This is a genomic window from Mesorhizobium sp. CU3, from assembly GCF_006442965.1.
Taxonomy (GTDB): Bacteria; Pseudomonadota; Alphaproteobacteria; order Rhizobiales; family Rhizobiaceae; genus Mesorhizobium.
Genome location: NZ_VFWX01000002.1, coordinates 168,581 through 278,881, shown reverse-complemented (window position 1 = coordinate 278,881; position 110,301 = coordinate 168,581). Strand labels below are relative to the sequence as shown.

At 63.2% G+C, this 110,301-nt stretch carries 117 protein-coding genes and 2 tRNA genes (1 of these 119 running past the window's edge); 65 read left to right on the top strand and 54 right to left on the bottom strand.

The window, feature by feature from the left end; translation table 11 throughout:
- Positions 1-24: 24 nt before the first annotated feature.
- A complete protein-coding gene (locus FJ988_RS04805) occupies positions 25-1,059 on the bottom strand; it encodes an alpha/beta hydrolase (RefSeq protein WP_246688444.1) in 1,035 nt (344 codons plus the stop codon).
- Positions 1,060-1,332: 273 nt separating this feature from the next.
- Here FJ988_RS04805 and ilvA point away from each other — a divergent pair, with 273 nt between their 5' ends.
- Complete coding sequence (ilvA, locus tag FJ988_RS04800; RefSeq protein WP_140815612.1) at positions 1,333-2,589, top strand: threonine ammonia-lyase IlvA; 1,257 nt, start codon at positions 1,333-1,335, stop codon at positions 2,587-2,589.
- The gene (locus tag FJ988_RS04795; protein WP_140815611.1) at positions 2,586-3,131 is read left to right on the top strand and encodes a DUF1697 domain-containing protein; all 546 of its coding nucleotides are present in this window, start codon (positions 2,586-2,588) and stop codon (positions 3,129-3,131) included. Before ilvA ends, FJ988_RS04795 begins: the two co-directional genes overlap by 4 nt.
- Before the next feature lie 10 nt (positions 3,132-3,141).
- On the opposite strand, the gene FJ988_RS04790 is transcribed toward FJ988_RS04795, so the two are convergent.
- Positions 3,142-3,432, bottom strand: a complete 291-nt coding sequence (locus FJ988_RS04790) for a DUF2218 domain-containing protein (protein ID WP_140815610.1) — start codon at positions 3,430-3,432, stop codon at positions 3,142-3,144.
- A gap of 136 nt (positions 3,433-3,568) precedes the next feature.
- Positions 3,569-4,009 carry a VOC family protein gene (locus FJ988_RS04785; RefSeq protein ID WP_140815858.1) on the bottom strand — a complete coding sequence of 147 codons (441 nt, stop codon included), beginning with the start codon at positions 4,007-4,009 and terminating at the stop codon, positions 3,569-3,571.
- Positions 4,010-4,266: 257 nt separating this feature from the next.
- On the opposite strand from FJ988_RS04785, the gene FJ988_RS04780 reads away from it, so the two are divergent.
- The 4 genes from FJ988_RS04780 to FJ988_RS04765 all read left to right on the top strand — a co-directional run bounded on the left by FJ988_RS04780 (position 4,267) and on the right by FJ988_RS04765 (position 6,778).
- Positions 4,267-4,860, top strand: a complete 594-nt coding sequence (locus FJ988_RS04780; RefSeq protein ID WP_140815609.1) for a cold-shock protein — start codon at positions 4,267-4,269, stop codon at positions 4,858-4,860.
- Between the two features lie 113 nt (positions 4,861-4,973).
- Entirely contained in the window at positions 4,974-5,474 is a 501-nt protein-coding gene (locus tag FJ988_RS04775) for a DUF192 domain-containing protein (protein ID WP_140815608.1), read from the top strand.
- A gap of 12 nt (positions 5,475-5,486) precedes the next feature.
- Entirely contained in the window at positions 5,487-6,254 is a 768-nt protein-coding gene (locus FJ988_RS04770; RefSeq protein ID WP_140815857.1) for an alpha/beta fold hydrolase, read from the top strand.
- Positions 6,255-6,277: 23 nt separating this feature from the next.
- The gene (locus tag FJ988_RS04765) at positions 6,278-6,778 is read left to right on the top strand and encodes an N-acetyltransferase (RefSeq protein WP_140815607.1); all 501 of its coding nucleotides are present in this window, start codon (positions 6,278-6,280) and stop codon (positions 6,776-6,778) included.
- Here FJ988_RS04765 and FJ988_RS04760 read toward each other — a convergent pair.
- A complete protein-coding gene (locus FJ988_RS04760) occupies positions 6,775-7,380 on the bottom strand; it encodes a hypothetical protein (protein WP_140815606.1) in 606 nt (201 codons plus the stop codon). The genes FJ988_RS04765 and FJ988_RS04760 overlap by 4 nt on opposite strands.
- A gap of 149 nt (positions 7,381-7,529) precedes the next feature.
- Between FJ988_RS04760 and FJ988_RS04755 the strand changes: the two genes are divergently transcribed.
- The 3 genes from FJ988_RS04755 to FJ988_RS04745 all read left to right on the top strand — a co-directional run bounded on the left by FJ988_RS04755 (position 7,530) and on the right by FJ988_RS04745 (position 9,558).
- Positions 7,530-8,165, top strand: coding sequence for a VOC family protein (locus FJ988_RS04755; protein ID WP_140815605.1), 636 nt, complete (start codon positions 7,530-7,532; stop codon positions 8,163-8,165).
- Between the two features lie 201 nt (positions 8,166-8,366).
- Positions 8,367-9,215: a serine O-acetyltransferase gene (cysE, locus tag FJ988_RS04750; protein ID WP_140815604.1), complete on the top strand. Its 849-nt coding sequence runs from the start codon at positions 8,367-8,369 to the stop codon at positions 9,213-9,215.
- Positions 9,216-9,354: 139 nt separating this feature from the next.
- Positions 9,355-9,558: a DUF3126 family protein gene (locus FJ988_RS04745; RefSeq protein ID WP_027166457.1), complete on the top strand. Its 204-nt coding sequence runs from the start codon at positions 9,355-9,357 to the stop codon at positions 9,556-9,558.
- Between the two features lie 69 nt (positions 9,559-9,627).
- On the opposite strand, the gene FJ988_RS04740 is transcribed toward FJ988_RS04745, so the two are convergent.
- Both FJ988_RS04740 and FJ988_RS04735 read right to left on the bottom strand, forming a co-directional pair.
- The gene (locus FJ988_RS04740; RefSeq protein ID WP_140815603.1) at positions 9,628-10,215 is read right to left on the bottom strand and encodes a hypothetical protein; all 588 of its coding nucleotides are present in this window, start codon (positions 10,213-10,215) and stop codon (positions 9,628-9,630) included.
- Positions 10,216-10,381: 166 nt separating this feature from the next.
- The gene (locus FJ988_RS04735) at positions 10,382-11,425 is read right to left on the bottom strand and encodes a hypothetical protein (protein WP_140815602.1); all 1,044 of its coding nucleotides are present in this window, start codon (positions 11,423-11,425) and stop codon (positions 10,382-10,384) included.
- A 257-nt stretch (positions 11,426-11,682) separates the two neighbouring features.
- Here FJ988_RS04735 and FJ988_RS04730 point away from each other — a divergent pair, with 257 nt between their 5' ends.
- The 4 genes from FJ988_RS04730 (at position 11,683) to hupB (ending at position 17,043) form a co-directional block, all read left to right on the top strand.
- Positions 11,683-12,318: an ATP-dependent Clp protease proteolytic subunit gene (locus FJ988_RS04730; RefSeq protein ID WP_140815601.1), complete on the top strand. Its 636-nt coding sequence runs from the start codon at positions 11,683-11,685 to the stop codon at positions 12,316-12,318.
- A 294-nt stretch (positions 12,319-12,612) separates the two neighbouring features.
- On the top strand, positions 12,613-13,887 hold the full coding sequence (clpX, locus tag FJ988_RS04725; protein WP_140815600.1) for an ATP-dependent Clp protease ATP-binding subunit ClpX: 1,275 nt from the start codon (positions 12,613-12,615) through the stop codon (positions 13,885-13,887).
- Positions 13,888-14,162: 275 nt separating this feature from the next.
- Positions 14,163-16,574: an endopeptidase La gene (gene lon / locus FJ988_RS04720; protein ID WP_140815599.1), complete on the top strand. Its 2,412-nt coding sequence runs from the start codon at positions 14,163-14,165 to the stop codon at positions 16,572-16,574.
- Positions 16,575-16,770: 196 nt separating this feature from the next.
- A complete protein-coding gene (gene hupB / locus FJ988_RS04715; protein WP_027166452.1) occupies positions 16,771-17,043 on the top strand; it encodes a DNA-binding protein HupB in 273 nt (90 codons plus the stop codon).
- Between the two features lie 66 nt (positions 17,044-17,109).
- Here the strand turns inward: hupB and FJ988_RS04710 are convergent, their stop codons facing one another.
- Entirely contained in the window at positions 17,110-18,132 is a 1,023-nt protein-coding gene (locus FJ988_RS04710) for an aldo/keto reductase (RefSeq protein WP_140815598.1), read from the bottom strand.
- A 185-nt stretch (positions 18,133-18,317) separates the two neighbouring features.
- Here FJ988_RS04710 and hxlB point away from each other — a divergent pair, with 185 nt between their 5' ends.
- Positions 18,318-18,884, top strand: a complete 567-nt coding sequence (hxlB, locus tag FJ988_RS04705) for a 6-phospho-3-hexuloisomerase (RefSeq protein WP_140815597.1) — start codon at positions 18,318-18,320, stop codon at positions 18,882-18,884.
- 4 nt (positions 18,885-18,888) lie between these two features.
- Positions 18,889-19,632: a creatininase family protein gene (locus tag FJ988_RS04700; protein WP_140815596.1), complete on the top strand. Its 744-nt coding sequence runs from the start codon at positions 18,889-18,891 to the stop codon at positions 19,630-19,632.
- A 29-nt stretch (positions 19,633-19,661) separates the two neighbouring features.
- On the opposite strand, the gene FJ988_RS04695 is transcribed toward FJ988_RS04700, so the two are convergent.
- The 3 genes from FJ988_RS04695 to FJ988_RS04685 form a co-directional block, all read right to left on the bottom strand.
- Positions 19,662-20,579 (bottom strand): carbohydrate ABC transporter permease, encoded by a 918-nt coding sequence (locus tag FJ988_RS04695; protein ID WP_140815595.1) that lies wholly within the window; start codon positions 20,577-20,579, stop codon positions 19,662-19,664.
- Between the two features lie 8 nt (positions 20,580-20,587).
- Positions 20,588-21,703 carry a carbohydrate ABC transporter permease gene (locus FJ988_RS04690; protein ID WP_140815594.1) on the bottom strand — a complete coding sequence of 372 codons (1,116 nt, stop codon included), beginning with the start codon at positions 21,701-21,703 and terminating at the stop codon, positions 20,588-20,590.
- 76 nt (positions 21,704-21,779) lie between these two features.
- Positions 21,780-23,444: an ABC transporter substrate-binding protein gene (locus FJ988_RS04685; RefSeq protein ID WP_140815593.1), complete on the bottom strand. Its 1,665-nt coding sequence runs from the start codon at positions 23,442-23,444 to the stop codon at positions 21,780-21,782.
- Positions 23,445-23,738: 294 nt separating this feature from the next.
- On the opposite strand from FJ988_RS04685, the gene FJ988_RS04680 reads away from it, so the two are divergent.
- The 4 genes from FJ988_RS04680 (at position 23,739) to FJ988_RS31025 (ending at position 26,466) form a co-directional block, all read left to right on the top strand.
- Positions 23,739-24,794: an ABC transporter ATP-binding protein gene (locus FJ988_RS04680; RefSeq protein WP_140815592.1), complete on the top strand. Its 1,056-nt coding sequence runs from the start codon at positions 23,739-23,741 to the stop codon at positions 24,792-24,794.
- Between the two features lie 78 nt (positions 24,795-24,872).
- Complete coding sequence (locus FJ988_RS04675) at positions 24,873-25,325, top strand: RbsD/FucU family protein (RefSeq protein ID WP_140815591.1); 453 nt, start codon at positions 24,873-24,875, stop codon at positions 25,323-25,325.
- A gap of 4 nt (positions 25,326-25,329) precedes the next feature.
- A complete protein-coding gene (gene rbsK / locus FJ988_RS04670; protein WP_140815590.1) occupies positions 25,330-26,259 on the top strand; it encodes a ribokinase in 930 nt (309 codons plus the stop codon).
- Between the two features lie 108 nt (positions 26,260-26,367).
- The gene (locus FJ988_RS31025) at positions 26,368-26,466 is read left to right on the top strand and encodes a putative RiPP precursor (RefSeq protein WP_210242745.1); all 99 of its coding nucleotides are present in this window, start codon (positions 26,368-26,370) and stop codon (positions 26,464-26,466) included.
- Between the two features lie 80 nt (positions 26,467-26,546).
- Here FJ988_RS31025 and FJ988_RS04665 read toward each other — a convergent pair whose 3' ends face one another.
- Positions 26,547-26,750, bottom strand: coding sequence for a hypothetical protein (locus tag FJ988_RS04665; protein WP_140815589.1), 204 nt, complete (start codon positions 26,748-26,750; stop codon positions 26,547-26,549).
- Between the two features lie 69 nt (positions 26,751-26,819).
- Positions 26,820-27,683, bottom strand: a complete 864-nt coding sequence (locus FJ988_RS04660; protein WP_140815588.1) for an AraC family transcriptional regulator — start codon at positions 27,681-27,683, stop codon at positions 26,820-26,822.
- 145 nt (positions 27,684-27,828) lie between these two features.
- Here FJ988_RS04660 and FJ988_RS04655 point away from each other — a divergent pair, with 145 nt between their 5' ends.
- Positions 27,829-28,785 (top strand): phytanoyl-CoA dioxygenase family protein, encoded by a 957-nt coding sequence (locus tag FJ988_RS04655; protein WP_140815587.1) that lies wholly within the window; start codon positions 27,829-27,831, stop codon positions 28,783-28,785.
- A 43-nt stretch (positions 28,786-28,828) separates the two neighbouring features.
- Here the strand turns inward: FJ988_RS04655 and FJ988_RS04650 are convergent, their stop codons facing one another.
- A complete protein-coding gene (locus tag FJ988_RS04650; RefSeq protein WP_140815586.1) occupies positions 28,829-29,719 on the bottom strand; it encodes an ankyrin repeat domain-containing protein in 891 nt (296 codons plus the stop codon).
- A 279-nt stretch (positions 29,720-29,998) separates the two neighbouring features.
- Between FJ988_RS04650 and FJ988_RS04645 the strand changes: the two genes are divergently transcribed.
- On the top strand, positions 29,999-30,481 hold the full coding sequence (locus FJ988_RS04645; RefSeq protein ID WP_140815585.1) for a hypothetical protein: 483 nt from the start codon (positions 29,999-30,001) through the stop codon (positions 30,479-30,481).
- Positions 30,482-31,149: 668 nt separating this feature from the next.
- Here FJ988_RS04645 and FJ988_RS04635 read toward each other — a convergent pair.
- The 3 genes from FJ988_RS04635 to FJ988_RS04625 form a co-directional block, all read right to left on the bottom strand.
- Positions 31,150-31,365 carry a hypothetical protein gene (locus tag FJ988_RS04635; RefSeq protein ID WP_140815584.1) on the bottom strand — a complete coding sequence of 72 codons (216 nt, stop codon included), beginning with the start codon at positions 31,363-31,365 and terminating at the stop codon, positions 31,150-31,152.
- Between the two features lie 120 nt (positions 31,366-31,485).
- The gene (locus FJ988_RS04630; RefSeq protein ID WP_140815583.1) at positions 31,486-31,779 is read right to left on the bottom strand and encodes a hypothetical protein; all 294 of its coding nucleotides are present in this window, start codon (positions 31,777-31,779) and stop codon (positions 31,486-31,488) included.
- Positions 31,780-32,171: 392 nt separating this feature from the next.
- A tRNA-Asp gene (locus tag FJ988_RS04625) sits at positions 32,172-32,248 on the bottom strand.
- 218 nt (positions 32,249-32,466) lie between these two features.
- Here FJ988_RS04625 and FJ988_RS04620 point away from each other — a divergent pair.
- Positions 32,467-32,542: transfer RNA gene (locus FJ988_RS04620), tRNA-Val, on the top strand.
- Between the two features lie 123 nt (positions 32,543-32,665).
- Here the strand turns inward: FJ988_RS04620 and FJ988_RS04615 are convergent.
- Complete coding sequence (locus tag FJ988_RS04615; RefSeq protein WP_246688432.1) at positions 32,666-33,211, bottom strand: hypothetical protein; 546 nt, start codon at positions 33,209-33,211, stop codon at positions 32,666-32,668.
- Positions 33,212-33,525: 314 nt separating this feature from the next.
- On the opposite strand from FJ988_RS04615, the gene FJ988_RS04610 reads away from it, so the two are divergent.
- Positions 33,526-34,704, top strand: a complete 1,179-nt coding sequence (locus tag FJ988_RS04610; RefSeq protein ID WP_140815582.1) for a M24 family metallopeptidase — start codon at positions 33,526-33,528, stop codon at positions 34,702-34,704.
- On the top strand, positions 34,691-35,893 hold the full coding sequence (locus tag FJ988_RS04605) for a M20 family metallopeptidase (RefSeq protein ID WP_140815581.1): 1,203 nt from the start codon (positions 34,691-34,693) through the stop codon (positions 35,891-35,893). Before FJ988_RS04610 ends, FJ988_RS04605 begins: the two co-directional genes overlap by 14 nt.
- Here FJ988_RS04605 and FJ988_RS04600 read toward each other — a convergent pair.
- Both FJ988_RS04600 and FJ988_RS04595 read right to left on the bottom strand, forming a co-directional pair.
- Positions 35,890-37,170: a M23 family metallopeptidase gene (locus tag FJ988_RS04600; RefSeq protein ID WP_140815580.1), complete on the bottom strand. Its 1,281-nt coding sequence runs from the start codon at positions 37,168-37,170 to the stop codon at positions 35,890-35,892. The genes FJ988_RS04605 and FJ988_RS04600 overlap by 4 nt on opposite strands.
- A gap of 167 nt (positions 37,171-37,337) precedes the next feature.
- Positions 37,338-37,805: a peroxiredoxin gene (locus FJ988_RS04595; RefSeq protein ID WP_140815579.1), complete on the bottom strand. Its 468-nt coding sequence runs from the start codon at positions 37,803-37,805 to the stop codon at positions 37,338-37,340.
- A gap of 94 nt (positions 37,806-37,899) precedes the next feature.
- On the opposite strand from FJ988_RS04595, the gene FJ988_RS04590 reads away from it, so the two are divergent.
- Complete coding sequence (locus FJ988_RS04590; protein ID WP_140815578.1) at positions 37,900-41,307, top strand: DUF3971 domain-containing protein; 3,408 nt, start codon at positions 37,900-37,902, stop codon at positions 41,305-41,307.
- 58 nt (positions 41,308-41,365) lie between these two features.
- Here FJ988_RS04590 and tyrS read toward each other — a convergent pair whose 3' ends face one another.
- On the bottom strand, positions 41,366-42,619 hold the full coding sequence (gene tyrS, locus FJ988_RS04585; RefSeq protein ID WP_140815577.1) for a tyrosine--tRNA ligase: 1,254 nt from the start codon (positions 42,617-42,619) through the stop codon (positions 41,366-41,368).
- Positions 42,620-42,852: 233 nt separating this feature from the next.
- Here tyrS and FJ988_RS04580 point away from each other — a divergent pair, with 233 nt between their 5' ends.
- Positions 42,853-44,496 carry a glycosyltransferase family 39 protein gene (locus tag FJ988_RS04580; protein ID WP_140815576.1) on the top strand — a complete coding sequence of 548 codons (1,644 nt, stop codon included), beginning with the start codon at positions 42,853-42,855 and terminating at the stop codon, positions 44,494-44,496.
- Between the two features lie 41 nt (positions 44,497-44,537).
- Complete coding sequence (locus FJ988_RS04575) at positions 44,538-45,407, top strand: phosphatase PAP2 family protein (protein WP_181183419.1); 870 nt, start codon at positions 44,538-44,540, stop codon at positions 45,405-45,407.
- A gap of 97 nt (positions 45,408-45,504) precedes the next feature.
- Here the strand turns inward: FJ988_RS04575 and FJ988_RS04570 are convergent, their stop codons facing one another.
- Together FJ988_RS04570 and FJ988_RS04565 are read right to left on the bottom strand one after the other, a co-directional pair.
- Complete coding sequence (locus FJ988_RS04570; RefSeq protein WP_140815575.1) at positions 45,505-46,161, bottom strand: FMN-binding negative transcriptional regulator; 657 nt, start codon at positions 46,159-46,161, stop codon at positions 45,505-45,507.
- Positions 46,162-46,276: 115 nt separating this feature from the next.
- Complete coding sequence (locus tag FJ988_RS04565) at positions 46,277-46,951, bottom strand: alpha/beta hydrolase (protein WP_140815574.1); 675 nt, start codon at positions 46,949-46,951, stop codon at positions 46,277-46,279.
- 242 nt (positions 46,952-47,193) lie between these two features.
- On the opposite strand from FJ988_RS04565, the gene FJ988_RS04560 reads away from it, so the two are divergent.
- The 8 genes from FJ988_RS04560 (at position 47,194) to sufA (ending at position 54,609) form a co-directional block, all read left to right on the top strand.
- The gene (locus tag FJ988_RS04560; RefSeq protein ID WP_140815573.1) at positions 47,194-48,354 is read left to right on the top strand and encodes a cysteine desulfurase family protein; all 1,161 of its coding nucleotides are present in this window, start codon (positions 47,194-47,196) and stop codon (positions 48,352-48,354) included.
- A 181-nt stretch (positions 48,355-48,535) separates the two neighbouring features.
- A complete protein-coding gene (sufB, locus tag FJ988_RS04555; RefSeq protein WP_140815572.1) occupies positions 48,536-50,062 on the top strand; it encodes a Fe-S cluster assembly protein SufB in 1,527 nt (508 codons plus the stop codon).
- A complete protein-coding gene (locus FJ988_RS04550; RefSeq protein ID WP_140815571.1) occupies positions 50,059-50,298 on the top strand; it encodes a hypothetical protein in 240 nt (79 codons plus the stop codon). The genes sufB and FJ988_RS04550 overlap by 4 nt, the downstream gene beginning before the upstream one ends.
- 33 nt (positions 50,299-50,331) lie before the next feature.
- On the top strand, positions 50,332-51,087 hold the full coding sequence (sufC, locus tag FJ988_RS04545; protein WP_140815570.1) for a Fe-S cluster assembly ATPase SufC: 756 nt from the start codon (positions 50,332-50,334) through the stop codon (positions 51,085-51,087).
- Between the two features lie 25 nt (positions 51,088-51,112).
- Complete coding sequence (sufD, locus tag FJ988_RS04540) at positions 51,113-52,384, top strand: Fe-S cluster assembly protein SufD (RefSeq protein WP_140815569.1); 1,272 nt, start codon at positions 51,113-51,115, stop codon at positions 52,382-52,384.
- Between the two features lie 96 nt (positions 52,385-52,480).
- A complete protein-coding gene (locus FJ988_RS04535) occupies positions 52,481-53,722 on the top strand; it encodes a cysteine desulfurase (RefSeq protein WP_140815568.1) in 1,242 nt (413 codons plus the stop codon).
- A gap of 5 nt (positions 53,723-53,727) precedes the next feature.
- Positions 53,728-54,126 carry an SUF system Fe-S cluster assembly protein gene (locus FJ988_RS04530; protein ID WP_140815567.1) on the top strand — a complete coding sequence of 133 codons (399 nt, stop codon included), beginning with the start codon at positions 53,728-53,730 and terminating at the stop codon, positions 54,124-54,126.
- Between the two features lie 102 nt (positions 54,127-54,228).
- The gene (gene sufA, locus FJ988_RS04525; RefSeq protein ID WP_140815566.1) at positions 54,229-54,609 is read left to right on the top strand and encodes a Fe-S cluster assembly scaffold SufA; all 381 of its coding nucleotides are present in this window, start codon (positions 54,229-54,231) and stop codon (positions 54,607-54,609) included.
- A 99-nt stretch (positions 54,610-54,708) separates the two neighbouring features.
- Here the strand turns inward: sufA and FJ988_RS04520 are convergent, their stop codons facing one another.
- Positions 54,709-55,206 (bottom strand): GFA family protein, encoded by a 498-nt coding sequence (locus FJ988_RS04520; RefSeq protein WP_140815565.1) that lies wholly within the window; start codon positions 55,204-55,206, stop codon positions 54,709-54,711.
- 89 nt (positions 55,207-55,295) lie between these two features.
- Between FJ988_RS04520 and FJ988_RS04515 the strand changes: the two genes are divergently transcribed.
- Positions 55,296-55,619: a TfoX/Sxy family protein gene (locus tag FJ988_RS04515; RefSeq protein ID WP_140815564.1), complete on the top strand. Its 324-nt coding sequence runs from the start codon at positions 55,296-55,298 to the stop codon at positions 55,617-55,619.
- A 205-nt stretch (positions 55,620-55,824) separates the two neighbouring features.
- Here FJ988_RS04515 and FJ988_RS04510 read toward each other — a convergent pair whose 3' ends face one another.
- Positions 55,825-56,742: a pseudouridine-5'-phosphate glycosidase gene (locus FJ988_RS04510; protein WP_140815563.1), complete on the bottom strand. Its 918-nt coding sequence runs from the start codon at positions 56,740-56,742 to the stop codon at positions 55,825-55,827.
- A gap of 52 nt (positions 56,743-56,794) precedes the next feature.
- The gene (locus tag FJ988_RS04505) at positions 56,795-57,733 is read right to left on the bottom strand and encodes a carbohydrate kinase family protein (RefSeq protein WP_140815562.1); all 939 of its coding nucleotides are present in this window, start codon (positions 57,731-57,733) and stop codon (positions 56,795-56,797) included.
- Between the two features lie 388 nt (positions 57,734-58,121).
- Between FJ988_RS04505 and recA the strand changes: the two genes are divergently transcribed.
- Positions 58,122-59,219, top strand: coding sequence for a recombinase RecA (gene recA / locus FJ988_RS04500; RefSeq protein WP_140815561.1), 1,098 nt, complete (start codon positions 58,122-58,124; stop codon positions 59,217-59,219).
- 305 nt (positions 59,220-59,524) lie between these two features.
- A complete protein-coding gene (alaS, locus tag FJ988_RS04495) occupies positions 59,525-62,194 on the top strand; it encodes an alanine--tRNA ligase (RefSeq protein ID WP_140815560.1) in 2,670 nt (889 codons plus the stop codon).
- A gap of 223 nt (positions 62,195-62,417) precedes the next feature.
- Here the strand turns inward: alaS and FJ988_RS04485 are convergent, their stop codons facing one another.
- Together FJ988_RS04485 and FJ988_RS04480 are read right to left on the bottom strand one after the other, a co-directional pair.
- On the bottom strand, positions 62,418-63,044 hold the full coding sequence (locus tag FJ988_RS04485; RefSeq protein WP_140815559.1) for a glutathione S-transferase family protein: 627 nt from the start codon (positions 63,042-63,044) through the stop codon (positions 62,418-62,420).
- 83 nt (positions 63,045-63,127) lie between these two features.
- A complete protein-coding gene (locus tag FJ988_RS04480) occupies positions 63,128-64,339 on the bottom strand; it encodes an NADP-dependent isocitrate dehydrogenase (RefSeq protein WP_140815558.1) in 1,212 nt (403 codons plus the stop codon).
- A 210-nt stretch (positions 64,340-64,549) separates the two neighbouring features.
- Between FJ988_RS04480 and FJ988_RS04475 the strand changes: the two genes are divergently transcribed.
- The 3 genes from FJ988_RS04475 (at position 64,550) to murI (ending at position 66,999) form a co-directional block, all read left to right on the top strand.
- Positions 64,550-65,392 (top strand): RNA methyltransferase, encoded by an 843-nt coding sequence (locus FJ988_RS04475; protein WP_140815557.1) that lies wholly within the window; start codon positions 64,550-64,552, stop codon positions 65,390-65,392.
- 231 nt (positions 65,393-65,623) lie between these two features.
- The gene (locus FJ988_RS04470; RefSeq protein WP_140815556.1) at positions 65,624-66,082 is read left to right on the top strand and encodes a hypothetical protein; all 459 of its coding nucleotides are present in this window, start codon (positions 65,624-65,626) and stop codon (positions 66,080-66,082) included.
- Between the two features lie 116 nt (positions 66,083-66,198).
- Positions 66,199-66,999: a glutamate racemase gene (gene murI, locus FJ988_RS04465; RefSeq protein WP_140815555.1), complete on the top strand. Its 801-nt coding sequence runs from the start codon at positions 66,199-66,201 to the stop codon at positions 66,997-66,999.
- Here murI and FJ988_RS04460 read toward each other — a convergent pair whose 3' ends face one another.
- On the bottom strand, positions 67,000-68,391 hold the full coding sequence (locus tag FJ988_RS04460) for an RNB domain-containing ribonuclease (protein ID WP_140815554.1): 1,392 nt from the start codon (positions 68,389-68,391) through the stop codon (positions 67,000-67,002).
- Between the two features lie 116 nt (positions 68,392-68,507).
- Here FJ988_RS04460 and FJ988_RS04455 point away from each other — a divergent pair, with 116 nt between their 5' ends.
- From FJ988_RS04455 to FJ988_RS04440, 4 genes are all read left to right on the top strand, one after another.
- Positions 68,508-68,690: a DUF3008 family protein gene (locus FJ988_RS04455; protein WP_140815553.1), complete on the top strand. Its 183-nt coding sequence runs from the start codon at positions 68,508-68,510 to the stop codon at positions 68,688-68,690.
- A 229-nt stretch (positions 68,691-68,919) separates the two neighbouring features.
- Positions 68,920-69,537: a 30S ribosomal protein S4 gene (gene rpsD / locus FJ988_RS04450; protein WP_140815552.1), complete on the top strand. Its 618-nt coding sequence runs from the start codon at positions 68,920-68,922 to the stop codon at positions 69,535-69,537.
- Between the two features lie 109 nt (positions 69,538-69,646).
- Positions 69,647-70,537, top strand: a complete 891-nt coding sequence (gene ttcA, locus FJ988_RS04445) for a tRNA 2-thiocytidine(32) synthetase TtcA (RefSeq protein WP_140815551.1) — start codon at positions 69,647-69,649, stop codon at positions 70,535-70,537.
- Positions 70,527-71,354, top strand: coding sequence for an inositol monophosphatase family protein (locus FJ988_RS04440; protein WP_140815550.1), 828 nt, complete (start codon positions 70,527-70,529; stop codon positions 71,352-71,354). Before ttcA ends, FJ988_RS04440 begins: the two co-directional genes overlap by 11 nt.
- A gap of 37 nt (positions 71,355-71,391) precedes the next feature.
- Here FJ988_RS04440 and FJ988_RS04435 read toward each other — a convergent pair whose 3' ends face one another.
- The 6 genes from FJ988_RS04435 to FJ988_RS04410 all read right to left on the bottom strand — a co-directional run bounded on the left by FJ988_RS04435 (position 71,392) and on the right by FJ988_RS04410 (position 78,019).
- Positions 71,392-72,615 carry a multidrug effflux MFS transporter gene (locus FJ988_RS04435; RefSeq protein ID WP_246688443.1) on the bottom strand — a complete coding sequence of 408 codons (1,224 nt, stop codon included), beginning with the start codon at positions 72,613-72,615 and terminating at the stop codon, positions 71,392-71,394.
- Positions 72,616-72,796: 181 nt separating this feature from the next.
- A complete protein-coding gene (gene grxD / locus FJ988_RS04430; RefSeq protein ID WP_059185116.1) occupies positions 72,797-73,132 on the bottom strand; it encodes a Grx4 family monothiol glutaredoxin in 336 nt (111 codons plus the stop codon).
- A gap of 150 nt (positions 73,133-73,282) precedes the next feature.
- Entirely contained in the window at positions 73,283-73,516 is a 234-nt protein-coding gene (locus tag FJ988_RS04425; RefSeq protein ID WP_112098545.1) for a BolA/IbaG family iron-sulfur metabolism protein, read from the bottom strand.
- A gap of 189 nt (positions 73,517-73,705) precedes the next feature.
- Positions 73,706-74,230, bottom strand: a complete 525-nt coding sequence (locus FJ988_RS04420; RefSeq protein WP_140815548.1) for a hypothetical protein — start codon at positions 74,228-74,230, stop codon at positions 73,706-73,708.
- On the bottom strand, positions 74,227-76,458 hold the full coding sequence (purL, locus tag FJ988_RS04415) for a phosphoribosylformylglycinamidine synthase subunit PurL (protein WP_140815547.1): 2,232 nt from the start codon (positions 76,456-76,458) through the stop codon (positions 74,227-74,229). The genes FJ988_RS04420 and purL overlap by 4 nt, the downstream gene beginning before the upstream one ends.
- Before the next feature lie 151 nt (positions 76,459-76,609).
- Positions 76,610-78,019 (bottom strand): PLP-dependent aminotransferase family protein, encoded by a 1,410-nt coding sequence (locus FJ988_RS04410; protein WP_140815546.1) that lies wholly within the window; start codon positions 78,017-78,019, stop codon positions 76,610-76,612.
- Here FJ988_RS04410 and FJ988_RS04405 point away from each other — a divergent pair.
- Positions 78,018-78,365, top strand: coding sequence for a DUF1127 domain-containing protein (locus tag FJ988_RS04405; RefSeq protein WP_407067752.1), 348 nt, complete (start codon positions 78,018-78,020; stop codon positions 78,363-78,365). The two genes, FJ988_RS04410 and FJ988_RS04405, sit on opposite strands and share 2 nt — an antisense overlap.
- On the opposite strand, the gene FJ988_RS04400 is transcribed toward FJ988_RS04405, so the two are convergent.
- The 5 genes from FJ988_RS04400 to purC all read right to left on the bottom strand — a co-directional run bounded on the left by FJ988_RS04400 (position 78,354) and on the right by purC (position 81,209).
- On the bottom strand, positions 78,354-78,983 hold the full coding sequence (locus FJ988_RS04400; RefSeq protein WP_140815545.1) for a Pr6Pr family membrane protein: 630 nt from the start codon (positions 78,981-78,983) through the stop codon (positions 78,354-78,356). The two genes, FJ988_RS04405 and FJ988_RS04400, sit on opposite strands and share 12 nt — an antisense overlap.
- Positions 78,984-78,990: 7 nt before the next feature.
- Positions 78,991-79,401, bottom strand: a complete 411-nt coding sequence (locus tag FJ988_RS04395) for a hypothetical protein (protein WP_140815544.1) — start codon at positions 79,399-79,401, stop codon at positions 78,991-78,993.
- Positions 79,402-79,438: 37 nt separating this feature from the next.
- Complete coding sequence (gene purQ, locus FJ988_RS04390; RefSeq protein WP_140815543.1) at positions 79,439-80,107, bottom strand: phosphoribosylformylglycinamidine synthase subunit PurQ; 669 nt, start codon at positions 80,105-80,107, stop codon at positions 79,439-79,441.
- A gap of 2 nt (positions 80,108-80,109) precedes the next feature.
- The gene (gene purS / locus FJ988_RS04385; protein ID WP_140815542.1) at positions 80,110-80,349 is read right to left on the bottom strand and encodes a phosphoribosylformylglycinamidine synthase subunit PurS; all 240 of its coding nucleotides are present in this window, start codon (positions 80,347-80,349) and stop codon (positions 80,110-80,112) included.
- A gap of 65 nt (positions 80,350-80,414) precedes the next feature.
- Positions 80,415-81,209 (bottom strand): phosphoribosylaminoimidazolesuccinocarboxamide synthase, encoded by a 795-nt coding sequence (gene purC, locus FJ988_RS04380; RefSeq protein ID WP_140815541.1) that lies wholly within the window; start codon positions 81,207-81,209, stop codon positions 80,415-80,417.
- A gap of 275 nt (positions 81,210-81,484) precedes the next feature.
- Between purC and FJ988_RS04375 the strand changes: the two genes are divergently transcribed.
- Positions 81,485-81,805: a DUF1476 domain-containing protein gene (locus FJ988_RS04375; protein WP_140815540.1), complete on the top strand. Its 321-nt coding sequence runs from the start codon at positions 81,485-81,487 to the stop codon at positions 81,803-81,805.
- 262 nt (positions 81,806-82,067) lie between these two features.
- Positions 82,068-82,853, top strand: a complete 786-nt coding sequence (locus FJ988_RS04370) for an HpcH/HpaI aldolase/citrate lyase family protein (RefSeq protein WP_140815539.1) — start codon at positions 82,068-82,070, stop codon at positions 82,851-82,853.
- Between the two features lie 113 nt (positions 82,854-82,966).
- On the opposite strand, the gene FJ988_RS04365 is transcribed toward FJ988_RS04370, so the two are convergent.
- Both FJ988_RS04365 and FJ988_RS04360 read right to left on the bottom strand, forming a co-directional pair.
- Entirely contained in the window at positions 82,967-84,181 is a 1,215-nt protein-coding gene (locus FJ988_RS04365; protein WP_140815538.1) for an acyltransferase, read from the bottom strand.
- 87 nt (positions 84,182-84,268) lie between these two features.
- The gene (locus FJ988_RS04360; RefSeq protein WP_140815537.1) at positions 84,269-84,817 is read right to left on the bottom strand and encodes an alpha/beta hydrolase; all 549 of its coding nucleotides are present in this window, start codon (positions 84,815-84,817) and stop codon (positions 84,269-84,271) included.
- 199 nt (positions 84,818-85,016) lie between these two features.
- Between FJ988_RS04360 and FJ988_RS04355 the strand changes: the two genes are divergently transcribed.
- Positions 85,017-85,829, top strand: a complete 813-nt coding sequence (locus FJ988_RS04355; protein WP_140815536.1) for a VOC family protein — start codon at positions 85,017-85,019, stop codon at positions 85,827-85,829.
- A gap of 180 nt (positions 85,830-86,009) precedes the next feature.
- Here the strand turns inward: FJ988_RS04355 and purB are convergent, their stop codons facing one another.
- Together purB and FJ988_RS04345 are read right to left on the bottom strand one after the other, a co-directional pair.
- A complete protein-coding gene (purB, locus tag FJ988_RS04350; RefSeq protein ID WP_140815535.1) occupies positions 86,010-87,317 on the bottom strand; it encodes an adenylosuccinate lyase in 1,308 nt (435 codons plus the stop codon).
- 62 nt (positions 87,318-87,379) lie between these two features.
- Positions 87,380-87,907 carry a hypothetical protein gene (locus FJ988_RS04345; protein WP_246688431.1) on the bottom strand — a complete coding sequence of 176 codons (528 nt, stop codon included), beginning with the start codon at positions 87,905-87,907 and terminating at the stop codon, positions 87,380-87,382.
- A gap of 190 nt (positions 87,908-88,097) precedes the next feature.
- On the opposite strand from FJ988_RS04345, the gene FJ988_RS04340 reads away from it, so the two are divergent.
- On the top strand, positions 88,098-88,355 hold the full coding sequence (locus FJ988_RS04340; protein WP_140815534.1) for a DUF2171 domain-containing protein: 258 nt from the start codon (positions 88,098-88,100) through the stop codon (positions 88,353-88,355).
- A 91-nt stretch (positions 88,356-88,446) separates the two neighbouring features.
- Here the strand turns inward: FJ988_RS04340 and FJ988_RS04335 are convergent, their stop codons facing one another.
- The gene (locus tag FJ988_RS04335; RefSeq protein ID WP_140815533.1) at positions 88,447-89,463 is read right to left on the bottom strand and encodes a P1 family peptidase; all 1,017 of its coding nucleotides are present in this window, start codon (positions 89,461-89,463) and stop codon (positions 88,447-88,449) included.
- Positions 89,463-90,533 (bottom strand): branched-chain amino acid ABC transporter substrate-binding protein, encoded by a 1,071-nt coding sequence (locus FJ988_RS04330; RefSeq protein ID WP_140815532.1) that lies wholly within the window; start codon positions 90,531-90,533, stop codon positions 89,463-89,465. Before FJ988_RS04330 ends, FJ988_RS04335 begins: the two co-directional genes overlap by 1 nt.
- A gap of 193 nt (positions 90,534-90,726) precedes the next feature.
- On the opposite strand from FJ988_RS04330, the gene FJ988_RS04325 reads away from it, so the two are divergent.
- The 7 genes from FJ988_RS04325 to FJ988_RS04295 all read left to right on the top strand — a co-directional run bounded on the left by FJ988_RS04325 (position 90,727) and on the right by FJ988_RS04295 (position 97,096).
- On the top strand, positions 90,727-91,221 hold the full coding sequence (locus tag FJ988_RS04325) for a flavin reductase (RefSeq protein ID WP_140815531.1): 495 nt from the start codon (positions 90,727-90,729) through the stop codon (positions 91,219-91,221).
- A 46-nt stretch (positions 91,222-91,267) separates the two neighbouring features.
- Positions 91,268-92,191, top strand: coding sequence for a MoxR family ATPase (locus FJ988_RS04320; protein WP_140815530.1), 924 nt, complete (start codon positions 91,268-91,270; stop codon positions 92,189-92,191).
- Positions 92,192-92,195: 4 nt separating this feature from the next.
- Positions 92,196-93,443 (top strand): VWA domain-containing protein, encoded by a 1,248-nt coding sequence (locus FJ988_RS04315; RefSeq protein ID WP_140815529.1) that lies wholly within the window; start codon positions 92,196-92,198, stop codon positions 93,441-93,443.
- Positions 93,444-93,512: 69 nt separating this feature from the next.
- A complete protein-coding gene (locus FJ988_RS04310) occupies positions 93,513-93,851 on the top strand; it encodes an XdhC family protein (protein WP_140815528.1) in 339 nt (112 codons plus the stop codon).
- Between the two features lie 6 nt (positions 93,852-93,857).
- Positions 93,858-94,562: an XdhC family protein gene (locus tag FJ988_RS04305; protein ID WP_140815527.1), complete on the top strand. Its 705-nt coding sequence runs from the start codon at positions 93,858-93,860 to the stop codon at positions 94,560-94,562.
- Positions 94,559-96,172 (top strand): molybdopterin-binding/glycosyltransferase family 2 protein, encoded by a 1,614-nt coding sequence (locus tag FJ988_RS04300; protein ID WP_140815526.1) that lies wholly within the window; start codon positions 94,559-94,561, stop codon positions 96,170-96,172. The genes FJ988_RS04305 and FJ988_RS04300 overlap by 4 nt, the downstream gene beginning before the upstream one ends.
- Before the next feature lie 33 nt (positions 96,173-96,205).
- The gene (locus FJ988_RS04295; RefSeq protein ID WP_140815852.1) at positions 96,206-97,096 is read left to right on the top strand and encodes an alpha/beta hydrolase; all 891 of its coding nucleotides are present in this window, start codon (positions 96,206-96,208) and stop codon (positions 97,094-97,096) included.
- A gap of 9 nt (positions 97,097-97,105) precedes the next feature.
- Here the strand turns inward: FJ988_RS04295 and FJ988_RS04290 are convergent, their stop codons facing one another.
- The gene (locus tag FJ988_RS04290; protein ID WP_140815525.1) at positions 97,106-98,155 is read right to left on the bottom strand and encodes a DUF1176 domain-containing protein; all 1,050 of its coding nucleotides are present in this window, start codon (positions 98,153-98,155) and stop codon (positions 97,106-97,108) included.
- A gap of 141 nt (positions 98,156-98,296) precedes the next feature.
- Here FJ988_RS04290 and FJ988_RS04285 point away from each other — a divergent pair, with 141 nt between their 5' ends.
- Entirely contained in the window at positions 98,297-98,803 is a 507-nt protein-coding gene (locus tag FJ988_RS04285; RefSeq protein WP_140815524.1) for a DUF1993 family protein, read from the top strand.
- A 59-nt stretch (positions 98,804-98,862) separates the two neighbouring features.
- Here the strand turns inward: FJ988_RS04285 and FJ988_RS04280 are convergent, their stop codons facing one another.
- Positions 98,863-99,027, bottom strand: a complete 165-nt coding sequence (locus FJ988_RS04280) for a DUF1127 domain-containing protein (protein WP_095765222.1) — start codon at positions 99,025-99,027, stop codon at positions 98,863-98,865.
- Between the two features lie 122 nt (positions 99,028-99,149).
- On the opposite strand from FJ988_RS04280, the gene FJ988_RS04275 reads away from it, so the two are divergent.
- The 4 genes from FJ988_RS04275 (at position 99,150) to FJ988_RS04260 (ending at position 102,384) form a co-directional block, all read left to right on the top strand.
- Positions 99,150-99,338 carry a hypothetical protein gene (locus FJ988_RS04275; protein ID WP_140815523.1) on the top strand — a complete coding sequence of 63 codons (189 nt, stop codon included), beginning with the start codon at positions 99,150-99,152 and terminating at the stop codon, positions 99,336-99,338.
- Between the two features lie 92 nt (positions 99,339-99,430).
- Positions 99,431-99,889, top strand: coding sequence for a hypothetical protein (locus FJ988_RS04270; RefSeq protein WP_140815522.1), 459 nt, complete (start codon positions 99,431-99,433; stop codon positions 99,887-99,889).
- Between the two features lie 121 nt (positions 99,890-100,010).
- Positions 100,011-101,078, top strand: coding sequence for an aldo/keto reductase (locus FJ988_RS04265; protein WP_140815521.1), 1,068 nt, complete (start codon positions 100,011-100,013; stop codon positions 101,076-101,078).
- Positions 101,079-101,115: 37 nt separating this feature from the next.
- A complete protein-coding gene (locus FJ988_RS04260) occupies positions 101,116-102,384 on the top strand; it encodes a cysteine desulfurase-like protein (RefSeq protein WP_140815520.1) in 1,269 nt (422 codons plus the stop codon).
- Positions 102,385-102,390: 6 nt separating this feature from the next.
- Here FJ988_RS04260 and FJ988_RS04255 read toward each other — a convergent pair whose 3' ends face one another.
- From FJ988_RS04255 to FJ988_RS04235, 5 genes are read right to left on the bottom strand one after another with little or no spacing between them, the layout of a single operon-like run.
- On the bottom strand, positions 102,391-103,419 hold the full coding sequence (locus FJ988_RS04255; protein ID WP_140815519.1) for a histone deacetylase family protein: 1,029 nt from the start codon (positions 103,417-103,419) through the stop codon (positions 102,391-102,393).
- Positions 103,420-103,421: 2 nt separating this feature from the next.
- Complete coding sequence (locus tag FJ988_RS04250) at positions 103,422-103,925, bottom strand: GNAT family N-acetyltransferase (RefSeq protein WP_140815518.1); 504 nt, start codon at positions 103,923-103,925, stop codon at positions 103,422-103,424.
- A gap of 3 nt (positions 103,926-103,928) precedes the next feature.
- Positions 103,929-104,432 carry a DUF523 domain-containing protein gene (locus FJ988_RS04245; RefSeq protein WP_140815517.1) on the bottom strand — a complete coding sequence of 168 codons (504 nt, stop codon included), beginning with the start codon at positions 104,430-104,432 and terminating at the stop codon, positions 103,929-103,931.
- Between the two features lie 23 nt (positions 104,433-104,455).
- Positions 104,456-105,823 (bottom strand): aspartate aminotransferase family protein, encoded by a 1,368-nt coding sequence (locus tag FJ988_RS04240; RefSeq protein ID WP_140815516.1) that lies wholly within the window; start codon positions 105,821-105,823, stop codon positions 104,456-104,458.
- Positions 105,820-107,472, bottom strand: a complete 1,653-nt coding sequence (locus tag FJ988_RS04235) for a N,N-dimethylformamidase beta subunit family domain-containing protein (protein WP_140815515.1) — start codon at positions 107,470-107,472, stop codon at positions 105,820-105,822. The genes FJ988_RS04240 and FJ988_RS04235 overlap by 4 nt, the downstream gene beginning before the upstream one ends.
- Before the next feature lie 145 nt (positions 107,473-107,617).
- Here FJ988_RS04235 and FJ988_RS04230 point away from each other — a divergent pair, with 145 nt between their 5' ends.
- Complete coding sequence (locus FJ988_RS04230; protein WP_140815514.1) at positions 107,618-107,857, top strand: ParB N-terminal domain-containing protein; 240 nt, start codon at positions 107,618-107,620, stop codon at positions 107,855-107,857.
- Between the two features lie 70 nt (positions 107,858-107,927).
- Here the strand turns inward: FJ988_RS04230 and FJ988_RS04225 are convergent, their stop codons facing one another.
- Positions 107,928-108,962 carry an isopenicillin N synthase family oxygenase gene (locus FJ988_RS04225; protein WP_140815513.1) on the bottom strand — a complete coding sequence of 345 codons (1,035 nt, stop codon included), beginning with the start codon at positions 108,960-108,962 and terminating at the stop codon, positions 107,928-107,930.
- Positions 108,963-109,147: 185 nt separating this feature from the next.
- Between FJ988_RS04225 and FJ988_RS04220 the strand changes: the two genes are divergently transcribed.
- Together FJ988_RS04220 and FJ988_RS04215 are read left to right on the top strand one after the other, a co-directional pair.
- Positions 109,148-109,543, top strand: a complete 396-nt coding sequence (locus tag FJ988_RS04220) for a GFA family protein (protein ID WP_140815512.1) — start codon at positions 109,148-109,150, stop codon at positions 109,541-109,543.
- Positions 109,544-109,685: 142 nt separating this feature from the next.
- Positions 109,686-109,898, top strand: a complete 213-nt coding sequence (locus FJ988_RS04215) for a hypothetical protein (RefSeq protein ID WP_140815511.1) — start codon at positions 109,686-109,688, stop codon at positions 109,896-109,898.
- A 7-nt stretch (positions 109,899-109,905) separates the two neighbouring features.
- On the opposite strand, the gene FJ988_RS04210 is transcribed toward FJ988_RS04215, so the two are convergent.
- A protein-coding gene (locus FJ988_RS04210) for a hypothetical protein (RefSeq protein WP_140815510.1) crosses the window boundary here: on the bottom strand, positions 109,906-110,301 show its end. 537 nt of this gene lie beyond the right edge of the window; the window shows 396 of its 933 coding nt (coding positions 538-933); its start codon lies beyond the right edge, outside the window; the stop codon is at positions 109,906-109,908.

Here is a 110,301-nt window from a genome sequence, read left to right as displayed (position 1 = left end):
GCAGGTCGGCAACGCGCAACCGCGTTACTGACCGGCGAGCTGGCGGATGCGGTCGGTCACGTCACGGTCGCTGGCAAAGCCGTCGTCCTCGCGCAGCCGCTGTCCAATCATCTGCACCATCATCGGGTTGTCGGCGAATTTGGTGTGGTTGAAGCTGTCGGTGCCCTTGACCTTGGAGAGATCGACGACCGTCACGCCGTAGGAGGCGAGGTCGGCGGCGTCCCTGTAGTCGCCGACACGCGGCCGCGAGCCGGCGATCAGGCCGGACAGCCTGAGCGCCCGGTCATCGTCCGACAGAAGCAGGATGAACGGCTTGTCCGGCTTGCCGTAGCGGCGCATCTGGCTCTTGAAGACGTCGACGTCGATGTCGGGCGAGGCCAGCACCACGTCGCCGAGCTTGCCGCTCAAGTCGCGGTCGCCGGTGATGGCGAGCTGGCGCAGCGTCTCCATCGTCACCCAGGTGCCCATCGAATGGGCGACGATATCGATGCGCCGCGCACCGGTCTGGGCGAGCATGCGCAGCGTCACCTCGAGCTGGTCGCGGGCGGCGGCGGCGCTTTCCTTGTCGTAGACATAGTCGGTGGTCTTGGCGCCCGAGGCCCAGGAGAACAGCACCGGCGTGCCCGGATAGCCGGAATCATGCACGATCTGCGTCAGCCGGTAGACGGCGTCGTCGAAACCGGTGTTGTAGCCATGCACGAAAACCATGACGCGGCCGCCGCGGGCGGCGATATCGGCATTGAGCGCGCTGGCGAATTTCGGCTGCGTGTCATAGCCGACCATTTCGGAGGCCATGAAGTATTTGGTCGGGTCGTCCGACTTGCCGCGCGAGCGCCGTTCGATCTGGCCCGTCTGGTGGATCGGCGGCACAGTGACGCTGACGCGGGCGTAGTTGAGGGTCGCCGAGCGTTCCCCGTCGAACACCTTGTTCGGATCGTTTGAAGCCTTACGCGTGGTGGCGATGAAGATCGAGTGGTTGCCGGCGATCTCCGTCGCCTGCGTCGGCACGACGACACTGCCAAGGATCTCCTGCGTCTTATGGCCCGCGCAGCCCGCCATCAGCAGGGAAAGGGCAATGATCAAAAACGTCTTCAAATGCACGTCGACAAATCCACTCCGGCCACGATCGGCCATCCACCTCCGCGGAAACCTCCCCGACAGGCCAAGTGCGGCTAAAGTAAGTCGTGTCCGGAGAAAATCCGGTCCGATCGCGGCATCGGCGGCGCCACTGTTGCGCGAAAGCCAAAACGGCGTCAGGAAGGCCTATCGTCGGCGAAGCCGGCGTACAGGATCGGGGCGCATGCCGCCCAAGAACGAAATGAGGACCTTACAGTGACCAGCTTCTCCGCCCGGGTTGCGGCCGCCGCCGAGGCAATCCGCGGGATTTTCCCGGAAACGCCGCTGCAGGAGAACGACTATCTGTCGAAGAAGACCGGCGCCCGCATCCTTTTGAAGCGCGAGGATTTGACGCCGGTGCGCTCCTACAAGATCCGCGGCGCCTTCAATTTCTTCCGCAAGGCGCTCGCCGCCGGCAACAATGCCGAGCTGTTCGTCTGCGCCTCCGCCGGCAATCACGCGCAGGGCTTTGCCTTCGTCTGCCGGCATTTCGGCAAGAAGGGCGTCGTCTTCATGCCGGTGACGACGCCGCAGCAGAAGATCGATAAGACGCGGCTGTTCGGCGGCGATTTCGTCGAGATCAGGCTGGTCGGCGACTTCTTCGACGATTGCTACCGCGCCGCCTTCGAATTCACCGAGAGTTCGGGCGCGCATATGGTGCCGCCCTTCGACCACAAGGACATCATCGAGGGCCAGGCGACGGTCGCTTATGAGATCGCCGCTCAGATGCCGGGCGGGCGCATGCCCGACATCGTCATGCTGCCGGTCGGCGGTGGCGGGCTAGCCGCCGGCGTCACGCATTATTTCGCCGACCAGCATCGCGACGCGCGCTTCGTCTTTTGCGAGCCGGCAGGCGCGCCAAGCCTGCGCGAGAGCCTGGCGAGCGGCAAGCGCGTCAAGCTCGCCAAGGTCGACAATTTCGTCGACGGCGCGGCGGTGGCCGAGATCGGCCGCGAGCCGTTGCCCTATCTCAGGGAGTTCACCGCCGACGCTGTCCGGCTCATCCCCGAGAACCGGCTCTGCGCCACCATGATCGAGATGCTCAATGTCGAGGGCGTGGTGCTGGAGCCGGCAGGCGCGCTGGCCATCGACGCGCTCAAGGATTTCTCACGCAAGGAGATCAGGGGCAAGACCATCGTCGCCGTCGTCTCGGGCGGCAATTTCGACTTCGAGCGGCTGCCCGACGTGAAGGAGCGGGCGCTGCGCTTCGAAGGACTGAAGAAATACTTCATCATCCGCTTTCCGCAGCGTCCGGGGGCGCTGCGTGACTTCCTCGAGATGCTCGGCCCCGACGACGACATCGCCCGCTTCGAATATCTTAAAAAGTCGGCACGTAATTTCGGCTCGGTGCTGATCGGCATCGAGACCAAGGACCGGCGTAATTTCGATCTCTTGAAAGCTAATTTCGACGCCGAGGGCGTGCAGTATCAGGACATCACGGACAACGAGACGCTGGCCGGGTTCATCATATGAGCGCGAAGGTCTTCGTGGCGCTGTTTTCCGGCATCAATGTCGGCGGCAACCGCATGGTCAAGATGGCGGAGCTGAAGTCGTTCTTCGAAAGCCTCGGCTTCAGCGATGTCGCGACCTATGTGCAGAGCGGCAATGTCGTGTTCCGAGCGGAGAAGGGCGACGCGGCCGCGCTGACCGCGGAGCTGGAAGCGGCCTTCGAGCAGAAGTGGGGTTTTGCTTCGCGCATCATGGTGCGCGATGCGGGCTGGTTCAAGCGGCTGGTGAAGGACAATCCCTATCCGGAAGTCGCCGGCGAGCCGACCAAGCTGCATGCCTATGCGCTGGAGCGCGAGCCGACGGCCGAGGAGGAAAAGCGCCTGGCGGACAAATGCACCGGCCCCGAACGCTTCGAGATCAAGGGCGACGTGCTTTATTTGCATGCGCCGGACGGGCTCGGCAAATCGGTGTTCGCCAATCTCATCCCGCGCACGCTCAAAGTGCCGGGTACGGCGCGCAACTGGCGCAGCGTGCTTGCCTTGCTCGAAATGGCCTCGAAGGCCTGACGAGGTCCGTTCAGGCGGCCTTCTGCCAGTCGAAGGTCAGTTCCTCGCGGAAGGCGAAGCGCTTGATGTGGTCGGCGACGACCGTCTCCAGCCGTTCGAGCGAGGCGGCATCATTGGCGGCGACCGCGATGTGTAGCGTGGTGGCATCGGCATCCATGACGGTGCGGCCCAACGATGTCAGCTCGATGGTGCCGTGCTGCGGGTCGAACTCGACGGGGAATTTGTGTGCCCAGTGCTTGCAGAGCTGCTGCAGGTAGCGGCTGGCGTGTTCGGTGGCGACATCGGCGCGGCTTGAGGGCATGAAGAAGTTCTCCTGGGATCGCTTGGAGCGCTGGCTGTCGGCTGGGCGCGATGACCGCTTAGATAGGTGGCTTTGTTCAAAACGCAAAGGCGGCCGGCTTTTACCCCGGCCGCCTCGCTTCAAGATGGTGTGATCGCTACCAGGCGCCCGTGTTCGGCATCGAGGCCCAGGGTTCGGCCTTGGCCTGGGCCGGGCCTTTCTGCAGCAACTCGATCGAGATGCCATCCGGCGAGCGGATGAAGGCCATGTTGCCGTCGCGCGGCGGCCGGTTGATGGTGACGCCATTGTCCATCAGCTTCTGGCAGGTGGCGTAGATGTCGTCGACCTCATAGGCGAGGTGGCCGAAATTGCGGCCGCCCTTGTAGTCTTCCGGATCCCAGTTGTAGGTCAGCTCGACCAACGGCGCCTTGTCGTCGATGCCGCTCTTTTCGTCTTCCGAGGCGGCGAGGAAGATCAGCGTGTAGCGGCCCTGCTCGTTCTCGTAGCGGCGCACTTCCTTGAGGCCGAGCTTGTTGCAGTAGAAATCGAGCGATTGCTCGACATTGGCGACGCGGACCATTGTGTGCAGATAGCGCATGACGGCTTCCTCGGAGGTTGGATTGCGGCGCACCATAGGAGCCGCCTCGCGAAAGGGCAATCGTGCGACAATGCCGGCGGAGCGGTGGATTTCGACCCGGTCAATCCTGGCGAGACAGTGCCGGCAAACAACTTTTCCGTGTTTCCGGTGATCAACGGTGAAAAAAGGCACGTCAGGCCTTGCACACCCCGGAAGCCGCAGTGTTAAGCTGAAGCCAAGAATCAGTTGCGGTTTTAGTTGAAAAAGGGGGCATTCTTATGGGGGAAAAAGCCTCTTTCACGAGGCGGGACGGAAGCCTTGACGACGCCTTGCAGAAGGACAGCGGCGGCGACTCGGCCGACCTTGTCGAAATCGCAGGCGCTATCAAATGGTTCGACGTGGCCAAGGGCTACGGTTTCATTCTTCCCGATGACGGCGTCTCGGGTGACATTCTCCTCCATGTGACTTGTCTTCGACGGGACGGCTTCCAGACGGCGCTCGAGGGTGCACGCGTGGTTTGTCTCGTCAAGCAGGGCGAACGCGGCCTGCAGGCCTTCCGCGTTCTGTCGATGGACGCCTCGACCGCCATTCATCCGGCGGAGCAGGAGCAGCGCACGCATGTGACCGTGACCGCCGAGAGCGGCCTCGAACGCGCGCTGGTCAAGTGGTTCAACCGCACCAAAGGTTTCGGCTTCCTGACCCGGGGCGACGGCACGGAGGACATCTTCGTCCATATGGAGACGCTGCGACGCTACGGCATCACCGAGCTCAGGCCCGGCCAGGTCGTGCTGGTGCGTTTCGGGCGCGGCGACAAAGGCCTTATGGCGGCCGAAATCCACCCCGATATGGGTACCTTGTCGGTCTCGCACTGAGGTCTTTCCAGAACGGTCGGAAAGGCCTTTTGCGCTGGCGGCATCGTCTTGTCCGAAAACCCGGTTCCACTCCCGAGGAACATGGTTTAGGACGAGCTTGCACGAGGTATCACATGGCTTACCGCAACTGGTTGACTACAGGCGCGCTTTGCGTGGCGATTGTTTTCGCCGCCTATTTCAGCGGCCTGAGACCAAGCGCGGCGGATGCGATGCTGCTGCCGGTAGATCCGGCGCGGCTGGTTGTGGCGACCGGTTCCGGCGAACGTTCCTTCTCGATTGAAATCGCCGATACATCCGCCGAGCGCGAGGCGGGCCTTATGTTTCGCCAAAGCATGGCGGACGATCACGGCATGCTGTTCGTCTTCGACAAGGCCGACCAAGTGGCTTTCTGGATGAAGAACACGCCGATGCCGCTCGACATCGTCTTCATCGGCGCGGACGGCAGGATCAATGCGATCCGGCGCGGCGAGCCGGAATCCGAAGCAATCATCGCGCCGGGCACGATCGTCAAATACGTGCTCGAGCTCAAGGCCGGTATCGCCGCCAAGGACGGCATCGAGGAGGGCGATCAGCTGCGCCATCCGGCGATCGTCGCCGCATCCGGTTCCAACTGAGTTTTTTTGGCGATGCAGTTCCTCTCGCATGACGGCTTCGAGCTTGCCTTTCTCGACCGCCAGCCGGCATCGGGGCAGGGCGACCCGGTGTTGATGATCCACGGCTTTGCGTCGAGCCACTATGTCAACTGGGTGTCGCCCGGCTGGTTCAAGACGCTGAACGATGCCGGCTACTGGGCGATCGCCTTCGACCATCGTGGCCACGGCTCGTCGTCGAAGAGCTATGACGAGGCCGACTATACGCCGGCCAAGATGGCGTCAGACGCCTCGGCTTTGCTCGACCATCTCGGCATCGAGCGGGCGCATGTCATGGGCTATTCGATGGGCGCGCGCGTCTCGGCTTTCCTGGCATTGTCAGATCCGCAGAAGGTAGCGACGCTGGTGTTCGGCGGCCTCGGCATCGGCATGGTCGACGGCGTCGGCGACTGGGATCCGATCGCCGCCGCGCTTTTGGCGGAAGACCCCGCGCAAACCACGCATCCGCGCGGCCGCTCGTTCCGCGCCTTCGCCGACCAGACGCGCAGCGACCGGCGCGCGCTCGCGGCCTGCATCGCCACCTCGCGCGAACTGCTCAGCGAGGACGACATGGCCCGCATCGCCCAGCCGACGCTGATCGCTGTCGGCACCAAGGACGACATCGGCGGCTCGCCGGACGAGTTGGCCGCGCTGATGCCGAACGCCAAAGCCTTCCACATCGAGGGCCGCGACCACATGCTCGCCGTCGGCGACAAGAGTTTTAAGCAGCGCGTGCTGGAATTCTACGCCGAAAACCCGCTCTGAGCGCAGGGCGGGCGCGTTCGATCATGGTCGATCTTCTGGTCACTTATATGGAGATGCTCGCGCCGCCGTCTGGCGCGCCGCTCGCAGCGCCTGTGCCTGACGCTGTCGTTGCGTGCGAGAAGCTCGATCTTTCGAGCTATGTCGACCTCTACCGTGCCGTCGGCGGACCGGTGCAGTGGGACCAGCGTCTGCGCATGCCCAAGGCGGAGCTGGAAACACTGCTTGCCGGCGACGCCACGCATATCCACGTGCTGCGCGTCGGCGGCGAAGCCGCTGGCTTCTGCGAGTTCAACAATGTCGGCCAGCCGGCCGTCGAACTCGTGCATTTCGGGCTGGTCCCGGCCTTTCAAGGACGCCGACTTGGGCCGTTCCTGCTCGACCGGTCGCTCAGCGCAGCGTGGTCGCACCGGCCGGAACGGATCTGGCTTCACACCGATACGCATGACCATCCGGCCGCTCAATCGGTCTATGAGCGCGCGGGATTCAGAGCCTATGCGCGGCGGATGGAGACTTTTCCGGTTTAGGCTTTGTCGGGCTGCAGCGCTGCAAGCGAGCGCTCTAAATTCTGCCTTGCCCGAGGCTCGAAACGCCGCCGGAACTCGTCGGTGTAGAAGATATGTGGCCGGGCGATGAAATTCTGCAGGACCGCCGCGCGGCCGGCGCGCCACATCGGCTCCTCCACCCAGCCATATTCCAGCCGGACCGCCTTCTCGTAAGCATCGAACGCCGCGGGTTCGGCGCCGAGGATCGCCAAATCCATGTCGAGCAGGAAGGCTGCGTCGTTGAGCGCATCCTCGTCGCGAAAAGGCGGCAGTTGGTGCGTGGCGGTGGCGTTGATCATGGCTGTAATACGCTCGAGGCGGTGGGGATCGGCGCGGCCGGCCAGTCGTTTTTGGGCCAGTTCGGCGCTTTTCGCCTCATTGTCCTTGGCGCGGCTGTCATAGATGGCATCGTGGAACCAGATGGCTGCCTCGACGGCGCCCGGGTCATCGAGCAGGCTCCGGTATTCGTCAGCCAGTGCCAGCATGGCCTGGATGTGGGCGAGGCTGTGGTAGTGCCGATCCTCGGCCTGGTAGAGCTCGGAGAGCTCGCCCTTCAGCGCTTCGTCGATCAAGGCTTCTTGCATGGCGGACCTTTCACGGGGCGACGCATGGCGCGCGGCAGGGGGACTGTCGCCCAGGCTCGCCGTAAAGGCCAGCCGGCATCGGCAAACCGGTTGACCAGACGGCATCACCGCCGGAAGCTGCCTCGTCACTCAAACCGGAGGAGTTTGGCATGACCAGCACCGAAAAGGCGAAATTAGGCACGATCGACATGAAGCTGGAGGCTGTCGTCATCCCCGTGTCGGATGTCGACCGGTCGAAGAATTTCTATGCAGGCCTCGGATGGCGGCTCGACGCCGATTTCGTCGTCGGCGATGCGTTTCGGGTCGTGCAGTTCACGCCACCCGGCTCGCCATGCTCGATCCATTTCGGCAAAGGGCTGACGCCGGCGGCGCCCGGCTCGGCCAAAGTGCTCTATCTCATCGTTTACGACATCGAGGCGGCGCATGCCGAGCTGGTTGCGCGCGGCGTCGCGGCGAGCGAGGTGTTCCATCGCAACGGTCCTGGACAGCCGGCGGTCAGCGGCCGGCATCCGCAAGGGCAAAGCTATTCGTCATTCGTCACTTTCAGCGACCCCGACGGCAATGGCTGGCTGCTGCAGGAGATCACCCAGCGACTGCCCGGGCGCATCGATGCGCGCGACACGGTGTTCGCGTCGTCGGCCGAGCTTGCCGCGGCACTTCGGCGGGCGGCCGCCGCCCATGGCGAACACGAGAAGCGAACCGGCGGCCAGTACGACACGAATTGGCCCGACTGGTACGCCGAATACATGGTTGCCGAGCACGCCGGCGCGGCGTTGCCGACCTGACTTCGACGGCAATCGCGGCCGTTTTCCTCGGATGGGCGTCGTTTCGGCGCCTGTCCCCGATCAAGGGTTCGTTTTCCATCGCGGCTTGAATTCGCGTGAACCATGTCCATTTGAACAGCTACTTAAGGAAAATTGAGTTCAACCGTGCTATGATCTGGCCTATATGTGCCGCCGGAGAATGAGCAAGGCCGGAGAGCGTCGATGAACAGCGTTACGATTGCCCGCCCCAGCACGGTGCAGCCGGTCGACCCGATCTGGCGCTCGATCCGCGACGAGGCGATGGAAGCAGTGAACCGCGATCCGCTGCTTGCGGCCTTCCTCTATTCGACCGTCCTCAACCAGGAGAGCCTGGAGGAAACGGTCATCCACCGGTTGGCTGAGCGCCTCGATCACCAGGACATCGGTTCAGACCTCATCCGCCAGACCTTCAAGGCGATGCTCGACGACGATCCGGACTGGAGCACGACGGTGCGCGTCGACATCCAGGCCTATTACGATCGCGACCCGGCCTGCGACCGCTTCATCATGCCGGTGCTCTATTTCAAGGGTTTTCACGCCATCCAGACGCATCGTCTGGCGCATTGGCTGTGGAACCAGGGCCGCCGGGACTTCGCGCTCTACCTGCAGAGCCGGTCGTCCTCGGTGTTCCAGACCGACATCAATCCGGCCGCGCGCATCGGCAAGGGCATCTTTATCGACCACGCCACCGGCCTCGTAGTCGGCGAGACGGCGGTGATCGAGGACGATGTGTCGATCCTGCACGGCGTGACGCTGGGCGGCACCGGCAAGGCCAATGGCGACCGTCATCCAAAAATCCGCCGCGGCGTGCTGATCGGCGCCGGCGCCAAGATCCTCGGCAATATCGAGGTCGGCCATTGCTCGAAGATCGCGGCGGGCTCGGTCGTGCTTTCGCCCGTGCCGCACAACAAGACGGTCGCCGGCGTGCCGGCGCGAGTCGTCGGCGAGACGGGCTGCGACCAGCCTTCGCGGCAGATGGACCAGCTTCTGCCCTCGCAGAGCATGGACCACGTCGTCAGCTTCGACATCTGATCGAGCCGTCACTGGAATTGCGGCGGCCGAACGGGCCGCCGGTTCCGCTTCGCGGTTCTCCCGTGCTATCCTGCCCGCTTGCCTTTACATGGCCATTGTTGGCGTGTCAGAAGCGCGTTCCATCGAACGGAGAAGTCTTTTGAAGCCCGACGAAATCAGAAAGCTGGACGCCTATTTCAAGCGCGTCTTCCAGAACCCGAAGCTGCAGGTCAAGGCGCGCCCGCGCAAGGAAGACTCGGCCGAGGTCTATGTCGGCGACGAATTCCTCGGCATCGTCTTCAAGGACGAGGACGACGGCGATTACAACTTCTCGATGGCGATCCTCGACATCGATCTGGCCTAATCGTGCATCGGTTCCGTCCGGGCGTGCCTATCGCCGCCCGGCCGTTTACGACCTTGGGGCGAATATCGCCTAGTCCGGGCAATGCCGCGGGATATGTACCCGCCGCCAGCTCGTCGACCCTTCCCGCACCACCACCCGGCGCGCCACCGTCCCGTATGAAGGCGGGATTTCGCGGATCCGGACCTGCTCAGGCCGCACCAGCACTTCACGGGCGACGCTTTCATATTCCGCCGGCTGGACGACGCGGCGCACGCGCTCCGGCCTGACCACGACGATTTCGGCGACGCGCGCGTAGCGGGCCTTGCGCCACACCTTGCAGAGCACCTTGCGGCCATGGATGACGCGCCATTCCCAGGCATAGCCGCCATTATCCACCTTGACCGTGTGGTAGATCGTTCGGGTTACCGCCGGTACGGTCTCATAGGTGACACGCCGCGGCGCGATCTGCTCGACGCTCTGATAGGCTCCATAGATCGGCGCGTCGTAATCGACCACCTGGCCGCCGGGGCTCAGCATCACGTCCTCGTAGACGGTGTCGTAGAGTGCCGGTCTGCGGACCGGCTCATAGCATTCGAGCGCGCGGCTGCCGGCCATGGTTTCGGGCATGGTGGCAAGCATCGCGATGGCTGCGAGCGAAGCGGAGATTTTGCGGATCATGACATTCCCCCGTTGAAAAAGGACGTCTGTTCAACGCAGGAGTGTAGCCGAAGGTCCGCGGGCGGACAGGGATTTCGGGGCTTTTCGTTAAGCGGCGCGGTTAAGGAATTGCTAAACCGAGACCTACCAGTATCGCATCCCGATGGCGATTATAGAATATGAGGCTCTAGCTAGAGCTAGCCTCTACCTCCTGAGGATCGCTATTATCATCGCTCACTACGTTGAGCACACGAGACCACTCGAATTTTCGCCTTGCGATGGGAGGGGATTCAGAGAAGTAATAATTTCCATTGGGTCGTAAATCTGGAAAAGAGTTAGTGTTGAGCACTTTGCTTCCAGAAAAATCGCATGTATCGAAATCATTACGCTTTATGTTTGAAGCGCTGCAGGAAGTGATCTCGCACTGAACAAAATTGCATTTGCTGTATCCAAATTTTGCTAAATCAATTGTGCAATCCTCAAACGCCGTTTCGCTGAATGAAAATCTTGTCTTGCTTTCAGAAAGTGCGGTTTCGTCAAAGTGGTCGAATTTTCCTCCGATGTATCGAACGGCAATGGCTCCGATTATAATTACCCATCCTTCGTCAATTCGACTTGAGTGCAGAGCTCTCGCGTCGAAGGTAAGTCTTCGATTGGCGAATCGGTCAAGTCGCGAACCTTGTGACAATGCAGACATGGCCGCGGCGACTAGATTATTTGGCTCGCCGTACTCGTAGCCGTCTTGAACGTAGTCAGCCAAAAGATCCATTGCCCGCGCCGCGAACTTGGCATTTGGCGCTTCGGCAACAGATTGGAGGATGGCGATACCGGCGGCGACGTGGGATTTCTTGCCGCTTTCGCCTATGAGTTCCGCACCTCGTTGAAGGAGATCGGCCAGATTGTTCTCTTCCGTAGCGGCGATCTGAAGGGCGAGTTTGTCGATCTGTTCCCGTTGAAGATTGGTAGCCTTGAGTTGAGCGTCGGCCTGACGTTTAGAAATTCTTCCACGCCAAACAATAGTGCAGAAGGACACGACTGCTCCGCCAAATACGCCAAACGGTGCCGAAATTTGCACCCGCATCAGCCGATCAGCATCGTCCGGAGCAACGATGACCCAAATACTGGCCGCTAAGAAGCCGGTCAGCAATATGACGGCAGTCGCGATTGCCAGACTTTGCCAAGTGTCCTCTCGTTCCCATCGTTCTTGATTGGCGTCACTGCTATCTTCCATTCTCCACCCCCTGTATCATTTCTAAGACATTCAGAAGGTTGCAGGCAACTGGCACTTAACACCGACGTACGGGGAGGCCGCTGTTCGGGCACCGTATTCCATCCCTAGCAGCGCTTGATTCCACTTAACCAGGTGGCTAGGAGAGGCGGCCTTGCGCTAGGGTGAGCCGGCATCCTATTTAGGTCATAACCGATCCAGAACGATTCCGCTTGATTGCCACCACGCCGCCGGAATCCCATCTCCAACAAGGGCTGTCCATGAAGAACCCCGTTGAAACCTACATGAACCTCGTTCCGATGGTGGTCGAGCAGACCAACCGCGGCGAGCGCGCCTACGACATCTTCTCGCGCCTGTTGAAGGAACGCATCATCTTCATCACCGGTCCGGTCGAGGACGGGATGGCGACGCTGGTTTGTGCACAGCTTTTGTTCCTCGAGGCTGAGAACCCCAAGAAGGAGATCAACCTCTACATCAACTCGCCGGGTGGCGTGGTGACCTCGGGCATGGCTATCTACGACACCATGCAGTTCATCAAGCCGGCGGTGTCGACGCTCTGCATCGGCCAGGCCGCTTCGATGGGCTCGCTGCTTTTGTGCGCTGGCCACAAGGACATGCGCTTTGCGACGCCGAACGCCCGCATCATGGTTCACCAGCCGTCCGGCGGTTTCCAGGGCCAGGCCTCGGATATCGAGCGCCACGCCATGGACATCGTCAAGCTGAAGCGCCGCCTGAACGAGGTCTATGTCAAGCACACCGGCAAGAGCTATGACGAGATCGAGCGCACGCTCGACCGCGATCATTTCATGACGGCCGACGAAGCCAAGGAATTCGGCCTGATCGACAAGGTGATCTCGAGCCGCGAGGCCGCCGAGCCCGCCGCCGCCCAGACCTGATTGGCGGCTGGTCGCTGGTATAACGCGCTTTTGGCCTGGCTTGCGGCATTTCGGCCACAATTGGCTGTTCCCTCAGGCGTTGCGATTGCCTACGTTAAGGCTATGTTGATTTTCGACGGCTTAGCTTTGCGTGGGGGTAGCTGCGAATCATTGCCGCGTTTTCTGATTTCGTGTTTGGTACGGAAGGCGCAGTGTGAGCCGGAACACTGGCGGCGGCGGATTCCTGCGATAGATTGGTGAGACGCCACTCAAAAAGCCAGGCCATCGGCGGGCGTCGGGTGAAAGGACGAGAAAATGAGCAAGGTCAGCAACGGCGGCGGTGATTCAAAGAACACGCTTTACTGCTCGTTTTGCGGCAAAAGCCAGCATGAGGTCCGCAAGCTGATCGCGGGCCCGACAGTCTTCATCTGCGACGAATGCGTCGAACTGTGCATGGACATCATCCGCGAGGAAAACAAAACCTCGATGGTGAAGTCGCGCGAGGGCGTGCCGACACCGCAGGAGATCCTGAAAGTTCTCGACGACTACGTGATCGGCCAGCCCTACGCCAAGCGCGTACTCTCGGTTGCGGTCCACAACCACTACAAGCGCCTCGCGCATGCCGGCAAGAACAACGATGTCGAGCTGGCGAAGTCGAACATCCTTCTGATCGGCCCGACCGGCTGCGGCAAGACGCTGCTTGCCCAGACGCTCGCCCGCATCATCGACGTGCCGTTCACCATGGCCGACGCCACGACGCTGACCGAGGCCGGCTATGTCGGCGAGGACGTCGAGAACATCATCCTGAAGCTGTTGCAGTCGGCCGACTACAATGTGGAGCGCGCCCAGCGCGGCATCGTCTATATCGACGAAATCGACAAGATCTCGCGCAAGTCGGACAATCCCTCGATCACCCGCGACGTGTCGGGCGAGGGCGTGCAGCAGGCGCTTCTGAAGATCATGGAAGGCACGGTCGCTTCGGTACCGCCGCAGGGTGGCCGCAAGCATCCGCAGCAGGAATTCCTGCAGGTCGACACCGCCAACATCCTGTTCATCTGCGGCGGCGCCTTCGCCGGGCTGGACAAGATCATCTCGGACCGCGGCCGCAAGACCTCGATCGGCTTCGGCGCGACGGTGGCTTCGCCCGAGGACAGGCGCACCGGCGACCTGTTCCGCCAGGTCGAGCCCGAGGATCTGCTGAAATTCGGCCTGATCCCGGAATTCGTCGGCCGTCTGCCGGTGCTGGCGACGCTGGAGGACCTCGACGAGCCGGCGCTGATCCAGATCCTGACCGAACCGAAGAACGCGCTGGTCAAGCAGTATCAGCGGTTGTTCGAGATGGAAAATGTCGACCTGACCTTCCACGAGAATGCGCTGTCGGCCATCGCCAAGCGCGCCATCGAGCGCAAGACCGGCGCGCGCGGCCTGCGCTCCATCATGGAGGCGATCCTGCTCGACACCATGTTCGAACTGCCGGCGCTGGAAGGCGTGCGCGAAGTGGTGATTTCGGAAGAGGTGGTCTCCGGCAACGCCCGGCCGCTCTACATCTATTCCGAGCAGAAGGAAAAGAAGGGCTCGGTCAGCGCCTGAAATGGAGCTCGATCCCGCAATTTTCATGGAACGGCGCCCGCGTGGCGCCGTTTTGCTGTCGGCGGCGCGGGGATATGCGATGGAAGGGGTCTGGCGACCGTGTTAACCCTTGATCTTTGCCCCCGATGCATCCACCTAACAGCAGAAGGCCGTGGCGCCGAATTCTGTGCTGTAAAACTCCCGTCACAAACGGTGGTAGGCGGAACGACGCTCGGTCGTTAATATGAGATTCGCGGTTGGCTAAAATAAGCGGCCGCGACATGAAAGGTTGGACTATGGCCAAGATATCAAAGGCTTCCGGCGACGGCGTTTTCGCGGTCCTCCCACTGCGCGATATCGTCGTGTTCCCGCATATGATCGTTCCGCTCTTCGTGGGCCGTGAAAAGTCGATCAAGGCGCTGGAAGAGGTGATGGGTCAGGAAAAGCAGATCCTGCTCGCCACCCAGATGAACGCAGCCGACGACGACCCCGAACCCGATGCGATCTTCGACATCGGCACGCTCGCCAATGTGCTGCAGCTCTTGAAGCTTCCCGACGGCACCGTGAAGGTGCTGGTCGAAGGCGCCTCGCGCGCCAAGATCGTCTCGTTCACCGACCGCGCCGATTTCCACGAGGCCCGCGCCACGGCGCTCGCCGAGCCGGAAGAGGAAGAGGTCGAGATCGAGGCGCTTGCCCGCTCGGTCGTCACCGACTTCGAGAATTACGTCAAGCTGAACAAGAAGATTTCGCCCGAAGTGGTCGGCGCTGCCAGCCAGATCGACGACTATTCCAAGCTCGCCGACACGGTTGCCTCGCACCTCGCCATCAAGATCCCCGAGAAGCAGGAGATGCTCGCCACGCTTTCCGTCAAGGAGCGTCTGGAGAAGGCTATGGGCTTCATGGAAGCCGAGATCTCCGTGCTCCAGGTGGAGAAGCGCATCCGCTCGCGCGTCAAGCGCCAGATGGAGAAGACGCAGCGCGAGTACTACCTCAACGAGCAGATGAAGGCGATCCAGAAGGAGCTCGGCGAGGGCGAGGACGGCCGCGACGAGGCCGCCGAGATCGAGGCGCGCATCAAGAAGACCAAGCTCTCCAAGGAGGCCCGCGAGAAGGCGGAAGCCGAACTGAAGAAGCTGCGTTCGATGTCGCCGATGTCGGCTGAATCGACTGTCGTGCGCAACTATCTCGACTGGCTCTTGTCGATCCCGTGGGGCAAGAACTCCAAGGTCAAGCAGGACCTGGCCTTCGCCCAGAACGTGCTCGACACCGACCATTTCGGCCTCGAAAAGGTCAAGGAGCGCATCGTCGAGTATCTCGCCGTGCAGAGCCGCCAGAAGAAGCTGAAGGGGCCGATCCTGTGCCTCGTCGGCCCGCCCGGCGTCGGCAAGACCTCGCTCGGCAAGTCGATCGCCAAGGCGACTGGACGTGAGTTCATCCGCATGGCGCTCGGCGGCGTGCGCGACGAGGCCGAGATCCGCGGCCACCGCCGGACCTATATCGGCTCGATGCCCGGCAAGGTCATCCAGTCGATGAAGAAGGCCAAGAAGTCCAACCCGCTCTTCCTGCTCGACGAGATCGACAAGATGGGCCAGGACTTCCGCGGCGATCCGTCTTCGGCCCTGCTCGAGGTGCTCGATCCGGAGCAGAACTCGACGTTCATGGACCATTACCTCGAGGTCGAATACGACTTGTCGAGCGTGATGTTCGTGACGACGGCGAACACGCTGAACATCCCTGCGCCCTTGATGGACCGCATGGAGATCATCCGTATCGCCGGCTACACCGAGGACGAGAAGATCGAGATCGCCAAGCGGCACCTGATGCCGAAGGTGATCCGCGACCACGCCTTGCAGCCGAACGAATTCTGGGTCGGCGAGGACGCGATCCGCGGCATCATCCAGACCTACACGCGGGAAGCCGGCGTGCGCAGCCTTGAGCGCGAGCTGATGAAGCTCGGCCGCAAGGCGGTGACCGAAATCCTGCGGACGAAGAAGAAGACGGTGAAGATCACGGCGGCCAACCTCGCCGATTATCTCGGCGTGCCGCGCTTCCGCTTCGGTCAGGTCGAGGCTGACGATCAGGTCGGCGTGGTCACCGGTCTTGCCTGGACGGAAGTCGGCGGCGAGTTGCTGACGGTCGAAGGCGTCATGATGCCCGGCAAGGGCCGCATGACGGTGACCGGCAATTTGCGCGACGTGATGAAGGAATCGATCTCGGCGGCGGCCTCCTATGTCCGCTCACGGGCGCTCGATTTCGGCATCGAGCCGCCGCTCTTCGACAAGCGCGATATCCATGTCCACTTGCCGGAGGGCGCTACGCCGAAGGACGGCCCGTCCGCGGGCGCCGCGATGGCCACGGTCATCGTGTCGGTGCTGACGGGTATCCCGATCCGCGCCGATGTGGCGATGACCGGCGAGATAACGCTGCGCGGCCGCATTCTGCCGATCGGCGGCCTGAAGGAGAAGCTGCTCGCGGCACTTCGCGGCGGCATCAAGAAGGTGCTGATCCCGGAAGAGAACGTCAAGGATCTGGCGGAGATTCCGGACAATGTGAAGAACGGCATGGAGATCGTTCCGGTGTCGCGGGTCGGCGAGGTGCTGACACACGCGTTGACCAGGATGCCGGAGCCGATCGAGTGGGTCGAGCCGGTCAATGTGCCGGCTTCGGTCGATGCCGACGACGAAGCCGGCAAGCCGTTGGCTCATTAGAATCTTCTAACATTGCATTGCACAATGAGAGAGCCGGGCTTCGAGCCCGGCTTTTTCATGTGAAAAAGCCAGGAAAAAATGCAAAAAAGCCCGGAATTCCGCGGTTTTTGGCTTGGGTTCTGGAACGCTTCTTTCTAAAGTCCGTTTCCTGCCGGATGAGTCGTAAGTTCCGGTTTTCTCATGGAAGGGAATTTTTATGAACAAGAACGAACTGGTGTCCGCTGTCGCCGACTCCGCAAGCATTTCGAAGGCTGACGCGCAGTCCGCCGTCGATGCGGTGTTCTCCGTGATCACTGGCGAACTGAAGAAGGGCGGAGATGTCCGGCTTGTCGGCTTCGGAAATTTCACCGTGTCAAAACGCGCTGCTTCGACCGGCCGCAACCCGCAGACCGGCGCGGAAGTGAAGATCCCGGCGCGCACCGTGCCGAAGTTCTCGGCCGGCAAGGGCCTCAAGGACGCGGTCAACTAAGACCATTTCTTTCAAGATCAGAAAAGCCGGGCTTGCCCGGCTTTTCTTTTTTGTACCGTCGATCGCTCATGCTGTCGGCGCGTCGGCCCGCATCAGGCCTTCCTGCTTGAGGTCGACCCACAGAGCAGACGGGATTTTCGTATCGAGCAGGGCGCGGTTGCTTTCGACTTCGGCCGGCCGCTGCCCGCCGGGGATCACCGAAACCACCGAAGGGTGCTGCAAGGGAAACTGCAGCGCCGCCTCGATCAGGCGCACGCCATGGCGCCTGCAGACAGCCTCGATGCGCGCCACGCGGTCGAGGATCTCCTGCGGCGCCTCGTTGTAATTGTAGAAGGCGCCCGGCTTCGGCCCGGTCGCCAGCACGCCGGAATTGTAGGGGCCTCCGAGCACGATGCCGATGCCGCGCTTCTGGCAGAGCGGCAGGAAGGATTCCAGCGCTTCCTGTTCGAGCAGCGTGTAGCGGCCGGCGAGCAGGAACAGGTCGAAATCGCCGCGCTCGGCCAGCGTCTGGGCGACCTGCCATTCGTTGATGCCGCCGCCGAAGGCCTTGATCACGCCCTGGTCGCGCAGCGACAGCAGCCCGTAATAGCCCGACGCCATGAACTCCTCGATGCGCCTCTCGGAGGCTTCCTTGCTGCCATGGGTAAAGATGTCGACGTCGTGGACGAAGAGGATATCGATGCGGTCGACGCCGAGGCGCTCCAGCGAGGCCTCGAAGGAGCGCATGACACCGTCATAGGAGTAGTCGTAGACTTCCCGGCGCGACGGCGTCTCGAAGAATTTGCCGATGCCGGTGCGCTGGTCCGCCGGGGCGACGCGCATCAGGCGGCCGACCTTGCTCGACAGCACATAATCGTCGCGTTTCCTGGCGCGCAGGAACGGATTGAGCCGGGTTTCGGAGAGGCCGAGCCCGTAGAGCGGCGCGGTGTCGAAGTAGCGACAGCCGGTCGTCCAGGCGGCTTCCAGCGTTGCGTTGGCATCCTCATCGGAGATGGCGCGGTAAAGGTTACCGAGCGGCGCGGCGCCGAAGCCGAGCTCGGTGAAAGTAATGCCGCCATTGCCGATGCGGTCGAAATGCCGTGTCTTCATGTCTGACGATGTCCTAGACTGATTTGTCTGACATGACACTATCACGCTGGTGGCCCAGCAAAAGCGTCGACGCGCGTTGGACAGCAATTTTCGCGGTGATAGCATGAACAAAAACAAGCCTTTCGCGGCAAGCGCGACGGCAGATCATCGCACCTGAACGGTCCTCGACAGCCCTGGTGATTTTCATGACGCAAGCCGGATCGGAGATGTTCGCGACCGCGCTGGATGAGCTCGGCGCCGTGATGGCACGCATCGACCAAAACCGCATCGATGCCGCCTGCGATATGCTTGCCGGCGCCGGTAGGATCGCGGTTTATGGCTGCGGCCGCGAGGCGCTGCAGGTCAAGGGTTTCGCTATGCGGCTCTATCATCTTGGAATGCCGGTCTCGGTGGTCGGCGACATGACAACGCCGCCGCTGGGGCAGGGCGACGTGTTCCTGGCGAGTTCCGGGCCGGGCGAGACCACGACGGTGCTGACCCTGATGCGCGTCGCCCGCGAGGCTGGCGCGAAGGTGCTGCTCATCACGGCGGAGGCCGGCGGCAGTGCCGCGAAGCTCGCCGATTTCACACTGCTCATTCCGGCGCAGACCATGGCCAGCGACCAGGGCGCGGCCCGCACCTCGGTATTGCCGATGGGATCGCTGTTCGAGGGCGCGCTGTTCCTGTTGTTCGAGATCATGGTGCTGAAGCTGAAAGCCCTGACCAATGCCACGCCGGAAGCCATGCGCGCCCGGCATACCAACATGGAGTAGGGCCATGCGCTATGAACTGATGCTGCCGCACCAGATCCGCAAGGCGATCGAAGAGAACTGGCCGGTCGTGCTGCCGCTCGGCGTGCTCGAATACCATGGCGAGCACATGGCGGTCGGCATGGACACGCTGGCGGTGATCAAGACGGTGGAGCTGATCGAGAAGGAGCGGGACCTGATCATCCTGCCACCCTTCTATTACGGTGCGGCGAGCTATGCGGTGGCAGGGCCGGAGGGCAGCGGCTCGGTGCAGGTCGGCGGTCCGGTGTTGTCGCCCTTCGCCGAGGAATTGTTCTACGGGCTGCTGCGTATCGGCTTTCGCAACATTCACGCCATCATCCATCACCAGACCGAGAATTTCGCGGCCGGCATGCCGACCGATCTCGCCTTCAAGACCGCAGGACGGCAGGCGATCTTCCGTTTCCTCGAAAAGGAACGCGGCGAGGGTTGGTGGGGTTCGAACACCATGGCCGACTACTATGCCGGCCACGCGCAGGGCGAGAACGTCTTCAACTGGGTGCAGGTGCATCCGCTGATGCCGTCTTCGATGAACGGCAAATACCCGTTCGATCATGCCGGCATCGGCGAAACTTCGCTGATGCTGGCGCTATGTCCGGAGGCGGTTGACGAGAAGCATTTCGCCGACAACACCGGCTGGTACACGAAAAGTGCCACGGAAGCCTCGGCGGGGCTCGGCAAGATCGGCGTCGCCATGATCCTCGATCATCTGCGGTCGATCCTGCAGGCCTAGCTTCGCCTTCTCCACAAGGAGAGGGGCAGTTACTTCACAGAGCCGGCCGTCATGCCCATGATCAGATAGCGTTCGAGCGCGACGCCGATGATCGCCAGCGGCGTGATCGCGGCGGTGGCGAGGGCGGCCATCGACCACCAGTTGATGCCTTGCGAGCCGGTCTGGCTCGCCACCATGACCGGAATGGTTTTCGCGTCGGTGGATGTCAGCAGGGCGGCGAAGAAATACTCGTTCCAGCACAGCACCATCGCCAGGATGAAGGCGGCGACCATGCCGGGCAGCGCGATCGGCATGACGATGCGGAAAAAGGCGCCCCAGATCGACAGCCCGTCGACCAGGGCCGCTTCCTCGAGCTCGACGGGAATGGAGTTGAACTGGTCGCGCATGATCCAGATGACGATCGGCAACACCATCAACGTGTAAAGCAGCACAAGCCCGATGCGCGTGTCGAGCAGCGCGACTTCCCGGTAGAGCACCAGGAAGGGCAGCGCCAGCACGACCGGCGGCAGGATGAGCTGCGACAGGAAGAAGAAGGAGATGTCCTCGTTTTTGAACCAGGCGAATTTGTAGCGGTAGCGAACGAGGCCGTAGGCGGCGAGGCTGCCGATGACGATGGCAAGCGCCGATGCGCCGACCGAGGTGATGACCGAGTTCATGAAGCGCTTGAAGAACTCGTCGCGCACCGTCGATGTCTGGAAGATCGAATCCGGCGACAGGCCGAGCGAGCGCCAGCCCTTCCAGTCGGGCGCGAAGTCGACGAAAGGAATGAGATGGCCCTGCGTGACGTCGACGGCCGATTTGAACGAGGTGGTGATCGTCCAGTAGATCGGGAACAGGCAGACGAAGGCCCAGAAGACTAGCGCGCCATAGATGAAGACGCGGCTGGCGATGAAGGCCGCCGGCGAGCGGATTTCGGAGACGGTGTAGTCGGTGGTCTGGACGCTCATGGGGCCGCTCAGTTGACGTTGCGCACGAAGCGACTGGCGAATTTCAGCAGCCAGGTCACGAACACGACGATGATGACGAGATAGGCCATGGCGAGCATGGTGCCGTAGCCGACATTCGAGCGGTCGCGGTACTCACGATAGATGAAGCTCGACACGGAGTCGGTGGCGCCGCCGGGGCCACCCGAGGTCAGCGTGATTATGATGTCGGCAAGCTTCAGCTTGAAGATGATGCGCAGGATCACCGCCGTCACCGACACCGGCAGCATCAGCGGGAACGTGACCTGCCAGAAGGTCTGCCATGCGGTGGCGCCGTCGACGCGCGCGGCTTCCAGCACCTCGCGCGACATCGCCTGTAGGCCGGCAAGCAGCATGATCATCATGAACGGGATGAAGGTCCAGGCGTCGAGCACCATGATCGAGATGCGGGCGGTGATCGGGTCGGAGAAGAAGGCGGGATTGTCCCAGCCGAGATGGCGCGCCAGCGTTGCCGCCGGGCCGAAGCGGTATTCCATCAGCGACTTGCCGACCATCCAGGAGACGGCGACCGGCGAAAGCATCAGCGGTAAAAGGAAGACGACGCGGAAGAATTTGCGGGCGCGGATCTGCGCGTTGAGCAGCAGCGCCAGGCCGAAGGCGATGACGTATTCGACCAGCACCGCCAGCACGTAGAGCACCATGTTGAACAGCGCGTTGCGGTAATAGGGATCGGCCAGCATCTGCCGGAAATTGTCGAGGCCGTTGAACCTGCGCCCGGCGAAGGAGCTGAGGTTCCAGTCGGTCAGCGCGATGTAGAACCCGAACAGCGTCGGGAAGATCACCATGGCAATGGTGAAGAGCAGCGCCGGCAAGAGGAAAAGCGCGCGCTGCCCCTCCTCGCCGCGCGTCAGCACCTGCCAGGCGCCGAGCGCGATACCCCACAGAATGTAGGCGTAGATCACCGGGCGCCAGGTGTCGAAACCGACCGTCGACATCTCGGTCTTGTAGAGGATCTGCACGACGATGACGGCCAGAAGGACAAGCGTGGCGGCGGCCAGCAGGCCCCAGCCGAGGCGTTTGCGGCCGGGAGGGATCAAGTCGGCCGGATTTGCCGCCCATGCGTTCGCGGTCGAAGTCTGTTCAGCCACGCCTCTCGCCTCTTGCAGGATAAACATGCGGCCCGGCGACGAGGCGTCGCCGGGCCGCGACTTGGGTTCAGACAGCTTACATGCCGAGCGAGGCTTTGTAGAGCTTGACCTGCTTTTCGCGACCGATCTGGTCGGTCAGCTTCTCCCAGGCGGCGGCGATGGCGTCGGCGCCTTCCTGCGCCTTCATCTTGCCGGCGAAGGTGTTGGCCAGGATATCCTCGGCGGCGGAGTAGTACTGGAAGATGCCGGGGATACGCGGCTCGATCGCGGCGTTCGGATGGTTGTAGCTGTCGCCTTCCGACTTGAGGTAGGAGGTGATGAAGGCCTCGTCATAGCCGGCCGCCACCCACTCGGGAATGTTGAAGTGGGAGTTGCGGTAGGGCTGGAAGCCCGACGGATACATCGCCGTCCAGATCGACAAGTCCTTGCCGCCGAGATGGGCGGCAGCGGACCATGCCGCCTTCTTCTTCTTCTCGTCGCTATCGACACGGGCCATGACATAGACGCCCCAACCGAGATAGGCGCAGTTCGGCGAATAGTTCGGGCCGCTGGCGAGCTTTTCCCACTGGCCGGTCTTGGAGTTGTAGACGTCGTCGGAGCCCGGCAGGATCGAGAAGCCGGTGACGTCGCCGATCACCGACGAGTCATTGGTCTTGACGTTCGAGCCGACGTCGCCCCACCAGGGGATCATCGATCCGGTGCCGGCCAGGAACTGCTGGAAGGCAGTCGTGTTCGGATCGGCGTTGATCTGGTCGGCGGGCTCGGAGGGCAGGGCGTCGATGACGTCCTGGATGGCGCGCACCCAGGCCGGATTGTTGACGCGCGGCTTCATCGTGTCGGCGTCGAACAGCCAGGCCTTGTCGTCGGGATGCTTGGCATAGGCGGTGGCGCGGCTGCCGAGGAAATAAAAGCCGAAACCGCCCCAGGGCTTGGGCGCGTCGAGATAGCCATAGACGTCCTGGCCCTTGAACTTCTTGCCCTTGAGGAACTTGGTGACAGCCTGCACTTCCTGCCAGGTCTTCGGCACGCCCCATTCGGTGGTGGCGCCGCTGTCCTTCCACTGCTTGGCGAGGTCGGCATCGGCGAAGACGTCGGTGCGGTAGTTGAAGTTATGCGTGTCGCCGTCGATGGTGACGCGATACTGCTTGCCGTCCCAGGTGCCGACCGGCGGCTTGAGGTAGTTGACGAGATCGTCGAAGTCGATCTGCTTCTTGACCCAGTCGGGCATTTCCGAGGTCAGGCCCTTGCCGCAGACATCGCCCTCGAAGGGTGCGCCCATCTCGATGATGTCGAAGTCGACGGTGCCGGTGGCGATCGACTGCTGCAGGCGGGCATTGTAGTCGGCCTGGGCGAGGTCGATCCAACTGATCTTGGCGCCCGTATAGGCCTCCCAAGGCTTCAGGAAGCCGCGGAACAGCACGTTGTGCAGGTTCTGGTTGTTGAGGCCCATGAAGGTGAGCTCGACGCCGGCGAACTCGCCTTCCTTGACATTGGCCTTGGTCGCCTCGAGGCAGAGCTCGCCGACCTTCTGGAAGTCGGCATCGGTGGGCTGGCCTTTGCCGACGCCCGGAATCTGCAGGATCTTCGCGCGCAAGGCGTCGTCGGCGGCGGCCGGCTTGGTGAGCGCGCCGAGCCCGGCGCCGGACGCGGCGGCAAGTGCTGCCATCGAGGCAGCGCCCTTCAGCAGTTCGCGGCGGTTGGCACCGGCGCGCATCAGTTTTTCGTACAGATCGACTCTCATCTACAGGTTCCTCCCAGAACAGTCGTGAATTGACCAGTTTAGAATTGAAAACGCCAATCTCTCGGACGTCGGAACGTCAGCGGTTCTCCTCGATCATACGGGGACGTGGGACCCCACCCTGCGTCGCCGGAGTTCCGATTTCAGGATAACAGGCCTGCTCTCGGATTGGCACTCGCCACTATTCGCGTAATCGATTACCTTGTCAACACGAATGGGTTTTTATCTATAATATACCGACTTGCCCTTGCCGTTCGCAATGGCTAGCTTCACCGCAAACGATAATAAGGGGAGACGATGGCTCAAGTCGCGATCAACAGTGTGGCCAAGGCATTCGGAACCGTCAAGGTCCTGCATGAGGTCAGCATCGATATCGCCGATGGCCAGTTCGTCGTGCTGGTCGGTCCGTCGGGCTGCGGCAAGTCCACGCTGCTCAGGATGGTGGCCGGGCTGGAGACCGTTTCCGGCGGCACGATCGCGATCGGCGAGCGCGTCGTCAACAATCTGCCGCCGGCAAAGCGCGACATCGCCATGGTGTTCCAGAACTATGCGCTCTATCCGCACAAGACGGTGGAGCAGAATATGGCTTTCGCGCTGAAGCTGCGCGGCACCGATCCGGCTGTGGTCGCCGAGCGGGTCAAGCGCGCCGCCGACATCCTCGACCTCGCGCCCTATCTCAAGCGCTATCCACGCCAGCTTTCGGGCGGCCAGCGTCAGCGCGTCGCCATGGGCCGCGCCATCGTGCGCAACCCGCAGGTGTTTTTGTTCGACGAGCCGCTCTCCAATCTCGACGCCAAGCTGCGCGTGCAGATGCGCACCGAGATCAAGGAACTGCACCAGCGGCTGAAAACCACCACCATCTATGTCACGCACGATCAGATCGAGGCCATGACCATGGCCGACAAGATCGTGGTGATGCGCGACGGCCGCATCGAGCAGGTCGGCGCGCCGCTCGAGCTGTTCGACCGGCCCGCCAATTTGTTCGTCGCCGGCTTTATCGGTTCGCCGGCCATGAACCTGCTCAAGGGCACAGTGAGGAAGGGCGACAACGTTGTCGACATTGCCGGCACGGCATTTCCGATGCCGGCCGGAACCGCTGCCGCGGACGGCCAGGCCGTCGTCTATGGCGTGCGTCCGGAGCATCTGGAAATCCATCCCGACGGCATTGCCGCCACGGTTTCGGTGGTCGAGCCGACCGGATCGGAAACCCTGGTGTTCCTGCGCTTCGGCGAAGGCGAGATGGTGGCGCTGTTCCGCGAACGCCACGACGTCAAGCCGGGCGATACGCTGAAGCTGAAGCCGCGGCTCGACCAGGTCCACCTTTTCGACGCTGGCACCGGCAAGCGTCTTTAGAGTTTACGCAACTCCGGACGGAAAACCGCTCGCACCTGGAATTACTCCAGACACCAAACAGACTTCCAAGAGGGAACCATGCTCAAAGGGATCAATCCGCTGCTCAACGCCGATGTGCTCCAGGCGCTGCGGGCAATGGGCCATGGCGATGACCTGATTATCGCCGACACCAATTTCCCGTCCGATTCGGTGGCCAGGCAGACCGTGCACGGCAAGTTGCTGCGCATCGACGCCTCGGCGGCCGAGGTGGTGAAGGCGGTGCTGTCGCTTTATCCGCTCGACACCTTCGTGAACGATGCCGCCGCGCGCATGGAGATCGTCGGCAAGCCGAACGAGATCCCGGCGGTGCAGAAGGAAGTGCAAAAGGAGATCGACGCCGCCGAGGGCAAGCCCTGGCCGATGATCTCGATCGAGCGCTACGCTTTCTACGAACGTTCCAAGAAGGCCTACTGCGTCATCCAGACCGGCGAGCGCCGTTTCTATGGCTGCTTCGCCTTCCGCAAGGGCGTCGTGCCGCCGGATGCGGAGTAAGATCATGGCCGCCGGCAAACCTGTTGTTATTCTTGGTGTTTTCGTCGCCGACACGGCCTATCGCGCGGACCGGCAGCCGCGAATGGGCGAGACCATCCTCGGCAATTCCTTCAAGCTCGGGCCGGGCGGCAAGGGCTCGAACCAGGCGGTGGCGGCCGGCAAGCTCGGTGCCGATACCACCTTCCTCACCAGGCTCGGCGTCGATGCGTTCGCCGACATGGCCAAGCAGACATGGGCGGCGGCGGGCGTCAAAAGCGCCGTCATCGACACGCCCGACAGCTATACGGGCGCCGCCTATATCTTCGTCGAAGAAGGCAGCGGCAACAACGCCATCATCGTCAGCCCGGGCGCTGCGATGCTGATCTCGCCCGCCGACATCGAGGCGCATGCCGGCCTGATCCGCTCGGCCGGCGTCTTCGTAACCCAACTCGAACAGCCGATCGATGCGGCTTTGAAAGCGCTCGAGATCGCGCGCGGGGCAGGGGTGACCACCATCCTCAACCCGGCGCCGGCAGCAAGCCTGCCGGATCGCATCTATACGCTCTGCGACTATGTCACGCCGAACGAGACCGAGGCCGAAGGGCTGACCGGCATAAAAGTGTCGACGGTCGATGACGCGCGCCGCGCCGCCGACGCGCTTTTGGCCAAGGGCGTCGGCGCGGTCATCGTCACACTCGGCGAGAAGGGCGCGCTGCTCCATACCAAGGCCCGCTCCGAGCATGTCGGCGCCGTCAATGCCGGCGCTGTCGTGGAAACCACCGGGGCCGGCGATGCCTTTAACGGCGGACTGGCCGCCGCGCTGGCAAAAGGCGTCGAGCCGCTGGAGGCGGTGCGCTTCGCCTGCGCCGTCGCCGGCATTTCCGTGACACGTCCCGGCACGGCGCCTTCCATGCCGACGTTGCAGGAGGTGGAGGCGCTGCTGGCAAGCGCCTGAAGGACGTCTTGAGGATCCAACGCCGCTCACCGCTGCGGAACGCAACTGCAGCGGGTGCGTTCCTTGTCTTGAGCCTAAGACGGGGCAGTTCGAATACGGAGCGGCGAGATGAAGAAAGCCTATGAAAAGCCTGCACTGGCGAGGCGCGGGAAGCTTACCGAGCGCACGGCGCAGATCTCGGCTTCCGGGGTCGTGTTGAGCGAATAGCAGCCGGCCGAGCGCTCGAATCGAAAAACCCGCCTGCGGCGAGGCGGGTTTTTCTTTGAAGGAATGCGGTTAGGTAGGCGTTAGAGAATCCTGCTGGTCAGCTCCAGCATCGTAGTCGCACCCTGTTCGGTGCCCGGCATGTGGACGACGCGCAGAACGCGAAGGTCCTGGTTGGATCCTTCCACCGGCATCGACACGCTTTCGCCGACGCGGGGCAATTCCTGGAAGGCGAGCTCGTCCACATCCCTCGCGTCGTCAATGGAAATACGGCATCTCACAGCCATCTCAATTCTCCGTCTCTTTCGCCCGTGGGTTGAACGGGACAAGGAAGGAAATGGTTCCCGGGTTCGGGCTTAGGCGGCGAACCTGTTGCGGTATTCGCGCGGCGTCAGGCCTTTCAAAGCCTTGAATTGGCGTCCGAAATTGGCGAGCGAGCGATAGCCGACCATCTCGGCGATGTGCGCAATGGGCCGATCCTCGTCGGCCAGGCGGGCGCAGGCCTCGCCGATACGCAGGCGAGTCACATATTCGATCAGCGTCAGCCGTGTCTGGCGGGTGAACATGCGGTGCAGGCCCGACGGGCTGAGCGCAGCAATGCGCGCGAGCTGATCAATCCGGAGATCCTCCGTGTAATGCGCGTGCAGGTGGTCGAGCACGCGATCGATGCGCGATCCGCTCGCAGCGAGCGCGGAAGCCGGCGAACGGGCGGGCGCGGTCAACGGTTCGGCCTCGCTGTCTTCGGCTAGCGTCAGCAGGGTGGACATGAGGTCAAGGAGCCGGTCCGCCGGCGGCTTGTCGAAGATCGCTTCGATCTTTGCCCTGACGCGCTCGGCAGCGCTGGGCGAGAATTTCAGTCCGCGCGCCGATCGGTCGAGCATTGCGCCGACCGACCGCAATTCGGTGAGCAGGCCAATCAACCCGCGCGCCCATTCCGGCCTGAACCAGATGACCATGACCAGATGGGGTTTATCGTCATCGATCTTGCTCGATGACGACCAGGTATGCGGCAGGTTGGGCCCGAGCAGCACCAAGTCGCCGTCGTCATAGCTGCCGACATTATCGCCGATGAAGCGGCGGCCGCGGGAGTTCGAGGTGAGCGTCAGTTCGTATTCCGGATGATGATGCCATTCGAAGGGAATGGTCGGATTGCGCGGAACGCGCACCATGGACCAGGACGCATCGTCGGCGACGGTGACCTTCTCCAGATATGGCTTCACACCTTAGCTCCCGAGCGGCCTTGAACGGCGTCACGGCTACAGCTGACGCCAGAATAGTATCATTTCTGGCCTGTCAGGGACAACATGCGTGCCTGACGTTCGGTTAGCCTCAACTCCAACAAGGCAAAAAACGAGGAGGAAACCGATGGCGCATGCAAAAGACATCACCAAGGACGACCACCCGACATCCAGCCGCGCGACGACGCAATTGTCGAAGATCAAGAAGACGCTGCCCTTGCGGGTGCTGTCGGAAGCGGATTTCCGGCACTGGCAGAAGCGTGGGTTCGTCATCGTGCGCAATGCGGTGCCGGCGGAGAATGTCGAGCGGCTCAAGGCGCTGCTTTGGCAATTCGAGGAGAAGGATCCCAATGATCCGGCGAGCTGGGATGTCAACCAGCGGCGCGACTATGCGCTGAAGGAGATCAACAATGCCGGCATGGTGGAGATCTACAACCACCAGTTCCTGTGGGACAACCGCATGGCGCGCCGCGTCTATGACGCGTTCGTCGACATCTGGGACATCGAGGATCTCTGGGTCGCCATCGACCGCGCCAACCTCAACACGCCGAACAAGGGCAAGCGTGCCTCGCCCGGCTTCATCCATTGGGATGCCGACACCTCGCTGGAGCCCAAGCCGATCTCGGTCCAGGGCGTTCTATCTCTGGTGCATCAGGATGGCGGCGACATAGGCGGCTTCCAATGCGTGCCCTACCTGTTCGAGCACTTTGACGAGTGGGTGAAGACCCAGCCTGCCGACCGCGACCCGCATCACCCGGATATGAACGGGCTGGAGGACAGGATCGAGAAGCTCGAGCTGTTCCCCGGCGATCTGATGATCTTCAACTCGCTGTTGGCGCATGGCGTGGCGCCGAACAGATCGGACGACAAGGTACGGATGGCGCAGTACATCTCGATGTTCCCGGCCGACGAGACAAACCTCGTCGAGCGCGAGGCGCGCATCCGCTCCTGGCGCGAGCGCGAAGCGCCGCAGCGCGCCGGCTTTGCCGGCGATCCGCGCGGCTGGGAGAAGAATCACGCCGAGACGGCGAAGCTGACGCCGCTGGGCGAGAGGCTGCTTGGGCTTGTAAGCTGGAACAACTGAGGTTGGGAGATCGGAACGGCGGGGCAGGTCCCGCCGTTCAATTTTAGGGAAGCGGCAACGGTGTGTCGCTCAAGGTCCGCAGGTAGGCGATGACGTCTGCCCGCTGCTTCTCGTCCTGCATACCCGGGAAAATCATATCTGTTCCGGGCAAAGCGAATGCCGGGTTGGAGATAAAGGCATTGAGGTCTTCAAAGCCCCATACGCCACCGGCTTCCTTCAGAGCCGACGAATAGGGGACATCGCTTTGTGAAGCCTTCGGCCGCCCTACGACGCCCCACAGATTGACCTTTTTGGGGATATTGAGGTGCGGCGCTGAAAGGTGACAGGTGCCGCACGTTCCGTCGAATATTCCTTTGCCAGTCGCAGCGCTTGCCGATGCAAGTCGTGCCGAAATCGGCGCGATGGCCGGTCGTCCGGCGCCGTGAGCGCGCAGGTAGGCGACGACGTCTTCGTGGCCACTGAGCTTGGCCAGATGGATGGGAGGATTTCCATTCGATGTCATTGCGTTGACGTCTGCTCCAGCGTCCACGAGATGGACGACGCAGGGGAGGCAGCCTTTCTCGGCAGCCACGTGCAACGGAGTTTGCGATTTCGCGATCTGATTGGGATCGGCCCCATTGTCGAGCAACAGCTTCACGATCTCGGCGTGCCCACCTTTGTTGGCGGCGTAGAGTGGCGTTCTTTGCCAACTGACGAGCAGGTTCACATCCGCCCCCCGATCGACCAGCAGTTTTGCCAGCTCGCCGTTTCCGCTTTCGCAAGCGATGTAGAGCGCCGTCACCCCGTCAATCTCGTTGATGGCCGCGCCCTTGTCCAAGGCGGAAGTCACACCCGCGACGTCGCCTTGCTTTACAAGATCACCCAAGTCGCTTGCGTGAGCGGGCAGGGCGAAAAGCCAAAGAACGCAGGAAGCTCCCACAACCCACTTGATCATCCTGTCCTCCCTGATGCGTTTGCGACTTCTCGTGGCGGGCCGGCATCATCGACAGGTTTAGCCTTGGCCGGCGTGCCATCACGTGGCCGACCGACTGCCTGGAAAGCGAGGAGGCTAGCGCGTATCGCGACACACGCTCCTGCACGGAAGATATTTTAGCACATTCTTATATGTTGGCCAAGGAATAGAGTGCGGGGCGTGCTAATTCGGCCCGGGCATTAGCCCATCGGCCGCCAGAGATTCTCTATCCGACGTGGGATAGCGGGGTCATTTGCAAGGATGCGCCAGCCTGTATTCCAATACACGAGTGAGAATTTCGTCCACTTTTTCGTTCTCGCGTTTGTCGGCGATGTCCTGTCTATCGACAGGGTCAAGGCGCGAAAGTGCCTTCATCAAGGTATTGAGTTGTGGCCTACACTCGAAAACGACAGCCCTGCCAATCAGGTCCGCCGGCTCGCAGAGGCCCTTGAATTTCTCAAATCCGGCGCTGAGACATCCATCGTATGCCTCCTGCGCCCCATCGTCTGCCACGGCGCCCACGGTCGTGATGACCAGTATGATTATTCCAAGAAGCCCTCGCATCTCCACTTAGCTCCCTTTTTCACGACCATCGGGGAAGGCGGTGCTGCGTTCAAGCTGGCCACTGGATGTAGAGCCATTGAACCTTTGGGTGTTTGCGATTGGGGCAGTTCCGAGCGGGCAGCATCGATCTTGAATAGTCCGCCGGGCGTGACGATCGGAACCTGCAATTCACACGCCTGATCCGCAGAAGGGCTGGACGCCTTGCCTCTATGTCTGTGTGAAATCGGGAATTTATCCGCGGCACAGAATTTGCAAGTGTCCTAATGTAGCCGGGGTGGCCGCACTATTCCCGGGTATGCCCTTCACAACGGGGCGCCCACCGCTGCCGTGAATGGGGCGGTGGGCACAGGGCTTGCTCTGACACAAATCGCCCAGCATCGGCCCGGCCTAGCGGGGGCGCCAGGAACCGGGCCTGACCGGCGGGATAGGTGGCGGGCGCCGGCTGGCAGCGACCATAGGCCTTTCCTAGCATTCGATGAGCCGGCAAAAAGATGGAGAAGCGACCCCCACATGGTACGTCCTAGTAAGTACCGCCCATGAGCATCTGACTTATCGCCTGCGCAACGATTGGCAGTACCGGCACCTTGGCTACAGCCCAGACAACCCACCATCCGACATCCAGGCGATCGATCCTTATATAACACTGCAATAAACGGTTCCGCCCGCAAAACGATGGCCCGGCTGCTATGTGGCCGGGCCCATCTGTCGGGACAGAGAAAACCGCACTAAAGCGCGTCGCGTTGAAACGGAGTCAGGCGACGCGCTTTAGCTCCTTGTTTTTATGCATGTCGTTCTCCCAAAACCGAGATCACTTTTGGGCGACATGCATTAAAGCAGGTGGTCGGCACTCACTGCTTGCTTATGAATGCCTTGCAAGCGGGCGTCAATTCGCTGAGATGCTGCTTCAGACATCCTTGCGCCTTCACGTCATTGTCCATGTGGCATATGCGTTTGGCATCCGCTCTGCACGGCGTTTTGTAGGCATCCTTTGCGGATACGGCCTCGGTCAGAAAAAGCGACATACCAGCCAAAAATGCCATCTTCAGTGATTTACGAGAAAGCATGAATTCACCCCCTTTATACGCGCGCGAAATGCGCAATTCTCAATATACGACGTTGCTAATATAAAGGAAGTGCGTGCCGCACCTTGCCGAAACTCGACATCTTGTCCATCGGCCGGGCTGTCAGTCTCCGGACTTCAGAACGAAATACGTGGTCGTGTTAGCGCCGTCGCCAATGCCGCGCGTGACCTGCACCGCCTTGTAGCCTTCCGGCACCGAACCTGTTGCGGTAGTGTCGACCTGCTTGCAGCGACCGACCATTTCGCCGTGCGGCCATGTCGCCAGTCTGGCCCGAAGCGCTTCATGGCAGTCAGCGATCGACGAATACACCACCGGTTCAGTTCTGCTCGGTTGGCAATGCGATGTGGCTTGGTTGCAATTGAGCAAAACCATTACTGCTGCCGTTGACGGATCCATTTGTCGGCCCCTGGATTAAGGCCGAAAACGCGACGCGGCGATGTAAGTTCCCTGGCCAACGCGTGGGGTTGGCTTCACGTCAGGGATAAAGCTCCCATCTGCATGTTTGCTGAAACCCGAAACGACCCACCCGATCCCGCTCCCGTCCTTCGAAGCTTACATCCAGGTGAGGATCGACATGCGCGCCGCCATCCTTGTTCATGCAGGCTCACTCTATCAGGCAGATCACCTACGAGGTGCAGCAAAGTCTCGCAATCGCGCCGCCACCGCATCTCAATCAGACGATCGGTGATGTGCTCTGCTTCGTCATGTTCCCCTAGCTTACATGGTTCGACCGCTCTCCAGCTTTCCTTTGGAGAACCACCAAAAAGATAATATTTGCAGAAAGTTAATGGCGCGAGTGACGGGGCTCGAACCCGCGACCTCCGGCGTGACAGGCCGGCACTCTAACCGACTGAGCTACACCCGCGCACTGACGAGCACGTGTCAGGCGTGTTCGTCGTTGGGGCGCTGGATAAGGGGTTCGTTACCGGGTGTCAAGCGCGGCATTGCAGCATAACAGCAAACAGGAGAAGGTTTTTTGACAGCGGCGCCGGGCTCAGGGAAATCCGCCCGGCGACGGCCTTGCCAGGCGTTCATTTGGCCTTGCGAATACGGTGCTAACTGCTTAAAGGTCCGCGCTCAGGCGGGCGATTAGCTCAGTTGGTAGAGCGCTTCGTTTACACCGAAGATGTCGGCGGTTCGAGCCCGTCATCGCCCACCAGTTTTCAGGCCATCACAGAAATCCGCAGAGACTCAGGTGGTTGACCCGAATCCGCGGGGGCAACCCCGGGTCAGATAATCGGGAAACAAAGGGGCGATCGGATGACCGCCCCTCGTAGCCTGTCTACTGCCTGACATAGCAACGCTTGCGCTGGCCAGGAGCGGGATCCTCGCCGAAGGCGTCGTTGTTGCAGCGGACGCCGTTCCTGAAGACGCCCTGCGTGTACTGGCCACGTGCGCCGTATCTGACCAGCGCGCGGCCACGGAAATCGCAGAATTCCCTCTCCCTCGCGCAAGCGACCCATTCGCTGCGATCCGGGCGCGAGCCGTAGTCGTCGCCGTAATTGTCGTCGTTGTCGCCATAGTCCTGGCCCCCGCCGCGCCTGACGATGTAGCAGGCCTTCTTGCGGCCGGGCGCCGGATCGCCGAATACGCGGTTCGAGCAGGGTACGGCGGGCCGGTCGAAGAAGCGGGATGTCATTTGGCCTCGCGCGCCGAAGACCACCTCGGCGGGATAGCGCAGGCGGCATATGCCGCCTTCATCGGCGCATCGCTGCAACTGCTGCGCCGAGGCGGCGGCGGGGAAAAGGACGGAGGCCGTTACGACCAGCCCGGCCAGGCATAGGAAGGCCAGTGCCGCTCGGATCGAGACATGAAAAGTTTTTAACACGATTTGTCTCCCTATTTGATTCACGCTTCGATGCTATCGCAGGTCGGATAAATGCGCGATGAATGGCTTGGTTGCCTGTCGGGACACTATCATGGCCGGATTCTTGAGCGCAGAGCACCAGGCGGCGCCGTCTGGCCATCCGGTTCGGGTTTGACCCGCCTCCGGCAACGAACGCCCGGCGTTTCGGACTAGGTGTTTGGGCCTTGCCTGTGCATCATGCTGGCCGATTGCCGGCCGGTCAAAACAACCGCAATGGTGGAGAGCAGGGAAGCTGAAGCTCATCCCCTGCCAGGCCGATCCGGCAAGGGGAAACGATGATCGAACTGCCTTTCGCGCGCGAAGAGTATCAGCAGCGGCTTGCGAAGATCCGCGCCGAGATGGCCAGGCGCGGCATCGAACTCCTGGTCGTCAACGACGTCGCCAACCAGCACTATATCACCGGCTATGACGGCTGGTCGTTCTACACGCCGCAGGTGGTTCTGGTCCCGATCGAGGATGCCGAGCCGGTCTGGATCGGCCGGGCCATGGATGCGGCCGGCGGCCTGCTGACGGCCTGGATGAAGCCGGAAAACGTGGTCGGCTTCCCGGAGGACCACGTCCAGCGCGCCGACCGGCATCCCATGGACTGGATCGCGGCCTGGATCGCCGCCAAGGGCTGGGGCAGCCGCCAGATCGGCATCGAGCTCGAAGCCTATTATCTCTCGCCCAAGGCGCATGCGCGGCTCGCCGCCGGGCTGCCCAACGCCAAATGGCATGACGCCGATCTCATTGTGAACTGGATCCGCGCGACAAAGTCAGCGCCGGAGATCGCTTATCTGCGCAAGGCCTCGAAACTGGCGGAAGCGGCGGTCGCGCGCGCCTATGAGGTCATCGCGCCGGGCGTGCGCGAATGCGATGCCATCGCCGCCATCCAGGCGGCGCAGATCGCGGGCAGCCCGGATTTCGCCGGAGACATCACGGCGCTGCCGCCGACCATCCTTGGCGGCGAAAACGCTTCAGCCCCGCACATCATGTGGAGCGACAGGCGGTTCGGGAAGGACGAGACCATTGCTCTCGAACTGGCCGGCGTCTGCCGCCGCTATGCCGCCGGCCTCGCCCGAACCATGCAACTTGGCAAGACGCCGACGCGTGTCGCGGACACGGCAAAGGCGGTGATCGAAGGCATGGATGCGGTGCTCGATACCATACGGCCGGGCGTCACCGCGGAAGCGGTCGAAGCCGCCTGGCGCAAAGTCATAGAGCGTCACGGACTGAAGAAGGAATCGCGCATCGGCTATTCGATCGGCGTTGCCTATCCGCCGGACTGGGGCGAGCACACGATCAGCCTCAGGCCCGGCGACAAGACTGTGCTGCAGCCCGGCAACGTCCTTCACTCCATTCTCGGCATGTGGATGGACGGCTGGGGCATCGAGGTCAGCGAGACCATCCTGGTGACCGAGACCGGCAACGAGACGTTGACTAAGTTTCCGCGGGACATCCATGTCAAATCCTGACCGGTCCTGGCCAGCAAGCGAGATCGATGCCGGAATTCTCGAGCGGATGATCGAGGCCCGCCGCCATCTGCATCGCAATCCGGAACTCTCGAACCGCGAAGCAGGAACGCAGAGTTATCTGCGGGAGATGCTGGCCGGACAGGGGATCGAGAATATCCGCGACGTCGCCGGTTACGGTCTTGCCGTCGATATTGTCGGCACTGGCCGGCCGTCGAACCGCAAGATCGCCATCCGCGCTGATATCGACGCTTTGCCGATCGAGGAGGAGTCCGGCGTTGACTTCGCGTCGGTCAATCCCGGCGTGATGCATGCCTGCGGCCACGACGCTCATGCCGCGATGGGCTTTGCAGTGGCCACGCATCTGCACCGAATGCGCGAAAGCTTCGGCGGGACAGTCCGCCTCATCTTCCAGCCAGCCGAGGAGGACGAGCCGTCAGGCGGCAAGCGGGTGGTGGCGGAGGGGCTGCTCGACGATGTCGACGCCGCGCTCTGTGTCCATGTCGATCCTTATACGCCGTCCGGCAAGGTCGCCGTCGGTTCCGGCCCTTACACGCTGGCCTGCGACACGTTCGATGTGCTGGTTACTGGTTCTGCCGCGCATGCGGCAAAGCCTTATGAAGGCATCGACGCGTTGACCGCCGCCTGCTCGATGGTGGGCGAATTGCAGAAGATCGTCTCGCGCGAGACTGATCCCTATGATCCGCTGGTCGTTTCAGTGACCGCCATCAATGGCGGCAATGCCTATAATGTCACGGCCGGCAAAGTCGCCTTGAAGGGCACTATCCGCAGTGGCAATGACGCAACCCGCGAGCGCGCCTGGCGCCGGCTTCGCGAGGTGCTGGACGGCCTTGCGGCCAGCCATGGCGCGAAGGTGAAGGTCGACATCCATCGGGGCGAGCCCGGCGTCGTCAACGATGCCGAGATGGCCGAGCTGGTCCTTGCCGGCGCCAAGGCCAGCATCGGCGCGGAGAATGCGCTCAACATGCCCGGATGGAGCATCGCCGACGATTTTGCCTATTACAGCGAGAAAATTCCGTCGGTCTATTTCCGGCTCGGCATCCGCAATGAAGAAGCCGGCTCGGTCTATCCGCTGCATCACGCGAGGTTTCGCGTCGACGAAGCGGCCTTGAAGAATGGCGTTCTGACTTTGGTTTCGGCAGCGACGTTGTTCCTGGCAGGGCAGCGCTAAAGGTACTGCGCGACCTTCTTGCCGACGGTCAGGAAGCGCAGCGGATCGATCGCTTCGCCATCATGGCGCACTTCGTAGTGGAGGTGCGGGCCGGTCGAACGGCCGCTCGAGCCGGTTTTGCCGATCACGTCGCCGGCGGCAAGCTTCTGGCCCACGACGACGTCGATCTCGCTCAGGTGTCCGTAGCGTGTGGCAAAGCCGTTGCCATGATCGACCTCGACCATGCGGCCATAGCCGCCGGCCCAGCCGGCCCTCGTCACCACGCCGGCGGCCGTGACCTTGGCCGGCATGCCGATCGGCGCCCTGAAGTCCATGCCCGTGTGCAGGGCAGCGGTGCCGAGGATCGGATCGGTTCGCACTCCGAACGGGCTGGTCACCGTATGTCCAGGAGCGGGGTTGGTCAGCGGCAGCTTGCGCGCCTCCTTCTTGACCTCGTCGAGCGCGTCCAGCGCTTCGTCTAGTTCCTTGACCTTGCTGTCGAAGAGTTGCGACGGGTCGAGCGGGACTAGCGGGCCGCCGACATCGCTCTTGCCGAACTCGCTGTCGACAGGCAGGCCCGCAGCTTCCAGGGCCTGCGCGATGGCGTCGGCATTCTTGTAGGCGCTGTCGGCGAGTGTTGTGATGCGTGAAAGCTGTTGGTTTTCAATGGATTTGAGCGACGCGTTGATCGACACGAAGAGCTTGTCCGCGCGGTCGGCCGCCGTCTCGCCATCGAGCGGATCGGACCTTGTCGACCACAGCGAGAAAGGTCTGGTGTCGCCGTCGCTCAAGGATGCGACGGAATAGGTCGGCGCCTGCGAGATGCTGCCCGTGATCTCTGGACTCTCGGCCGCCTTGGGCGTCGCAGCACTCGTCGCGGGCGCGTCACCGACCTCGTTCTCGGCGCGTTCGAGGATCGGGCCGAGCCGGCCGTGGCGCTCGCTGAGCTGGGTTTGTCTTGCCAGCAGCTCGCTGACCTTGGTTTCCATCAACTGCTGGTCGAGAAGCTGGCGGCTGGTGATGCGGTCGACCTGGGCGCGAAGGGCCGAGATGCGGTCCTCATAGGCCTGCTGCATGCGCGCCTGCCTGGCCGTCGTGGCGCCGATCAGATCGTCGCGCAGCACCAGATAGGAGGTGGCGAGCAGATAACCGATGGCGGTCGCGGCAAGCGCCGATCCGATCAGCGCGGCAAGCCATGGCCGGATGGTAAAATGGCGGATTTCATTGCCGCGGGCGATGATGACGGTATGGGGTTCCTTGCGCCTGCCGAAGACCGCTGACTGACCGGTTGGGTTCACGGGACCAAGCTTTCGTTACGACACCGACGACAAGCCCGATTACACATTATTAGGGTTAACAAAGCCTTGCCTGGCGCGAGCCTGGCTTAATCTCTTCCCGCATGACGGGTGGCGGGTTGTGGTGGTCGGAAGGCGGCAGTGGTCGAAAGGCCGCGGTTGCCGGTAGCTCAGAGGGCGCGGGCTGCTACCAGGACCTCTTCGGCATGACCTTTGACGCGGACCTGGCGCCAGATCCGGGCGATGCGGCCGTCCTTGCCGATCAGGAAGGTGGCGCGCTCGACACCCATATACTTGCGGCCATACATCGTCTTCTCGACCCACAGATGGTAGGCCTCGATGACCTTGCGCTCCTCGTCGGCAACGAGATCGACGGTGAGATCGTATTTCTGCTTGAACTTGTCGTGCTTCTTGATGCTGTCGGGCGACAGCCCGATCACCACGGCGCCTGCCTTTTCGAACTCCGGTTTCAGTTGCGAGAACCCGATCGCCTCGTTGGTACAGCTTGTGGTGTCGTCCTGAGGGTAAAAGTAGAGTACAACGGGCTTGCCCCGGAACGCGGCGAGGCTCAGCGAGCCGCCACCGTCGCGCGGAAGATCGAATTGCGGCGCAACGTCGCCGATGTCGAGGTCAGCCATATCGAGGCCTTCTTTGCGGTTACACGCGAGAAAGCATCGATATAACGTCAGGCGGGGATTCGTCCACGACGAGTTCGTCACAACGGAACATTGCTTGGATCAGGAAGAACCGCAGCACGAGAAGATCAGGTTCAGGCGTGACGAGATCACCGACCTGGCCGCGCTTCCTTCAGCGTGCAGCGTGCCGCCGCTTGGGCGGGCGGCCGTGCGGCGGCGCTTCCGCATGCTTGGCCGCGTGTTCGCCGGACTTTGCGCACTGGTGCTGCTCGCGGCGGTAGCCGTCTATGTGATCGGCGCTTCGGGGATCGGCACCGAACGGTTGCGCACCGAGGCCGAGACGGCGATCGAGAAACTGGCCGGCGTCGATGTCCGTGTAGCCCTCGGACCGGCGCGCCTGACCTTGGACGGCTCGAGCTTCGTTGCCTTGCAAGTGGATGACGTCAGCCTGAAAAGCGCTGACGGCAAGCCGATGGCCGATATGGGCCGGGTCCGCTTCGGCATGCGCCTGCTGCCACTCCTGTCGGGCGACGTCAGGCTGACCAGCGCCCGGTTCTCCGATGCCCATATCATGGCGGCCGCGCTGCCGTCGGGCGGCGGCGACTGGGCGGCGAATCTGCGCAATCAGGACGGCCTGATCGATCCGGAGAAGGTCTCCGCCGCAATCTTTGCTGGGCTGAACGACGCGCTGGACGCGGTGCGCGAGGATTCCATACGTCAGGTCGAGCTCAGCAATGTCGAGTTCGAGCTGCCGGACAATGGCTTGGTCAAGCATGTGACCGTCACCGCGGCCACGGTGGCCCAGACGGGAACAGGTGGCATAAAGCTGTCCTACAACGCCGTTGTCGACGGCCGGCGCGTCGTGCTGACAGGTGCCGCGACGCGCGATGCGACGGCACGGCGGATCGCCTCGCTGGATGCCAGCGTTCAGATAGCGAATGCCCAGGGTGAAACCTCCGCCGGCGCAAACAACGCAACCAATGCGGCCGATGGCGGCAAGCTTGGCTCGGTTGCACTGAAGCTTTCCGGCTCGGAGGCGCCCGGCGACACGCCGTCGCGGCTGGCAGCTTCACTGTCGATCACGGGATCGATGCTCGCCCTGGACGAGCGTGGCCTGGTACCGGCCGATGTCGACGCCGATGTCGCGCTGGTGGCCGGGTCGAACAAGATCTCGGTCGACAAGCTGTCGATCACGAGCGGCCGCTCCAGTTTCGATTTTGCCGGATCGATCGGGCCGAAGCCGTCGGTGGCCGGGGAAGAGCCCGCCTACCGCTTTGACCTGACCAGCGACGATTCCACGCTGGCGCCCTCCGACTCGCCGGAGCCGGCGCTGCATTTCGTTTCCCGGATCGCCGGCGTCTACCAGCTCAAGAGCCGCAAACTGGTCGCCGAACAGATCGGCGTGCGCTCCGGTGGATCGGCGGAAGTGCTAGGTGCGGCCAGCGTCACATTCATTGACAACGGCCCTCCGGGCATATCGCTGTCGCTCAACGTCCACGACATGCCGGTCGCCCATGTCAAGCAGTTGTGGCCCTGGTTCTCGGCGCGCAACGCGCGGGCTTGGGTGCTGAATAACTTGTTCGGCGGCACGGTCACCGACGCCAATCTGCAATTCCAGGTCGCGCCGGGCAGAATGGGCAACGGCGTGCCGCTGTCCGGCGAAGAGGTGTTCGGCCGCTTCCAGATCGACGGCTCGCGCTTCGACACGGCCGGCCGCATCCCGCCGATCCGCGACGCCGTCGGCGTCGTCGTCTTCCAGGGCAACGATGTCGATATCAGCCTGTCCTCGGGCAGCGTCTACATGCCCAGCGGCCGCACAGTGGCGGCAAGCGACGGCACGCTGACGATCAAGAATGCGAACCGGCCGATCGTGATCGGCGCGCTCGACATCGACGTTGCGGGCGAAGCGCCGGCGATCGCCGAGCTTGCCTCCTACGAGCCCATCAATGCCATGCGCCATGTCGGTCTGGCGCCGGAAGACCTTTCCGGCACCGTCACCGGTCACGTAAAGGCGGAGATTCCGCTGACAAAGGGCATGGACACCTCGACCCTCGATTGGCTGGTATCGCTCGACTACAAGGACCTGTCGTTGGCCAAGCCGTTCGAGGACCAAACGGTGACCGAGGCCGACGGCTCGATCACCGTCTCACCGAAACAGGCGGTGATTTCGGCCGATGCGAAGCTCAACGGGATTCCGGCCGAGCTCGATCTGGTCGAGCCGCTCGCCGATGACGGGCCGCCGCGCAGCCGCAAGGTCTCTCTCATCCTCGACGACAAGACGCGCAACGCCAGCATGCCTGGGCTCTCGGACCTGCTTTCCGGCACCATCAAGGTGGCGATCGACAAGAGCGGCGAGGGCGCCCAGCAGGTTTCGGCGGATCTCACCAGCGCCAAGCTCGACATTCCCTGGGCCGGGTGGAGCAAGGGCGCCGGCATTCCCGCCAAGGTCACCTTCGACATGACGAAGTCGGGCAGCACCACCACGCTGTCGGATTTCGACCTCGACGGCAAAAGCTTTTCGATCGACGGCGAGGTGAACTTGGTCAATGGCGCGCTGTCGTCGGCCCGCTTCTCGAAGGTTGCGCTCAACCGCGGCGATGACGTCGCCGTTTCGGTGAAACGCTCCGGCAAGAGCTACGCCGTCGATGTCAGCGGCGATGCGCTCGACGCCCGCTCGCTGATCAAGCAGTTTACGTCGGATGTCGACACCGCCACCAAAGGCGCCGGCAACGGCGCGATTTCGGTGAGCGCCGATGTGAAATCCCTGACCGGTTTCCACGACGAGGCACTCTCCAACCTCAAGCTCGACTACAGCGCCGCCGGCTCGCGCGTGAACGGGCTAAGCGTCATCGCGACGGCGGGTTCGGGCGCTGCGATCGCGATCACCAACACAACCGGCGAAGGCGGCCGTTCGCTCAAGGTGAAGTCAGCCGACGCCGGCGCTATACTGCGCTTCCTCAACGTCTATGAGCATATGGAGGGCGGGACGATCACCATGGCGCTTTCCGGCGCCGCGGACGGGCCGATGAGGGGCCAAGTCGACACCAGCAATTTCTATATCGTCAACGAGCCCAAGCTCGCCTCAATCGTGTCGACCAAGCCGGCCGGCGACACGCGAAGCCTGAACGAGGCTGTGAAGGCCGATATCGATACCTCGCGCGTGCAGTTCGAGCGCGGCTTCGCCGAGATCGAGAAAGGCTCGGGCTACCTCAAATTGGCCAACGGCCTGCTGCGCGGCCCGCGCATCGGCACGACCTTCCAGGGCGTGCTCTACGACCAGAACAACAACATGGACGTGACCGGCACCTTCATGCCGGTCTATGGGCTGAACCGTATTTTTGGCGAATTGCCGCTGTTCGGCCCGCTGCTCGGCAATGGCCGCGACCGCGGCCTTATCGGCGTCACCTACCGGCTCAAGGGCAACGCCGACAAGCCGACGCTCAACATCAATCCGCTGTCGGTGGTGGCGCCGGGGATCTTCCGCTCGATCTTCGAGTACAGGTGACCGAGATTACAAAAGCCGGCCTGCGAGGAAAGATCGCGGCCAATGACGCCGCTATCGATCAGGCCGGCCGCACCAGCACGTGCTTCTTCTTGCCGAGCGAGAGCTTCACGACGCCTTCGGGGCCGAGGTCCTGAAGCGTGATCACGCGCTTGTCGTCGCTCACCGGCTGGTCGTTGATGCGCACGGCGCCGCCCTGTATGTGCCGGCGCGCTTCGCCGTTCGAGCCGGCCAGCCCGGCGCTGACGAACAGCGACAGGATGCCGATGCCGGCTTCGAGGTCGGACTTGGCCACTTCGACGCTGGGCAGCGTGTCGGCGAGTGCGCCTTCCTCGAAGGTCTTGCGCGCGGTTTCGCTCGCCGTCTCGGCTGCCTGGCGGCCATGCAGCATGGCGGTGATCTCGGTGGCGAGGATCTTCTTCGCCTCATTGATGTCCGAGCCGCCGAGCGCTGCCAGCCGCGCCACCTCGTCGAGCGGCAGCGTCGTGTAGAGCTTCAGGAAGCGGCCGACATCGGCGTCCTCGGTGTTGCGCCAATACTGCCAGAACTCGTAGGGCGACAGCATGTCGCCATCGAGCCAGACGGCGCCCGAGGCGGACTTGCCCATCTTGGCGCCGGACGAGGTGGTGAGCAGCGGCGTGGTCATGGCGAAGAGCTGCACGCCTTCCATGCGATGTCCAAGATCTATGCCGTTGACAATGTTGCCCCACTGGTCGGAGCCGCCCATCTGCAGCCTGCAGCCGAGGCGCTTGTGGAGCTCGACGAAATCGTAGGCCTGCAGGATCATGTAGTTGAACTCGAGGAAGGACAGCGACTGCTCGCGGTCGAGCCTGAGCTTGACGGAATCGAAGGCCAGCATGCGATTGACCGAGAAATGCCGGCCGACATCGCGCAGGAAGTTGACGTAGTTGATCTGCATCAACCAGTCGGCGTTGTTGACCATGATCGCGTCGCCGGCGCCGTCGCCGAATTTGAGATAGGACGCGAAATTACGGCGGATGCCGACCAGATTTTCATCGATGTCCTGAGGCGTGAGCAGCTTGCGCGCCTCGTCCTTGAAGGACGGATCGCCAATCATTGTCGTGCCGCCGCCCATCAGCGCGATCGGCCGGTGGCCGGTCTGCTGCAGCCAGTGCAGCATCATGATCTGGATCAGCGAGCCGGCATGCAGGCTCTTCGCCGTGGCGTCGAAGCCGATATAGGCGCTTACCGATTCCTTGGCGAAAAGCTGGTCGAGGCCCGCTTCATCCGAAATCTGGTGGATGAAGCCGCGCTCGCTCATGATGCGCAGGAAATCGGATTTGAAGGCGGACATTTTTGCTTCCCGGAGATCGCCCGGCGCCGAAGCCAGACTGGATATGAAGGCGGGCGTTTAGCATCCAACCGCCGTGAGCAAAAGTGGTTTCCGGTTTGCGCCCGGTCGCACGCGACGCTGGGCGTCCTTGCTTCGCCGTTTTTGCTGGCGTAATGAGGCGCCGCGCAAAGCAAGGGCGTATCTTACGCCGCGACGGGGCCATCCCGCAGTTTCAGATCGGATAAGCTCCCGCGATGAACAGGAACTACCTTTTCCTCTTTCTGTTCAGCATCGTCATGACGTTGAGCGGGTTGGCCAGCCTGCCGCCGGTCGACCGCGACGAATCCCGCTTCGTCCAGGCGACCAAGCAAATGGTCGAGACCGGCGACTATGTCGATATCCGCCTGCAGGACGTGTCGCGCTACAAGAAGCCGATCGGCATCTACTGGCTGCAGTCGGCAGCGGTGGCGCTAAGCGGTGAGGGGGCGGCCGCGCCGATCTGGGTCTATCGCCTGGTCTCGATGCTCGGCATCGCGCTCGCTGTGGTCGGCGTCGGCTGGACCGGGACAAAGCTCTTCGGCACCAATGCCGGCCTCGCCGCCGGCCTGATGATGGCGGCGATTTTCGCCACGGCTTTCGAAGGGCGCGACGCCAAGACCGACGCCATGCTGCTTGCCTGTTGCGTGGCGGCGCAAGGGGCGCTGGCGCAGGTCTATCTGGCGGCGAAGCGGAATGAGCCGGTGCCTGGCCACCTCGCATGGATATTCTGGATCGCCCAGGGCATCGGCATTCTCATCAAGGGGCCGGTCGCGCCGCTGTTGTCGCTGCTCACGGCCGGGGCGCTCATCGCCTTCGACCGCGACTGGCGCTGGCTCTTGAAGATGAAGCTGGTGCGCGGCGTCGCCATCGTGCTGGCGATCGTGCTGCCGTGGATCATCCTCATCACCTGGAAGAGCGGTGGTGCTTTCTTCCAGGAGGCGGTCGGCAAGGACATGCTGAACAAGGTGGCGCAGGGCGAGGAATCGCATGGCCTGCCGCCCGGCTTCTACATGCTGACCTATTCGCTTTTCATGTGGCCCTTCGGGCTGATCGCGGTCGGCGCCGGCCTGCAGGCGCTCAACCGCTTCTGGGACGATCCGCGCCTGCGCTTCTGCCTCGCCTGGTACATCCCGTTCTGGCTGGTCTTCGAGGCGATCCCGACCAAGCTGCCGCACTATGTCATGCCGGCTTATCCGGGCATGGCGCTGCTGGTCGGCTGGCTGCTGACCTTGCCCGCCGACCAGGCCAACGCGCCGCTGAAGCGCTGGCAGACCTGGCTGTGGTGGGCGACGGCCTTCGGCGTCGTCGTCGTGTCGGTCGGCCTTGCGGTGGTGTGCGTCGGCGCACCGCTCTATCTGACCAAGACTTTCTCCTGGTGGAGCATTCCGGCGGCGATCGCGGCCTTGGTCACCGGCTATCTGGCTTTTCCGCGCCAATTGCAGGTGCCGCTGCCGCGCATCGGCGCCATCGCCGCCGGCGCCGGCATCACCTTCAGCCTGCTTTTCGGAGTGATCGCGCCGTCGCTGAAACCGATCTGGCTGAGCCCGGCCGTCAAGGCCGCGGTTGACGCCAATCGCCTGTGCGACGGCACCGTGCTGGCTTCGGCCAGGTTCCAGGAGCCCAGCCTGGTGTTCCTGGTCGGCACGAAGACCGTGCTTACCGACGTCGACGGCGTAGCGCGGCATCTCATCGCCGATCCGGCCTGCGCGCTGGGGCTGGCGCCGATCAAGGACGAGCAGAAGATCACCGACGCTCTGGCTGCCCAGGGCAGGTCGGCCAAGCGCCTGACCGAGATCGACGGCATCAACTATTCGTCAGGAGACAAGCTCTCGCTCGGCCTTTATCGGGTGGCGCCGTGAACAATAGCCCTGCGCGTAGAACGCCTCTATAGATCGCGCCCATGTCCGCCGCGCCCCTCAGCCTCTATCGCCGCTCGCTCGGCAATTTCACCGACACGATGCGGATCGTGAAGCGCCGCTTTGCCGTGCGGCCGGCACGCTATCCACGGATTTTGTGGGTCGTCTGGCTGCTTGCCTGGGCCATGCTCACGACGGCGGTGTTCCTGCGCCTCGACACAGGTGCTGGCGAGATGCGCGGCGAATGGTGGCCGGGCTTCGTGCGCTTGACCGACTTCTTCACGCAATTCGGTCTGGGCGGCTGGTATCTCATCCCGGCGGCGCTCTGCCTGGTCGCCGCCAACCTGACGGATTGGCGAGGCCTGTCGAGGGATGGCCGCATGCTCGTCTACAACTGGACCTGTTTTGCGTTCCTGGTGCTTTGCGCGGTGGGCTTGTCCGGCCTGGCGGTCAACCTGGTCAAATACGGCATCGGCCGGGCGCGGCCGCTCTATTTCGACAGCTACGGCGTGTTGTCGCTGCACCCCTTCGCCATGGATGCGCGCTTTGCCGGCTTTCCCTCGGGGCATGCCACGACGATGGGCGCCGTCTTCGGCGTCCTGCTGCTGCTTTTCCCCCGGCGCTGGTACATCGCGCTGATCGTCACCGCCTGCATCGCTTCGACACGCGTCTTCGTCGGCGCGCATTATCCGAGCGACACTGTCGCCGGCTTCGGCTTGGGGCTCGCTTTCGCCGTCGCCTCCGGACTGGTCTTCGCGCGGTTGGGTTTCATCTTCAGGCAGACGCAAGCCAAGCTGCCGGTGCGCAAGAGTACGTTCCGGCTGGGATGGTCCGATCCGCCGAATGTCAGGGCGTCAATCGCCAGGCAGGCTCGTTCCGCCGAAGAGACGGCATCTAACAAGCCGCAGGCTTAGAGCAATTCCAGGAAAAGTGTGAGCGGTTTTCCGTCCGGAATTGCGTCGAAACAAAGAGATAGAGCGGTTCGCCGTTTCTATGAAACGGTGAAACGCTCTAGTTCCCGTCGAGGCCGCCCCAGGCGCGCACCATGCCGGCCATGTCGGGCGCCACCGGATTGGAAGCTTCGCCATCCAGGCCCTCGGCAACGCCGACGCGGTCGGCGACCGGCCGGTTCTGGCTAACCTTCCATTTGCCGTCGATGGCGGTGATGGCGATTTCCAGCCCGACAATGCCCTTGATCTGCGACTGGATGTAGGCCGCCGGCGCATCGGTCACAGCCCATGGCGCCGAGCGTCTGCCCTCCTGAGAAGCCGTCAATTCGGTGATTTGCTCGGCGATCCACGCGCCATCCTCGATCACCCGGACCGTGCCGCGCACCTGGACGATGGCGTAGTTCCAGGTCGGCACGACCTTGCCCGTCTCGCGTTTGGTCTCATACCAGGACGGCGTCACATAGGCGTCGGCGCCCTGGAACACAATCAGCACCGGCGATGCCGGATTGTCGGCCAGAAGCCGCCATTGCGGATTGGCCTTGGCGAGATGCGCGCGCAGCCGGCCATGCGGTCCGATATCGGCATCAAGCAGGAAAGGGACGGCGTTGGCGACCGGTCCTTCCTCGCCATTGGAGATGAGTAGCCCGAGCGGATGCGCCCGCATCAGCCCGTGCAGGACCTCGAGCCGCGTTTCCTTGAAATGGGGCGGTTGGTACATCGTCTTTCACGCCTTCTTCGGCTTTCCGAACGGTATTGTGCACCGTTCGGTCAAGCCGCGCCACATGGCAGGCAGGCCGTGCCATGTGGGTCAGCGCAAAAAGGCTGCGCAGGCGTTAACGCAGCCGCTTCGGCCGCGGATCGGCGAGCTCGCCGGCCAGGCGCCGGTCGAGATAGTCGGCGCACTCCTGGATCAGCAGCTCGGAATCGTTGGCGAAGAAGTGGTTGGCGCCGGGGATGGTCTTCTGCGTGATGGTGATGCCCTTTTGCGTGTGCAGCTTGTCGACCAGGCCTTGCACATCCTTGGGCGGCGCCACCTTGTCGGCGTCGCCATGGATGATCAGGCCGGACGACGGGCAGGGGGCCAGGAACGAGAAATCATAGGTGTTGGGCTGCGGGGCAACCGAGATGAAGCCCTCGATCTCGGGACGGCGCATCAGAAGCTGCATGCCGATCCATGAGCCGAACGAATAGCCGGCAACCCAGCAGCTCTTGGAATCCGGATGCAGCGACTGCACCCAGTCGAGTGCTGCCGCCGCGTCCGACAATTCGCCGGTGCCGTGGTCGAACTCGCCCTGGCTGCGGCCGATGCCGCGGAAATTGAAGCGCAGCGTGGTGAAATCGCGCTTCTGGAACATGTAGAAGAGGTCATAGACGATCTTGTTGTTCATCGTGCCGCCGAATTGCGGGTGCGGATGCAGCACGATGGCGATCGGCGCGCTCTTTTCCTTAGAAGGCTGGTAACGTCCTTCCAGGCGACCGGCCGGACCTGCGAAAATGACCTCAGGCATAAAACACTCCACGTGGCATACAAAGGCGCGAGCCCGGAACTTCCCTGGCCTCTGCGGCCTTGACGCCGGGCAAGCGTCTTCCTAGAAGCTAGTTTAGAATTGTTCAAAACTGGGCAGCCGAAACCCGATGGTCAGGCCGCCCGCGCCGCAAGCCGGGTAGATAGGACGGCTTGCCTTGCAATTTCAAGGAAATAACGCGCTATCCTCGCGGGATAGCTGCCGGAAGGACGAACTGAGCGAAAATGGCCGCAACCCGCGCCTATCTCGACTACAACGCCAGCGCGCCGCTCCTTGCGGAAGCGCGGACGGCGATGGTCGGTGCGCTCGAAGCCGCCAATGCCTCCTCAGTGCATTCCGAGGGCCGCGCGGCGCGCCGTCTGGTCGAGGATGCGCGCCGCGACGTGGCAAGGCTGGTCAACGCCAGGCCCGAGCACGTCGTCTTCGCCTCCGGCGCGACGGAAGCTGCCTCGACGCTATTGACGCCCGACTGGGAGATGGGGCGCGGCACCGTGCGCATGAGCCATCTCTACGTTTCGGCGGCCGATCATCCCTGCATCCTGGGCGGCGGGCGCTTCCCGCCGGCGCAGGTGACGAAGATAGGCGTCGATTGCAACGGCATTGCCGATCTCGACGCGCTGGCCGCCGCTTTGGCCTCGCATGACAAGGCCGCCGGCCTGCCGCTGGTGGCGATGCACGCCGCCAACAACGAGACCGGCGTCATCCAGCCGATCGAGCGCATCGCCGCGATCGTCAAGGCGGCTGGCGGGGTGCTGGTCGTCGATGCCGTGCAGGCCGCGGGGCGGATTCCGCTCGATATGTCAGTCCCTTATGCCGACTATCTGATCCTGTCCTCGCACAAGATCGGCGGCCCGAAGGGCGTTGGCGCCATCGTCGCCGCGTCCGACCTGATGATGCCGAAGCCGCTGATCAATGGCGGCGGCCAGGAAAAGGGGCACCGCGCCGGCACCGAAAACATTGCCGGCATTGCCGGTTTCGGCGCCGCGGCGCGGGCGGCGCTCGCGGGCTTGGACGGCATCGCGGCCGTCGCTCGCCGCCGCGATGAGATCGAGGCCATCGTATCGGAACTCGTTCCGGACGCGGAAATCTTCGGAAATGGCGCTTCCAGGCTTGCCAACACGACATTCTTCGCTATTCCCGGCGTCAAGGCCGAGACGGCGCAGATCGCTTTCGATCTTGCCGGAGTCGCATTGTCGGCGGGCTCGGCCTGCTCGTCGGGAAAAGTCGGGCCGAGCCATGTGCTGAAGGCGATGGGTTTCGGCGACAGCCTCGGCGCATTGCGCGTCTCGATCGGCCGCGCGACCGGCGCCGAGGACATCGCGGTGTTCAGGTCGGCACTGGCGGGCATTGCCGGACGCCGGGCTGGCAAGGAACAAGCCGCCTGACGGCGGCAAAGAAGAATTCAGGCTATTTGGCCTGGTAGAGCCGTGCGTTTTGTCCTGGCCGGGTGAATTTCCGGCGGACACGCACTATATGGAACTTACTCCGCTGGAGCCTTCATGGTTCTCGCGGTGCCATAGTTTGAAAACTGTCGGGCCTTGACCCCGGCGTGGATGGAGAACGCTTATGCCTGCTGTGCAGGAGACGATCGATCGGGTTCGAAAGATCGACGTCGACCAGTATAAATACGGATTCCAGACAGAGATCGAGATGGACAAGGCCCCCAAGGGCCTGAGCGAAGACATCATTCGCTTCATCTCGGCCAAGAAGGATGAGCCGGACTGGATGCTGGAATGGCGTCTGGAGGCCTATCGGCGCTGGCTCACGCTGGAAGAGCCGACCTGGGCGCGTGTCAACTATCCGAAGATCGATTTCCAGGACATCTATTACTACGCCGCGCCGAAGAGTACGCCGGGGCCGAAGTCGCTAAGCGAGGTCGATCCGGAACTGCTCAAGGTCTACGAAAAGCTCGGCATTCCGCTCAAGGAGCAGGAAATCCTGGCCGGCGTGCAGAAGACCGGGGCGCCTGACGCGGACGAAGAAGAAGAGGTTGGCGACAACGTCTACAAGTCCGGCCGCGTCGCGGTCGACGCAGTGTTCGATTCCGTTTCGGTGGTCACCACCTTCAAGGACGAGCTCGCCAAGGCGGGCGTCATCTTCTGCTCGATCTCGGAAGCGATCCGCGAGCATCCGGAACTGGTGAAGAAGTATCTCGGCTCGGTCGTGCCGACCTCCGACAATTTCTACGCGACGCTGAATTCGGCCGTCTTCACCGACGGTTCGTTCGTCTTCGTGCCGAAGGGCGTGCGCTGCCCGATGGAACTGTCGACCTATTTCCGCATCAATGAGAAGAACACCGGCCAGTTCGAGCGCACGCTGATCATCGCCGAAGAGGGGGCTTATGTCTCCTATCTCGAAGGTTGCACGGCGCCGCAGCGCGACGAGAACCAACTGCATGCGGCGGTGGTCGAGCTTATCGCGCTCGACGATGCCGAGATCAAATACTCGACTGTCCAGAACTGGTATCCAGGCGATGCCGAAGGCAAGGGCGGCATCTACAATTTCGTCACCAAGCGGGGCGACTGCCGCGGCGACCGCTCGAAGATCTCGTGGACGCAGGTCGAGACCGGTTCGGCGATCACCTGGAAATATCCGAGCTGCATCCTGCGCGGCGACGATTCCAGTGGCGAGTTCTATTCGATCGCGGTGTCGAACGGCTATCAGCAGGTCGACAGCGGCACCAAGATGATCCATCTCGGCAAGAACACATCGAGCCGCATCATCTCCAAGGGCATCGCCGCCGGATTCTCGCAGAACACCTATCGCGGCCAGGTCTCGGCGCACCGCAAGGCGACCAACGCGCGCAACTTCACCAATTGCGACTCGCTGCTCATCGGCGACCAGTGCGGCGCGCACACCGTGCCCTACATGGAAGCCAAGAACGCGACGGCGAAGTTCGAGCACGAGGCGACGACCTCGAAGATCTCCGAGGACCAGAAGTTCTACGTCATGCAGCGCGGCATCCCCGAGGAAGAGGCGATCGCGCTGATTGTCAACGGCTTCGTCAAGGACGTCATCCAGCAGCTGCCGATGGAGTTCGCGGTCGAGGCGCAGAAGCTGATCGGCATCAGCCTCGAGGGCAGTGTCGGATGACCGGAGATAAATGGTTCAGGCCGAAACGTTTCGGCTATGGCGCGACGCCCGACAACTGGAAGGGTTGGGCTTTTGTGGTGGTCTTCATCCTGATCGCCGTGGCCGCCTTGACGGGCCTTCTCGCGGCGGGCGCGCCCGAGTGGCTGGCAGTCCTGGCTGTCCTTGCCCTGACCGTCGCAATCATCCCGCTCATCAAGGCCAAGACCGACGGCGAGTGGCGCTGGCGCTGGCATTGAATTTGAACGGAAATTTCTTGGAACGGAACGAAAATGCTTGAGATCAAGAACCTGCACGCCCGCATCGTCGACGACGGAACCGAAATCATCCGCGGCTTGAACCTGACGGTAAAGGCTGGCGAAGTCGCCGCCATCATGGGCCCGAACGGCTCTGGCAAGTCGACGCTGTCCTATATCCTCGCCGGCCGCGAGGACTATGAGGTGACGGAGGGCGACATCCTCTATAACGGCCAGTCGATCCTGGAGATGGATCCGGCCGAGCGCGCCACCGCCGGCATCTTCCTCGCCTTCCAGTACCCGATGGAGATACCGGGCGTGGCGACCATGGAATTCCTGAAGGTGGCGATGAACGAGCAGCGCAAGGCGCGCGGCGAGGAGCCACTGAAGGTGCCGGAATTCCTCAAGCGCGTGAAGGAAGCCGCCGCCTCGCTCAGCATGGACATCAACATGCTGAAGCGGCCGCTCAATGTCGGCTTCTCCGGCGGCGAGAAGAAGCGCGCCGAGATCCTGCAGATGAAGCTCTTGGAGCCAAAACTCTGCGTGCTCGACGAGACCGATTCCGGCCTCGACATCGACGCGCTGAAGATCGTCTCGGACGGCGTCAACGCGCTGCGTTCGCCGGAGCGCGCCATCGTCGTCATCACCCACTACCAGCGCCTCTTGGAGCACATCGTGCCGGACTCGGTGCACGTGCTCTACAAGGGCCAGGTCATCAAGTCGGGCGACAAGTCGCTGGCGCTCGATCTCGAGGCCAACGGCTATGCCGGCGTGATCGGCGAAGCCGCGTGAGATGGGGGCGGTCGAGGCAAAAGTCATGAACATGCATGCACAGCCCCAGCGGACCTTGGCCGAGACGGCGCTGATCGACGCTTTCGGCGAGCGGCTGTCGCTGCTGCCGGGCGACGGCGCGGTGATGGTCAAGCGCGACGATGCCATCGAGGCGATCAAGCACGGCCTGCCGACGCGCCGCGTCGAATCCTGGCACTATACGGATTTGCGCAGGCTGCTGACGTCGGTGCCGGCATTCGAGGCCGACGCTGTCGCCAAGGCGCTGGCGCCAATTCTCGAAGGGTCAGCCGTTTTGCCGGTGCTGAACGGCGTCTCGCAGACAAAACTGCCGGAGGTTGAAGGCGTCACGATACAGCGCCTGTCGGAAAAGCTGACCGACGGCAGCGTCGCGCCCGGGCTCGATCCTTATGGCACGGACGACGCGATCGGCGCGCTGAACACGGCCTTCGTCGCCGACGGCTATTTCGTCGAGATCGCCGATGGCACGGCGCTGGACAAGCCGATCGAATTGCAGAACCTGCAGGCCGGCGGACAGGCGCATGTGCGGCTTTTGACCAAGGTTGGCGCCGGCGCCAAAGCCATCATCGTCGAGCGCCAGACGGGCGAGGGCGGCGATGCGCTGGTCTCTTCGGTCAGTCAGCTCGTGGTCGGCGACGGCGCCGAGGTGACCTGGCTTATCGTGCAGGAGCAGCCGGAGACGGCCACGCATCTCGCCCAGTTCAAGGCGCATATCGGCAAGGACGCGAAGCTGACGCTGTTCGTGATGAACGCCGGCGGCAAGCTGGTTCGCCAGGAAATCGTCGTCAGGACGACCGGCGAAGGCGCCGACTTCAAGCTGCGCGGCATCAACCTCCTGGCCGGCGACACGCATACCGACACCACGATGGTGCTCGACCACGCCGTGCCGCACACGACCTCGACGGAAGTGATCCGCAACGTGGTGACCGGCAAGGCGCGCGGCGTGTTCCAGGGCCGCATCAACGTGCATCAATATGCGCAGAAGACCAACGCCAAGATGGCCTGCAACACGCTGCTTCTGTCGGACGACGGCGAGTTCTCGACCAAGCCGGAGCTGGAGATCTTCGCCGACGACGTGGTCTGCGGCCATGGCGCGACGGTCACCGAGATCGACCACAACCATCTGTTTTACCTGATGGCGCGCGGCATCGACGAGAAGAGCGCGCGGGGTCTCCTGGTGAAGGCTTTCGTCGCCGAAGTGATCGAGGAACTGGACGACGAGGCGCTGGTCGAGGCGCTCGAAGAGCGGCTCGACGGCTGGTTTTCGACGCACGGCTAGCGCCTTTCCTTCTCCCCGTTCACGGGGAGAAGGTGGCCCGGAGGGCCGGATGAGGGGTGGTGACGGAGCGAGGCGTTGCCTCGAAAAGAGCTTGTGATGGACCAGAAGATCGAAACCACCCCTTACGATGTCGAGGCGATCCGCCGCGATTTCCCGATCCTGTCGCGAGAAGTCTACGGCAAGAAGCTGGTCTATCTCGACAATGGCGCCTCGGCGCAGAAGCCGCAGGTGGTGCTGGACACCATCCAGCACGCCTACTCCCAGGAATACGCCAACGTTCATCGCGGCCTGCATTTCTTGTCCAATGCCGCGACCGACGCCTATGAGAATGCGCGCAAGTCCGTGCAGCGCTTCCTCAACGCGCCGAGCACCGACAACATCGTCTTCACCTCCAACACCACCGCGGCGATCAACACGGTTGCTTACGGCTACGGCATGCCGCGGATCGCCGAGGGCGACGAAATCGTGCTGTCGATCATGGAGCACCACTCTAACATCGTGCCGTGGCATTTCATCCGCGAACGGCAGGGCGCCAAGCTGGTCTGGGTGCCGGTCGACGATCTCGGTGCCTTCCACATCGAGGAATTCGAAAAGCGGCTGACCAGCCGCACCAAGCTGGTCGCCATCACCCAGATGTCCAACGCGCTGGGCACGGTGACGCCGATCAAGGAGATCGTGCGCATCGCGCATGCGCGTGGAGTTCCGGTTTTGGTCGATGGCAGCCAGAGCGCCGTGCACATGCCGATCGACGTGCAGGACCTCGATTGTGATTTCTTCGTCTTCACCGGCCACAAGGTCTACGGTCCGTCAGGCATCGGCGTGCTCTACGGCAAGAAGGACAGGCTGGAAGAGATGCGACCCTTCATGGGCGGCGGCGAGATGATCGAGGAGGTGACGGAAGACATCGTCACCTACAATGATCCGCCGCACCGCTTCGAGGCCGGCACGCCGCCGATCGTGCAGGCGATCGGGCTGGGCGCGGCACTGGACTACATGGAAAAAATCGGCCGCGAACGCATTGCCGCGCACGAGGCGGACCTCAAGACTTACGCCCATGAGCGTCTGCGGGCGATCAACTCGCTGCGCATCTTCGGCGACGCGCCCGGCAAGGGCGCCATCATCTCGTTCGAATTGCAAGGTATCCATGCGCACGACGTGTCGATGGTGATCGACCGGCAAGGCGTCGCGGTGCGCGCGGGCACGCATTGCGCTCAACCATTGTTGAAACGCTTCGGCGTCACCTCCACATGCAGGGCATCGTTCGGCATGTATAATACCAGAGCCGAGGTGGATGCTTTGGCCGAGGCGCTGGAAAAGGCGCGAAAATTCTTCGGATGACGATGATGGACGATGTGAGCACCACCGCAGAGACTGAAACCGGGCCGGAAACGGCCGCCAACGGCATCGTTTCGGCCTCGGCCATTCCAGCAGACGAGCTGGCGCGGCTGACCGACGACATCGTCTCGGCGCTGAAGACGGTCTACGATCCGGAAATCCCCGCCGACATCTACGAACTCGGCCTGGTCTACAAGATCGACATCGAGGACGACCGCTCGGTCAAGATCGACATGACGCTGACCGCGCCGGGCTGCCCGGTGGCCGGCGAGATGCCTGGATGGGTGGAAAACGCCGTCGGCGCCGTCGAGGGCGTGTCCGGCGTCGAGGTCAAGATGACCTTCGATCCGCCATGGACGCCCGACCGCATGTCGGAAGAGGCGCAAGTGGCGGTGGGGTGGTACTAGGCCGCCAAGGGCTTGGTGCACTTGCGCCAGTGGTAAAACTTCACCATTTAGGTGAGAATCATTCGGCAGGCCTTGAACCTGCAGGGAATGGAGAAGGAAAAGATGGGACGCTTCGCCGTCATCACGATGACCGAAAAGGCCGCCGACCGCGTGCGCGAGATCGTGGCCACGCGCGACAACGCGCATGGCATTCGGCTCGGCATCAAAAAGGGCGGCTGCGCGGGTATGGAATACACCATCGACCTCGTGACCGAGCCGAATACCAAGGACGACCACATCGAGCGCGACGGCGCCCATGTCTATGTCGCGCCGGAAGCAGCGCTTTTCCTGTTCGGCACCGAGATGGATTTCGAGCAGACGACGCTGCGCACCGGCTTCACCTTCAGGAACCCGAACCAAAGCTCGGCCTGCGGCTGCGGCGAATCCGTAGAGTTGAAGCCGGCCGATCTCAAGGCGCTGGCCGAGGCAAGGGCATCCGCTTAGCCTTCGCCCCGTTTACGGGGAGAAGGTGGCCCGAAGGGCCGGATGAGGGGTAACCGCGCCCTATCCCACGTTGGCGATGCCCCTCATTTACCTAAGAGACTAATCCACCCACATGCCCGTGCGCTTGTGCCAGTCGGCGATCGATTCCTCGGGGTAGACGTCGAACACCTTGTCCTTCTTTCCGACCACCGGCTCGACCCAGTTCGCCTTGTATTTCAGCATCAAATGCACCTTTTCCGGCGTTTTCGGCAGGTCGCTGTCGATCGCCGAGGCGAAGGGATGCACCAGCTCCGGCCAAGTCGGATCGTAGAGCCAGAGCGCTGAGCCGCACTTCCGGCAGAAATTGCGCTCGCCGGTCGAGACCTCGCAATGCGGGTGCTCGTCGTCCTCGATTTCGGCGCGGTAGACGCCGAGGCTGCGCTTGCCCCTGATGTTCAGGGTCTCGTAGTCGGCGCCGAGATTGATGGCGAAACCGCCGCCGCCCTGCTGCTTGCGGCAGATCGAGCAATAGCAGAGCATGAACGGCACCGGCGTTTGGCTCTCCACTTCGAAGCGGACCGCGCCGCAGCGGCAGGAGCCTTTGAGCAGGACAGGCATGGCGGGAACTCCGTTTCCAAGTCTCAACCTGTCAGCATGCTCTTGGTTGCGTCGATGACAAGCCCGATAGCGGATGAGATGATCGCGGCATGGACAATGAACGCCTTGAAGAACTGTTCGAAAGCCTCGGCCCGATCAGCATCCGAAAACTGTTCGGCGGCAAGGGCATCTATTGCGACGGCGTGATCGTCGCGGTCGTCGTGCGCGGGGAATTGTTGCTCAAGGCCGACGAGGAGACCATTGCCGATTTCCAAGCCGCAGGCTGCAGCCAGTGGACCTATACCGGCTCGCGCCACGGCAAGGCTGTGGCGATGCCCTATTGGAGTGTTCCCGACGACGCGTTTAACGATCCCGACGAGATGGCGGTGTGGGCTCGGCGGGCTTATGAGGCGGGGCGAAGGGCGGGGAAGTGATTTGGTCCGCTGTTGAAACATTGCGAAGGGCACGTCGAGGCCGCCCCCTCATCCGGCCGCTTCGCGGCCACCTTCTCCCCGAGGGGAGAAGAGCTTGGCGCCGTCGCCGGGAAGCTCCTCTCCCCTTGGGGAGAGGTCGGATTGCCCCGAATTGCTCTTCGCAATTCAGCCTTGGCAATCCGGGTCAGGGGGCCTTCGCGCGTGCCTACAATGCCTTCGCAATCTCCGTCGCCAGCCGGGCATTGTTTTCGACCAGCGCGATGTTGGTTTTCAGGCTGCGGCCGCCGGTGAGTTCCAAGATCTTCGACAACAGGAACGGCGTCACCGCCTTGCCGGTGACATTCTGCGTCTCGGCCGCCTTTTGCGCGGCGTCGATATAGCCGGCCATTTCGTCGGTGGGGATTTCATCGTTCCGCGGCACCGGATTGGCGACCAGGATGCCGCCGCCGAGGCCCAGCGCCTGCCGCGTGCGATAGAAATGCGCGATCTCTTCCGGCTTGTGCAAGGTCAGCGGCGCGCGGAAGGGCGATTGCCTGGACCAGAAGGCCGGCATGGTTTCGCAGGCATGGCCCACCACCGGCACGCCGCGCGTCTCCAGCACTTCCAGCGTCTTTTCGATGTCGAGGATCGCCTTGGCGCCGGCCGAGACGACGATGACCGGCGTGCGCGCCAGTTCGTCCAGATCGGCCGAGATGTCGAAGCTTTTCTCCGCGCCCTTGTGGACGCCGCCAATGCCGCCGGTGGCGAAGACTTTGATCCCGGCCATATGCGCGGCGATCATCGTGGCGGCGACGGTGGTGCCGCCGGTGCGGCCTTGCGCCACCGCAAAGCCGATGTCGGCGCGCGAGAGCTTCATGGCATCGCCGGTCATGGCCAGCGATTCGCGTTCGCCGTCGGAAAGCCCGATCTTGATGCGGCCATTGACGACGGCGATCGTCGCCGGCACCGCGCCGCCGTCGATGATGATCTGCTCGACCTTGGCCGCCATGGCGCCATTGTCGGGATAGGGCATGCCGTGGGTTATGATGGTCGATTCCAGCGCCACCACCGGCTTGCCGGCGGCAAGTGCTTGCGCCACCGGCGGATGGATGTCGATGAAGGGGCGGGCGGTTTCCGGCGTCATATCTGTCTCCGATCCGGCAGCCTGCGCTCCCGGCACGATGATTTTTCAGGCCCTATGCCACTTCGCGCGGCTGCGGCACAAGGGCAAGCGCTTCGGCGAAGCTCGCCGCCGTGAAGGACGGGACCGCCTCGGGGCTCTCGATGGCGAGCATGGCGGCGGCCATGCCTTCGCGCAGCGCCGCCCGCAGAGGCAATCCGCGCAGCATGGCGGCCACGGTCGCGCCGGTCAGCGCATCGCCCGCGCCGGTCACATCGGCGATCTGGCGTGGCGCGGGCGGGTCGATTTCGAACATGCCGCTCTCGCCGAAGCCAAGCACCGGGGCGCTGCCGGCCGTGATCACGCCCGCCTCCAGGCCGGCCGCTCTCAATTTACCGACGGCGTCTCCATCCGACAGATCGGCGCCGACAAGGGCCGCCACTTCGCGGCGGTTCATGAACAGCAGCGACAGCGCGCCGAGCAGCGGCGCCAGGCGAACCACCTTGGCCGGCGAGACGGCGATGGCAAAGACCGGGCGCTCGCCGGCCAGCGCCACCAGGCGCTCAAGTGCGGCGGTCGGCAGGTTGGCGTCGCACAGGATGGCGTCGGCGGCGCCGATCGCCTCACGCACCTTGGAGCGCCTCATCTGCCTGGGGAAAGCGAGGTCGTAGAGCGCCATGTCGGCCAGGCCGACGATCAGCTCGCCCTCGCGGTCGATCAGCGCCGTATAGCTCGGCGTGACGCGGTCGAGGAACACCACAGAAAGGTCGGTTATGCCGGCATCGTCGATCGCCGAGGCGACCGTGTCGGCCGCTGCGTCGCCGCCGCGCACCGACATCAGCGAGGCCGACACGCCGCGCCTGACCACGCTGCGCAGCGCGTTGAAGACGACCCCGCCGACATCTTCGCGCATGACGCCCGGATTGGAGGCGGCGGGCACATAGGCCCCCGCGACCTGGCCGCGCCGGTCGATATGGGCGCCGCCCAGCGCCAGGATGGTCGGGGATGTCGGCATGCTTGTATGGTGACCTTGATTGATTGCGCGGCTGCGCACACTACAGCATGTCACGCGAAAAAGAGTTCGCGTGACATGCTGTAAGGCTCTTTCATTTTAAACATGTCCTCGCCCCGAAACCGCTTCGCACTTTCGGGGGCCATGCTTAGGTTCCTGCGCATCGCCCCGCAATCTCAGTCGCGATTCGGGACGACCGGATGTCGAAATCTCTTTTGGACCAGTGGTTCCGTCAGGCACTAGCCCTGGTGAGACAAAAATAGAACAAATCCAGATATTGATTGTTTTTCAGTTGCTTGTTGCCTCTTGCCAAATGAGAACAAAAAAGGTACAAAAGCTGCAGGGATTACGGATTGTCCGGCCTTCATTGACGACCAAGGGGTGATGTATCATGGCTCAGAATTCTTTGCGGCTTGTAGAGGATAAGGCAGTGGATAAATCAAAGGCTCTGGACGCGGCTCTGTCGCAGATCGAGCGCGCGTTCGGCAAGGGCTCGATCATGCGGCTAGGCGCCAACGAGCAGGTGGTCGAGATCGAAACCGTGCCGACCGGATCGCTCGGGCTGGACATCGCGCTCGGCGTCGGCGGCCTGCCGCGCGGCCGCATCATCGAGATCTACGGGCCGGAAAGCTCGGGCAAGACGACGCTGGCGCTGCACACGGTGGCGGAAGCGCAGAAGAAGGGCGGCATCTGCGCCTTTGTCGATGCCGAGCATGCGCTCGACCCGGTCTATGCCCGCAAGCTTGGCGTCGACCTCGAAAACCTTTTGATCTCGCAGCCCGACACCGGCGAGCAGGCGCTGGAAATCTGCGACACGCTGGTGCGTTCGGGCGCCATCGACGTACTGGTCGTCGATTCGGTCGCGGCATTGACGCCGCGCGCCGAAATCGAGGGCGAGATGGGCGACGCGCTGCCCGGTCTTCAAGCTCGTTTGATGAGCCAGGCGCTGCGCAAGCTGACCGCCTCGATTTCGCGCTCCAACACCATGGTCATCTTCATCAACCAGATCCGCATGAAGATCGGCGTCATGTTCGGCTCGCCCGAAACCACCACCGGCGGCAACGCGCTGAAGTTCTATGCCTCGGTGCGCCTCGACATCCGCCGCATCGGCTCGGTCAAGGACCGCGACGAGGTCGTCGGCAACCAGACCCGCGTCAAGGTGGTCAAGAACAAGCTGGCACCGCCCTTCAAGGTGGTCGAGTTCGACATCATGTATGGCGAGGGTGTGTCGAAGACCGGCGAGCTCATCGATCTCGGCGTCAAGGCCGGCGTCATCGAGAAGTCGGGCGCCTGGTTTTCCTACAATTCGCAGCGCCTCGGCCAGGGCCGCGAGAACGCCAAACTGTTCCTGCGCGACAATCCCGATACCGCGCGCGAGGTCGAACTGGCGCTGCGCCAGAATGCCGGGCTGATCGCCGAGAAATTCCTCGAAAACGACAGGTCCGAAGGCGGCGATGACGGTTTCGAGGACGAAGCCGGCGCCGTGTAAGGCTCCAGGCGCAGTCGACGCCGGGAATAGATCGTTAGCTGGCTTAGTCTGACTTCGGCCACAATCGCGGTTTATCGGTATATGCTTATGTAATTGAGTTCTTGAGTATTGCGTATCCGAACCGCCGGCCTTCGTGCCGGCGGTTTTGCGTTTCGGGCTAGGAATTTTGAGCGCCGGCTTCCCCGCTTGGCCCAGTTCCGTGTTTCTGGACAGGACCAAGGCCTGTCGCTAAAAGGCCAATCTACTTCTGAGAGAACAGCTCTCCCGCCGGCCGTGCCGGCGGTTTTCGCGAAAAGGCAGGCACCATGGTTGGCGTTAACGAGATCCGGTCGACATTCCTCGACTACTTCCGCAAGGAAGGGCACGAGATCGTTGCCTCCAGCCCGCTGGTGCCGCGCAACGACCCGACACTGATGTTCACCAATGCCGGCATGGTGCAGTTCAAGAACGTCTTCACCGGCCTGGAGAAGCGGCCCTATTCGCGCGCCTCGACGGCGCAGAAGAGCGTGCGGGCCGGCGGCAAGCACAACGACCTCGACAATGTCGGCTACACCGCGCGCCATCTCACCTTCTTCGAGATGCTCGGCAATTTCTCGTTCGGCGACTATTTCAAGGAGCGCGCGATCGAGCTCGCCTGGAACCTGATCACCAAGGAATTCGGGCTCAAGAAGGACAAGCTGCTCGTCACCGTCTATCACACCGACGACGAGGCGGCGGGCCACTGGAAAAAGATCGCCGGCTTCTCCGACGACCGCATCATCCGCATCGCGACCTCGGATAATTTCTGGGCGATGGGCGATACCGGTCCGTGCGGCCCGTGCTCGGAAATCTTCATCGACCGCGGCGAGCACATCTGGGGCGGCCCGCCCGGCAGCCCGGAAGAGGATGGCGACCGGTTCCTGGAATTCTGGAACCTGGTGTTCATGCAGTATGAGCAGGTGACGAAGGAAGAGCGCATCGACCTGCCGCGTCCGTCGATCGATACCGGCATGGGCCTGGAGCGCATGGCGTCGATCCTGCAGGGCGTCGACAGCGTCTTCGAGACCGACCTGTTCAAGCATCTGATCGACGCGGCGTCCTCGGCGCTCGGCCAGGGGCCGAGCCAGGAGAACGTGGCGTCGTACCGGGTGATCGCTGACCATCTGCGCTCGTCCTCCTTCCTGGTGGCCGATGGGGTGCTGCCGTCCAACGAAGGCCGCGGCTATGTGCTGCGCCGCATCATGCGCCGCGCCATGCGCCATGCGCAGCTGCTCGGCGCCAAGGAGCCCTTGATGTGGCAACTGGTGCCGGCGCTGGTGCGCGAAATGGGCCAGGCCTATCCGGAGCTGGCGCGCGGCGAGGCGCTGATCACCGAGACGCTGAAGCTCGAGGAGACGCGCTTCCGCAAGACGCTGGTGCGTGGGCTCGGCCTGCTCGAGGATGCCACGCAGACATTGCATGCCGGCGACATGCTGGATGGCGAGACGGCTTTCAAGCTCTACGATACCTACGGCTTCCCGCTCGACCTGACGCAGGATGCGCTGCGCCAGCGCAGCATCTCGGTCGATATCGCCGGCTTCACCGATGCGATGGAGCGGCAGAAGGCGGAGGCGCGCGCACATTGGGCGGGTTCGGGCGAGGCGGCGACCGAAACCGTCTGGTTCGCGGTGCGCGAGAAGACCGGCGCGACGGAATTCCTCGGCTATGAGACTGAAGCCGCGGAAGGTCTGATCCAGGCGCTGGTCAAGGACGGCAAGACCATCGACAGCGCCGGCGAGGGCGACGCGGTTGCCGTGGTCGTCAACCAGACGCCGTTCTACGGCGAATCCGGCGGCCAGATGGGCGATACCGGTGTCATCTCCGGCGATGGCTTTTCGATCGAGGTCTCCGACACGCAGAAGAAGGCCGACGGCCTGTTCGTGCATCTCGGCAAGGTGGCCAAGGGTACGGTCAAGACCGGTGTCGCCGTCGAACTGAAGGTCGACCATGCGCGCCGCTCGAAGCTGCGCGCCAACCATTCCGCGACGCATCTCATCCACGAGGCGCTGCGCGAGGTGCTGGGCACCCATGTGGCGCAGAAGGGCTCGCTGGTCGCGCCGGAACGGCTGCGCTTCGACATCTCGCACAACAAGCCGATCTCGGCGGAAGACTTGGACGAGGTCGAGCGCATGGCGAACGAGATCGTCGTGCAGAACAGCCCGGTGACGACGCGGCTGATGTCGGTCGACGACGCGATCGCCGAGGGCGCGATGGCGCTGTTCGGCGAGAAGTATGGCGACGAGGTGCGCGTCGTGTCGATGGGCACCGGCGTGCACGGCGCCAAGGCCAACCGGCCCTATTCGGTCGAGCTTTGCGGTGGCACGCATGTCAAGTCGACCGGCGATATCGGCCTGGTGCGCATCCTGTCGGACAGCGCGGTGGCGGCCGGCGTGCGCCGCATTGAGGCGCTGACCGGCGAGGCGGCGCGCAAGCATCTCGACGAGCAGGACAAGCGCCTGAAGGCCGCGGCCGCGGCCCTGAAGATCTCGCCGGCGGACGTGCCCGCCCGCGTCGAGGCGCTGGTCGAGGAGCGCAAGAAGCTCGAGAAGGAACTCGCCGAAGCGCGCAAGAAACTGGCGCTCGGCGGTGGCGGCGCGGTGGCCGACGCTCCGGCTGCCAATGAGACGGTCGCCGGCGTCGGCTTCCTCGGCAAGGCGGTCAGCGGCGTCGCGCCGAAAGATCTGAAACCGCTTGCGGATGCCGGCAAGAAGACGCTGGGTTCCGGCGTCGTCGTCTTCGTCGGCGCCGGCGAGGACAACAAGGCGAGCGTCGTCGTCGCTGTAACCGACGATCTTACCGGCCGCTTCAGCGCCGTCGATCTCGTCCGTGTGGCGTCAGCCGCGCTTGGCGGGCAGGGCGGCGGCGGCCGCCCCGACATGGCGCAGGCCGGCGGCCCCGATGCGTCCAAGGCCGGCGATGCGATCGCGGCGGTAAGGGCGGCGCTGGAAGCGGCGTAGGCGGGCGGACCTAATTTTATCGCGACGGTTGGCGGGACAGCGCCCCTCTCTGTCCTGCCGGACATCTCCCCCACATGGGGGGAGATCGGACGTCGCATCGGCTTTCGCCAATTTTCAACGGTGCAGAAAAGAAGGGCGGCGCAGGAGCTGCCAATCTCCCCCCTCGTGGGGGAGATGTCCGGCAGGACAGAGGGGGGCGCTGTCCCGCGGTCTTCAATGTGTGTCAGCTAACCTTTTCAGTCCGCGCAAAGCTCGGTCTCGCAGCCACCCGCGCATACCAATCCCGCATGTCCGCAAAACGCGCCAACAGATCGCGCCCTTCCGCGACCTTGACGAAATAGGCGATGATCGGTGCGGCGTGCAGGTCCGCCAGCGTCAGCTGGTCGCCAAGCAGCCACGGTCCTTTTGCCTTCAGCGAGATCAGCGCCTTCAGCACCGTCTCAGCCTGACTCAGGCTGGCGGCGATGAGCGTCTCATCCGGCTCAGCCTTTTCGAGCCGCTCCACCGCAACGTCCCAGACCATGGCGCGATAGCCATAGGCGTCGAGCATGCCGATGATTTGGCCCATTCGCGCGCGGTCGGGGGCGTCGGCCGGCTGCAGCGCCGGGCCGTCGAAGGCCTCGTCGACATAGCGCGCGATGGCATTGGTCTCGAACAGGCGAAAACCGTCATGTTCGAAGGCCGGGATGCGGCCGAACGGATGATGTTCGAGATACCAGGCGGGAATGCCTTCGGCGGCGAAGATGTCGAGCGGCACGAGCTTATAGTCGACGCCTTTCTCCTCCAGCGCCATGCGCGCGATGCGCACATAGACGCTGTAGTCGGCGCCGTAGAGGATTTTCTTGGTCATTGCCCGGGTTCCTCGCTTTCCCTCTCGCCGTCTCCAAAAAAGAAGGCCCCTTTCGGAGCCTTCGGCAGTTCAAGAAACCAAGGTTACCCCATGGCCTTCTGCAGATTCTCGTCGATCTTGTCGAGGAAGCCGGTGGTCGACAGCCAGGGCTGGTCGGGGCCGATCAGCAGCGACAGGTCCTTGGTCATGAAGCCGGATTCGACGGTCTGGATGCAGACCTTCTCCAGCGTCTCCGCAAAACGCTTCAGCTCGGCATTGTCGTCGAGCTTGGCGCGGTGGGCGAGACCGCGGGTCCAGGCAAAGATCGAAGCGATCGAGTTGGTCGAGGTCTCCTCGCCCTTCTGATGCTGGCGGTAATGGCGGGTCACGGTGCCGTGTGCGGCTTCGGCTTCCACCGTTTTGCCGTCCGGCGTCATCAGCACCGAGGTCATCAGGCCGAGCGAACCAAAACCTTGCGCCACGGTGTCCGACTGCACGTCGCCATCATAGTTCTTGCAGGCCCAGACATAGCCGCCCGACCATTTCAGGCTGGAGGCCACCATGTCGTCGATCAGGCGGTGCTCGTACCAGAGCTTCCGCGCCTTGAACTCGGCCTCGAACTCCTTCTCGTAGACTTCCTGGAAAATGTCCTTGAAGCGGCCGTCATAGGCCTTGAGGATGGTGTTCTTGGTCGACAGATAGACCGGATAATTGCGCAGCAGGCCGTAGTTCAGCGAGGCGCGGGCGAATTCGCGGATCGATTCGTCGAGATTGTACATAGCCATCGCCACACCGGCGCCGGGCGCGTCGAACACGTCATGCTCGATCACCTGGCCGTCTTCGCCGACGAACTTGATCGTCAGCTTGCCCTTGCCTGGGAAGCGGAAGTCGGTGGCGCGGTACTGGTCGCCGAAGGCATGACGGCCGACGATGATCGGCTTGGTCCAGCCCGGCACCAGACGCGGCACGTTCTTCATGATGATCGGCTCGCGGAAGATGGTGCCGCCGAGGATGTTGCGGATGGTGCCGTTGGGCGACTTCCACATCTTCTTCAGCTTGAATTCCTCGACGCGCTGCTCGTCGGGCGTGATGGTCGCACATTTGACGCCGACGCCCCATTTCTTGATGGCGTTGGCCGAGTCGATCGTCACCTGGTCGTTGGTGGCATCGCGGTGCTCGATGCCGAGGTCGAAATAGTCCAGCTTGATATCGAGATAAGGGTGGATCAGCTTGTCCTTTATGAACTGCCAGATGATGCGGGTCATCTCGTCGCCGTCGAGTTCGACGACCGGGTTCGCCACCTTGATCTTCGCCATGAAATAAATGCCTCGTTGCTTGGGGATATGAACGGCCTTGCCCGCATGGCTTTCGGCCGGGGTTGCGGAGCGTATACCAAAGGCTTTTTCAGCGCGCAAACCGCGATCCATGCGCTCACGCAGGCGTGCCGCTGTTGTGAATGCTTCATTTTCCGGGCCGGATGTGGCAGGGGGACGCCGAAACGCCGCAAACCCTGGTTACCGACAGCCATGCCCGCCATCGAAGAGACGACCAAGACCTTATCCGCCGGCCCGGCGATCATCCTGGTCGAGCCGCAGCTCGGCGAGAATATCGGCATGGTGGCCCGCGCCATGGCGAATTTCGGCCTGTCCGAGCTAAGGCTGGTCAAGCCGCGCGACGGCTGGCCGAGCGAGAAGGCGCGCGCCGCCGCCAGCCGCGCAGACCATGTCATCGACGCCACAATTGTGTTCGACGATTTGGCATCGGCGGTCGCCGACCTCAACTTCGTCTTCGCAACCACGGCGCGCGAGCGCGACGGCTTCAAGCCGGTTCGCGGTCCGGTGGAGGCGGGCAGGGCGCTGCGAACGCGGGTCCAGGATGGGCAGCGCACCGGCATCCTGTTCGGCCGCGAGCGTTTCGGCCTCTACAATGACGAGGTCGGGCTCGCCGATGAGATCGTCACCTTTCCCGTCGAGCCGGGCTTTTCCTCGCTCAACATCGCGCAGGCGGTGCTTTTGATGTCCTATGAGTGGATGAAGTCGGGCCTTGCCGACGAGACCCAGACCAATTTCTCCGGACCGGACCTTGTGCCGGCCACCAAGGAACAGCTGCACAGCCTGTTCACCTATCTGGAAGGCGCGCTTGAGGCGCGCGGTTACTTCCGGCCGGAAGAGAAGAAGCCGAAAATGGTCGACAATCTGCGCGCCGTGCTGACGCGCGCCGGCTTCGCCGAGCCGGAGCTGAAAGTCCTGCGCGGCATCATCTCGTCGCTCGACCGGTTCTCGCCGGCCATGCCGCGCGGCGATGGTTCGCCGGGCGACGACCCGAGACGAGCCCCGGCGCGAAGTCGCGAGACAGACAAAGAAAGTTAAAATCGGTAAGCTCCGAGCATTTGAAGTAACCGAATCTTATTCGGTTGCGATCCATCCTTATTGCAACGATGGGGGTGGCATATGTTTACGTCCAATATTGGTCGGATGCGCTTCTTCCTTTACTCGCTTGGCTTGTCTTTTGCCGAGGGTGTGGTGATCGTTGCCTGTATTGTCGGCACGATCGGTTTCGAAGGTTTGATCAACTCAGCGCCTGGTCCGTCGCGTCAAGGCATGGCTGGCGCCGTCCTGGTATTCTCGCTCATCTTCGTTGCATTGCGCGGCAACATTGCCTGGCGCCGTAGCCGTGACGCCAACGGCAAGCGCTGGATCGTGTGGGGGTACATTGTTCTGTCCGGCTTCTTCGCGCTGCTGCAGGCCGGCACGCTGCTGGTCATAAATTTCGGCGATCCGGAGAGCGTGCCCGGCGGCCTCAATTTGCTTGGCCTGTCAATATTCGGCCTGTGGTGCACGATCCTGTGGGCGAAGCCGGTCGTCGGCAGCGATGTCGACGACCTGATCTCGACCTTCGATTTCGACGGTCCGATGCCGGCGTCGTCCGGTTCCAGCCGTGTGGCCGCCAGCGCTGCCGCCGCGACCCCGCGCGGCACAGCCTCCGCACCGCGTGTGCCGCCGGCGCCGCAGCCCTTCGGCCGGCCGCGGCCGGCCGGTTTCGGCAAGCGTGGACTCTGAGCAAGGCGAGACTGCGCAAAAGCTGCTGGCGTTTGCCTCTTCAAGACCAAGATCGTTCGAGATAGAAGCGCGGGTGGCCAGTTGATGGCCCGCCGTCTTCTCGTGAGCGCATGACAATGAACGATCGATCAAGCCAACGCCCGATCCTGATGTTCGATTCCGGCGTCGGCGGGCTGACAGTGCTGCGCGAGGCGCGCGTGCTGATGCCGGACCGCCGCTTCATCTATGTCGCCGACGACGCGGCGTTTCCTTACGGCGCCTGGGAAGAGCCCGCGCTCAACGCCCACATATTGGGCCTGTTCGGCCAATTGCTCGAGCGTTTCCAGCCGGCGATCTCGGTCATCGCCTGCAACACTGCCTCGACCCTGGTGATCGATGCGCTACGCGAAAAATTCCCCGATCATCCCTTCGTCGGCACCGTGCCGGCAATCAAGCCGGCAGCCGAACGCACGCGCTCCGGGTTGGTTTCCGTGCTAGCGACGCCGGGCACGGTGAAGCGGCAATACACGCGCGACCTGATCAGCAAATGGGCGCAGAAATGTCATGTGCGTCTGGTCGGCAGCGACCGGCTGGCCGGGTTGTCAGAAACCTACATGCGCGAGGGCTTTGTCGACGAAGAGGCCGTGCGCGCCGAGATCGCGCCATGCTTCATCGAGCGTGACGGCAACCGCACCGACATCGTCGTGCTTGCCTGCACGCATTATCCGTTCCTCGCCAACCGCATGCGCAAGACGGCGCCCTGGCCGGTCGACTGGATCGATCCGGCTGAAGCGATCGCGCGGCGCGCCATGTCGCTGCTCAAGCCTCTCGGCGAACCTTCAGGCGAGAATGAGCCCGACATCGCCGTCTTCACCTCAGGCAAAGCAGACTTCGCCGTCAGGCGCCTGATCCAGGGCTTTGGTCTGGCTGTGAGATAGTCAACCTGCCGCCGCAGGTTCGAACACGACGCTGCGCCGATCCGGATCGGCCGCGACCAGCTTAAGCGTCAGCGCGTCGCCTTGGCTAAGCCCGGAGGCCTTCACATTGGCGACGACAGCCATGTCGGCAAGCTGAACCCGCACGCCGTGATCGGTGATGTCGGTGACGACGGCCTTGAACGTCTGGCCCTCGCGCCCTTGCAGCATCACCGCCTCGGCAAGATCGATGGCCGCGTGGTTGATCTGCGAGGCGCGGGCACCCGAACGCCCCATCACCTTCGGCAACCTCGCGAAGGCGTCGGTGACGGCTTGCGGCACGGGCTGACCATTGGCGATGGCCAGCGCGCAGCGCACGACATAGCGGTCGGCGAGCCGCCTGAGTGGCGCGGTGGCATGGGCATAGGTCGCCGCCATCGCCTCATGCCAGGGGACCACGCCTTCCTGATAGGGCTGATAGGAGGCGCCGTTGCCGGCGCGGCGGATTTCCAGCATCAATGCCGCCTGTTTCGGATCGGCCGGGTCAAGCGTGCGCTGATAGTCGCGCAAGCCGATGGCGGCCGGCCAGGGCAGGCCGAGCGCCTGCGCCGCGTTGCGCAGCCTCTGCACTTGAGAGGCGTCAGGCCCCGACATCACCCGGAACAAGCCGGTTTTGTGCGCCAGCATGGCGTCGGCGATCGCCATATTGGCGGCGAGCGAAAGCGCCGCGTTGTCCTGCTCGGATTCGAGCAGCGGCCTGAACGAAAGCCGGAAGCTGCCGTCGGCCAGCTTTTCCACTTCCTGTTCGGGCGGATCGACGCGCGAAGCGCCGCGCCGCTCTTCGTTGGCCGCCATGCGCTGGGACAGTTCGGCGAAGCCGGCCGGAAGGTCGGAGGGCTGCACGCTGTCATAAGCGAGCTTGGCGCGGCTTTTGATGATCGCTCGTTCAGCGCCGTCCAATTTCACCGCGCCGTCCTCGGCGACCCGGACGGTGAAGACGATCGCCGGGCGCGGGCCGTCGGGCAGCAGGCTTGCCGCGCCCTCGGCAATGACCGGCGGGTAGAGCCCAGCCTTGCCGTCGGGCAGATAAAGCGTCTCGCCCCGGTTCCAGGCCTCTTGATCGACGGCGCCGCCGTCCTCGGCGAACCAGGCCACGTCGGCAATGGCATAATGCAGCAGAAGATCGCTGCCGCTCGCCTCGATCGAGAACGCCTGGTCGAGATCTGTGGAACTTGCCGGATCGAGCGTGACGAAGGGCATCGCTGTGCGGTGGGCATGCTGGTCGGGCACGCGCCTGGCCGCCGCCTCGGCCGTAGCCATGACGTTGGGCGGAAATCCGTCTGGCACATGGAACTCGGTGCGGATCTTCGCGAGGCCGGCGGCAAGCGCTTGTGAGGGATCGGTCAGCGATTTCATGCTGTCCGTCCTACACTGGGGTTTAGGAGACGGAAAGGTCGGTTTGCCGGGAGGCAACAGCGCCGGAACTGCCCGCGCCGCGCCGCGTTCTCTCCTGACAGCAAGGAGGAACCGCCATGCCTGCCACATCGCAAGCCCAGCAGAAAGCCGCCGGCGCGGCACTCTCCGCCAAGCGCGGCGAGACCAGAAAAAGCAAACTCAAGGGCGCCTCGCGCGAAATGTATGACTCGATGAGCGAAAAGCAGCTCGAGGAATTCGCCGAGACCAAGCGCAAGGGGCTGCCGGCTAAGGGGTCTTAGGCTGCGATGCCGCAGTCAGCCGAAGCTTGACAGCGGTCAAGTCTGCGTTTAACAGGCCCACCAACACCGGGTGGCGACGCCCGGTGGTTTCTTTTGACGTGTCCCGTGGGTTTTCCGTCGCTTTGCGTGGGAAACCCTGTCAGGTCTCGAAAACGGAGGCCAGAGGAGGGCGCGTTTCCTTCACCCGGAGCCGTGGGGTTCCGGGTATATTGTTTTGAAAGGGAATGCGATGAGCAAGCGCGAATCCGCGAAATACAAGATCGACCGCCGTCTCGGCGAAAACATCTGGGGCCGCCCGAAGTCCCCGGTCAACAAGCGTGAGTACGGCCCCGGCCAGCACGGCCAGCGCCGCAAGGGTAAGCTTTCCGACTTCGGCCTGCAGCTGCGCGCCAAGCAGAAGCTGAAGGGTCACTATGGCGACGTTTCGGAAAAGCAGTTCCGCAAAGTCTATGAAGAGGCCAATCGCCGCAAGGGCGACACCTCCGAGAACCTGATCGGTCTGCTCGAGTCGCGTCTCGACGCGGTCGTCTACCGCGCCAAGTTCGTTCCGACCATCTTCGCCGCCCGCCAGTTCGTCAACCACGGCCACGTCAACGTCAACGGCAAGCGCGTCAACATCGGCTCGTACCGCTGCAAGCCGGGCGACGTCGTCGAAGTGCGCGAGAAGTCGAAGCAGCTCGTCATCGTGCTGGAGTCGGTTGCTCTCGCCGAGCGCGACGTGCCGGACTATATCGAAGCCGACCACAACAAGATGGTTGCGACCTTCGCCCGCGTTCCCGGCCTGTCGGACGTTCCGTTCGCCGTGCAGATGGAACCGAACCTGGTCGTCGAATTCTATTCGCGCTGATCGAACCCGATCAGCCGCAATATCAAAGGCCGCCCATCGAGGCGGCCTTTTCTTTGTTAGCCTAGTCCGTTAAGCCGGGCGGCAACGAGATCCGTGGGGCATCAGCGCCATGAATATGCTTCCAGACGTCAAAACCCTCGAGCCGACCGGCGAGGATGCCGAAGGCGGCTTCCATCCGCTGTTCCGCGACGTGCCGTCCTCGGTCGAGTTCAACAAGCTGCGCAAGCGGCTGCTCAGGCTGACGCGCCAGGCGATCGAGGATTTCGCCATGGTCAAGCCCGGTGAACGTTGGCTGGTGGCGCTGTCCGGCGGCAAGGATTCCTACGGCCTGCTGGCGCTTTTGCTAGACCTCAAATGGCGCGGGCTGCTCCCGGTCGAGCTGCTCGCCTGCAATCTCGACCAGGGCCAGCCGAATTTTCCGAAACACATCCTGCCGGACTATCTCAACGCCAACGGCATAGCGCACCGCATCGAATACCAGGACACCTATTCGGTGGTGACCGACAAGCTGCCGGAAGGCAGCACCTATTGCTCGCTGTGCTCGCGGCTGCGCCGCGGCCATCTCTATCGTATCGCGCGGGAAGAGGGGTGCTCGGCGCTGGTGCTTGGCCATCACCGCGAGGATATCCTCGAAACCTTCTTCATGAACCTGTTCCATGGCGGGCGTCTCGCCGCCATGCCGCCCAAGCTTCTCAATGACGAAGGCGACGTCGTGGTGCTGCGGCCGCTTGCCTATTGCGCGGAAGCGGATCTCGAAAAATTCGCCAACGCGATGAAATTCCCGATCATTCCGTGCGATCTGTGCGGCAGCCAGGAAGGGCTGCAGCGCAATGCCATGAAGGCGATGCTCGACGATATCGAGAAGCGCATGCCGGGCCGCAAGGACACGATGATCCGCGCCATGACCAATGTGCGGCCTTCGCATCTCATGGACAGGAAACTCTTCGACTTCGCCGCGCTCGGCGCCAGCCCAGGACAAGACACATCAGATGACATTTGACGACCGTTCGATCGATTGGCTGGCCGAGCTTCTCGCCGATGCCGCCAGGGCAGAAATCATGCCGCGCTTCCGCCGGCTGGGCGAGGGCGATGTCCGCCAGAAGACATCGGCCGCCGACCTGGTGACCGAGGCGGATGTGAACGCCGAGCGGCTGATCACCGCCCGGTTGCGCGAACGCTATCCGAGCGCCATGATTGTCGGTGAAGAAGCTTGCTCGGACAATCCGGCGCTGCTTTCCGGCCTTGGCGATGCCAAGCTTGCCTTCGTCATCGATCCGGTCGACGGCACCTTCAATTTTGCTTCCGGTTTGCCGTTGTTCGGCGTCATGCTGGCGGTGGTCGTCAACGGCGAGACGGTTGCCGGCATCATTCACGATCCCGTCGGCAAGGATTGGCTGATCGGCGCCAAGGGCGCGGGCAGCCATATACGCCATGCGCATGGCGCGCTGGAGAAGGTGCGCGTCGCGGCGCCTGTGCCGCTCTCGCAGATGACGGGCGCGGTCTCCTGGCAGTTTCTCGAGGAGCCGGAGCGTTCGAAGCTTGCCCGCAACCAGACCAAGGCGCTGTCGCAATTCGCCTATCGCTGCGCGGCGTATGAATATCGGCTTCTGGCCAGCGGCCATGCGCATTTCGTCCTCTACAACAAGCTGATGCCCTGGGATCACCTCGCCGGCGCGCTGATCCATCAGGAAGCGGGCGGTTACGCCGCGCGCGTCGATGGCAGTACCTATCTGCCGTCGCATGTCGATGGTGGCCTGCTGGTGGCGCCGAACAGAGAAAGCTGGGAAGAGTTGCGCCGCGAGCTCTGGGCCGACTGAACCCTGTGCCGGCTCCAGCCGCCGTCAAGCCAGCAGTCTAATGAAGGTCGGTAATGTGCCCTGAAACAGGGGCATTCTGCGGCTGGAACATCCTGCCGCGCTCGGCAATCAGGATCATCAACAGCGCCGCGACCGAGACGCTGCAGAAGCCGGCCGCCAAAGGCGTGACCGTGCCATTATAGGCTTGCCCGATCGCCGCGCCGATAAGGGCGCCAAGAAAAGTCTGCATGAAACCGAGAATGGATGCCGCCGTGCCGGCAAGCTCGCCAAGCGGCTCCATGGCCAAAGCGTTGAAATTCGCGCCCAGCCCGCCGAAAGGCAGCATCGCGCTGGCGAAGAACGTCACGAACAGCCAGAGCGGCATCTGCATTTCAAGCGAGACGACCAGCCAGGCAAGGCTGATACACAGGAAGATAAGCAGCGCGCCTTGCGACAGGCGGCGCATACCGATCTGCCCGACCAGTCGCGAATTGAGAAAGTTCGAGAAGGCAAGCACGCCGGCGACACCGGCAAAGATCAGCGGGAACAATTCGCCGACATGGAAGATGTCGATGTAGATCTGCTGTGCCGAGCTGATGAAGCCGAACATGGCGGCGAAGATGAAGGTGCTGGCGAAGGCATAGCAAAGCGTAACCCTATTGGTCAGCACGATGCGGAAGCCGCCGATGACCGAGCTGACCGTAAGCGGTCGGCGATACTCCGCATGCAACGTCTCCGGCAGGCGCAGCAGCGACCATGCGGAAACAATCAGTGCCCCCACCGCCATGGTGACAAAGATCCAGTGCCAGCTTGCGAAGAGCATGACGAACTGGCCGATGCCGGGCGCGATGACGGGAATGGCCATGAAGACCATGAAGATCAGCGACATTACCTCGGCCATGCGGCGTCCATCGAAGGTATCGCGCACGATCGAAACGGCGATGACGCGGGTAGCGGCGGCGCCGATGCCCTGTATGAGGCGCCAGGTCAGCAACAGGGCGAAACTTGGAGCTATGGCGGCGGCGGCCGCAGCCACGACATAGACGACGAGGCCGAAGACCAGTGGCGCGCGCCGCCCGTAGCGATCCGAGACGGGCCCGAAGAGAAGCTGCCCGCCGCCGAAGCCGAGCATATAGGCTGTGATGACATATTGGCGGTGGTTTTCGCTTTCGACGCCGAGCGAGGCGCCGATCTGCTGCAGCGCCGGCAGCATGATGTCGATGGCCAGAGAATTGAGCGCCATAAGCGCCGCGCAGAGCGCAATGAATTCCCAGCGCGGAATGGGCAAGCGTGTTGCCGATTGCTGCGCTATTGCCTGCTTGTCCACCGCAAAATCCAATTCTTCAAACGAACATGCGCCGGAGTGCCGGCGCATCAATTCGTCTCGTTCTCATAGCCGAGAACTACAATGGCGAGGTGGGGCAGCCCCGCAAATAGCGCTTGCCGGCCGGTCGCCGGCGCGATCAGGCAGCGCCTTTGACGCTGACGCCCTTTTCGACCAGGAAGTCCTGCAATTCGCCGGCCTGGAACATTTCGCGCACGATGTCGCAACCGCCGACGAACTCGCCCTTGACGTAGAGCTGCGGGATGGTCGGCCAGTTGGAATAGTCCTTGATGCCCTGGCGCAGTTCGGCGGAGTCAAGCACGTTCACGCCTTTGTAGTCGGCCCCGATATAGTCGAGGATCTGCACCACCTGGCCGGAGAAGCCGCATTGCGGGAAGCCGGGCGTGCCCTTCATGAAGAGCACGACGTCGTTGCTCTTCACTTCGTTGTCGATGTAGTCGTTGATGCCGGTCATGGACGATCCTTTCACGCCTGTGGGAGTCAGGCTCGAAGCATATCCATCAAATAAACCCAGAGATGGGCCGAAACAAGACGTTAGCCGCGACGCGACCTCGATGGCGCAAGGGATGAGCCGTTTTGGGCTAAGCCTTGAGTGGCGATACGCTCAGTCGGGAATGCTGGTCTGCAGGGCCAGCGCATGCAGCACGCCGCCCATATTGCCCTTCAGCGCGTTGTAGACCATCTGGTGCTGCTGCACGCGGCTTTTGCCGCGAAAGCTCTCCGCAACGACCTCGGCCGCGTAATGGTCGCCGTCGCCGGCGAGATCGCGGATCGTCACCTTGGCGTCCGGAATGCCTTCCTTGATCAGTTTTTCGATGTCGTGGGCATCCATTGCCATGGCGGAATCCTGTTTTCTAAGCGGCGGCTAGGCGGACCTATGTACTGTGACTCGCGAGCCTAAAGCCTTTCCTGTGCGGATTGAAGCCTAGAGCGTTTCACCGTTTCACGGAAACGGCGAACCGCTCTATGTCCTTGTTTTTTACGCAATTCCGGACGGAAGACCGCTCACACTTTTCCTGGAATTGCTCTAAGGCTCGTCCTGCCCGGAATGAACCACGCCGTCTTCGGTGATGTCGTCGCGGGTCGAGAATGCGCGGCCGAGGCTGAAGGTCAGTATGTAAAGCGGGATGTTGATCAGCAGGCCGACGATCGGAAGATAGCCGGTCATCCGCCAGGCCGACGAGAAGAAGGGCTGGCCATAGCCGTCGCAGACCAGGGACGAGCCATAATCCCAAACCGCTCCGATGATCGCGGCGACGATGAAAAGCTTGATTGAGGTCGCGACATGCCGTGCCCGCGCCGGCTCCGGCGAGAGCCGATCCCACAGCACCAGGCATGCGATCGGAACCGCGTAGAGCAGGGTCTGCAGGACAATTATCGGCAGCGCCGCGTTGGCCGCTGCCAGGAACTCTGCGCGGGTTTCCAGCCGCGGGCACATCTCGCTCGAGGTGGTCGACAACAGGAGAAAGGCGAACGGTCCGAGGAACCAGAAGAAGAACAGCGACGGCCAGAAGACGACAGCGATCAGCGCCTTGGCAGCCACTTTGTTCAACTGGCCTGATCCATGAAGCGCGGGAACCAGCCTTCATGCGCCGCGGTCAAGTCGCTGACCGCGATCGCGCGGGCATCGCCGAGCTTCAGCGCGCTGCCGCCGGTGGTGCCGATCCATGGCGCGAAGATGCCGAGCTTCTCCTGTTCCTTGCGGATCTTGTCCCATTCGCTGCTTTGCGGGTCGATCGACAAGGTCAACACATAGCGGCCCTGATCCTCGCCGAACCAGACCGGAATCGGGTCGGTGCCGGTGAGCCCGGGGATGGTGGCGCCGATGCCCGACGCCATTGCCATTTCGGCGAGTGCCACGGCGAGGCCGCCGTCGGAGACGTCATGCGCCGACGTGACGATGCCGGAAGCGATCAGCGCACGCACATGGTCGCCGACGCGCTTCTCATGTGCGAGGTCGACCGGCGGCGGCGGGCCGTCGGCGCGGCCGTGGATGTCGCGCATATAGACGGATTGGCCAAGATGGCTGCCCCAGGTCGCCGGCGCGCCGACCAGCACGATCATCTGGCCTTCGGCGGCAAAGCCGATCCTGGCCATCTTCGACCAGTCGGCGATCAGCCCGACGCCGCCGATGGTCGGCGTCGGCAGGATGCCGCGGCCATTGGTTTCGTTGTAGAGAGAGACATTGCCGGAAACGATCGGGAAGCCGAGCGCGCGGCAGGCATCGCCGATGCCTTTCACCGCGCCGACGAACTGGCCCATGATCTCGGGCCGCTCGGGATTGCCGAAATTGAGGTTGTCGGTGGCGGCAAGGGGCAGGGCGCCGGTGGCGGTCAGGTTGCGCCAGCATTCGGCGACAGCCTGCTTGCCGCCTTCGTAAGGGTCGGCCTCGCAATAGCGCGGCGTGACGTCGGAGGAGAAAGCGAGCGCCTTGGTCGCGTGGCCTTCGACGCGCACGACGCCGGCATCGCCGCCGGGAAGTTGCAGCGAATTGCCCTGGATCAGCGTGTCATATTGTTCCCAAACCCAGCGGCGCGAGGAGAGGTCCGGACCGCCGAGCATCTTGAGCAGCGCGTCGGCGACATCGGCCCTGGGCGCATCGTTCGCGGCCAGCGGCGCCGGCTTCTTCGCCTCGACCCAGGGACGGTCATATTCCGGCGCCTGGTCGCCGAGATCCTTGATCGGCAGATTGGCGACCTCGTCGCCCTGGTGGATGACGCGGAAGCGCAGATCGTCGGTGGTTTTGCCGACGATGGCGAAGTCGAGCCCCCATTTGCGGAAGATCGCCTCGGCCTCTTGCTCCTTCTCGGGGCGCAGCACCATCAGCATGCGCTCCTGGCTTTCCGACAGCATCATCTCATAGGCGCTCATGCGCTCCTCGCGCACCGGCACCTTGTCGAGATCGAGTTCGATGCCGAGGTCGCCCTTGGCGCCCATCTCGACGGCCGAGCAGGTGAGGCCGGCCGCGCCCATATCCTGGATGGCGATGACTGCGCCCGACGCCATCAGTTCGAGGCAGGCCTCCAGCAGGCATTTTTCGGTGAAGGGGTCGCCGACCTGCACGGTCGGGCGCTTCTCGTCGATCTTGTCGTCGAATTCGGCCGAGGCCATGGTGGCGCCGCCGACGCCGTCGCGGCCGGTCTTGGCGCCGAGATAGACGACCGGCAGGCCGACACCCTTGGCCTCAGACAGGAAGATGCCATCGGTTTTGGCGAGGCCGGCCGCGAAGGCGTTGACCAGGATGTTGCCATTGTAGCGGGCGTCGAAATTGACCTCGCCGCCGACGGTCGGCACGCCGAAGGAATTGCCGTAGCCGCCGACGCCCGAAACCACGCCGGCGACCAGATGCCGGGTCTTGGGATGGTCCGGCGCGCCGAAGCGCAGCGCGTTCATCGCCGCGACCGGCCGCGCGCCCATGGTGAAGACGTCGCGCAGGATGCCGCCGACGCCGGTCGCCGCGCCCTGGTAGGGCTCGATGTAGGAGGGATGGTTGTGGCTCTCCATCTTGAAGACGACGCAGTCGCCGTCGCCGATGTCGACCACGCCGGCGTTCTCGCCCGGGCCCTGGATGACCTGCGGGCCGGTCGTCGGCAGCGTGCGCAGCCATTTCTTCGAAGACTTATACGAGCAGTGCTCGTTCCACATCGCCGAGAAGATGCCAAGCTCGGTGAAGCTCGGCTCGCGTCCGACCAGATCGAGGATGCGCTGGTATTCGTCGGGCTTCAGCCCATGCGCGGCAATCAGTTCCGGGGTGATCGGCACGGAATTGGAAATGGTCATGAGCGGCGATTTTTGTCCGTGGGAGAGGGGGATTTTCTGAGTCCTCCTCTTATCGCAAGCTTTTCGCGCGATACACCCCATCGGATGACGAAAATGCCGGAAAACTGCCGCATCGGCGCATTTCCCCGGCAATGCGATCGGGGCAGCGAATTCAGGAAAAACTGTCGTAGCCGGCGCGGCCTTCGTCGAGCAGGCGGCGGATGACGGCGACGCCGCCAGCGACATCGTTGCTCTGGCGCGGCTGCGAGATGCCGAAGCGGACGCTGTGGAAGACCTGCTCGGAACGGCCGGCCTTGAACTCGTCCTCGTCGTCGATGAGCACGCCATGCTCCAGGCAGGCCTTCTTGAAGGTGCCGGAGAGCCACGGATCCGGCAAGGTCAGCCAGACGAAGGGGACATTGTCGCGCGACCTGAGGTCGAACCCGGCCAGCGTCTCGCGCACGAGGGCAAGGCGCAGCCGGATATCGGCGATACAGCGCTTGCGGATGTCGCTTGCCTGGCCGGACAGCACCAGCCTGGTGCCGAGCTCCGCCAAAAGGAAAGGCAGGCCGCCGGTCATCATCTTATGGGCGACGCGGATGCGATGGCGATAGGCAGGCGGGCAGGAAAGCCAGCCGCCGCGCACGCCCGCCGCGACCGATTTCGACAGGCCGCCGGCGACGATCGTGCGCTCGGGCGCGTATTCGGCAAGCAGCGGCGTCGGGTCGTCGGTCAATTCGCCGTAGAGATCGTCCTCGATCAGCGCGACATTGTATTCGCGCGCGATCCGCGCGATCGCCTGCCGCCGTTCGGCCGGCATGGTCACCAAGGTCGGGTTCTTCGCTGTCGGCATCAGGAACATCATCCTGGGATGCTTCTGCGCGCAGACGCGCTCGAAATCCTCCGGGTCGATGCCTTGTTCGTCGCTGGCGACCAGCGCGATGCGGCGCCCGATCAGCCCCGCGCTGCGCGCGATCTGCGAATAGGTGAGGTGCTCGAAGAGCACGTAGTCGCCGGGCATGGTCAGCGCCGCGATCGCCGCCATGACCGCGGCATGCGTACCGATCGTGGGAACGATCGAATCGGGCGAGGGGCGGAAGGAGTTGCGCGCCAGCCATCGGCTGCCGGCCTCGTACCAGCGTTCGGGGAAATCGCGCGTGTAGCTTGAAATGTCGTGCGGGTGTTCCTGCGCCGTGCGCGCCAGGATGTCGGCGATCACCGCGCCCTGGCCGACATCGGGCGCGGCGGTGCTGTCGAAGCGCAGCTTGCCGCTCGGCGCGTCGATCGGGCGCGTGCCTTGCAAGCTTGGCTCGACGTCGGGTTTCGGCGCCTCGGCGTGTTGGGCAAGCACATAGGTGCCGCGTCCGACTTCACCGCTGACCAGCCCACGCTCGCGCAGCAGCTGATAGGCGCGGCCGACCGTGCCGACCGTCGTGCCGATGTCATAGGCGAGGTCGCGCTGCGGCGGCAGTTTGGCGCCCGCATCGATGACGCCCTTGTCGATATCTGACTCAATGCTGTCAGCAAGCCGCTGATAGAGAGGACCGGCGCCGGCGGAGAGATCAGGGAGCCAATTTGTCATGGTGACAATTTTCTATATTGCAACGCGCGATGAGTCAATTCATATCGAGCCGGAAATTGAAAGGGTACAATCGAAACAAGGCGCAATGACAATGGATACAATTGAGACAATTCGCTATGCCGACCCGACAGCAAGGGCCTCGACGCCGCTTCGCGGCGGTTTCGTGAACCGTCTCGTCGTCGTGCTCGGTTCTGTTGCCAGCCAGATCGACGCGATGCTGGAGCGTCGCCGCAGCCGCCTGGCCTTGCTGGAGATGACCGACGAGCAGCTCAAGGACATCGGCGTCTCGCGTTGCGATGCGCACCGCGAAGGCATCAGGCCGATGTGGGAGCGGTCACTTCCGTAGCCGTGCGACGCCGTGGTCGACAAGCACGGCGAGCACGCTCAGTCCGACAAACAGCGCGGTGACGGCCAGCGACGCCAAGGCGACGCTGGCCGCACCATTCTTGGCGACATCGAGGAACGGGTAGGGCACTTCGCCGGCGAAAGGCGCGCGGATCAACACATAGGCGAGATAGGCGAGCGGGTAGATCATCCACCAGGAGATGTCGCGCCAGCGTGTCGTGCCATCCGCGCCGGCGATCAGCCACCACAGCACGAAGATCAGCGGCGTCACATAGTGAAGCAAGACATCGCAAAGCAGGAACAGGCCCTGCGGCTGCCACAGGCCCGACAGCACCGTCGCATAGACGATGAAGACCAAAGTGATGGCGACGGCGACACCGGCGCGCATACGCTTGCCGGCGAAGGCCGGAAACCAGGCATAGCCGCTCGGCGATATCAGCGCAGCATGCACCAGAACAGCGGCGATGTTGGTCAGGATGGTGAAGAAGCTGAACAGAAAGACGATCGAGCCAAGCAAGCTTCGCCCGGCCGCGATCGACGCCGGAATGCTTATGGCGAATTGCAGGACAAGCGCGATCAGCCCAATGACCAGTCCCGCGATCTGCAGGAACCGGCCCATGGCAATCTCACGCCGCGGCCGTGCAGGACGGATTGCCGGCCTGCCAGCGGGCTATGTCGGAACCGATGCGGGCGCCCAGCGGATCGTTCATCAGCGGCCCGAACACGTCTACGCGGCTGGAATTGCCCTGCGCCTGCACGACCAGCAGCGGCTTGCCGCCATAGTGCTTGGCCGGCACCAGCAGGAAGCGCGGCGTGCCGCTGAAGGAATTCAGCTCATTGGCCATCTGATAGGACTTGAAGGCCGGATCCTTGCTGGCGATCCAGCATTTGTGCGCGGCGATCGCGACCTGTTCCATGGCAAGCAGCGAGGCGCTTTTGCCGGACGGGACCGGCGTTGTCTTGGGGCTGGACTGGCAGGAAACCAAGGCAAACCCCGCAACGGCCAGAAGAGCAGGGCGAGCAATCGTCGGTCTCATGGTCGGTCCGCCCCCGCGTTCTGGGATTTTCAAAGGATCAGGCAGCAACGCCGAGCGCGCTTTCGAACAGCGCCCGGCCGTCATTGCCGCCATGCGCTGCCTCGATCAGGTTCTCCGGATGCGGCATCAGGCCAAGCACATTGCCCTTGTCGTTGACGATGCCGGCAATGTCGTTGATCGAGCCGTTGGGATTGGTGCCTTCGGCATAGCGGAACACCACCTGGCCTTCGCCCTCGAGGCGGGCGAGGGTTTCGGCATCGGCGAAGTAATTGCCGTCATGATGCGCCACCGGCGAGCGGATGATCTGCCCCGGCTGGTAGCGGCGGGTGAACATGGTGTTGGCGTTGGCGATCTCGAGCTTCACCTGCCGGCAGACGAATTTCAGCGATGAATTGCGCATCAGGGCGCCGGGCAGCAGGCCGGCCTCGACCAGGATCTGGAAGCCGTTGCAGACGCCGATGACGGTGACGCCCTTGGCCGCTTTCTCCGCGACCGCCCGCATTACCGGCATGCGCGCCGCGATCGCGCCGCAACGCAGATAGTCGCCGAAGGAGAAGCCGCCCGGAATCGCGATCAGGTCGACATCGGGGATCTCGGTGTCGGTCTGCCAGACCGTTGCCGGCGCTTGGCCGGAAATCTTGGTCAGCGCCGCGATCATGTCGCGGTCGCGGTTGAGGCCCGGCAGAAGGACGACGGCTGATTTCATTGTCAGGCTATCTCCACCGCGTAGTTCTCAATCACCGTGTTCGCCAGAAGCTTGTCGCACATGGCCGTGAGCTCGGCTTCGGCCTTGGCTTTGTCGGTTGCCGTCAGCTCGATGTCGAAGACCTTGCCCTGGCGCACCTGGCCGACGCCGTCGAAGCCAAGCCCGGACAGCGCATGCTCGATCGCCTTGCCCTGCGGATCGAGAACGCCGTTCTTGAGGGTCACGGTGATACGGGCTTTCATCGATACTCCTGAGTGTCGGTCGTTAGGAAAGGGCCTGCCTATGCCGGCAGGCCCATGTCGGCAAATTAGTGCTTGAGGCCCTTGGGCGGCTCGGAAGAGGCGACGAGCACCGGGCCGGTCGGGCGCGGCGGCTCGTTCTCGTTGATGATGCCGAGACGGCGGGCAACTTCCTGATAGGCCTCGACCAGGCCGCCCATGTCGCGGCGGAAACGGTCCTTGTCGAGCTTGTCCTGGGTGGCGACGTCCCACAGCCGGCAGGAATCCGGCGAAATCTCGTCGGCGACGACGATGCGCATCATGTCGCCCTCGAACAGGCGGCCGCACTCGATCTTGAAATCGACGAGCTGGATGCCGACGCCCATGAACAGGCCGGAGAGGAAATCGTTGACGCGGATGGCCAGGGCCATGATGTCGTCGATTTCCTGCGGGCTTGCCCAGCCGAAGGCGGTGATGTGCTCTTCCGACACCATCGGGTCGTCCAGCGCATCGGCCTTGTAGTAGAATTCGATGATCGAGCGCGGCAGCATCGTGCCTTCCTCGATGCCGAGGCGCTTGGCCAGCGAGCCGGCGGCGACGTTGCGCACGACGACTTCGAGCGGGATGATCTCGACTTCCTTGATCAGCTGCTCGCGCATGTTGAGCCGGCGGATGAAATGGGTCGGAATGCCCATGCGATTCAAATGGTTGAAGATGTGCTCGGAGATGCGGTTGTTGAGCACGCCCTTGCCATCGACCACTTCATGTTTCTTCTTGTTGAAGGCGGTGGCGTCATCCTTGAAGAACTGGATCAGCGTCCCCGGCTCCGGCCCTTCATAGAGGATCTTGGCCTTGCCTTCGTAAATGCGGCGGCGATTTTTCATCTGATTTTTTCTCTGGGTCTGCGGGCAGGCGGCAAGTGACCGATTTCCTGTCCGTCTGCCTAAATTAGTATGGCGACGGGAGCGTTCAATGCCGGTGTTATCGCAATCGCCCTGTTTGCTCAATCGGCAAATCCGGCGAATCAACCGCTTTCGGGACCGAAATGCCGCAGTGCAGCATGCGACGAAGCATATTGACCGGCTCGCGGCCTTTTGATTTGTGCTTGCCCACCACACATATTCCAAGCCAAGCGAATCGGATCTCACCGGAGGACGTCATGAACAGCATGAAAGACCGCGAAGAGGGTTTTGAGCGCAAATTCGCCTTCGATGAGGAACTCCGCTTCAAAGCCTCGGCACGCCGCAACAAGGCGCTCGGTCTGTGGGCAGCCGAAAAGCTCGGCAAATCTGGCGCCGATGCCGAGGCCTATGCCAAGGAAGTGGTGGTTTCCGATATCGAGGAAGCCGGCGACCATGACGTCTTCCGCAAGATCCGCAAGGATTTCGACGCCGCGGGCGTCAACCAGTCCGATCATCAGATCCGCCGCACCATGGACGAGCTGATGGCGCAGGCGATCGAGCAGATCAAGAACACCTGACCCGGTCGAAGCAGGGTCCCGCAAAAGTGTCTTGCGTTTGTGGCACCCGTAGCGAAAGAATGACTGGACCAATCGACCGCCCGGCCAACCCGGGCGGTTTTTCTTTGCCTTTGGCCCCGTTTCCGGCTGAAACTCCATTGGAGCGACGTGCGTCCATTTGGACGCACAAAGTACGCTCCAACGCTTTGAGTTGGCGCATCGTGCTTTCCGAAAATCGATCCCGATTTTCGGGCCGATGCGCTCGTTAACAAGGAAAGTTCCGATGTCGCTGAAATCCCGCCTGGCCGCCGATGAAACGCTCTTCACCGCCTGGTCCGGCGTACCGGATGCGCTGACGGTGGAGATCATCGCCAAGCAGGGTTTCGATGCCGTCACCCTCGACATGCAGCATGGCGGCCATCACGAGGACAGCGTGCTGCGCGGTCTTGTGCCGGTACTTGCCGCCAACAAGCCGGCGCTGGTACGCATTCCGGTCGGCCGCTTCGACATGGCCAGCCGCGCTCTCGATTTCGGCGCCGAGGCGGTGATCGCGCCGATGGTGAACTCGGTAGCCGATGCCAGGCTCTTCGCCGCCGCGATGAAATATCCGCCGATGGGCGAGCGCTCCTGGGGGCCGACCTACGCTTTTCCGCGCCACGGCAAGGGCGACCACGCCGAATGGCTGCGCGACACCAACCAGCGCACCATGGCCTTCGCGATGGTCGAGACGCGCGCGGCCTTCGAGGCGCTGGACGGTATCCTCGACACGCCCGGCATCGACGGCATCTTCGTCGGTCCGTCGGACTTCTCGATCGCCTGGTCGAACGGCGCGACCATCAATTCGACGCTGGAAAGCATGATGGAAACGGTGGCGTCGATCGCCGAGCGGACGCGCAAGGCCGGCAAGCATGCTGCGACCTATGTCATCGAGCCGGCGGTCGCCGGGCGCATGGTGGCGATGGGTTACCGGCTGCTGGCCATGGGCTCGGACCACACGCTGATCTCGCTCGGGGCCAAGACGCTTTTGAAGAGCATGCGGGATTCCATAGAGCCCGCGAGAGCTGGCTAAAGCGCGTCGCGTTGAAACGGAGTCAGGCGACGCGCTTTAGGTCCTTGTTTTTACGCATGTCGTTCTCCCAAAACCGATATCACTTTTGGGCGACATGCATTAGGGATCAGTCGTTATCTACCGGTGTCTGCTTGCTCGACGGCAACTAACCTTCCGCCGCTTCTCAGCTTGGCCACTACCATATCGAGCAGTTCGACCCACCTTTTGTTGAACGCGACAAGCGGCAATGCCGTTGCGATGGATGCCAACATCGCAACGATTGCGCCGAGCATTGCGGAGCCACTGGCCAAGAATATCCCAGACCCGAGCGAACATATGATCGGTACATGGACGAGATAGAGCGGAAAAGACAGGTCGCCGAGGAAGCGAGCCAGTTTTCCGGTCATCCAAGACGGCGGGGAATCGATAGTCAGCAAGGTGTAAACCAGCATTACGCTGGCAAACGTGGCGACAAGGGTTTGACGCATCAATGGAGATGCGGTGACGAACTCAACAACATCCAGAGGGCGGTATATGCCGACCGCATTTCCGGCGTAGCCGAGCAGAAACAGGGATGTCGCTATGAGTGCAAACCGTACCCATCCTGATGGACGCCAGCTCTGCTCAAGCAGAAGATAGATCGAAATACCGGCAAGAAAGGCAATGAAGGTGTAGTTGGTTCTCGCAGCCAGGCATATAGCCAAGGCAATAATGCACCAGGAGAGGATAGGCGTTCGATCCCTCGCGGAGAAGATGATTGGTGCGAGCGCAAAGATACCCAGACTGCCCCAGAACTCGTACCACATCGTCCACAGGCTGGTGTCGTAGTAGTTGTCGCCGAGAACGAAAGCACGCCAACTGCCCTGCTGCACGGCATCTAGCAGGCTCGCGGATTCTGGCGAAAGCACCTTCGGCGAGTGGGCAAAGTTAGCCAGCCACGGCGAACCGGTCAGCGCGCCTGCTTCCTTGAAGAAATAAAGGTCGAGCTTATAGATCAGACAAGATCCGACCACGGTAACGACCACGGGCCCGGCCAATCGTGGCAAGCGCTTGAGGGCGCCAAGGAGCAAATCGCGTGGATCGCGGCTCCTGTAATAGCGCCGCGTAATCACGAACGAAGATAGGACGAAAAACAGGTAAACCGCCGATTGACCGTTGAAGAGAATGAAGGCGATGCTTGTCTGTAGCGAATTGGCTGGCCCTTCAGCGAAAGTGCCACTTGCCGCGGGAGCAAAGCCCAAGAGACTATGCCAGAACAACACGACGATCGCCGCAGCGCCGCGCACGAATTCGAGCGAATCGTCCTTTTGCACATCACAACCCTTGATCAGCGGAGCAGCCAGATTCATCGGACGGAAGATCTTCGGTAGAGCATACCAAGATATGCTCTCACTGGTTCCCAAAGGCTGAATTGCGCGAGAGCAGTCGCTCGCGGGCTAAAGTTCCGTCAGGAATTTGGCAAAAGTCATCGAACCCTCGGGCCAGGGGCCGAAGCCGGCGTCCTGGTTGAGATGACCGGCTTCCCCGGCGTCGATGAACAGCGATCCCCAGGCGGCGGCGATGTCCTCGGCGACGTCGAAGGCGCAGAACGGATCGTTGCGGCTGGCAATGACGATCGACGGGAAGGGCAATGGATCGCGGGAATAAGGGCCGAAGGTCATCAGATGCTTCGGCCTGATTTCTGGATTGGAAACGTCGGGCGGGGCCACGAAGAAGGCGCCGGCGACCGGCTTCTTGAATTGCGGGATCGCCTGCACCGCCGCGGCGACTCCTAGCGAATGCGCGACGAGCACGACGGGGCGCTCGGCCTCGTTGACGGCGTTGGCGACGTTCGCCGTCCAGTCCTCGCGCACCGGCTTCGACCATTCGGCCTGCTCGACCCGGCGCGCCGTCGACAACTTCGACTGCCAGCGGGTCTGCCAGTGCTCGGGGCCGGAGTTGGTGTAGCCCGGCACGATCAGAATATCTGCGTCTTTGACTTTCATGCCGCCGATGTAGCGAGCGGCCTTGCCGCCTGCAACCCTGCTCGAGTGGCGATCTGGATCACAATCGTGAACAACCTGTTCGATTCTTACTGTCTTGTGTGAACGATCGCGATCGACGATTTCTGGAGGCAACGAAGAACAATTGACCGGCGGCCTGGAGACTCCCTTGGGGAGCAGCGCTGCCCCGATGGAGAATTTGATGAGCGAACTGCCTTTTGCCGCGACCACCCCGGTCAGCGTCTCGCGCGTCGGGTTAAAGGCGCGCGACGCGGAAAACCTTGCTGCCTACTACCGCGCCGTCGTCGGCCTGCAGGAACTGAGCCGCGCCGATGGCGCGATCACGCTCGGCGCCGCCGACCGTCCGCTGTTGGTGCTGGAACAGGATACGGCGGCCAAGCCCGACGATCCGCGCAGCGCCGGGCTTTTCCACACGGCCTTCCTGTTGCCGTCGCGCGCCGATCTCGGCCGCTGGATCAGCCACGCCGCCGCCAACCGGATCGGCATCGAGGGCGCTTCGGACCATCTGGTCAGCGAAGCGCTTTACCTGACCGACCCGGAAGGCAACGGCATCGAGATCTATGCCGACCGCCGCCCGCAGGACTGGAAATGGAATGGCGACCAGATCGCGATGGCAACCGAGCGGCTGAACCTGCCGGGGGTGGTGGCCAGCGTGCCGGCCGGTGACGCCGGCTGGCAGGGCGCCCCGGAAAACACCATTATTGGCCATGTGCACCTGCGCGTCGGCCGGCCGGAGGAAGCCGAAGCGTGGTGGCACGAGCAGTTCGGCTTCGACACGGTGGCGAAGTATGGCGGCCAGGCGGTGTTCCTGTCCTCGGGCGGTTACCACCATCATATCGGCGCCAATGCCTGGCGCAGTTCGGGTGCGGGAAGGCGCGATCCGTCTCGCGCGGGCCTGGCCTGGGTCGAGATGCGCTCGGACAATGTGAAGGCGGAGACTTCGCGGGAAGACCCGTGGGGTACGGTGATCCGGACTGTGCCTGGGAAGGCTTGACACAGCTTCTTTCTCCCCGTTTACGGGGAGAAATGCCCGGCAGGGCAATGAGGGGCAGCGCCCAGTTCTGAGATTGTCTTTTCGGCTGCAGAGCCGATGGGTGGGATGATCACCCACGTCGGCGCCGCCCCTCATCCGCCCTTCGGGCACCTTCTACCCGTGAACGGGGAGAAGGAAAGGTCAGGCTTCGCCAAACACCCGCTTGAAGATCGTGTCGACATGCTTGGTGTGGTAGCCGAGGTCGAATTTCTCGCGCAGCTCGGCTTCCGATAGCGCTGCCGTCACTTCCTTGTCGGCAAGCAGTTCCTCGAGGAAATCGGCGCCGTGCTCCCAGACTTTCATGGCGTTGCGCTGCACCAGGCGGTAGGAATCCTCGCGCGACAAGCCGGCCTGGGTCAGCGCGAGAAGCACACGCTGCGAATGCACGAGGCCGCGGAACTTGTTGAGATTTTTCAACATGTTCTCGGGGTAGACGAGCAGTTTGTCGACGACGCCGGTCAGCCGCGCCAGGGCGAAATCGAGCGTCACCGTCGCATCGGGGCCGATCATGCGCTCGACCGAGGAATGCGAAATGTCGCGCTCGTGCCAGAGCGCCACGTCTTCCATCGCCGGCAGCGCCATCGAGCGCACCATGCGGGCGAGGCCGGTGAGGTTTTCAGTCAGCACCGGGTTGCGCTTGTGCGGCATCGCCGACGAGCCTTTCTGGCCCGGCGAGAAATACTCTTCGGCTTCCAGCACCTCGGTGCGCTGCAGATGGCGGATCTCGACGGCGAGACGCTCGACCGACGAGGCGATGACGCCGAGCGTGGCGAAGAACATGGCATGGCGGTCGCGCGGGATCACTTGCGTCGAAACCGGCTCCGGCTTCAGCCCGAGCTTTGCAGCCACATGCTCTTCGACATAGGGCTCGATGTTGGCGAAGGTGCCGACCGCGCCTGAGATGGCGCACGTCGCAATGTCTTCCCGCGCGTGCACCAGCCGCTCGCGGCAGCGCGAGAATTCGGCATAGGCCTGCGCCAGCTTGACGCCGAAAGTGGTCGGCTCGGCATGGATTCCGTGGCTGCGGCCGATGGTGACGGCGTCCTTGTATTCGAAGGCGCGGCGCTTGAGCGCCGCCAGCAGCGCATCGATGTCGGCAAGCAAGATGTCGCTGGCACGCGTCAGTTGCACGGCAAAGCAGGTGTCGAGCACATCCGACGACGTCATGCCCTGGTGGATGAAGCGGGCATCCGGCCCGACGAACTCGGCCAGATGGGTGAGGAAGGCGATGACGTCATGCTTGGTGACGCGCTCGATCTCATCGATCTTGGCGACGTCGAATTTCGCCGCGCCGCCTTTCTCCCAGATGGTCCGTGCCGCTTCCTTCGGGATGACGCCCAATTCGGCCAGCGCATCGCAGGCATGTGCTTCGATCTCGAACCAGATGCGGAACCGGGTTTCCGGCGACCAGATGGCGACCATGTCCGGCCGGGAATAGCGAGGGATCATATTTTTTTGCGTCCTGCCTGGGAGAAGCGTCGGCCGCGTCCTAACAGAGGCCGGCCCGATGCTCAACGTCGCCGTGCAAACCAGATGCTGGCGGCGATCAGGGCAGCGAAGCCCAGCGGGAAATAGAGCCGCACGCCAAGCACGACGAACTGATAGAGCGCCGTCAATACGGTGAAGGCGAATTCGAAGGCCCAGGTGAGCGTCAGCGCCGGCGCATGCCATTCGGCGTAATAGGAGCGATATTGCAGTGCGAAGAGGCCGCCGGTGAAAGCGAGCGTGGTGCCGAGCAGGCATACGAAAGTGGCGGCAAAAGCGGTTTCCCAGGGGCGGCCGCGCGAGACCAGCCGGGCAAGGGTCAGCCCGACCGGCAAGGCAAGCGCGCCGCCGAGCGCATAAAGCAGGGCGACCAACCGCACCCTGTCGGACGTTTCCCAAGCGTCGAGCGTCAGATTGAGCAAGGCGCTGACGCCCATCGCGATTGCCCAAACCAGCGCGCCGATGATGACCGTTGCCGCTGAGGGCAACGCATCGCGCAAGCGGTCGCTGGCACGCCGGTACGAGGCTGTTTGCGACAGGTCGATCACAGGCAACGGGTCGCGCCGGCTCTCGCCTGGCGTCGGCGGATGGCAGCCATCGTGTTTGTCCGGATATGTCTCATGCGCGTCATGCCTATCACGCCATGATGAACGAGACCTACCCACATGCATCCAAACCGGCGCTCGTTTGTTATTGTCGGCCCTTGCATCTCACGGGCAAAGGGCCATCCAGCGGAGAAGCAACATGACCACCGACGTCAGCAAGATACGCGGGCATATGGAAGTGATCGGCGCCGACGGCGTCCATATCGGCACGGTCGACAAGGTGGAAGGAGACCGCATCAAGCTCACCAGGGACGATAGCGGCATGGGCTCGCACAAAGGGCACCATCACTACATCCCGATCGCGCTCTTTGCGGAGGTCGAGGACGGCAAGGTATGGCTGTCGGCCAATTCGGATGTCGCTGTCACCTTCGAGGAAGAGAAATCCGGTCCGACCTGATCGGTGTTGTCGGATTGAAGCAATTCCGGACGGAAGCAACGGCGAAGACGCCGAGCCTGACCGCTGCACACTTTTCCTGGAATTGCTTCGGTCAGCGCGACGACCAGACAGGGAATAAATCGCCATCGGCGGGCGTCGCCGCATGCACGCCTCGGCTGATGGCGCGCGCCATAGTGGCGCCGGCGGCCGCGAACAGGTCGATCGCGGCGTCGGCATCGAGCTCGATGCCGCTCCTGGCGGTCGCCAGCGCAAAGACAAGGTCGCCATCGGCCGGCGTGTGCGTCGGCCAGATGGCGCGGGCAAAACCGTCATGCGCCGCGATCGCCAGCCGCTTGGCGGCGGCCTTGGTCAGGACGGCATCGGTGGCGACGACGGCGATCGTGGTGCTGCTGCCTTCGGCCTGCCCGCCGACGCGCCTGTCGCGGTATTTCAGCAAGATCTTCCTGGCATCCTCCGGCAGCGCCTCCGGGTGGCCCAGGCCGCCGAATTCGCCGTCGATCTCGAAGGGCGCCGCCCAGAAATGTCGGCTGCGGCCGACCGTCACCGAGCCGGTCGGGTTGACGGCGGCAAGCGTGCCGATGGTGACGCCGCTGTCGAGCACGGTCGAAGCGGAACCAAGGCCGCCTTTCAGCCCGGAGGTCAGCGCGCCGGTGCCGGCGCCCGCCGTACCGATACTGAAATCGACGCTTGCTGCCTGGACCGCCTCGTAGCCAAGCTCGCGGTAGGGTGGATATCGGCCCCAGTCCTTGTCGCCGCCATTGCGAAGGTCGAACAGGATGGCGGCCGGCACGATCGGCACCCGGAAGCCGCCGACCTCGACGCCGATGTTCTTCTCGCGCAATGCCGCCTGCACGCCGGAGGCGGCGTCGAGGCCGAAGGCGGAACCGCCGGACAGCACGACGGCGTGGATCGCGGCGATCGAATTCTGCGGCTCGAGCAGGTCGGTCTCGCGCGTTCCGGGCGCGCCGCCAAGCACCTGGACGCCGGCCACAGCCGGCTCGTCGCAGAGCACCACCGTGACGCCGGACTTCAACCTATGGTCTTCGGCATTGCCGACGCGAAGACCGGCGACGTCGGTGATCAGATTGCGCGGGCCGCTGCGGAACATCACTTCGTCTCCAGAGGCACGAAATGCGTGCCGTCGAAGCGGAAGAGGCGGAAAGGGTTCTGGCTGAGGTCGCCTTTTTCGTCGAAGCGGACGGCACCGATCGCGGTGGTGAAATCATGCCCAGTCAGCGCTTCGGCAAGCGGTTTGCCGGAGTTTTGCGCATCGGCGAGCGCCGCCTTGGCGATCTCGACCGCGGCATAAGCCGGCAGCGTGTAGCCCTCCGGCACGATGTTTTTTGCAGTGAAGGCCTGGACGAGCTTGGGGTCGGCGACCTCCTGCCATTCCGGCAGCGCGATCATCAGCGTGCCGGTGGCGTAGGGCACGTCGCCTGGCGGCGTGCGCAGGTTTTCGCCGCCGGCGAAGGTGATGGCGGTATCGAGTTGCGCGGCGTCGCGGCCCATGATGGCGACGTCATCGCCGTCGCCGCCGGCGAACACCTTCGTCGCGCCGGCCTTCTTCAAACGGCCGATAAGCCCGATCTGGTTGTCGAGTTGCGGCCGAAACGTGTCGGTGAAGACCGGCTTCAAGGCTGCCTGTTCGGCCGCGGCGCGGAACGTCTCGGCGATCTCGCGGCCATAGATGGTGCCGTCATCGACGATGGCGAACAGGTCGTCGCGCCAGAGTTGGGTGAGGTTGGTCGCAACCGCATTGCGCTCATCGTCGCCGCGCGGCCCGAGCCGATAGACCGGCCAGCCGGTCTTGGCGCGGCGGTCGGTCAGGCTCTCGGTGCGTACCCCGACTGTGATAACCGGAATGTCGGCGTCCTTGAGGATCGGCAGCGCCGCCTCGATCGCGTCGGTGCAGAGGAAACCGACGACGACATTGACCTTCTCGGCCGCGAATTCCTTTGCCGCCGCCGCGCCGCCATCGGCGGTGCAGGCGTCGTCAACGGCTTTCACGGTCACGCCGTTCGCTTCGGCCGCCTGCTCGGCGCCGTTCTCGACCTGTTTGCCGAGTATGGCCGACGGACCGGACAGTGGTGCTGCAACGCCGATCAGAACCTCGGCGTCAGCATTCGCGGCCAGCGACAGCAAGAGCAGCGCGGCTGATGTCGTCGTGAGAAGTCGCATTCGGGCGATGAAATCCTCCGTGCCGGGGAGTATAGGTCCGGCACTATCCCAGCAAAGCCCTAAAGGCTGGCTAAGGCGGGCGCAACACGCGAATTTGCGGATTGTGGTCAAGCACTTCGCCCGTGCCATGCGGCTTGTGGCGCGCAATAGGCCGCCATATATAACGGGCTTGTTCCCAAAGGCGGATTATCGCGTGCTGAAGATCAACGACATCGGGCCGCAGCACTATCGCGATGCGATGGCGCATTTTGCCGGCCACGTCCATGTGGTGACGACGGACGGCCCCGGCGGCAAACGGGGCGCGACGGTGATTGCCGCCTGCTCGGTCTCCGATACGCCGCCGACGGTGCTGGTCTGCCTCAACCGCGAAAACGTCAAGAACGAGGCCTTCATCAAGAACGGTAAGTTCGCGCTGAACACGCTGGCTTCGGACCAGGAGGCAGTCTCGGTCGGCTTTTCCGGCATCACCGGCCTGCCGTCGGAGGAGCGCTTCGCGCTTGCCGAATGGGACGTGATCTCGACCGGCGCGCCGACGCTGAAAGGCGCGCTCGCGGTGTTCGACTGCGAGATCATCGATGCCAAGGACCTTGCCACCCACCGTGTGCTTTTTGGCAAGGTGACAGGCCTGCGCATCGGCGATAATTTGCGGCCGCTGATCTACCACAACCGCGGCTATCATTTTCTTTGAAACCTTCATTTCGTTGAAAAGGGCAAGCGGGATCCATGGAGACAAGATGACCGCGCCGCGCCCCGCGCCGAAATCGATCGACGAAACGCTCGATCTTTTGACCGGCGCGGACTATGTCGCGGACCGCTCGCTGGCGACGGTGCTGTTTTTGTCGCTGCGCATGAAGCGGCCGTTGTTTCTCGAAGGCGAGGCTGGCGTCGGCAAGACAGAGATCGCCAAGGTTCTGGCCGAAGCGCTGGGCCGCCGGCTGATCCGCCTGCAATGCTATGAAGGGCTGGACGTCTCCTCGGCCGTCTATGAGTGGAATTACGCCGCCCAGATGATCGAGATCCGCATGGAGGAGGCGGCCGGCAAGGTCGTGCGTTCCGACATGGAGCGCAACGTCTTCTCCGAAAAGTATCTGATCCGCCGCCCGGTGCTCGACGCGCTGACCGGCAAGAGGGGTGCGGCGCCGGTCTTTCTGATAGACGAGCTCGACCGCACTGACGAGGCCTTCGAGGCGTTCCTGCTGGAAATCCTGTCGGACTTCCAGGTGACGGTGCCGGAACTCGGCACGATCAAGGCTGAAGAGCCGCCGATCGTCATCATCACCACCAACCGCACCCGCGAGATCCACGACGCGCTGAAGCGCCGCTGCCTCTATCACTGGGTCGACTATCCCAATGCCGAGCGCGAGCTGGAGATCGTACGCCGCAAGGTGCCGCAGGCGAACAGCCGGCTGTCGGCGGAAGTGGTGTCCTTCATCCAGAAGCTGCGCCAGGTCGAGTTGTTCAAAGCGCCGGGCGTCGCAGAAACCATCGACTGGGCCGGCGCGCTGACCGAACTCGACAAGGTGGCGCTCGATCCGGAAACCGTCTCCGACACGATCGGCGTGCTTTTGAAATACCAGGACGACATCGCCCGCATCGGCACGGGCGAGGGCCGGCGCATCCTCGATGAGGTGAAGGCCGAGCTGTCGGCGGCGGAATAGTCGGATGCCTTCGCTGCCAGAGCCCAAAGAAGCGACCGCCGACGGGCGCATCGCCGACAACATCGTCTATTTCGCCCGCGCCTTGCGCAAGGCCGGCATGCGCGTCGGGCCGGCGTCGGTCAAGGACGCCATCGAGGCGGTGCTCGCCGCCGGCATCGGTTCGCGCGACGATTTCTACTGGACGCTGCATGCGGTGCTGGTCTCGCGGCACGAGGATCATCCCGTCTTCGATGAAGCCTTCCGGCTGTTCTGGAAATCGCGCGAGCTGATCGAAAAGATGCTGGCGATGTTTTCGCCGGTCGCGCCAGACACGGCTGAAAAGCAGAAGCCGCGCGCGGCGGAAAACCGCGTCAGCCAGGCGATGTTCGAAGGCCACAGCAAGAACCAGCCAGTCCGTGAAGTGCCCGAGATCGAGATCGATGCGCGGCTGACCTTTTCCGGCAATGAGGTCCTGCGCGGCAAGGATTTTGCCCAGATGGACGCCGGCGAAATGGCCGAGGCCAAAAAGGCGATCGCGGCCTTGCGCCTGCCATTCGACATGGTGCGCACCCGCCGTTTCAAACCCGACACACAAGGGCGGCGCATCGATCCGCGCGCCATGATGCGCTCGGCTTCGCGCACCGGTGGCGCGCTCATCCTGCCGAAATTCCGCTCGGCCCGCGAAGTGCACCCGCCGCTGGTGGTGCTGGCCGACATTTCGGGCTCGATGAGCCAGTACACCCGCATCTTCCTGCATTTCCTGCATGCGCTGACGGAAAAACGCCGGCGCGTGCATGCTTTCGTCTTCGGCACACGGCTGACCAATCTGACCCGCCAGATGCGCCATCGCGATCCGGACGAGGCGTTGGCCGAATGCTCGGCGGCGGTGAAGGACTGGTCGGGCGGCACCCGCATCGGCGACACGCTGGCCGAGTTCAACCGGCTGTGGTCGCGGCGCGTGCTGGGGCAGGGCGCCGTGGTGCTTTTGATCACCGACGGATTGGAGCGCGACGACGTCACTGGACTGTCGGAAGAGATGGAGCGGCTCCACAAATCCTCCCGGCGGCTGATCTGGCTGAACCCGCTGCTGCGCTTCGACGGTTTCGAGGCGCGCGCGCGCGGCGTCAAGGCGATGCTGCCGCATGTCGACGAGTTCCGGGCGGTGCACAATCTCGATGCGCTGGCCGATCTGTGCGCCTCGCTCGACCAACGGCCGGCGGCCACGGTCAATCCACGGCGCTGGCTGCAAGCTGGCGGGAGACAGGCCGCGTAGCCATATGGACTTATGAACTTTGGGAAAACTAAAGTTTCCCTTGAAAAACAGACTTTGCGAGAAGCGACGATGGACGACAGCATCTATCTCGATGAGGCCCGCGATCCTCTGATCATCGCGGAGGGCTGGATGAAGGACGGCAAGGATGTCGCGATTGCGACCGTGGTCGAGACCTGGGGTTCGGCGCCGCGCCCGGTCGGCAGCCATCTGGTCATCGATGCCGAGGGCAATTTCCACGGCTCCGTATCGGGCGGCTGCGTCGAGGGCGCCGTGGTGACCGAAGCCATCGACGTCATCGGCTCGGGCAAGGCCAGGATGCTGGAGTTCGGCGTCGCCGACGAAACCGCATGGCAGGTCGGTCTTTCCTGCGGCGGCCGTATCAAGGTCTATGTCGAGCGCCTGGGCTGATCATTCATGGATCCCTATGTTCTGAAAACCTTGAACGAAGAACGACGGGCACGGCGCGCCGCGGTGCTGGTCACCGATCTCGGCGATGGCCGGGACCGCATCGTGCGCGAGGGCGATCCGGTCGCCGGCGATCTCGGCATGGCGATCGCCAAGGCGTTCAGGACAGGCAATTCTGGATCGGTCGAGGCGGAGGGGCGGACTTTCTTCCTCAACGCGCATCTGCCGCGTCCGCGGCTCGTGGTGATCGGCGCTGTGCATATCAGCCAGGCGCTCGCGCCGATGGCGCGGATCGCGGGCTATCCGGTCGAGATCATCGATCCGCGCACGGCCTTCGCCACGCCGGAACGCTTTCCCGATGTCGCGCTGCATGCCGAATGGCCGGAGGATGTGCTGAAACGCGCGCCGCTCGACAGTTACACCGCGCTTGCCGCCGTGACGCATGATCCGAAGATCGACGATTTCGCGCTGAAGGCGGCGCTCGATGCCGGATGCTTCTATGTCGGCGCGCTGGGCAGCCGCAAAACCCATGCAAAGCGCGTCGAGCGGCTGCTGGCGCTTGGCGCCGGCGCCGAGCAGATCGCCCGCATCCACGCGCCGATCGGTCTCGACATCGGTGCTGCCAGCCCGGCCGAGATCGCCGTCGCCATCCTGGCGCAGACCATCCATGCCTTCCGCTCGCGCGGCCTCGAAGCGAAAGGCGCCGTGGCGTGAAATTCGGCCCGGTTCCGATCGATGAGGCCGAAGGCGCGGTGCTGGCGCATGCGGTGACGGCCGGCGAAAAGCGCTTCCGCAAGGCGCACCGGCTGAGCAGCGAGGATATCGCAGCTTTGAAGGCTGCCGGCATCCGCGACGTCGTTGCCGCCGTTCTCACAACTGGCGATCTCGGCGAGGATGCAGCCGCGACGAAAATCGCAGCCGCCATGGTCCACCGCAATATCGAGGCCAGGCCTGCCGCGACCGGACGGGTGAACCTGCATGCCGAGGCGGCTGGCGTCTTCACGGTCGATGCCAAGATGATCGACGCCATCAACGCGGTCGATCCGGCGATCACCATCGCTACGCTGGCGCAGCATGCGCCGGTCGAGCTTGGACAGATGGTGGCGACGGTGAAGATCATTCCCTTCGCTGTGGCAGGCAGCCTGGTCGAGAAGGCGGCCAGGATCTGCGACGCCGGCGAGATCTTCGCGGTCAATGCCTATCGCCCAGTCCGCGTCGGCGTCATCCAGACGGTGCTGCCGGGCATCAAGCCAAGCGTGCTCGACAAGACGCTGCGTGTCACCGAGGCGCGGCTGGTGCGTTCGGGCAGCCGGGTGACGGCGGAGCGCCGCACCCCGCACGAGGTGGCGCCGGTCGCCGAGACTGCCTCGGTGCTGGCGCGCGACAACGACGTCGTGGTGATCTTCGGCGCTTCGGCGATGAGCGATTTCGCCGATGTCGTGCCGGCCGCGATCGAGCGCGCAGGCGGGACTGTCATCCGCGCGGGCATGCCTGTCGATCCCGGCAACCTGCTGGTTCTCGGCACGCTGGACGGCAAGCGCATTATCGGTGCGCCCGGCTGCGCACGCAGCCCCAAGGAAAACGGCTTCGACTGGGTGCTCGACCGACTGATCGCCGGGCTCGATGTGACCGAGGGCGATATTGCCGGCATGGGCGTCGGAGGGTTGCTGATGGAAATCCCGACCAGGCCGCAGCCGCGCGAGCCCGCGCGGCCAGCAGGCTCAGAGGCGAAGGTCGAGATCGTGCTTCTGGCCGCCGGCCGTTCCAGCCGCATGGGCGGGCCGAACAAGCTCATGGCGCTGTTCGAGGGCAAGCCGCTGGTGCGCCGCACCGCCGAGCGGGCGCTTCGCTCCAAGGCCACCGGCACCGTCGTCGTCACCGGGCACCAGCGCGAACGCATCCGCGCAGCACTTGCGGGCCTCGATGTGCGGCTCGCCGACAATCCGGATTTCGCCGACGGCCTCGCCTCTTCGCTGAAGGCGGGCATTGCTAATGTCGCTCACGATGCGGCTGGCGCCATGATCGTGCTCGGCGACATGCCGGGCGTCTCGTCGAAGGACCTCGACAGCCTGATCGATGCCTTCCGTCGCTCGGGCGGCCGCGCCGTGGTGCGGGCATCGCATCTGGGAAAGCGCGGCAATCCGGTGCTTTTGCCGCGTTCGTTGTTTGCCGCCGTCGCGCAGCTCGAGGGCGACACCGGCGCGCGGCATCTGGTCGAGGCTGAAGGGCTCGATGTCATCGATGTCGAGATCGGGCAGGGCGCCTCGATCGATGTCGACACGCCCGAGGCGCTGGAAGGAGCCGGCGGCGTCCTGCAGGATTGACAAAGCGGAGCTGAATTTCGCATGCCTTCCGGCATGTTTTTGCGCTTCCTCTTCGCCCTGCTCGTCGCAACCGGTTTCGCCGTCCAGGCCGCCAATGCCCAAACACTGTCGCTAAAACCGTTCAAGGACGACCTCTTCGCCTATCCGGCGACGCTGTCCACTGGCGACAACGGCGCCTACACGGTGCTCGACTACCATGAGATGCGCGATATCAACCAGCGCGACCAAGTGCCGGAAAAGCGCGTTCGCGCGCAGTATACCGATCCCGGCGTGCGCAAGGTGCAGCAGGATCTGATGCTGAAGTCCGATGCCGGCGACATAAGGCATGTCGCGGTCGGCAAGACCGAAGGCGCTTCGATCATCGTGCTTTACCTGCACGGGCAGGGCGGCAGCCGCAAGCAGGGCGTCGATGATTTCACCTTCGGCGGCAATTTCAACCGTATCAAGAACCTGATGGCTGCCAACAACGGCCTTTATCTATCGCCGGATTTCCCGGATTTCGGCGACAAGGGCGCCGGCCAGGTCGCGGCGCTGATCGATCATTATGCGCAGCAATCGCCAGGCGCGAAGATCTTCGTCGCCTGCGGCTCGATGGGCGGCATGATCTGCTGGAAGCTCGCAGCCCGCAACGACACTGGAAGGCGCATCAACGGGCTCTTGCTGCTCGGCTCGCTGTGGGACGAGAGTTTTCTGTCGAGCCCGGCTTTCAGGCGCCACGTGCCGGTGTTCTTTGGCCAGGGAAGCCATGATGTGGTCTTTCCCGTCGAGAAGCAGGAAGCCTTCTTCCGCTCCATCATCGCGAAATCGAAGGCCTACCCCTATCCGACTCGCTTCGTGCGCTTCGAGACCGGCACGCACGGTACGCCGATCCGCATGGTCGACTGGCGCGGAACGTTGAACTGGATGCTGACGAAGGCGCCCTGATCAGCCTGATTACGGCGCGGTGTTGTAGTCGATGATCGTCTGCGGATTCTGTTCGCCGTCATAGGATGCATCGACATCGTACTGGACCAGCGAAAAATCGCCGTTGCGGAACAGATACGTTCCCGATGACGAGGCGTCCGCTACGCCGCGCCATTTATCGAAGGTGACGATGGACTTGGTTTTATCGTCATAGTCGGAGTTGGTCGCCCAGCCGGTGGTACGGAAGCCGATGATGTGGATCGACTCGACCTTGCCTTCGGTATTGTTATTCTCGTAGCGGATGTCGAGCTCCGGCTCGGTGAATTGCAGCTGAGTCACGCCGTCGACATCGTTCCAGACGTAGTAGACTTCGCTTTCGTTATAGGCTGCCATGGAACAGAAGAAGCGGAACAGACGCGTCTCGCGTTCCGGATCGCTGGGCTGAGCGTCCTTGTCCTTGTAGTGGATGGAATAGGCTTGCGGCTCGCCGATCGGCTTGCCGTCAGTATCCTGCTTGTCGCATTGGTTGCCATAGGTGGCGAGGAATGCCTTCTTGGCCTGTTCCAACGCATCGTCCTTCTTCGGCGGCGGCGGGCCGTCGCCGCAGCTTGCCGGCACGGCGCTGTCGAAATCCTCGGTCGAGGGCTTCAGCGCACCCTTGTCGATGAAGATCGGTTGGAAGGGCGGCTCCTGGATCTGCGCATTGACCTGGCGAACCGTGTAGCAGCCGGCGAAAACCTTGGCGTCGCCCTTCTTGTCGGTCGCCTGGATGGCAACGGGGACGCTATAATAGATGCTGCCGGCGGCACCGTCCTCCGCGACGGCGCCGATCTTGACGTCGACCGTGTCGGTGCCGTCATAGCCCTTGACGAAGGTGTTGAAATCTTTTGCCGGCTTTGTATCGCCGTAGTAACCCCAGGCGCGGGCGAATTCATGCCGGTTGATGGCGCTGTAGAGCGAGCGGATCACGGCCTCCGCGGTGGATCTGTCGTCGATATAAGGCGCGTCCGCAGCCAAAGCGGACTGTGCAAGGCCAGTCAGAGAAAAGAAGACAGTCGCTGCGAAAGTGGCGCTCTTCATCGAATCCTCCCTCGGGTAACGAAAATACTACCACGGCGATTGCGGCGGCGCGGTGACGTGGCGGCAAGACTGCTTGAAGAATCGCGGCGACAGGCGCTAGGTCACGGCCCGCGGTGCTGGAGCCGCTTGGGAGATTTATCCGTGACCATTTCCATGTACGACATATCGGTGGGCGTCTTTTCGGCGCGGCTGAAGGCCTTGGCAAGCGTGCTCACGGCGGCGGAACAGAATGCCGGCGAGCGCAAGATCGATCCGCAGGTGTTTTTGACGGCGCGCCTTGCGCCCGACATGTTCGCGCTGACCAGGCAGGTGCAGATCGCCACCGACCACGCCAAGGGCGCGCCGTCGCGGCTCGCCGGGCGCGAAGTGCCGAAATACGAAGACAATGAAGCGACCTTTGCCGATCTGCAGGCGCGAATCGCCAAGACGCTCGATCTTCTGGCGACTTTCTCGGCGGAGGATCTGGAAGGCTCCGAGGACCGAACGGTCGAACTAAGGCTTGGCGGCCGCGAAGCCACGCTGCCGGGTCTGCAATACCTGCTGCATGTAGCGATGCCGAATTTCTACTTCCACATCACCACGGCCTACGACATCCTGCGCCACAATGGCGTGCCGCTCGGCAAGCAGACTTTTTTGGGAAATCGCTGACTTTGAATGGTTTGGAGGTTTCCCGGCAATCCGGGAAACCTCTTCGGTTCACCTAAAGCTTAGCGGATCGACATCTCGCGCGCGATGCGCGGAAAATCCGCCGGCTTGATGCCGATGTCGGCGCGGTCGGCATTGCTCATCGCGTTCAGAAGCGCGAGCGCCGAGCGGTAACGCTGGTGTTCCTGCGGCCGCGGCCGAGCGAACATTTCAGTGAAGAACCCCATGACTCAGTTGCCCCTGTTGGTCCTCCCGACGTCACGATATAGGTGATTTGTTAAAATTGTGCAGTGCAGCAATTGCATAGCAGCCATGCCTCGCGGAATTTTTCTGTCATAATCGATTTTTGATGAAACTTTTCCGTATCCTCGAACGTAGGCACGTTGCCGGCTCATGGCTGGCTTTTTCCTCGCCACTCCTGGCGACCTTGCCGGGCTGTATGAAAATGCAGCCCGGCTTTTTAGTTTGCGTGCCGTTTCAGGCGCTCAAAGGCCCGCAAAACGCGGCAATTGTTAACATCGCCAGCATTCATTTTTAACGAGAGCGCCCTATGGTCTGCGCATAAACCGATAGTGCGCGTGGTCGTGGGAGGCTGAGATCGGCACCGGGAGCAAGCTCGATTTCGCTTCGTTGCTCGACGACCTCATCATCGCCTCGGAAAAGGGCGGGGATGAGGGCGCAAGGCCGTCCATTCCGTTCGATTATCTGTCGGTGGCGGATGAGCTTCATTCCGGCCGCATCAAGGTTGCCGGCGAGAGCGTCGCCGCCGAATACCGTGAGGCAGGCGCCGATCTCGCCGCCGAATTCGCCGCGTTGCTCGACCAGGCAAAGGTGGTGCTGGCGGCCGAGGAACCGCGACCGGAGGAGAAGCTGCCGCCGATCGACCCTGAATCGATCGCCGGTGAACTCGGTCTCGACCGTCCCGCCAAGAACGCCGATTTCGGCCGCATACGCCGGAACTTCGCCTTCGCCAACCATCCGGATCGCGTCGCGCCGCATCTGCGCCAGCGCGCCATGATCCGCATGCAGGTGGCTAACATGCTGATCGACGAGGCCAAGCGGCGCGCGCTCGCCGGCGCCAGACGCTAGCTCTTAGACATTCACGCAAAAGTCGGCGGCTGCAGGGCTTGGAGAAACTCCGGCCTATGCTTTATGCTTGAATTTCCTCCCCGCGCTGTCCGCGCAAAAACTTCCCGGCGGAGAAATTTCGATGCAAAAACGCCGCCTCGGTCGGACCGATCTTCTTGTTTCGCAAATCTGCTTGGGGTCGATGACCTGGGGTCAGCAGAACACCGAGGCCGAAGGTCACGCGCAGATGGACCTGGCGTTCTCGCGCGGGGTGAACTTCATCGATACGGCCGAACTCTACCCGATCCCGCCCAAGGCCGAAACGCAGGGGCGCACCGAGAAGATCATCGGCTCCTGGCTGAAGGCCAACGGCAATCGCGACAAGGTGATCATCGCCTCGAAAGTGGTCGGCCGCACCGGCAACACCTGGTTCCGCGGCGACCGTCCCTCGCAGCTCAACCGCACCGACATTTTCGACGCGGTCGAGAAGTCGCTGGCCAAGCTCGGCACCGACTATATCGACCTCTATCAGATCCATTGGCCGGAGCGGGACATTCCGTGGGGGTCGAACCCGACGCGCGTCGGCGCGATGCCGCGCCGTGCCGACAGCGAGGGCGCGCCGTCCGACGAGACGCCGATCGCCGAGACGCTTGCCGTGTTCGAGGAATTGGTGAAGGCGGGAAAAATCCGCCATTTCGGCCTGTCGAACGAGAGTTCCTGGGGCGTCATGCGTTTCCTGTTCGAGTCCGAGAAGGGCGTCGGCCCGCGTGTCGCGTCGCTGCAGAACGCCTATAACCTCGTCAACCGCACCTTCGAGGTGAACCTCGCCGAGGTCTGCACGCGCGAGGAGGTTTCCCTGCTTCCCTATTCGCCGCTGGCGCAAGGTTATCTCACCGGCAAATACGACCATGGCGCGCGGCCGCAGGGTTCGCGCTCGCAGCTCTTCAACCGCGGCCAGCGCTATGAAACGCCGAACGCGGCCGCGGCGCAGCTGGAATACAATGAGCTGGCGCGCTCCTTCGGCATGGAGCCGGCGCTGTTCGCCAACGCCTTCGTGTCGAGCCGGCCCTTCGTGACCGCCAATATTGTCGGTGCCACCAGCGTCGCCCAGCTCGACATAGCGTTGTCGTCGGCCGACGTCACCTGGACCGAAGAGATGCAGAAGGCGGTCGACGCGATCCACCAGCGCGTCGGTAATCCGTGCCCGTGACCGGAAATTATTAAACAAAGACAGGGGGATGGAGACGATGGCAGATTTTCCGATCGAGGCGGTGCGCGGCAAGTTCCCGGCGCTTGCGCTGACCGACAAGGGCCGCCGTCGCATCTATCTCGACAATCCGGCCGGCACGCAGGTGCCGCAAGAGGTGGCCGACGCGGTGTCACGCTGCCTGCTGACCACCAACGCCAATCTCGGCGGCTTCTTCGAGACGACGGTCGCGGCGCAGCAAGTGGTTGACGAGGCGCATGCCGCGATGGCCGACTTCCTCAATGCGGCGAGCGTCGAGGAAATCGTCATCGGCGCAAACATGACGACGCTGACCTATCACATGTCGCGCACGCTCGGCCGCACGATGAAGCCCGGCGACGAGATCATCGTCACGCGCATGGACCATGAGGGCAATGTCTCGCCCTGGCTGCAGCTTGCCGAGGATCTCGGCTTGGTGGTTCGGTTCCTGCCGTTCGACGAGCAGAGCTGGCAGGTCGAGGAAGCGGCGCTCAAGGCGCTGCTTTCGGACAGGACGCGGCTGGTGGCGCTGAACTATGCCTCGAACCTCACTGGTTCGATCAACCGGGTGAAGGCGCTGACGGCGATCGCCAAGCAGGCGGGCGCGCTGGTCTATGTCGACGCGGTGCAGTTCGCGCCGCATGGGCTGATCGACGTGCAGGACCTCGGCTGCGATTTCCTGATCTGCTCGGCCTATAAATTCTTCGGGCCGCATATGGGCATCTTGTGGGGCCGCCGCGACGTCATCGATGCGCTGCAGCCCTATAAATGCCGGTGCTCTTCCAATGGCCTGCCGGAACGGTTCGAGCTCGGCACGCCGCAGATCGAACTGATGGCCGGCCTGACGGCGGCAATCGACTACTTCGCCGATCTCGGCGCGGCAGCCGGCGAGGGTGGCTCGCGGCGGCAGCGGATCGCGAAGGCGTTCGAAGTTTCGATCGCCTATGAGAATGCGCTCGCCCGGCAGTTGATCGAGGGTCTTTCGGATATCGAGGGCCTGACCATTCGTGGCATCACCGATCTGGACCGTCTCGGTGAACGCGTGCCGACGGTTTCCTTCACCGTCGAAGGCATCGCGCCGGAAACGATCGTGCGGCAGATGAATGCCGAAAACATCTTCCTGTGGTCCGGCCACAATTATGCGTGGGAGATCGTCCACCAGCTCGGCATTCCGGCCGAGCAAGGCGTCGTGCGCATCGGCATCGCGCATTACAACACGGCGGGCGAGATCGCGGAGACGCTGGAAAGCGTGCATCGGGTGATCGCGATGCTCAGGCAACAGCGATCTTAATCCGGGCTATCCGTGCTTGCCGCCGAAGCCGGTCAGGAAGGCGGTTAGGTTGTCGCCGAGCGCGTCGCAGAGATAGCCGCCTTCCTGGACGATGACCGTCGGCAGGCCAAGCCCGGCAATCGCTTCGCCGATCCGGGAATAGCCAGGTGTCGTCACCGAAAGCCCGCCGAAGGGGTCGCCTTCGAAGGCGTCGAGGCCGAGCGCCACCACCAGCGCCTCAGGGGCGAAGGCGCGGATGCGCTGGAAGGCCGTGCCGAGCGCTTCGAGAAACGCCGCGTCGGCGGATTTGCGCGGCAGCGGCAGGTTGAGATTGTAGCCCAGCCCAAGGCCTTCGCCGCGCTCGTCGGCATGACCCCAGAAGAACGGATAGAAGCGCACCGGATCAGCATGCAGCGAGACGGTGAGCACGTCGGGACGGGCGTAGAAGACGCCTTGCGTGCCGTTGCCGTGATGCAGGTCGACATCGAGGATGGCGACGCGCGCAGCATTTTTCCGCAACACCTGCGCCGCGACCGCCGAATTGTTGATGAAACAGAAGCCGCCGGCGACATCGGCAAAGGCGTGATGCCCCGGCGGGCGGCAGAGCGCATAGGCCGAAGCCGCGCCGGTCATCACGGCCTCGGCGGCCTCGACCGCGCTCCAGGCGCTCCATAGCGCGCTGTTCCAGGTCTCGGCCGAGATCGGGCAGGCGGTGTCGGCCATGTGATAGCCGGCCTGACCAACCGCCGAGGCGGGATAAGAGCCGCCGCGCGCGATCGGATGGATGTTCGGGATGACTTCGGCGGAGGCGTCTTCGATGCGCTGCCAGCGTGAAAAAATGTGCTCGAGGAAGTCGAGATATTCGGGCGTGTGGATAGCTGAGATCGGGCCGAGGCCGTGATTTTTCGGTCGCTCCACCGTCAATCCAGCCGATATTGCGCCGGCTAACAATCTCTCGACCCGCTCCGGTTTTTCCGGATTGGGCTGCGGCGCGCCGCTGGACAGGAAAGCCTTCGGATCGTGGCGCTTCTGCTCTTCGGCGTAAAAAGCTTTCATCGTCATTCCTCCGGCGCGTCGGCAAAGGCGAAGAAGGCGTCGCCGACGATCTTTTGCACCTGCTCGTAGTTCGCCCAGCCTATGCCCAGGCGTTCATAGAAAGCCTTGGCGCTCTCATTGTCGGTGTCGACCGAGAGTCTCAGATAGACGCCGCCTGCCGCGCGGCATTCCTTGGCGACGCGCCGCAGCAGCTTTTCGCCGATACGCCGGCCGCGAAAACGGTCCTCGACATAGAGGTCCTGGATATAGACGCCGGGACGGCCCATCCAGGTCGAAAAAATCGGGAAATACAGGCAAAGACCCGCGAACGCGCCGTCGACCTCGGCGATCAGGGTAGAGAAGGCGGGTTTGTCACCGAAACCGTAGGTGCGGATGTCCTTGGACGTCGATTTGATGTCCTGGTGTGAGCCTATCTGTCTGCTGAGGCTGAGCAGCGCGGCATATATCACCTCGACGTCGTCGATGGTGCCGGGCCGCAGAAGTATGTCGGTGGCCTGCTGCCGCATCGATTAGTCCGCAGGTCCGGCAGCGCCGGTCAAGAGATCGTCAAGCTCGTTGATCCTGTCTTCCGAAAAGACGCGGACGCCGTTTTCCTCGAGCAGCGCGGTGGTCGTGCCTCGGCCCGCCACGCGCGCGCCTGAAAAACTCCCGTCATAGATGAAACTGCTGCCGCAGGACGGGCTGCCGTCCGTCAGAACGGCGTAGCGGCATCCGCTTTCGCGGGCGAGGTCGAGCGCCAGTTGCCCGGCTTCACGGTAAAGGCGGGTGACATCGCCGCCGGTCTGTTCGATTACGCGGCCTTGGCCTTGCAGAACCGCATGGCCGTCGCCGGCGCCCTGGATTTCGGCCGGCGGGCGCGGCGTCGCGAAACCCGCGGCGACCTCGGGGCAGATCTGCACGATCCGGCCCTCCGACTGCCAGCGCGCCAGCACGGGATGACGGTCGAGCCGAAACGAGCCGTTGTAGCGCACCTTGCTGCCGAGCAAGCAGGCCGAGACAAGCACCCTTTCCATAGCGGCTCCTCCCTTGCGCGGCCTCAGCGATCGACCGGCAGACCGAGTTCGGCGGCAAGCGCTTCCAGCGTGTCGCCAAGCACGGCGATGATCTCGCCGATCTGCTCGCGCGTCGTAATCAAAGGCGGGCAGACCATGAAATTATCACTCACCGGGCCGCCGCGCACGCGTCGCGAATAGATGACCAGTCCACGCTCGAAGGCCAGATCGATGAGCCGCAGATTGGCGTTCAGGTTTTGTGGCAGCGGCGTCCTGGCCACGGGGTCGGCGTAGAGTTCCGCCCCCATGAACAGGCCTTTGCCACGCACATCGGCAATGAACGGAAAGCGGCTGGAGAGAGCTTCGATTTCGCCCCGCAGCACTTCGCCCATGACGGCGGAATTCTCGACCAGGCCCAGGCGGTCGACTTCGTCCAGCACGGCGACGCCGGCCGCGCAGGCGACGGGGTTGCCGCCATAGGTATGGCCGTGCAGGAAGCCGCCGGCAGCAACGACCGGCCCGACGATCCTCTCGGTCGCGGCAAGTGCCCCCAGGGGCGCATAGCCCGAGCTCAGCCCTTTCGACAGCGCGACGATATCCGGCCGGCAGGCCCAGTGGTCACCGCCCAGGAATTTTCCGGTGCGTCCGATGCCGGTCATTACCTCGTCGTGGATAAGCAGGATGCCGTGGCGGTCGCAGATGTCGCGGATCCGGGCAAAATAGCTGTCGGGCGGCACCAGCGCCGCGGTCGCCGCGCCGCCGATCGGCTCCATGATGAAGGCCAGAACGCTTTCGGGCCCTTCCTCCAGGATCTTTTCCTCAAGCATATCGGCGTAGCGGACGCCGCGCTCTTCCATCGACAGATTGTCGCGATCGCGATGGACAGAAGGGGCCGGCACCAGCGGCATCGGACGGCCGACCGGGTCGAATGTCCTGGTCAGGATATCGTCGCCGGTGACGGCAAGCGTGCCAAGCGTGATGCCATGATAGGAAGGCATGCGGCCGATAATCTTCCAGCGCTTGTCCTGGCCAGTCGCCACCGCCCATTGGCGCGCCAGCTTGAGGCAGGCCTCGACCGCCTCGGAGCCGCCGGAGACGAAGTAGATCCGGTCGAGCCCGTTCGGAAGCCGCTCGGCAAGGTCGCGCGCCAGCGCGACGGCCGATTCGTTCTCGAACTGGAAGATGTAGGCGAAGCTGACTCGGTCGAGCTGCCGCTTCATCGCATCGATGACGTTGCGGTTGCCGTGACCGACATTGACGTTGACCGCGCCGCTCGAGCCGTCGATGTAGCGGCGGCCGCCCCTGTCCCACAGATAGATGCCGTCGGCGCGGTCCACCATCGGCTGGGGCCGCCGCGTGAAATGGAACAGGTTCGGCCGGCTGGCGGTTTCGATGGACTGCGCAGTGTTCATTCGCCCCTCTCGTCGCGGCCAAGATAGCGGTCGAGGACATTTTTGGTCACGCGTTCGACCATCGGATCCTGCCTTAGCAGGCCGGCGACCCATTCGCAGCTTCCAGCGTGGAACACCTCGCCTTTGCCGCGCGGGAAATTGACGATCATGCCGTTGCCGCGCTTGACCTTTTCCAGATTGGCGTCGCTGGCCTCGCCGAACAAAGTCTCGGCGGTGAAGCGGCCGTCCTCGTCGGTGAGGAACTGGTCCTCGATCGGGATGTCGGCGCTTTCCTCGACCTGGCTCGCCATGCCGACGGCCAGCACCTGCAGCCCCTCCGGCGCGCCGCTGTCGGCGGTCGGGTAGGGCAGGCCGCCGCGGATCTCGAAGTCGAGGCCGTCGACCTCATAGCCATAGACATGACTGTCGGCGCCGAGCAGGTCGCCATAATAGATGCCGGTGCCGGCGAAGGCCCAGTGCTCCGGACGATAGACCGGAAAGCCGCGCACGCCGCGCGGCGCGCAGCCGCCCCAGCCGGCATAGACGCCTCGGGTCGCGTTGAGGCCGAACGTGGCGCTGCCGGGACGGCCGATCTCCGGCGCCTCCCAGGAATTGGTGGCGCGGGTGACGTCGCCGCCGCGATAGGCCGGGTCCTCGGCGCGCGCCCGGTACTTGTAGCAGATTTGCCGCCGGCCCTGGTCCTCCAGCCTGGTCTGCCACATGAAATTGCCGGCAAAGCGCGCCGCATGGCCGCCGCGCTCGACGTAAGTGTCGACCGCGTCGCGCATCTCCCAGGTCCAGTATTCGTCATGGCCGACGAAGACGACGCAGTCGTAGCCGTCGAGGATCTCTGGCGAGAAATGCAGATCGTGCTGGCTGGCGAGGTCTATTCTGTAGCCGGCGCGCTCGGCGAAGCGGAAGAGATGGCTGTCGTAGCTCGCCCAGCCGGACGAGGCATATTTCTTCGAATGTCCCGTGGCGAAGGCCCATTCCATATGCGGATAGCGCGGCACGGTTTTTGGCGGCATCGCCACTTCCAGGGGCACGCGCGGGGCCTCCCTAGGCAGCACGACGAAGCCGCGGCACCAGGGGCGCTGCGTGGAGACCATCGTGGCATACTGGTCGCGCTTCGGGCCGGTGATGCCCTGATAATGGTTGGAGCCGCCCCAGGTGTTGTAGGCGAGCCAGGTGCCGGTCGCCGCGACCTGCAGCAGGCGGCCGGGTTTGTTGCCCAGTGGCGGCGCGACGATGAAGAGGTGATGACTGAGGATCAGCCTGCCGTCGCGGCCATCAGCCGTCAGCGTTATGCGGTAGGCGGCCGACGGCCAGTCGGGCTCGACGCGAAAGTCGAACGAGGCCTGCCAGCCGCAGCCTTCGACCGAGCACTGGTCGGGCGTGTCCTGCCAGCGCGCCGACAGGCCGGTCTTTTCGAAGACTTTGGTTTCGGTAGCTCCGTCGCGGACAATGCTGATTGAGAATTGCGGCGCGGTCGAGCTGACATGCAGGGTCACCGTCTCGCCGGGACGATAGGAAAACCGGTCCGAGTAGCACCAGATCTCGCCGCGCTCGCCGTCCATGCCTGGCCATTCGTAATAATGGCCGCGCACCGCTGCGCGGCGCTCTTCGGGCGTCAGCCCGAAATCGGGGAATTCGGTCGGCAGTTGCGTCAAAGAACACCTTGGATCGACAGGCCGTCATTGAGACCATTGGCCGGCTGAGCGTCAAATAGAAACGATCGGGCCAGCGTGCGCTTGGCCATATCCGGCAAACCAACTATCTCATGTGGAAAGAGTGTTTAGCGCCAAGGGAGTCGACATGCTGCGCGTGCAAAAGGTCAAGGTCGACGACATCTACGTGCCGACGGCGCGCCGCAAGACGCTGCATCCGGAGACAGTTCGCCATCTCGCCGAGGACATCCTCGAGAACGGCATGAAGACGCCGATCCAAGTGCGCCACGACGGCAAGCGCCACATCCTTGTCGAAGGGCTGCATCGGCTGGAGGCTGCCAAATGGCTGGGCGAGACCGAGATCGATGCCTATCTCGTCCAGGCCTAACGCCACTAAGGTGCATTGATATTCAGGTGAGCCGGCCTGACCTGCATCTTAACACACCTCGAACCGGCTGCTACGAAGCCTTGGCGCGCCTGGGCTCACGCAGATGCCTGACGCCGCTCATTTCGACGAATTTCGTCGCCGTGTCCCAGAGATAGTCGCCATAGAGGAACGGCTCGAAGGGCTCGGCGCCCTTGAGCGGCAGCGGCGCGATCTCTGCGTCGACGCGCGGCTCGTAGAAGAACGGGATCGAGAAGCGCGCCTTGCTGGGCGCGATCACCCGGTGCCTTGTCGCGCGCACCTGACCGGCTGTCCAGCGCTCCAGCAACTGGCCGAAATTGACGGCGAGCGTGTTGTCGGCGGGCGGCACGTCGATCCATTCGCCGGCAAGGTTTTTCGCCTGCAGGCCTTCGACGCCGTCCTGCGCCAGCAAGGTGACGAAACCGGAATCGGCATGTTCCCGGCCAATGATCATGCGCGTCTCGCCATTGTGCAGCACGGAGAAGTCGGGGCCGCTGAGGTCAATGCCGCTGTCTGCATCGCGCAGCGGATAGCGGATCAGCCGCAAGGTCGAGATGCCGCCTTCGAAATCGGCATCGAAAATGGTCTCGCTCAATCCAAGGCCGCGCGCGACCGAGCGCAGCAGTGCGTTGCCGACGGCCTCCATCGCCTTGTAGTAGCCGGCGGCCGCCTCGCGCCAGCCGGGCAGGGCGCTTTCGGGCGGCAGCGGTGTGGCCTCGCAGAGCGGATCGTTGGCGTCGAGGCCCGTGGGAGCGGGCCGAACCTGGGCGATATCCGGCCCCATGTCGATGCCTTCCTTGTAGGAGACGGCGGTCGGCTGCAGCGGGAACCAGCCGCGATAGACATTGTGTTTGGTGCGGTCGAAATTCCAGCGTAGCAGCTTGTGCTTTTCGGCCTCGGGCAGCGAAAAGATCGCCAGCAGCCGCGCCCGGTTCTGTGGCGTCAGCCAGTCGTCGCCGGGAAAGTCGCGGATCGCCATGAAGCCGATGCCGGAGGCCGCGGCCATGATCCTCGAGTCGGTCTGGTCGCGGGCGGGCGAGGGCGGCCCGAACAAGGGTGCAATCGCTATCGTGTCGATATCGGCCATCAATCTTCCTCCCGTCGGACGCCGCAAGCAGGGCGCCGCGGCGGCCGATTGTCAATCGCCGGAGAGAGCGCGTGATTGGGCCACCCGCATCAGCGCAACCGATCACGTCCCATCAATGCTTTTTGATTGACGCTGCGATAGCGGCCGTTACCGTCCCCACACTTTCCAGAAGCCGAGTGATTGCAATGACGAAATACCAGGGCGGGTGCCTGTGCGGTGCGGTGCGCTACCGGGCCGAAGCCGAGCCGATCAACGAGCGCGTCTGTCATTGCCGGATTTGCCAGAGAGCAATCGGCGCCGCCTTCAACGCGCGGCTGCTGTTCCGCATCGACGACGTGACCATCGAGGGACCGGTGGCGACCATCAATTCCACGCCTGACCTCAAGCGTGGTTTTTGCCCGGTCTGCGGCACGACGATGTTTTCGCGGCGCGACTCCAGAGGCATTCTCGGCGTGACCTCCGGCTCGCTCGACGACCCGTCGCTGTTCAAGCCCGACATGCATTTCTGGACGGCCTCGAAGCAGCCCTGGGTGATGCTCGACGACGGCCTGCCGCAGTATGAGGGCGCGCCACCAGTATGAATTGTTTGGGCTGACTCATTTCGACGCAGCCCCTGCACAAAAAATTCATCGTCGGTGCACGCGATAGCCGGCAAAGCGTCATTGGCGGGCCATGATTGCCTGCCTATCTAAGCGCTGCGGGCAGATATCGAGGAGACGACGGATGAGCGAGACCATCAACACCCTGGACGAGCTGCTGAACGACCCGATGATCCAGCTTGTGATGGCGAGCGATCGCGTGCGGCCGGCCGAGATACGGCTGCTCCTGGAAAGGGCTCGCGACAGGGTCGGCGACGATCCTCGCGTCGACCAGGCATCGCTGCCGCCTGCGCATATGGTGGCGAGAAGCTGCCTGAAGCAGTGGCTGTATCGCTGAGGAGTGGTCAGCCTGAATCCGCCGGCAAGTAGCTGTAGTGATCGCGTAGATAAGTGAGCTTGAAGCCGAGCCGGTCATAGTTGCGGTAGGCCGGTCCGTCGCGTTCGGGAAGTGGCGCCTCGATGTCGGCGACGAAGAGTTTCGCGCCGGCGGCGATGCCGTCGCGGAGCAGCCTTTCGCCAAGCATGGCGTCGAGATCGAAGCTTTGCGCCATGATGCCGGGCACCGGCGCGTCGATGCCGCTCCAGGCGGCGCCGTCGTTGCCAATGAACAGCGAGCGCACCGCCTCGACGGCGCCTCTGCGCCGCAGCATGTAGTGATGCCAACCCTTGCGGCCGACGAGCGCCATCAGCCACGGCGAGGTCGGCAGCCTGTATTTGCTGTCGATGAAGGAGGCCCATTG

Bases quoted from the DNA above. Each gene is read 5' to 3' on its own strand.
- FJ988_RS04805 (WP_246688444.1), bottom strand. From the start codon at position 1,059: ATGGCGGGCTGCGCGGGCCATAAGACGCAGGAGATCCTTGGCAGTGTC.
- FJ988_RS04795 (WP_140815611.1), top strand. From the start codon at position 2,586: ATGAGCGCGAAGGTCTTCGTGGCGCTGTTTTCCGGCATCAATGTCGGC.
- FJ988_RS04790 (WP_140815610.1), bottom strand. From the start codon at position 3,432: ATGCCCTCAAGCCGCGCCGATGTCGCCACCGAACACGCCAGCCGCTAC.
- FJ988_RS04785 (WP_140815858.1), bottom strand. From the start codon at position 4,009: ATGCGCTATCTGCACACAATGGTCCGCGTCGCCAATGTCGAGCAATCG.
- FJ988_RS04780 (WP_140815609.1), top strand. From the start codon at position 4,267: ATGGGGGAAAAAGCCTCTTTCACGAGGCGGGACGGAAGCCTTGACGAC.
- FJ988_RS04775 (WP_140815608.1), top strand. From the start codon at position 4,974: ATGGCTTACCGCAACTGGTTGACTACAGGCGCGCTTTGCGTGGCGATT.
- FJ988_RS04770 (WP_140815857.1), top strand. From the start codon at position 5,487: ATGCAGTTCCTCTCGCATGACGGCTTCGAGCTTGCCTTTCTCGACCGC.
- FJ988_RS04765 (WP_140815607.1), top strand. From the start codon at position 6,278: ATGGTCGATCTTCTGGTCACTTATATGGAGATGCTCGCGCCGCCGTCT.
- FJ988_RS04760 (WP_140815606.1), bottom strand. From the start codon at position 7,380: ATGCAAGAAGCCTTGATCGACGAAGCGCTGAAGGGCGAGCTCTCCGAG.
- FJ988_RS04755 (WP_140815605.1), top strand. From the start codon at position 7,530: ATGACCAGCACCGAAAAGGCGAAATTAGGCACGATCGACATGAAGCTG.
- cysE (WP_140815604.1), top strand. From the start codon at position 8,367: ATGAACAGCGTTACGATTGCCCGCCCCAGCACGGTGCAGCCGGTCGAC.
- FJ988_RS04740 (WP_140815603.1), bottom strand. From the start codon at position 10,215: ATGATCCGCAAAATCTCCGCTTCGCTCGCAGCCATCGCGATGCTTGCC.
- FJ988_RS04735 (WP_140815602.1), bottom strand. From the start codon at position 11,425: ATGGAAGATAGCAGTGACGCCAATCAAGAACGATGGGAACGAGAGGAC.
- FJ988_RS04730 (WP_140815601.1), top strand. From the start codon at position 11,683: ATGAAGAACCCCGTTGAAACCTACATGAACCTCGTTCCGATGGTGGTC.
- clpX (WP_140815600.1), top strand. From the start codon at position 12,613: ATGAGCAAGGTCAGCAACGGCGGCGGTGATTCAAAGAACACGCTTTAC.
- lon (WP_140815599.1), top strand. From the start codon at position 14,163: ATGGCCAAGATATCAAAGGCTTCCGGCGACGGCGTTTTCGCGGTCCTC.
- hupB (WP_027166452.1), top strand. From the start codon at position 16,771: ATGAACAAGAACGAACTGGTGTCCGCTGTCGCCGACTCCGCAAGCATT.
- FJ988_RS04710 (WP_140815598.1), bottom strand. From the start codon at position 18,132: ATGAAGACACGGCATTTCGACCGCATCGGCAATGGCGGCATTACTTTC.
- hxlB (WP_140815597.1), top strand. From the start codon at position 18,318: ATGACGCAAGCCGGATCGGAGATGTTCGCGACCGCGCTGGATGAGCTC.
- FJ988_RS04700 (WP_140815596.1), top strand. From the start codon at position 18,889: ATGCGCTATGAACTGATGCTGCCGCACCAGATCCGCAAGGCGATCGAA.
- FJ988_RS04695 (WP_140815595.1), bottom strand. From the start codon at position 20,579: ATGAGCGTCCAGACCACCGACTACACCGTCTCCGAAATCCGCTCGCCG.
- FJ988_RS04685 (WP_140815593.1), bottom strand. From the start codon at position 23,444: ATGAGAGTCGATCTGTACGAAAAACTGATGCGCGCCGGTGCCAACCGC.
- FJ988_RS04680 (WP_140815592.1), top strand. From the start codon at position 23,739: ATGGCTCAAGTCGCGATCAACAGTGTGGCCAAGGCATTCGGAACCGTC.
- FJ988_RS04675 (WP_140815591.1), top strand. From the start codon at position 24,873: ATGCTCAAAGGGATCAATCCGCTGCTCAACGCCGATGTGCTCCAGGCG.
- rbsK (WP_140815590.1), top strand. From the start codon at position 25,330: ATGGCCGCCGGCAAACCTGTTGTTATTCTTGGTGTTTTCGTCGCCGAC.
- FJ988_RS31025 (WP_210242745.1), top strand. From the start codon at position 26,368: ATGAAGAAAGCCTATGAAAAGCCTGCACTGGCGAGGCGCGGGAAGCTT.
- FJ988_RS04665 (WP_140815589.1), bottom strand. From the start codon at position 26,750: ATGGCTGTGAGATGCCGTATTTCCATTGACGACGCGAGGGATGTGGAC.
- FJ988_RS04655 (WP_140815587.1), top strand. From the start codon at position 27,829: ATGGCGCATGCAAAAGACATCACCAAGGACGACCACCCGACATCCAGC.
- FJ988_RS04650 (WP_140815586.1), bottom strand. From the start codon at position 29,719: ATGATCAAGTGGGTTGTGGGAGCTTCCTGCGTTCTTTGGCTTTTCGCC.
- FJ988_RS04645 (WP_140815585.1), top strand. From the start codon at position 29,999: ATGCGCCAGCCTGTATTCCAATACACGAGTGAGAATTTCGTCCACTTT.
- FJ988_RS04635 (WP_140815584.1), bottom strand. From the start codon at position 31,365: ATGCTTTCTCGTAAATCACTGAAGATGGCATTTTTGGCTGGTATGTCG.
- FJ988_RS04630 (WP_140815583.1), bottom strand. From the start codon at position 31,779: ATGGATCCGTCAACGGCAGCAGTAATGGTTTTGCTCAATTGCAACCAA.
- FJ988_RS04610 (WP_140815582.1), top strand. From the start codon at position 33,526: ATGATCGAACTGCCTTTCGCGCGCGAAGAGTATCAGCAGCGGCTTGCG.
- FJ988_RS04605 (WP_140815581.1), top strand. From the start codon at position 34,691: ATGTCAAATCCTGACCGGTCCTGGCCAGCAAGCGAGATCGATGCCGGA.
- FJ988_RS04595 (WP_140815579.1), bottom strand. From the start codon at position 37,805: ATGGCTGACCTCGACATCGGCGACGTTGCGCCGCAATTCGATCTTCCG.
- tyrS (WP_140815577.1), bottom strand. From the start codon at position 42,619: ATGTCCGCCTTCAAATCCGATTTCCTGCGCATCATGAGCGAGCGCGGC.
- FJ988_RS04580 (WP_140815576.1), top strand. From the start codon at position 42,853: ATGAACAGGAACTACCTTTTCCTCTTTCTGTTCAGCATCGTCATGACG.
- FJ988_RS04575 (WP_181183419.1), top strand. From the start codon at position 44,538: ATGTCCGCCGCGCCCCTCAGCCTCTATCGCCGCTCGCTCGGCAATTTC.
- FJ988_RS04570 (WP_140815575.1), bottom strand. From the start codon at position 46,161: ATGTACCAACCGCCCCATTTCAAGGAAACGCGGCTCGAGGTCCTGCAC.
- FJ988_RS04565 (WP_140815574.1), bottom strand. From the start codon at position 46,951: ATGCCTGAGGTCATTTTCGCAGGTCCGGCCGGTCGCCTGGAAGGACGT.
- FJ988_RS04560 (WP_140815573.1), top strand. From the start codon at position 47,194: ATGGCCGCAACCCGCGCCTATCTCGACTACAACGCCAGCGCGCCGCTC.
- sufB (WP_140815572.1), top strand. From the start codon at position 48,536: ATGCCTGCTGTGCAGGAGACGATCGATCGGGTTCGAAAGATCGACGTC.
- FJ988_RS04550 (WP_140815571.1), top strand. From the start codon at position 50,059: ATGACCGGAGATAAATGGTTCAGGCCGAAACGTTTCGGCTATGGCGCG.
- sufC (WP_140815570.1), top strand. From the start codon at position 50,332: ATGCTTGAGATCAAGAACCTGCACGCCCGCATCGTCGACGACGGAACC.
- sufD (WP_140815569.1), top strand. From the start codon at position 51,113: ATGAACATGCATGCACAGCCCCAGCGGACCTTGGCCGAGACGGCGCTG.
- FJ988_RS04535 (WP_140815568.1), top strand. From the start codon at position 52,481: ATGGACCAGAAGATCGAAACCACCCCTTACGATGTCGAGGCGATCCGC.
- FJ988_RS04530 (WP_140815567.1), top strand. From the start codon at position 53,728: ATGGACGATGTGAGCACCACCGCAGAGACTGAAACCGGGCCGGAAACG.
- sufA (WP_140815566.1), top strand. From the start codon at position 54,229: ATGGGACGCTTCGCCGTCATCACGATGACCGAAAAGGCCGCCGACCGC.
- FJ988_RS04520 (WP_140815565.1), bottom strand. From the start codon at position 55,206: ATGCCTGTCCTGCTCAAAGGCTCCTGCCGCTGCGGCGCGGTCCGCTTC.
- FJ988_RS04515 (WP_140815564.1), top strand. From the start codon at position 55,296: ATGGACAATGAACGCCTTGAAGAACTGTTCGAAAGCCTCGGCCCGATC.
- FJ988_RS04510 (WP_140815563.1), bottom strand. From the start codon at position 56,742: ATGACGCCGGAAACCGCCCGCCCCTTCATCGACATCCATCCGCCGGTG.
- FJ988_RS04505 (WP_140815562.1), bottom strand. From the start codon at position 57,733: ATGCCGACATCCCCGACCATCCTGGCGCTGGGCGGCGCCCATATCGAC.
- recA (WP_140815561.1), top strand. From the start codon at position 58,122: ATGGCTCAGAATTCTTTGCGGCTTGTAGAGGATAAGGCAGTGGATAAA.
- alaS (WP_140815560.1), top strand. From the start codon at position 59,525: ATGGTTGGCGTTAACGAGATCCGGTCGACATTCCTCGACTACTTCCGC.
- FJ988_RS04485 (WP_140815559.1), bottom strand. From the start codon at position 63,044: ATGACCAAGAAAATCCTCTACGGCGCCGACTACAGCGTCTATGTGCGC.
- FJ988_RS04480 (WP_140815558.1), bottom strand. From the start codon at position 64,339: ATGGCGAAGATCAAGGTGGCGAACCCGGTCGTCGAACTCGACGGCGAC.
- FJ988_RS04475 (WP_140815557.1), top strand. From the start codon at position 64,550: ATGCCCGCCATCGAAGAGACGACCAAGACCTTATCCGCCGGCCCGGCG.
- FJ988_RS04470 (WP_140815556.1), top strand. From the start codon at position 65,624: ATGGCTGGCGCCGTCCTGGTATTCTCGCTCATCTTCGTTGCATTGCGC.
- murI (WP_140815555.1), top strand. From the start codon at position 66,199: ATGAACGATCGATCAAGCCAACGCCCGATCCTGATGTTCGATTCCGGC.
- FJ988_RS04460 (WP_140815554.1), bottom strand. From the start codon at position 68,391: ATGAAATCGCTGACCGATCCCTCACAAGCGCTTGCCGCCGGCCTCGCG.
- FJ988_RS04455 (WP_140815553.1), top strand. From the start codon at position 68,508: ATGCCTGCCACATCGCAAGCCCAGCAGAAAGCCGCCGGCGCGGCACTC.
- rpsD (WP_140815552.1), top strand. From the start codon at position 68,920: ATGAGCAAGCGCGAATCCGCGAAATACAAGATCGACCGCCGTCTCGGC.
- ttcA (WP_140815551.1), top strand. From the start codon at position 69,647: ATGAATATGCTTCCAGACGTCAAAACCCTCGAGCCGACCGGCGAGGAT.
- FJ988_RS04440 (WP_140815550.1), top strand. From the start codon at position 70,527: ATGACATTTGACGACCGTTCGATCGATTGGCTGGCCGAGCTTCTCGCC.
- grxD (WP_059185116.1), bottom strand. From the start codon at position 73,132: ATGACCGGCATCAACGACTACATCGACAACGAAGTGAAGAGCAACGAC.
- FJ988_RS04425 (WP_112098545.1), bottom strand. From the start codon at position 73,516: ATGGCAATGGATGCCCACGACATCGAAAAACTGATCAAGGAAGGCATT.
- purL (WP_140815547.1), bottom strand. From the start codon at position 76,458: ATGACCATTTCCAATTCCGTGCCGATCACCCCGGAACTGATTGCCGCG.
- FJ988_RS04405 (WP_407067752.1), top strand. From the start codon at position 78,018: ATGGTGACAATTTTCTATATTGCAACGCGCGATGAGTCAATTCATATC.
- FJ988_RS04410 (WP_140815546.1), bottom strand. From the start codon at position 78,019: ATGACAAATTGGCTCCCTGATCTCTCCGCCGGCGCCGGTCCTCTCTAT.
- FJ988_RS04400 (WP_140815545.1), bottom strand. From the start codon at position 78,983: ATGGGCCGGTTCCTGCAGATCGCGGGACTGGTCATTGGGCTGATCGCG.
- FJ988_RS04395 (WP_140815544.1), bottom strand. From the start codon at position 79,401: ATGAGACCGACGATTGCTCGCCCTGCTCTTCTGGCCGTTGCGGGGTTT.
- purQ (WP_140815543.1), bottom strand. From the start codon at position 80,107: ATGAAATCAGCCGTCGTCCTTCTGCCGGGCCTCAACCGCGACCGCGAC.
- purS (WP_140815542.1), bottom strand. From the start codon at position 80,349: ATGAAAGCCCGTATCACCGTGACCCTCAAGAACGGCGTTCTCGATCCG.
- purC (WP_140815541.1), bottom strand. From the start codon at position 81,209: ATGAAAAATCGCCGCCGCATTTACGAAGGCAAGGCCAAGATCCTCTAT.
- FJ988_RS04375 (WP_140815540.1), top strand. From the start codon at position 81,485: ATGAACAGCATGAAAGACCGCGAAGAGGGTTTTGAGCGCAAATTCGCC.
- FJ988_RS04370 (WP_140815539.1), top strand. From the start codon at position 82,068: ATGTCGCTGAAATCCCGCCTGGCCGCCGATGAAACGCTCTTCACCGCC.
- FJ988_RS04365 (WP_140815538.1), bottom strand. From the start codon at position 84,181: ATGAATCTGGCTGCTCCGCTGATCAAGGGTTGTGATGTGCAAAAGGAC.
- FJ988_RS04360 (WP_140815537.1), bottom strand. From the start codon at position 84,817: ATGAAAGTCAAAGACGCAGATATTCTGATCGTGCCGGGCTACACCAAC.
- FJ988_RS04355 (WP_140815536.1), top strand. From the start codon at position 85,017: ATGAGCGAACTGCCTTTTGCCGCGACCACCCCGGTCAGCGTCTCGCGC.
- purB (WP_140815535.1), bottom strand. From the start codon at position 87,317: ATGATCCCTCGCTATTCCCGGCCGGACATGGTCGCCATCTGGTCGCCG.
- FJ988_RS04340 (WP_140815534.1), top strand. From the start codon at position 88,098: ATGACCACCGACGTCAGCAAGATACGCGGGCATATGGAAGTGATCGGC.
- FJ988_RS04335 (WP_140815533.1), bottom strand. From the start codon at position 89,463: ATGTTCCGCAGCGGCCCGCGCAATCTGATCACCGACGTCGCCGGTCTT.
- FJ988_RS04330 (WP_140815532.1), bottom strand. From the start codon at position 90,533: ATGCGACTTCTCACGACGACATCAGCCGCGCTGCTCTTGCTGTCGCTG.
- FJ988_RS04320 (WP_140815530.1), top strand. From the start codon at position 91,268: ATGACCGCGCCGCGCCCCGCGCCGAAATCGATCGACGAAACGCTCGAT.
- FJ988_RS04315 (WP_140815529.1), top strand. From the start codon at position 92,196: ATGCCTTCGCTGCCAGAGCCCAAAGAAGCGACCGCCGACGGGCGCATC.
- FJ988_RS04310 (WP_140815528.1), top strand. From the start codon at position 93,513: ATGGACGACAGCATCTATCTCGATGAGGCCCGCGATCCTCTGATCATC.
- FJ988_RS04305 (WP_140815527.1), top strand. From the start codon at position 93,858: ATGGATCCCTATGTTCTGAAAACCTTGAACGAAGAACGACGGGCACGG.
- FJ988_RS04295 (WP_140815852.1), top strand. From the start codon at position 96,206: ATGTTTTTGCGCTTCCTCTTCGCCCTGCTCGTCGCAACCGGTTTCGCC.
- FJ988_RS04290 (WP_140815525.1), bottom strand. From the start codon at position 98,155: ATGAAGAGCGCCACTTTCGCAGCGACTGTCTTCTTTTCTCTGACTGGC.
- FJ988_RS04280 (WP_095765222.1), bottom strand. From the start codon at position 99,027: ATGGGGTTCTTCACTGAAATGTTCGCTCGGCCGCGGCCGCAGGAACAC.
- FJ988_RS04275 (WP_140815523.1), top strand. From the start codon at position 99,150: ATGAAACTTTTCCGTATCCTCGAACGTAGGCACGTTGCCGGCTCATGG.
- FJ988_RS04265 (WP_140815521.1), top strand. From the start codon at position 100,011: ATGCAAAAACGCCGCCTCGGTCGGACCGATCTTCTTGTTTCGCAAATC.
- FJ988_RS04260 (WP_140815520.1), top strand. From the start codon at position 101,116: ATGGCAGATTTTCCGATCGAGGCGGTGCGCGGCAAGTTCCCGGCGCTT.
- FJ988_RS04255 (WP_140815519.1), bottom strand. From the start codon at position 103,419: ATGAAAGCTTTTTACGCCGAAGAGCAGAAGCGCCACGATCCGAAGGCT.
- FJ988_RS04250 (WP_140815518.1), bottom strand. From the start codon at position 103,925: ATGCGGCAGCAGGCCACCGACATACTTCTGCGGCCCGGCACCATCGAC.
- FJ988_RS04245 (WP_140815517.1), bottom strand. From the start codon at position 104,432: ATGGAAAGGGTGCTTGTCTCGGCCTGCTTGCTCGGCAGCAAGGTGCGC.
- FJ988_RS04240 (WP_140815516.1), bottom strand. From the start codon at position 105,823: ATGAACACTGCGCAGTCCATCGAAACCGCCAGCCGGCCGAACCTGTTC.
- FJ988_RS04230 (WP_140815514.1), top strand. From the start codon at position 107,618: ATGCTGCGCGTGCAAAAGGTCAAGGTCGACGACATCTACGTGCCGACG.
- FJ988_RS04225 (WP_140815513.1), bottom strand. From the start codon at position 108,962: ATGGCCGATATCGACACGATAGCGATTGCACCCTTGTTCGGGCCGCCC.
- FJ988_RS04220 (WP_140815512.1), top strand. From the start codon at position 109,148: ATGACGAAATACCAGGGCGGGTGCCTGTGCGGTGCGGTGCGCTACCGG.
- FJ988_RS04215 (WP_140815511.1), top strand. From the start codon at position 109,686: ATGAGCGAGACCATCAACACCCTGGACGAGCTGCTGAACGACCCGATG.